The organism is Bifidobacterium vespertilionis (assembly GCF_008698145.1).
In the GTDB taxonomy this organism is placed as follows: domain Bacteria; phylum Actinomycetota; class Actinomycetes; order Actinomycetales; family Bifidobacteriaceae; genus Bifidobacterium; species Bifidobacterium vespertilionis.
Genome location: NZ_RZNZ01000004.1, coordinates 1 through 115343, shown reverse-complemented (window position 1 = coordinate 115343; position 115343 = coordinate 1). Strand labels below are relative to the sequence as shown.

102 protein-coding genes and 4 tRNA genes are annotated in these 115343 nt (G+C 64.3%); 79 read left to right on the top strand and 27 right to left on the bottom strand.

The genetic code is table 11. The features are described 5' to 3' along the window. Window positions 1-442 precede the first annotated feature (442 nt). Window positions 443-2200, top strand: coding sequence for a family 43 glycosylhydrolase (locus EMO90_RS04255; RefSeq protein WP_150353390.1), 1758 nt, complete (start codon window positions 443-445; stop codon window positions 2198-2200). Window positions 2201-2284: 84 nt separating this feature from the next. Here the strand turns inward: EMO90_RS04255 and EMO90_RS04250 are convergent, their stop codons facing one another. Beyond that, a complete protein-coding gene (locus EMO90_RS04250) occupies window positions 2285-3313 on the bottom strand; it encodes a LacI family DNA-binding transcriptional regulator (protein ID WP_150353389.1) in 1029 nt (342 codons plus the stop codon). Between the two features lie 283 nt (window positions 3314-3596). Here EMO90_RS04250 and EMO90_RS04245 point away from each other — a divergent pair, with 283 nt between their 5' ends. The 7 genes from EMO90_RS04245 (at window position 3597) to dapC (ending at window position 12350) form a co-directional block, all read left to right on the top strand. Then, window positions 3597-5210 (top strand): extracellular solute-binding protein, encoded by a 1614-nt coding sequence (locus tag EMO90_RS04245; protein WP_150353388.1) that lies wholly within the window; start codon window positions 3597-3599, stop codon window positions 5208-5210. Between the two features lie 138 nt (window positions 5211-5348). Beyond that, complete coding sequence (locus tag EMO90_RS04240) at window positions 5349-6335, top strand: ABC transporter permease (RefSeq protein ID WP_395952806.1); 987 nt, start codon at window positions 5349-5351, stop codon at window positions 6333-6335. Between the two features lie 31 nt (window positions 6336-6366). Then, window positions 6367-7317, top strand: a complete 951-nt coding sequence (locus tag EMO90_RS04235; protein ID WP_150353387.1) for a carbohydrate ABC transporter permease — start codon at window positions 6367-6369, stop codon at window positions 7315-7317. Between the two features lie 456 nt (window positions 7318-7773). Next, window positions 7774-8730, top strand: coding sequence for a hypothetical protein (locus EMO90_RS04230; protein WP_150353386.1), 957 nt, complete (start codon window positions 7774-7776; stop codon window positions 8728-8730). A gap of 291 nt (window positions 8731-9021) precedes the next feature. Then, window positions 9022-10674, top strand: coding sequence for a UxaA family hydrolase (locus tag EMO90_RS04225; RefSeq protein ID WP_150353385.1), 1653 nt, complete (start codon window positions 9022-9024; stop codon window positions 10672-10674). Window positions 10675-10812: 138 nt separating this feature from the next. Continuing rightward, window positions 10813-11136: a ferredoxin gene (fdxA, locus tag EMO90_RS04220; RefSeq protein WP_150353384.1), complete on the top strand. Its 324-nt coding sequence runs from the start codon at window positions 10813-10815 to the stop codon at window positions 11134-11136. 29 nt (window positions 11137-11165) lie between these two features. Next, window positions 11166-12350: a succinyldiaminopimelate transaminase gene (gene dapC, locus EMO90_RS04215; RefSeq protein WP_150353383.1), complete on the top strand. Its 1185-nt coding sequence runs from the start codon at window positions 11166-11168 to the stop codon at window positions 12348-12350. Between the two features lie 472 nt (window positions 12351-12822). On the opposite strand, the gene dinB is transcribed toward dapC, so the two are convergent. After that, entirely contained in the window at window positions 12823-14124 is a 1302-nt protein-coding gene (dinB, locus tag EMO90_RS04210; protein ID WP_150353382.1) for a DNA polymerase IV, read from the bottom strand. Between the two features lie 146 nt (window positions 14125-14270). On the opposite strand from dinB, the gene EMO90_RS04205 reads away from it, so the two are divergent. The 9 genes from EMO90_RS04205 to rpsI all read left to right on the top strand — a co-directional run bounded on the left by EMO90_RS04205 (window position 14271) and on the right by rpsI (window position 23899). Then, window positions 14271-15203, top strand: coding sequence for an EamA family transporter (locus tag EMO90_RS04205; protein ID WP_190971947.1), 933 nt, complete (start codon window positions 14271-14273; stop codon window positions 15201-15203). Between the two features lie 51 nt (window positions 15204-15254). Continuing rightward, window positions 15255-15343, top strand: a tRNA-Ser gene (locus EMO90_RS04200). Between the two features lie 1230 nt (window positions 15344-16573). Beyond that, window positions 16574-17854, top strand: coding sequence for a CapA family protein (locus EMO90_RS04195; protein ID WP_150353452.1), 1281 nt, complete (start codon window positions 16574-16576; stop codon window positions 17852-17854). 51 nt (window positions 17855-17905) lie between these two features. Then, window positions 17906-18901 carry an NAD(P)-dependent oxidoreductase gene (locus tag EMO90_RS04190; protein ID WP_150353380.1) on the top strand — a complete coding sequence of 332 codons (996 nt, stop codon included), beginning with the start codon at window positions 17906-17908 and terminating at the stop codon, window positions 18899-18901. 13 nt (window positions 18902-18914) lie between these two features. Then, window positions 18915-19568, top strand: a complete 654-nt coding sequence (locus EMO90_RS04185; protein ID WP_150353379.1) for an IMPACT family protein — start codon at window positions 18915-18917, stop codon at window positions 19566-19568. 24 nt (window positions 19569-19592) lie between these two features. Then, window positions 19593-20300, top strand: coding sequence for an AbrB family transcriptional regulator (locus tag EMO90_RS04180; protein WP_150353378.1), 708 nt, complete (start codon window positions 19593-19595; stop codon window positions 20298-20300). Between the two features lie 155 nt (window positions 20301-20455). Next, the gene (malQ, locus tag EMO90_RS04175; protein ID WP_150353377.1) at window positions 20456-22621 is read left to right on the top strand and encodes a 4-alpha-glucanotransferase; all 2166 of its coding nucleotides are present in this window, start codon (window positions 20456-20458) and stop codon (window positions 22619-22621) included. 313 nt (window positions 22622-22934) lie between these two features. Next, the gene (rplM, locus tag EMO90_RS04170) at window positions 22935-23384 is read left to right on the top strand and encodes a 50S ribosomal protein L13 (RefSeq protein WP_150353376.1); all 450 of its coding nucleotides are present in this window, start codon (window positions 22935-22937) and stop codon (window positions 23382-23384) included. A gap of 23 nt (window positions 23385-23407) precedes the next feature. Next, window positions 23408-23899: a 30S ribosomal protein S9 gene (gene rpsI / locus EMO90_RS04165; RefSeq protein ID WP_150353375.1), complete on the top strand. Its 492-nt coding sequence runs from the start codon at window positions 23408-23410 to the stop codon at window positions 23897-23899. Window positions 23900-24004: 105 nt separating this feature from the next. Here rpsI and glgX read toward each other — a convergent pair whose 3' ends face one another. Next, window positions 24005-26752, bottom strand: coding sequence for a glycogen debranching protein GlgX (gene glgX / locus EMO90_RS04160; protein ID WP_150353374.1), 2748 nt, complete (start codon window positions 26750-26752; stop codon window positions 24005-24007). 430 nt (window positions 26753-27182) lie between these two features. On the opposite strand from glgX, the gene EMO90_RS04155 reads away from it, so the two are divergent. The 3 genes from EMO90_RS04155 (at window position 27183) to EMO90_RS04145 (ending at window position 29587) form a co-directional block, all read left to right on the top strand. Further along, complete coding sequence (locus EMO90_RS04155; RefSeq protein WP_150353373.1) at window positions 27183-28184, top strand: zinc-dependent alcohol dehydrogenase family protein; 1002 nt, start codon at window positions 27183-27185, stop codon at window positions 28182-28184. Between the two features lie 137 nt (window positions 28185-28321). Then, complete coding sequence (locus EMO90_RS04150) at window positions 28322-29143, top strand: fructose permease (RefSeq protein ID WP_150353372.1); 822 nt, start codon at window positions 28322-28324, stop codon at window positions 29141-29143. Between the two features lie 45 nt (window positions 29144-29188). Continuing rightward, the gene (locus tag EMO90_RS04145; protein WP_150353371.1) at window positions 29189-29587 is read left to right on the top strand and encodes a VOC family protein; all 399 of its coding nucleotides are present in this window, start codon (window positions 29189-29191) and stop codon (window positions 29585-29587) included. 47 nt (window positions 29588-29634) lie between these two features. Here the strand turns inward: EMO90_RS04145 and EMO90_RS04140 are convergent, their stop codons facing one another. Continuing rightward, window positions 29635-30765, bottom strand: coding sequence for an ROK family transcriptional regulator (locus tag EMO90_RS04140; protein WP_190971934.1), 1131 nt, complete (start codon window positions 30763-30765; stop codon window positions 29635-29637). Window positions 30766-31331: 566 nt separating this feature from the next. Between EMO90_RS04140 and adhE the strand changes: the two genes are divergently transcribed. Beyond that, window positions 31332-34070 carry a bifunctional acetaldehyde-CoA/alcohol dehydrogenase gene (adhE, locus tag EMO90_RS04135; RefSeq protein ID WP_150353370.1) on the top strand — a complete coding sequence of 913 codons (2739 nt, stop codon included), beginning with the start codon at window positions 31332-31334 and terminating at the stop codon, window positions 34068-34070. Window positions 34071-34323: 253 nt separating this feature from the next. Here adhE and budA read toward each other — a convergent pair whose 3' ends face one another. After that, the gene (gene budA / locus EMO90_RS04130; protein WP_190971933.1) at window positions 34324-35076 is read right to left on the bottom strand and encodes an acetolactate decarboxylase; all 753 of its coding nucleotides are present in this window, start codon (window positions 35074-35076) and stop codon (window positions 34324-34326) included. A gap of 72 nt (window positions 35077-35148) precedes the next feature. On the opposite strand from budA, the gene EMO90_RS04125 reads away from it, so the two are divergent. The 35 genes from EMO90_RS04125 to EMO90_RS03955 all read left to right on the top strand — a co-directional run bounded on the left by EMO90_RS04125 (window position 35149) and on the right by EMO90_RS03955 (window position 60662). Continuing rightward, window positions 35149-36120 carry a glycosyltransferase family A protein gene (locus EMO90_RS04125; RefSeq protein WP_190971932.1) on the top strand — a complete coding sequence of 324 codons (972 nt, stop codon included), beginning with the start codon at window positions 35149-35151 and terminating at the stop codon, window positions 36118-36120. 286 nt (window positions 36121-36406) lie between these two features. Then, window positions 36407-36715, top strand: coding sequence for a 30S ribosomal protein S10 (rpsJ, locus tag EMO90_RS04120; RefSeq protein WP_003827292.1), 309 nt, complete (start codon window positions 36407-36409; stop codon window positions 36713-36715). 17 nt (window positions 36716-36732) lie between these two features. After that, complete coding sequence (gene rplC, locus EMO90_RS04115) at window positions 36733-37386, top strand: 50S ribosomal protein L3 (protein ID WP_150353367.1); 654 nt, start codon at window positions 36733-36735, stop codon at window positions 37384-37386. A 6-nt stretch (window positions 37387-37392) separates the two neighbouring features. Next, window positions 37393-38058, top strand: coding sequence for a 50S ribosomal protein L4 (gene rplD / locus EMO90_RS04110; protein ID WP_150353366.1), 666 nt, complete (start codon window positions 37393-37395; stop codon window positions 38056-38058). A 5-nt stretch (window positions 38059-38063) separates the two neighbouring features. Next, the gene (rplW, locus tag EMO90_RS04105; RefSeq protein ID WP_150353365.1) at window positions 38064-38360 is read left to right on the top strand and encodes a 50S ribosomal protein L23; all 297 of its coding nucleotides are present in this window, start codon (window positions 38064-38066) and stop codon (window positions 38358-38360) included. Window positions 38361-38396: 36 nt separating this feature from the next. Beyond that, window positions 38397-39227 carry a 50S ribosomal protein L2 gene (rplB, locus tag EMO90_RS04100; RefSeq protein ID WP_150353364.1) on the top strand — a complete coding sequence of 277 codons (831 nt, stop codon included), beginning with the start codon at window positions 38397-38399 and terminating at the stop codon, window positions 39225-39227. Between the two features lie 15 nt (window positions 39228-39242). After that, complete coding sequence (gene rpsS, locus EMO90_RS04095) at window positions 39243-39521, top strand: 30S ribosomal protein S19 (RefSeq protein ID WP_003814508.1); 279 nt, start codon at window positions 39243-39245, stop codon at window positions 39519-39521. A 13-nt stretch (window positions 39522-39534) separates the two neighbouring features. After that, window positions 39535-39894, top strand: a complete 360-nt coding sequence (gene rplV, locus EMO90_RS04090; protein ID WP_150353363.1) for a 50S ribosomal protein L22 — start codon at window positions 39535-39537, stop codon at window positions 39892-39894. A 2-nt stretch (window positions 39895-39896) separates the two neighbouring features. Beyond that, a complete protein-coding gene (gene rpsC, locus EMO90_RS04085; protein WP_150353362.1) occupies window positions 39897-40703 on the top strand; it encodes a 30S ribosomal protein S3 in 807 nt (268 codons plus the stop codon). A gap of 4 nt (window positions 40704-40707) precedes the next feature. Then, window positions 40708-41127, top strand: coding sequence for a 50S ribosomal protein L16 (rplP, locus tag EMO90_RS04080; RefSeq protein ID WP_150353361.1), 420 nt, complete (start codon window positions 40708-40710; stop codon window positions 41125-41127). Further along, window positions 41127-41390 carry a 50S ribosomal protein L29 gene (gene rpmC / locus EMO90_RS04075; protein WP_150353360.1) on the top strand — a complete coding sequence of 88 codons (264 nt, stop codon included), beginning with the start codon at window positions 41127-41129 and terminating at the stop codon, window positions 41388-41390. The genes rplP and rpmC overlap by 1 nt, the downstream gene beginning before the upstream one ends. A 2-nt stretch (window positions 41391-41392) precedes the next feature. Further along, window positions 41393-41662 carry a 30S ribosomal protein S17 gene (rpsQ, locus tag EMO90_RS04070; RefSeq protein ID WP_150353359.1) on the top strand — a complete coding sequence of 90 codons (270 nt, stop codon included), beginning with the start codon at window positions 41393-41395 and terminating at the stop codon, window positions 41660-41662. A gap of 124 nt (window positions 41663-41786) precedes the next feature. Further along, window positions 41787-42155 carry a 50S ribosomal protein L14 gene (rplN, locus tag EMO90_RS04065; RefSeq protein WP_150353358.1) on the top strand — a complete coding sequence of 123 codons (369 nt, stop codon included), beginning with the start codon at window positions 41787-41789 and terminating at the stop codon, window positions 42153-42155. A gap of 2 nt (window positions 42156-42157) precedes the next feature. Further along, on the top strand, window positions 42158-42493 hold the full coding sequence (gene rplX / locus EMO90_RS04060; RefSeq protein WP_150353357.1) for a 50S ribosomal protein L24: 336 nt from the start codon (window positions 42158-42160) through the stop codon (window positions 42491-42493). Beyond that, on the top strand, window positions 42490-43071 hold the full coding sequence (gene rplE / locus EMO90_RS04055; RefSeq protein ID WP_150353356.1) for a 50S ribosomal protein L5: 582 nt from the start codon (window positions 42490-42492) through the stop codon (window positions 43069-43071). The genes rplX and rplE overlap by 4 nt, the downstream gene beginning before the upstream one ends. 1 nt (window position 43072) lies before the next feature. Then, window positions 43073-43258 (top strand): type Z 30S ribosomal protein S14, encoded by a 186-nt coding sequence (locus tag EMO90_RS04050; protein WP_150353355.1) that lies wholly within the window; start codon window positions 43073-43075, stop codon window positions 43256-43258. An 86-nt stretch (window positions 43259-43344) separates the two neighbouring features. After that, a complete protein-coding gene (rpsH, locus tag EMO90_RS04045) occupies window positions 43345-43743 on the top strand; it encodes a 30S ribosomal protein S8 (RefSeq protein ID WP_150353354.1) in 399 nt (132 codons plus the stop codon). Window positions 43744-43760: 17 nt separating this feature from the next. Beyond that, window positions 43761-44300 (top strand): 50S ribosomal protein L6, encoded by a 540-nt coding sequence (rplF, locus tag EMO90_RS04040; protein ID WP_150353353.1) that lies wholly within the window; start codon window positions 43761-43763, stop codon window positions 44298-44300. Window position 44301: 1 nt separating this feature from the next. Next, window positions 44302-44673, top strand: a complete 372-nt coding sequence (rplR, locus tag EMO90_RS04035; RefSeq protein ID WP_150353352.1) for a 50S ribosomal protein L18 — start codon at window positions 44302-44304, stop codon at window positions 44671-44673. Then, window positions 44670-45407, top strand: a complete 738-nt coding sequence (gene rpsE, locus EMO90_RS04030) for a 30S ribosomal protein S5 (RefSeq protein WP_150353351.1) — start codon at window positions 44670-44672, stop codon at window positions 45405-45407. Before rplR ends, rpsE begins: the two co-directional genes overlap by 4 nt. Before the next feature lie 2 nt (window positions 45408-45409). Then, window positions 45410-45592, top strand: coding sequence for a 50S ribosomal protein L30 (gene rpmD / locus EMO90_RS04025; RefSeq protein WP_150353350.1), 183 nt, complete (start codon window positions 45410-45412; stop codon window positions 45590-45592). 2 nt (window positions 45593-45594) lie between these two features. Further along, window positions 45595-46056, top strand: coding sequence for a 50S ribosomal protein L15 (gene rplO / locus EMO90_RS04020; protein ID WP_150353349.1), 462 nt, complete (start codon window positions 45595-45597; stop codon window positions 46054-46056). Between the two features lie 248 nt (window positions 46057-46304). After that, window positions 46305-47642, top strand: a complete 1338-nt coding sequence (gene secY / locus EMO90_RS04015; RefSeq protein ID WP_150353348.1) for a preprotein translocase subunit SecY — start codon at window positions 46305-46307, stop codon at window positions 47640-47642. A 119-nt stretch (window positions 47643-47761) separates the two neighbouring features. Further along, on the top strand, window positions 47762-48325 hold the full coding sequence (locus EMO90_RS04010; protein WP_150353347.1) for an adenylate kinase: 564 nt from the start codon (window positions 47762-47764) through the stop codon (window positions 48323-48325). A gap of 185 nt (window positions 48326-48510) precedes the next feature. Next, window positions 48511-49563, top strand: coding sequence for a LacI family DNA-binding transcriptional regulator (locus EMO90_RS04005; protein WP_150353346.1), 1053 nt, complete (start codon window positions 48511-48513; stop codon window positions 49561-49563). Window positions 49564-49748: 185 nt separating this feature from the next. Then, window positions 49749-53156, top strand: a complete 3408-nt coding sequence (locus EMO90_RS04000) for a glycoside hydrolase family 2 TIM barrel-domain containing protein (RefSeq protein WP_190971931.1) — start codon at window positions 49749-49751, stop codon at window positions 53154-53156. A 128-nt stretch (window positions 53157-53284) separates the two neighbouring features. Then, a complete protein-coding gene (infA, locus tag EMO90_RS03995; protein WP_004268611.1) occupies window positions 53285-53503 on the top strand; it encodes a translation initiation factor IF-1 in 219 nt (72 codons plus the stop codon). Between the two features lie 25 nt (window positions 53504-53528). Beyond that, on the top strand, window positions 53529-53642 hold the full coding sequence (gene rpmJ, locus EMO90_RS03990) for a 50S ribosomal protein L36 (protein ID WP_043164480.1): 114 nt from the start codon (window positions 53529-53531) through the stop codon (window positions 53640-53642). A gap of 126 nt (window positions 53643-53768) precedes the next feature. Continuing rightward, on the top strand, window positions 53769-54146 hold the full coding sequence (gene rpsM, locus EMO90_RS03985; RefSeq protein WP_150353344.1) for a 30S ribosomal protein S13: 378 nt from the start codon (window positions 53769-53771) through the stop codon (window positions 54144-54146). Window positions 54147-54226: 80 nt separating this feature from the next. Beyond that, window positions 54227-54625: a 30S ribosomal protein S11 gene (gene rpsK, locus EMO90_RS03980; protein WP_043164473.1), complete on the top strand. Its 399-nt coding sequence runs from the start codon at window positions 54227-54229 to the stop codon at window positions 54623-54625. A gap of 79 nt (window positions 54626-54704) precedes the next feature. Then, window positions 54705-55700, top strand: a complete 996-nt coding sequence (locus EMO90_RS03975) for a DNA-directed RNA polymerase subunit alpha (protein WP_150353343.1) — start codon at window positions 54705-54707, stop codon at window positions 55698-55700. A gap of 81 nt (window positions 55701-55781) precedes the next feature. Then, complete coding sequence (gene rplQ, locus EMO90_RS03970; RefSeq protein WP_150353342.1) at window positions 55782-56285, top strand: 50S ribosomal protein L17; 504 nt, start codon at window positions 55782-55784, stop codon at window positions 56283-56285. A gap of 140 nt (window positions 56286-56425) precedes the next feature. Continuing rightward, on the top strand, window positions 56426-57349 hold the full coding sequence (locus tag EMO90_RS03965; protein WP_190971930.1) for a tRNA pseudouridine synthase A: 924 nt from the start codon (window positions 56426-56428) through the stop codon (window positions 57347-57349). A 199-nt stretch (window positions 57350-57548) separates the two neighbouring features. Further along, complete coding sequence (locus EMO90_RS03960) at window positions 57549-59735, top strand: circularly permuted type 2 ATP-grasp protein (RefSeq protein ID WP_150353340.1); 2187 nt, start codon at window positions 57549-57551, stop codon at window positions 59733-59735. Window positions 59736-59861: 126 nt separating this feature from the next. Next, complete coding sequence (locus tag EMO90_RS03955; RefSeq protein WP_150353339.1) at window positions 59862-60662, top strand: transglutaminase family protein; 801 nt, start codon at window positions 59862-59864, stop codon at window positions 60660-60662. On the opposite strand, the gene EMO90_RS03950 is transcribed toward EMO90_RS03955, so the two are convergent. The 3 genes from EMO90_RS03950 to EMO90_RS03940 form a co-directional block, all read right to left on the bottom strand. Beyond that, window positions 60631-61803 carry a glycerate kinase gene (locus EMO90_RS03950; RefSeq protein WP_150353338.1) on the bottom strand — a complete coding sequence of 391 codons (1173 nt, stop codon included), beginning with the start codon at window positions 61801-61803 and terminating at the stop codon, window positions 60631-60633. The genes EMO90_RS03955 and EMO90_RS03950 overlap by 32 nt on opposite strands. Window positions 61804-61891: 88 nt before the next feature. Further along, window positions 61892-61977, bottom strand: a tRNA-Ser gene (locus EMO90_RS03945). 41 nt (window positions 61978-62018) lie between these two features. Then, entirely contained in the window at window positions 62019-62918 is a 900-nt protein-coding gene (locus tag EMO90_RS03940) for a hypothetical protein (RefSeq protein WP_150353337.1), read from the bottom strand. Window positions 62919-62996: 78 nt separating this feature from the next. Between EMO90_RS03940 and nusA the strand changes: the two genes are divergently transcribed. From nusA to ribF, 6 genes are all read left to right on the top strand, one after another. Then, on the top strand, window positions 62997-64073 hold the full coding sequence (gene nusA / locus EMO90_RS03935; RefSeq protein ID WP_150353336.1) for a transcription termination factor NusA: 1077 nt from the start codon (window positions 62997-62999) through the stop codon (window positions 64071-64073). A 256-nt stretch (window positions 64074-64329) separates the two neighbouring features. Then, window positions 64330-67389 carry a translation initiation factor IF-2 gene (gene infB, locus EMO90_RS03930; RefSeq protein WP_150353335.1) on the top strand — a complete coding sequence of 1020 codons (3060 nt, stop codon included), beginning with the start codon at window positions 64330-64332 and terminating at the stop codon, window positions 67387-67389. A gap of 754 nt (window positions 67390-68143) precedes the next feature. Then, window positions 68144-68365 (top strand): hypothetical protein, encoded by a 222-nt coding sequence (locus EMO90_RS03925; protein WP_150353334.1) that lies wholly within the window; start codon window positions 68144-68146, stop codon window positions 68363-68365. 491 nt (window positions 68366-68856) lie between these two features. Next, window positions 68857-69441: a 30S ribosome-binding factor RbfA gene (gene rbfA, locus EMO90_RS03920; RefSeq protein ID WP_150353333.1), complete on the top strand. Its 585-nt coding sequence runs from the start codon at window positions 68857-68859 to the stop codon at window positions 69439-69441. Then, complete coding sequence (truB, locus tag EMO90_RS03915) at window positions 69438-70511, top strand: tRNA pseudouridine(55) synthase TruB (RefSeq protein WP_150353332.1); 1074 nt, start codon at window positions 69438-69440, stop codon at window positions 70509-70511. Before rbfA ends, truB begins: the two co-directional genes overlap by 4 nt. Next, the gene (gene ribF / locus EMO90_RS03910; RefSeq protein ID WP_150353331.1) at window positions 70508-71707 is read left to right on the top strand and encodes a bifunctional riboflavin kinase/FMN adenylyltransferase; all 1200 of its coding nucleotides are present in this window, start codon (window positions 70508-70510) and stop codon (window positions 71705-71707) included. The genes truB and ribF overlap by 4 nt, the downstream gene beginning before the upstream one ends. Window positions 71708-71966: 259 nt before the next feature. Here the strand turns inward: ribF and radA are convergent, their stop codons facing one another. Beyond that, complete coding sequence (radA, locus tag EMO90_RS03905) at window positions 71967-73511, bottom strand: DNA repair protein RadA (protein ID WP_150353330.1); 1545 nt, start codon at window positions 73509-73511, stop codon at window positions 71967-71969. An 83-nt stretch (window positions 73512-73594) separates the two neighbouring features. On the opposite strand from radA, the gene EMO90_RS03900 reads away from it, so the two are divergent. Beyond that, window positions 73595-74248: a hypothetical protein gene (locus tag EMO90_RS03900; RefSeq protein WP_190971929.1), complete on the top strand. Its 654-nt coding sequence runs from the start codon at window positions 73595-73597 to the stop codon at window positions 74246-74248. 139 nt (window positions 74249-74387) lie between these two features. After that, window positions 74388-75086 carry a ribose-5-phosphate isomerase RpiA gene (gene rpiA, locus EMO90_RS03895; RefSeq protein ID WP_150353329.1) on the top strand — a complete coding sequence of 233 codons (699 nt, stop codon included), beginning with the start codon at window positions 74388-74390 and terminating at the stop codon, window positions 75084-75086. 154 nt (window positions 75087-75240) lie between these two features. Here the strand turns inward: rpiA and EMO90_RS03890 are convergent, their stop codons facing one another. The 4 genes from EMO90_RS03890 to EMO90_RS03875 form a co-directional block, all read right to left on the bottom strand. After that, on the bottom strand, window positions 75241-75330 hold the full coding sequence (locus EMO90_RS03890; protein WP_004268639.1) for a 30S ribosomal protein bS22: 90 nt from the start codon (window positions 75328-75330) through the stop codon (window positions 75241-75243). Between the two features lie 202 nt (window positions 75331-75532). Further along, on the bottom strand, window positions 75533-76639 hold the full coding sequence (locus tag EMO90_RS03885; RefSeq protein ID WP_150353328.1) for a ribonuclease H family protein: 1107 nt from the start codon (window positions 76637-76639) through the stop codon (window positions 75533-75535). Between the two features lie 929 nt (window positions 76640-77568). Beyond that, window positions 77569-79245, bottom strand: coding sequence for a phosphoglucomutase (alpha-D-glucose-1,6-bisphosphate-dependent) (pgm, locus tag EMO90_RS03880; RefSeq protein WP_150354944.1), 1677 nt, complete (start codon window positions 79243-79245; stop codon window positions 77569-77571). A gap of 223 nt (window positions 79246-79468) precedes the next feature. After that, window positions 79469-80839, bottom strand: coding sequence for a sugar porter family MFS transporter (locus EMO90_RS03875; RefSeq protein ID WP_150354943.1), 1371 nt, complete (start codon window positions 80837-80839; stop codon window positions 79469-79471). A gap of 290 nt (window positions 80840-81129) precedes the next feature. On the opposite strand from EMO90_RS03875, the gene EMO90_RS03870 reads away from it, so the two are divergent. Beyond that, window positions 81130-83181, top strand: coding sequence for a glucose PTS transporter subunit IIA (locus EMO90_RS03870; RefSeq protein ID WP_150354942.1), 2052 nt, complete (start codon window positions 81130-81132; stop codon window positions 83179-83181). Window positions 83182-83219: 38 nt separating this feature from the next. Continuing rightward, window positions 83220-84089 (top strand): PRD domain-containing protein, encoded by an 870-nt coding sequence (locus EMO90_RS03865; RefSeq protein WP_150354941.1) that lies wholly within the window; start codon window positions 83220-83222, stop codon window positions 84087-84089. Here the strand turns inward: EMO90_RS03865 and EMO90_RS03860 are convergent. The 3 genes from EMO90_RS03860 to EMO90_RS03850 all read right to left on the bottom strand — a co-directional run bounded on the left by EMO90_RS03860 (window position 84086) and on the right by EMO90_RS03850 (window position 85927). Next, window positions 84086-85207, bottom strand: coding sequence for a diacylglycerol/lipid kinase family protein (locus EMO90_RS03860; protein WP_190972105.1), 1122 nt, complete (start codon window positions 85205-85207; stop codon window positions 84086-84088). The two genes, EMO90_RS03865 and EMO90_RS03860, sit on opposite strands and share 4 nt — an antisense overlap. A 106-nt stretch (window positions 85208-85313) precedes the next feature. Beyond that, window positions 85314-85622 carry a type II toxin-antitoxin system mRNA interferase toxin, RelE/StbE family gene (locus EMO90_RS03855; RefSeq protein WP_150354940.1) on the bottom strand — a complete coding sequence of 103 codons (309 nt, stop codon included), beginning with the start codon at window positions 85620-85622 and terminating at the stop codon, window positions 85314-85316. Continuing rightward, a complete protein-coding gene (locus EMO90_RS03850; protein WP_190972104.1) occupies window positions 85619-85927 on the bottom strand; it encodes a type II toxin-antitoxin system RelB/DinJ family antitoxin in 309 nt (102 codons plus the stop codon). Before EMO90_RS03850 ends, EMO90_RS03855 begins: the two co-directional genes overlap by 4 nt. Before the next feature lie 416 nt (window positions 85928-86343). Between EMO90_RS03850 and serS the strand changes: the two genes are divergently transcribed. The 3 genes from serS to EMO90_RS03835 all read left to right on the top strand — a co-directional run bounded on the left by serS (window position 86344) and on the right by EMO90_RS03835 (window position 89105). Continuing rightward, entirely contained in the window at window positions 86344-87630 is a 1287-nt protein-coding gene (gene serS / locus EMO90_RS03845; protein ID WP_150354939.1) for a serine--tRNA ligase, read from the top strand. A gap of 132 nt (window positions 87631-87762) precedes the next feature. Further along, a tRNA-Ser gene (locus EMO90_RS03840) sits at window positions 87763-87847 on the top strand. Between the two features lie 652 nt (window positions 87848-88499). Continuing rightward, window positions 88500-89105: an HAD-IA family hydrolase gene (locus EMO90_RS03835; protein WP_150354938.1), complete on the top strand. Its 606-nt coding sequence runs from the start codon at window positions 88500-88502 to the stop codon at window positions 89103-89105. Window positions 89106-89157: 52 nt separating this feature from the next. Here EMO90_RS03835 and EMO90_RS03830 read toward each other — a convergent pair whose 3' ends face one another. Beyond that, the gene (locus tag EMO90_RS03830; protein ID WP_150354937.1) at window positions 89158-89967 is read right to left on the bottom strand and encodes a LuxR C-terminal-related transcriptional regulator; all 810 of its coding nucleotides are present in this window, start codon (window positions 89965-89967) and stop codon (window positions 89158-89160) included. Next, entirely contained in the window at window positions 89964-91346 is a 1383-nt protein-coding gene (locus tag EMO90_RS03825) for an ATP-binding protein (RefSeq protein WP_150354936.1), read from the bottom strand. Before EMO90_RS03825 ends, EMO90_RS03830 begins: the two co-directional genes overlap by 4 nt. Window positions 91347-91459: 113 nt before the next feature. Here EMO90_RS03825 and EMO90_RS03820 point away from each other — a divergent pair, with 113 nt between their 5' ends. Then, entirely contained in the window at window positions 91460-93436 is a 1977-nt protein-coding gene (locus EMO90_RS03820; RefSeq protein ID WP_190972103.1) for a PspC domain-containing protein, read from the top strand. A 17-nt stretch (window positions 93437-93453) separates the two neighbouring features. Next, window positions 93454-94662: a hypothetical protein gene (locus EMO90_RS03815; RefSeq protein ID WP_150354934.1), complete on the top strand. Its 1209-nt coding sequence runs from the start codon at window positions 93454-93456 to the stop codon at window positions 94660-94662. Between the two features lie 243 nt (window positions 94663-94905). On the opposite strand, the gene EMO90_RS03810 is transcribed toward EMO90_RS03815, so the two are convergent. The 6 genes from EMO90_RS03810 to EMO90_RS03785 all read right to left on the bottom strand — a co-directional run bounded on the left by EMO90_RS03810 (window position 94906) and on the right by EMO90_RS03785 (window position 102692). Continuing rightward, entirely contained in the window at window positions 94906-96468 is a 1563-nt protein-coding gene (locus tag EMO90_RS03810; RefSeq protein WP_150354933.1) for an alpha/beta hydrolase family protein, read from the bottom strand. A 105-nt stretch (window positions 96469-96573) separates the two neighbouring features. Then, window positions 96574-97233 carry a DUF4125 family protein gene (locus EMO90_RS03805; protein WP_150354946.1) on the bottom strand — a complete coding sequence of 220 codons (660 nt, stop codon included), beginning with the start codon at window positions 97231-97233 and terminating at the stop codon, window positions 96574-96576. Window positions 97234-97270: 37 nt separating this feature from the next. Then, complete coding sequence (locus EMO90_RS03800) at window positions 97271-99346, bottom strand: DUF4037 domain-containing protein (RefSeq protein WP_150354932.1); 2076 nt, start codon at window positions 99344-99346, stop codon at window positions 97271-97273. Between the two features lie 596 nt (window positions 99347-99942). Continuing rightward, window positions 99943-101133: an MFS transporter gene (locus tag EMO90_RS03795; RefSeq protein ID WP_150354931.1), complete on the bottom strand. Its 1191-nt coding sequence runs from the start codon at window positions 101131-101133 to the stop codon at window positions 99943-99945. A 140-nt stretch (window positions 101134-101273) separates the two neighbouring features. Continuing rightward, window positions 101274-101350: transfer RNA gene (locus EMO90_RS03790), tRNA-Pro, on the bottom strand. Between the two features lie 91 nt (window positions 101351-101441). Next, a complete protein-coding gene (locus tag EMO90_RS03785; protein ID WP_150354930.1) occupies window positions 101442-102692 on the bottom strand; it encodes a hypothetical protein in 1251 nt (416 codons plus the stop codon). A gap of 422 nt (window positions 102693-103114) precedes the next feature. On the opposite strand from EMO90_RS03785, the gene EMO90_RS03780 reads away from it, so the two are divergent. The 6 genes from EMO90_RS03780 to EMO90_RS03755 all read left to right on the top strand — a co-directional run bounded on the left by EMO90_RS03780 (window position 103115) and on the right by EMO90_RS03755 (window position 110032). Beyond that, window positions 103115-103438, top strand: coding sequence for a hypothetical protein (locus tag EMO90_RS03780; protein ID WP_150354929.1), 324 nt, complete (start codon window positions 103115-103117; stop codon window positions 103436-103438). A gap of 63 nt (window positions 103439-103501) precedes the next feature. Further along, a complete protein-coding gene (locus EMO90_RS03775) occupies window positions 103502-104173 on the top strand; it encodes a response regulator transcription factor (RefSeq protein WP_190972102.1) in 672 nt (223 codons plus the stop codon). Window positions 104174-104275: 102 nt separating this feature from the next. Then, the gene (gene lysS / locus EMO90_RS03770; protein WP_150354927.1) at window positions 104276-105952 is read left to right on the top strand and encodes a lysine--tRNA ligase; all 1677 of its coding nucleotides are present in this window, start codon (window positions 104276-104278) and stop codon (window positions 105950-105952) included. 142 nt (window positions 105953-106094) lie between these two features. Beyond that, on the top strand, window positions 106095-107192 hold the full coding sequence (gene menA, locus EMO90_RS03765; RefSeq protein ID WP_150354926.1) for a 1,4-dihydroxy-2-naphthoate octaprenyltransferase: 1098 nt from the start codon (window positions 106095-106097) through the stop codon (window positions 107190-107192). A gap of 100 nt (window positions 107193-107292) precedes the next feature. After that, on the top strand, window positions 107293-108033 hold the full coding sequence (locus EMO90_RS03760) for a phosphoglyceromutase (RefSeq protein WP_150354925.1): 741 nt from the start codon (window positions 107293-107295) through the stop codon (window positions 108031-108033). A gap of 640 nt (window positions 108034-108673) precedes the next feature. Beyond that, on the top strand, window positions 108674-110032 hold the full coding sequence (locus tag EMO90_RS03755) for an MFS transporter (protein ID WP_190972101.1): 1359 nt from the start codon (window positions 108674-108676) through the stop codon (window positions 110030-110032). 149 nt (window positions 110033-110181) lie between these two features. Here the strand turns inward: EMO90_RS03755 and phoU are convergent, their stop codons facing one another. Further along, a complete protein-coding gene (gene phoU / locus EMO90_RS03750; protein WP_150354923.1) occupies window positions 110182-110862 on the bottom strand; it encodes a phosphate signaling complex protein PhoU in 681 nt (226 codons plus the stop codon). Window positions 110863-111282: 420 nt separating this feature from the next. On the opposite strand from phoU, the gene EMO90_RS03745 reads away from it, so the two are divergent. Beyond that, on the top strand, window positions 111283-112413 hold the full coding sequence (locus tag EMO90_RS03745; RefSeq protein ID WP_395952832.1) for a sensor histidine kinase: 1131 nt from the start codon (window positions 111283-111285) through the stop codon (window positions 112411-112413). Between the two features lie 9 nt (window positions 112414-112422). Here EMO90_RS03745 and EMO90_RS03740 read toward each other — a convergent pair whose 3' ends face one another. Then, entirely contained in the window at window positions 112423-112677 is a 255-nt protein-coding gene (locus EMO90_RS03740; protein ID WP_150354922.1) for a DUF2530 domain-containing protein, read from the bottom strand. Window positions 112678-112793: 116 nt separating this feature from the next. On the opposite strand from EMO90_RS03740, the gene manA reads away from it, so the two are divergent. Beyond that, window positions 112794-114131: a mannose-6-phosphate isomerase, class I gene (gene manA, locus EMO90_RS03735; protein ID WP_150354921.1), complete on the top strand. Its 1338-nt coding sequence runs from the start codon at window positions 112794-112796 to the stop codon at window positions 114129-114131. A 29-nt stretch (window positions 114132-114160) separates the two neighbouring features. On the opposite strand, the gene serC is transcribed toward manA, so the two are convergent. Then, window positions 114161-115303, bottom strand: coding sequence for a phosphoserine transaminase (gene serC, locus EMO90_RS03730; protein WP_150354920.1), 1143 nt, complete (start codon window positions 115301-115303; stop codon window positions 114161-114163). Between the last annotated feature and the right edge of the window lie 40 nt (window positions 115304-115343).

Genomic DNA, 115343 nt, shown 5'->3' with positions numbered 1-115343 from the left:
CAGAGCCCGCAAACTGGGCAGATCCGGGCTTCTGGACCCCCAAATCGGCCTCCAGAAATACCAGCCTGCCCAGTTTGCAAAATCTCCGCTCATTCTGAGCGGAGCGGAATTAGTCCTCGTCATCCTGAGCGGAGCGCAGCGGAGTCGAAGGATCCTTAACTTTGCGCACATTAAGGATCTTTCGACTCCGCCCCTCGGTGTCCGGCTGAGCCGGACCGTCGCTGCCTTGGCGGCGGCTCCCTTCGCCTACGGACAGCCCACCGGGCTGTCCGCTTCACGGCTCAGCGCTCAGGATGACAGCGGGTGGATCGCTCAGGATGACGTTGGCGACCTGCTCAGGGGATGGTACTGAAAGCCTCGAAAAGTTTAGAATTTGGCGGGTTTGTGCATGAGTGGCGGGTAGTCCGGCGGCCGGCATCCCGCAGGCTCTAGCGTGGTGCGCATGATGATTCACAACCCGGTGCTCCCCGGATTCAATCCCGACCCGTGCATCTTCCGCGACGCCGAGCGCTACTACATCGCCGTCTCCACCTTCGAGTGGATGCCCGGTGTGCGTGTCTACGCTTCGGACGATCTGGCGCACTGGCGCTATGAAACGTCCATCCTCGATTCCCCTCGCATGGCCGCGCTGGCAGGCAATCCGGCCGGCGGATCGATCTGGGCCCCCTCGATGTGCTGGCACAACGGCCGCTACTACCTTGTCTACACCGATGCGAAGAACGTGTCCCGCCCCTACAAGGATTCGTACAACTACATCACCTGGGCCGAGGACATCCACGGCCCGTGGTCCGATCCGGTGTACCTGAACGGCGCCGGCTTCGACCCGACCATCTTCTTCGACGACGACGGATCCATGTACTACGCGCATAAGATCCTCGACTACCGCCTGCCGCTCGGTCCCGAGGTGGAGCATGCCGGCGGGATCGTGATCCAGCGCATGGACCCGGAGACCTTCGCGCTCATGGGTGAACCTCGCAAGGTGTTCACCGGCACCAAGGCGGACAAGACCGAAGGCCCGCAGATCTACAAGCGCGACGGGTGGTACTACCTGATCGTGGCCGAGGGCGGCACCGGATGGAACCATCAGGTCACCGTGACGCGCTCGCGGTCCATCTGGGGCCCATACGAGGCCGATCCGAACACGCCGCTGCTCACTTCCAAGGACGATCCCGCCCTGCCGTTCCAGTGCGCGGGGCATGGATCCCTGGTGGAGTCGTTCAGCGGCGATTGGTATATGGCCCATCTGATGACCCGTCCTCTGCCGGATAAGGGGTCGGTGGCCGTTGCTCCCCGTCCCGCGCCGCTGGGCCGCGAAACCTCGTTGCAGCGCGTGGAATGGACGGACGATGGTTGGCTGCGGCTCGCCCATGGCGGCCATCACCCGGCCGTCGACGTCCCCGTCCCGCAGTCTGCTCCCGTCATCCTGAACAAAGCCCGTCAAACCTCTTCCCCTGTCATCCTGAGCAAAGGCCGTCAGGCCGACGTCGAAGGATCCTTAACCTCCCCATCCCGCCTCGCCTTCCACGACGACTTCACCGCCCTCTCCCTTGATCCCGTCCACTGGAACACCCTGCGCGAAATGCCCGGCGACTGGCTGACGTGCGGCAGCGCACAGGGCAACGCGGCACAGAGTGGCGGCGCGCAAGAAGGCGCGCAGGAAGGCGCGCAGGAAGGTGCGTTCGTCATCCGCGGCGGCGCCTCGCCCCGGTCCGGCTTCGACCAGCATCTGGTGGGCATCCGCCGCACGGATCATGATTTCGAAGCCTGCGTGGATATGGCATACATGCCCGGCATGTTCCTCAACGCGGCCGGCATGCTGCTGTATCTGGACGTGACCCGATACCTGTTCCTGGCCGCCACCTGCGACTTCGACGGCAATCCGGTGATCGGGCTGCTTGAGGATCGCAACGGCGAATTCTCCCTGGTGGGCGACTTCCAGCCGTGGAGCGGATCCGGCCGGCTGACGATGCGTGTCCGCGGCGCGCTCGCCGACTTCCTGGTGACGGATGATGGTCTCGTCGATTCAGCCGGTTCCGCCGGCCCAGCGGAACCGCGTGTGGTGGCCAAGGATGTGGATGCCGGATTTCTGGCCGGCGGATTCACCGGCGATTTCATCGCGCTGGACTGCGTGGACCAGAACGTCCGCAACGCCACCGCCGCTACCTTCCGGCATTTCACATACCGGCCCATCACGGCGTAGAGGAGCGGCCGAGGCGATCAGCTCGCGGATGGGCGGCCAGCCCGCGATGGAGGCAGCCCGCCTCGGCCGCGGCGCGCGCGTGAGTCAGATCATCTTCGGCGCCGCCACGCTGCTGCGCTCCACCAGCACGGGCGGGGCGATCATGCGGCCGTCGACCGGCTCGTCCTCCAAGCGGTAGTCGAAGATCATCTGCGCAGCCATCTGCCCCATCCGGTTCATCGGGCGGGCCACCGTGGTCAGCGGCGGGGTCATGTACTGCGCCGGGCGGATGTCGTCGTATCCCACCACGGACAGATCGTCCGGGATGCGCAGGCCCAGTTCCCATGCGGCTTGGTAGACGCCCATGGCGATCAGATCGGTCTGCGCCACGATCGCCGTGGGCCGCTCGCCCTCCGGCATGGTGAGCAGCGTCATCGCCGCCTCGCGCCCGCGTCCGCACGAGGCCGCCGCTCGGACCACCATGCGATCGTCGCGCGGGATGCCGGCCTCGTCCAATCCGCTGCCGAACCCGTCGAGCTGGGCGTTCGCGCGCATCTCCGAGGTCTGTCCGGTGATCGTGGCGATGCGGCGATGGCCCATGCCCACCAGATGACGGACCGCGATCAGCCCGCCGGACCAGAAATCGGTCTGCACGGACAGTACGCCGGGAGCGGGGGGATTGCCCCACGGGTCCACTAGCACGCACGGGATGCGACGGGCGGCGAGCTTTGCGGTCAGATCGGCGTCCGGGCTGGGCATCACGGCGATCACGCCGAGGAACTGGTTGACGATCGCGCGCTCCACCCATGAGGTGTCCGCTGCATCGGCGGATACCTCCAATCGGGCCTCCTGCTCCTCGGTGACGATCGAGATGCCCTGCAGCACGTCCGTGACCCAGAAGTGGTCCAGCGCGGTGAACACCACCTCGATCACGCCCGATGCCGCATCGTCCCCCGATTTGGCCTTGATGTATCCCAGCTCGCGCACGGCCCGCTCCACGCGCTCGCGGGTGTCGCTGGCCACGTTGGTCCGCCCGTTGATCACCTTCGACGCCGTGGCGATGGAGACGTTGGCCGCCTTGGCCACGTCCTGCAGTCGCGTGCGGCCGTGGGGTGCTCCTAGAGATTGCTTCATGGGAATCCAGTATATAAAAGAGTTTCCGTGCAACGGAAGGAAAAGTTTTCTGTCATCTTTCGGGGTGATGGTAAATATCTGCTGAATAAGGACCGAGGTGCCGTGGTTTTGTGGCCGGTAGGCTTGGTAGAACGATTGCAGACTGCCGAATCGATGAAAATCATGACAACAAACGAATAAAATTTTACTTAAAACCTGATAAAATCTGAAACCAAGAGAGGTTCGTAGCTGAACCGATCACTGGCGAGGACGCCACAAGGAAAACAGGGAAAGGAACACAACGATGCGTAGTAACAAAACGGTGAAGCGGGCCCTCGCGGCCGCGCTGGCTTTGGCCACCGTCGTCCCCATGGCCGCCTGCGGCAACAGCAGCGGTGCCAAGAAGGCCGAGTACGACGCCAACGGCAAGGTCATCGTCAACATCCAGATGGTCTCCCAGACCACGTGGGACGACATGGAGAACATGACTTGGACCCAGCGTCTGCAGGAGGCCTGCGACTGCACGATCAAGTGGAACCTCACACCGCAGAACGAGTGGAACCGCAAGCGCCCCACCACCCTGACCGCAGGCGATGTGCCGGACGGCGCCTTCAACTTCTACTACCCGCGCGAAACCAATTCCTACGACTACTTCGAGAATCTGAACGACCATCTGGACGAGATGCCCAATGTCAAGGCCTTCTTCGAAGCCGAGCCCGACGCCCGCAAGGCCGTCGAGTCCACCGACGGCGACATCTACATCATCCCGCGCCACAAGGGCGAGTTCGGCTCCAACTCCCGCGTCCACCTGTTCATCAACAAGGCCTGGCTGGACAAGCTCGGCCTGCAGGTCCCCAAGACCTGGGACGAGCTGACGGCCGTGCTCGAGGCCTTCAAGACCCAGGACCCCAACGGCAACGGCGAGGCCGACGAGATCCCCGCCACCTTCCGCGCCATGCAGACCACCGGTCTCGCCTGGCAGGGCGTTTTCGCCTTCCTCAACTCCGTGGGCATCCCCACCCAGTTCTCGCACGAGGCCCGCAACTTCGGCGCCTACGTCAAGGACGGCAAGGTGGAGAACTTCCTGACCGACGACCGTTTCAAGGAGGTCATGAAGTACATGCACACGCTGGTGGAGAAGGATCTCTACCCGGCCGAGTACATCTCCGACGAGACCAAGTACAACGCCAACGTTCAGTCCGACGGCAAGACCGCCAAGGTGGGCCTGACCATCACCGACTCCGCCCTCACCTTCTCCTCGCTGTCCGACCAGTACGTGGCCATCCCGTGGCCCAAGGCCACCGAGGACATGAGCGACTCCGAGGTCTACGCCGATCTGAGCCAGGAGGTCCAGGGCTTCAAGGGCGACGGCTTCACCATCTCCAAGAAGGCCGCCCCCGAGGTCAAGGAGGCCCTGTACAAGATCGCCAACCAGCTGTACAGCGAGGAGACCTCCATTGAGGAGACCTACGGCGCGATCGGCAAGACCGTCACCAAGACCGGCGACCACTCCTACAAGGTCGACGAGTCGGTCTTCAGCACCAAGAAGACCCAGTGGCTCGGCCTCAACTACATGACCGGCTATCTCAACAACAACCTCAAGATCGAGGGCGCCAAGGACGTCGATGCCCTGAAGGAGGCCGAGGAGGTCTATGCCTCCCAGCGCGAGAACCTGGGCGACATCGATGCCAACCGCTTCCCGATCTACGCCGCCTCGAACGATGAGGAGTCCGAGACCCTCTCCAACGACCGTGCGATCATCTGGGGCTACGCGCCCACGATCTTCGCCAACTGGCTCAAGGACGGCGGCGTGGATGAGGGCTGGGACGCCTACGTGCAGCACATGAACGATCTTGGCCTGCAGCGCGACATCGACATCTGGCAGACCATCTACGAGCGCGCCCAGGCGCTCAAGTAGCAGCAAATCGTGCCCCCGGCCCGTCCCAACCACCACCCCGGGGCGGGCCGGGAGCCCCCTCACTGATTTTCCGATCCCTGCGATCGGCTCTCCGATCCGATTCCATCGTTCAACCAACGCAATTTTTAGGGGAAAGACATGTCTCATAAGTCCAACGCGCCCAAAAACGCGGCCGCGGCCGGCATGATGTCCGGCGAGATTCCCGACAACGACGCGATCAAGCGCTCCCGCCCGCTGCCCGTGCGCATCATGGGCCACTTCCGCAGCTACTGGCAGCTGTGGCTGATGTTCATCCCGGCCGTCGTGTTCGTGTTCATCTTCCACTACATCCCCCTGTACGGCCTGCAGCTCGCCTTCCGCAAGAACTCCCGCTCCGGCGGCTTCGACGGCGACTGGGTCGGGTTCAAGTACTTCGAACAGTTCTTCTCCTCCCCGAACTTCGTGCAGACCCTGACCAACACCGTGCGCATCTCCCTGTGGAGCCTGGTCATGGGCTTCTTCGCCCCGATCATCCTGGCCCTGCTGCTCAACCAGCTCGCCGGCAAGAAGATCAAGGGCTTCATCCAGACGATCACCTACATGCCCCACTTCATCTCCATGGTCGTGATCGTGACCATGCTCACCATCTTCCTCGACCCCAAGTCCGGATTCATCGGCCGCGTGGCCGGCCCGGACAACCTGCTCAACATCGAGGCCTGGTTCACGCCACTGTACTGGCTGTCCGGCATCTGGCAGGGGATGGGCTGGGGATCGATCATCTACCTCGCGGCCCTCTCCGGCGTGGACACCTCCCTGTACGAGGCCGCCAAGATGGACGGCGCCTCCCGCCTCCAGCTCATCCGCTACGTGGACATCCCCACCATCCTGCCCACCTCGATCATCCTGCTGATCATGGATATGGGCAAGGTCCTCAATGTGGGCTTCGAGAAGGTCTACCTCATGCAGAACCCGTTCAACATGCAGGTCTCCGAGGTCATCTCCACGTACACCTACAAGATCGGCATCCTCTCCAGCCAGTTCTCCTACGCCACGGCCATCGGCCTGTTCAACACCGTCATCAACCTGTGCTTCGTGCTCGCGGCCAACTGGATCGCCCGCCGCGCGTCCGACGTGAGCATCTTCTAACCGGTCTTCAAGGGAAAGGAAGACACACATCATGACCAGCACCAACGCCACCGCGCCCGCCAAGCTGCCCGCCGGCGATATCCCCTGGAACCACTACCGCATGCAGAAGAAGCTGTCCGACCACATCGTCGACGTCATCATCTGGCTCCTGCTCGCGGCCATCGTGGTCATCATCACCTACCCGATCTGGTTCATCCTCATCGCCTCGGTGTCCGACCAGAACGCCGTCAACCTCGGCAAGGTCACCCTCCTGCCCGTCGGGTTCAACTGGGACGGCTACCGCGAGATCTTCGCCGACACGCGCATCTGGGACGGCTACCGCAACACGATCGTCTACTCGGTCGTGGGCACCGCGCTCAACATGCTCGTCACCCTGCCCGCCGCATTCGCCCTGTCGCGCAAGGAGCTCGGCAAGGTCCGCCGCGTGGTCCTGTTCTTCTTTTCGCTGACCATGTTCGTCTCCGGCGGCATGATCCCCACCTACCTCCTGTTCAAGTCCCTGGGCCTGGTGGACAACTGGCTGGTGTTCATCCTGCCGTCCGCCGTCAACGTGTACAACCTGATCATCGCCCGCTCGTTCTTCGAGACCGCCGTCCCGGAGGAGCTGTTCGACTCCGCGAAGGTGGACGGCATGAGCTACGGCGGCTACTTCCTCAAGATCGTGCTGCCCCTGTCCAGCGCGGTGATCGCGGTGGTGGCCCTGTACTACTTCGTGGCCCACTGGAACGAGTTCTTCACGGGCCTGATGTACATCAACGACGACTCGAGGAAGCCCCTGCAGAACGTGCTGCAGGCGATTCTGCTGTCCAACCAGACCGGCGCCGAGGGCTCCGCGTCGCTCGACGCGGCCGCCCAGCAGGAGCTCGCGGACAAGATCAAGTACGGCGTGATCTTCGTGTCCTCCCTGCCGCTGCTGGTGATCTACCCGTTCCTGCAGAAGTACTTCAACAAGGGCGTCCTGCTCGGGGCCGTCAAGGGCTGAGCCTTGGGCTGAGCCTTGGACTGAGTTCCGCCCATTGCGCGCCGCGCCGCCGATTCCGTGCCGCCGACTCGCGCCAATCCAAAGCCACCCCATCCGGAGATCGTCTTTCCCCTCCGGATGGGGCTTTTCCATGCGGTTTGCCGGCAGCTCTTGCTCATGCTGCATATTCTTTCCAACCTGTCAATTCTTTCCAACCTGCATCCTTGAAATCGCGGATTGGAAAGGTTCCGCGTCTACGGCCCGCTTTTCGTGTTCCAATCTGCACATTCTTTCCAACCTGCGAAAATCGGGGCGCAGATTGGAAAGGTCAGGTGTCTGGATAATGATGGGCCGAGTTATGCACATGTGCACGATCGGCAGCGCGACACGCCCGGAGATCAAATTGGGGGGAGCCATTCGACCACAGTGCTCCGATCAGCTGGCGGCATATGGACGATTGCGGATAGCGTACGGGGCATGAAAGCCAATGAACGATTGACCACCGCCATCACCAACGCGGAAAATTCCGGAATGTGTCTGTGGACACGCGACCCGAATGGGTTGCGAAGCATACGCGCCCGTGTAAAAGCCGGCGAGCTCATCGCGGTTCGCGACGATCTGTTCGCACGGCCGTCGTACTGGTCTGGGCTGCCCTACATTGAACAGATCATGCATATTTTGCGGGCGGTGATCGCCAAGCATCGGAAGTGGGTGCTTGGGGGACTCAGCGCTGCGGCGGTATGGGGATTGAATGAAACCTATCGAATGCACGACCATGTTTATCTGGCCACGGATCTTCGATCGCATTGCCGCAATCGCAGGTACTTCAAATTTCTACTGGTGCCAAGTCTTGAGCCGGAGATGCGCAATGGCTTGCCGGTCACCGGTCTCCTGCAAACCGTTTTCGATTGCGCGCGCACGCTCCCGTTTGATCAGGCGTTGGCGATCTGCGATGCCGCAATGCGCATCCACGGACTGGCTCGATCGGCGATGGAGACGTTCGTTGCCAATCATCGCGGCTTCAAAGGAGTCAGCTTGGCTCGCAAGGTATTCGCCCATGCCGACCCGCGCAGTGAGAATGGCGGCGAATCGATTGTGCGGGCGCTGCTGATCCAGTGGGGCTATGCGGTTCCGCTGATGCAGCAGTGGATCACCGATCCGGTGACCGGCAGGCGCTGGCGTGTGGATTTCTTGTGGATTCTGCCCGATGGGCGGATGATCGTCTTGGAACTGGACGGCCGAGAGAAATACGTTAATCCTGTGATGACGGATGGTCGCGACGTGACGGATGTGATTTTGGCCGAGAAAGAGCGCGAGAGCGGCATTCAGCTGCGCGGGGACATCCGATTCGTGCGCACGACGTTCAAACAGGCTACCGAGCAGTCGGAAGCGCTGCGATTCAAACTTGATCTCGCCGGTGTTCCGAAGTGCTGATCGCCCATACTGCATAGCCTTTCCATGCTGCATATTCTTTCCAACCTGTTCATTCTTTCCAACCTGCATCCTTGAAATCGCGGATTGGAAGGATTCTGCGTCTACGGCCCGCTTTTCGTGTTCCAATCTGCAGATTCTTTCCAATCTGCGAAAATCGGGGCGCAGATTGGAAAGATTGGGCGGCATGTTGGAAGGAATGAAAGATGAGACGCGCTCGCTCACCCGAGCGCATTCTGCAATGTATGGCAACAAAGAGCCGCGGGGGTATTGACAGTCCATACCATTGATGGTATGAGCGCAACGAAGCAGAACACCAACGCGAACAGCACGACCAGCAACTGTGCCGAGCTGCGTCCGGGAATCGACGCCAGCACCGGGTTCATCCCGACGTGCGGCGACGGTGCGGCGGGCGCCAAGCAGCACGACTATATCGCCGAGATCCCGGAAAAGACCGGGCTCGACACCATCTTCCTCGCGCCGGGGGATATGGTGTGCGTGGCGGCCCGACCGATCGCGGCCGGCGAAACCGTCACCGTCGAAGGCCACGAGCCGCTGACCGTCCTCAACGACGTGCCGCGCGGCCACAAGATCGCCCTTCAGGACATCCCCGAGGGCACGAACGTCGTCAAGTACGGTTTCGCGATCGGCCGCGCCAAGCAGGACATCAAGAAGGGCGAATGGGTCCACACCCACAACATCCGGACCAATCTGGGCGCCAACCTCGAGTATGAGTACGAACCCACCGACGACACCGTCAAGCCCGGCACGCCCACCGCCACCTTCCTGGGCTACCGCCGCGCCAACGGCAAGGTCGGCATCCGCAACGACCTGTACATCGTGCCCACCGTGGGATGCATCGACGGCCTGTGCGACACCATGGCCAGGTCCTTCCGCGCCCTGCACCCGGACAACGGCAACTTCGACTCCGTGATCGTCGCCCGCCACCCCTACGGCTGCTCCCAGCTCGGCGGCGACCTCGTCTGGACGCAGAACACCCTGCGCGGCATCGCCGAGCATCCCAACGCGGGCGGTGTGCTGCTCGTGGGCCTCGGATGCGAGAACAACCAGATGGACCTCATGAAGGAGGGCATGCACGAGTATGTGCCCGAGCGCACCCGCTTCATGATCTGCCAGGACATGGAGGACGAGTTCGAAACCGCCGCCCAGTTGCTCGAGGAGCTCAACGACGCCGCCGCCAACGACGAGCGCGTCGAAATCCCCATGAGCGAGCTCAAGGTGGGCGTGGAATGCGGCGGCTCCGACGGCATGAGCGGCATCACCGCCAATCCGCTCGTGGGCCGGTTCGCCGAATGGGTCGTCTCCCAGGGCGGCTCCGTCATCCTCTCCGAGGTCCCCGAAATGTTCGGCGCCGAAACGGTCCTCATGTCCCAGGCCCGCGATGAGGGCGTCTTCCACGACGTGGTCCGCCTCATCAACAAGTTCAAGGACCACTTCCGCAAGTACGGCGAGATCATCTCCGACAACCCCTCCCCGGGCAACAAGGCCGGCGGCATCACCACCCTCGAGGACAAGTCCCTCGGTTGCATCCGCAAGGGCGGCAAGTGCGAGGTCGAGGATGTCCTCTGGTACGGCGAGCGCCTGCGCCGCAACGGCCTGAGCCTCATGGAGACCCCCGGCAACGACATGGTCTCCACCACCGCCATGGCCTCCGCCGGCTGCCAGATCATCCTCTTCACCACCGGCCGCGGCACTCCCTTCGGCTGCTTCGTCCCCACCCTCAAGGTGGCCACCAACACCCCCCTCGCCACCAAGAAGCACCGCTGGATCGACTTCAACGCTGGCCGTCTCCTCGACGAGTCCGCCGCAGTCGTCGACGCCGATTTCCGCGACCTGGTCCTCGAAACCGTCAACGGCGCCCGCGCCAACAACGAGCGCAACGCGATGCAGGGTGTCGTCATCTTCAAAGACGGTCCCACCGAATAACGGCAATCCGCGGAGCGCCTTCGGCCGGCCTCGGAATTTGCGTCCTGGCCCCGCTGTCCATCCGAGCCCCGGCGTACTCTGGAATGCAGCAAAGCGGCGTCGATCGCCGCAACGAGGATTTGACATTGAGGAGGAATCATGCCGTACGTTGTCGCCCAGCCGTGCGTCGATGTCCGTGACAAGGCCTGCGTGGACGAGTGCCCGGTCGATTGCATCTACGAGGGCAAGCGCTCGCTGTACATCAACCCGAACGAGTGCGTCGATTGCGGCGCCTGCGAGCCCGTGTGCCCCACCGAGGCCATCTTCTACGAGGACGATCTGCCGGACGAGTGGGCCTGGTGCAAGGATGCCGCCATCGAGTTCTTCGATGAGGTGGGCGATCTGGGCGGTGCCTCCGCCGCCGGTCCGATCGGCAAGGACCCCAAGCAGGTCGAGGAGCTGCCCCCGCAGAACCAGGCCTGATCCCGCCACGTCGCAACAACACCAGCGATATGGGATTCCACGCCTTTTCCTCCCCCTATGACTGGGGACGCATCGCCGAGTTCAAGACAATCGCCTCCGCCGTGCCCGGGGGCATGGCCGATCTGTCCGTCGGCTCTCCCGTCGACCCCGTGCCGGCATCGGTAGCCGGCGCGCTCGCCGCCGCCTCCGACGCGCCGAACGCCCACGGCTATCCGGTCACCGTCGGCACCAAGGACCTGCAGGACGCCATCGCCGAGTGGTTCCGCCATCTGCGCGGCGTCGATCTGAAGGCCGTCGGCGCCCGCGTGGTGCCCACGGTCGGTTCCAAGGAGGGCGTGGCCCTGATGGCCTCGCTGCTGCATCTGGGACCGGGCGACGTGGTGGTGCAGCCGCGCGTCTCCTATCCGACCTATGAGATCGGCACGCAGCTGGCCGGCGCCACCGTGCTCAAGGTCGATGACGTGGCCGATGTCGATTCATGGGCGAACGAGCCCGGAGTCAAGGCCGTGTGGGTCAACTCGCCGTGCAATCCTTCCGGCGAGGTGCTGTCCGCCGCGCAAATGGCCGGGATCGTCGGCGCCGCACGACGCATCGGCGCCGTGGTGCTGTCCGACGAATGCTACGCGCTCATGGACTGGCGCGGCATGGAGGGGACGCCTGCGGTCGACTCCAACGAGCCCGCCGCGGCCAACGCCTTCTCGCTCACCGCCACGCCGTGCGCCCTGTCCGATCAGGTGTGCGGGGGAGATGCCAGCGGCGTGCTGGTGCTCTATTCGCTGAGCAAGCAGTCCAACATGGCCGGTTATCGCACCGCATTGGTGGCCGGCGATGCCGCGCTGGTCGCCGAAATGATTGACTATCGCAAGCAGATCGGCCAGATCATCCCCGGGCCGGTGCAGGCCGCCATGGCCGCCGGGCTGCGCGATGTGGTCTCCGTGCACGAGCAGTGGGAGCGCTACCGCCGACGTCTTGCCACCCTTGTGGATGCCTTGCGCGCATACGGGTACGACGCCCATATGCCCCAAGGCGCACTGTACGTGTGGGTGCGCGCGCTGAGCGGCGACTGCTGGAAGGACATGGCCGATCTGGCCGAGCTGGGCATCGTGCCCAGCCCCGGCGAGTTCTACTCCGCGCCCGAATACCTGCGCTTCGCCGCCACCGCCACCGATGCGGTGGTCGACTTGGCCGCCGAACGACTGCGGAACCGCGCATAACATCCTCGTGATGTCCGCCAGGCCCCGCGGATTCCCCTGATGGGGATTCCGTGGGGCCTTTTGCGACGTGATCCCTCGAAGGAGTTCTAAGCGACGCCTCGTGAACGTGCGCGGATGACTTGAGTCTTGCTTGATTGTGGCCCGATCTTGGGCTATTCGTCAAAGTGGGGGCGGATTTCGGGGTTTGCATGACGATATACATCAAAGTGGGGGCGTCGCGCGAGGGCAATGCCGGATATTCGGCGTTGTGCAAGCGGCCAAAACCGCGGAATGACGTGACGCCGTATTCGTGGATGCATCGTTCCGGCGCCCCCACTTTGATGTATATCGCGCCGCAAGTAGCGAAATCCGCCCCCACTTTGACGAATACCCATGAAAACGGAGGCATGCGTGGCATCCGATACGCGTCCGAGTCTTCCGGCGTGTGGTTTCGGCGTGTGATTTCCGGGCGTGACTGCCCGAGAGGCCGGTATTAGATCCCCAAACTGGCCGCGCCGCTGCCGAACCGCGCTCGGACCGCATCCAACGCCTGTTCGGCGCGGTTGAGCCGTTGCGGTTTGGTGGTGCCATCGCCGGGACGCTTGCCGACGGCGTCGTGCTCCTCCATCAGGTCCTCCAAAGAGGGCTGGATCACGGTCTCGCGCGCCTCGGTCAGCCCACTCGCGCTCACGCCGGCCAGGCGGATCAGTTTGGGCAGTGTTGCATCGGTTCCGGCGCTCGCGGAGGCACCCGCATCCATGCCCAGCATGCCGCGCAGCAGTCGCACGGCCTCGGGCAGCATCACGCCAGCCGTGTCGAATGGCTGCTCCAGCGTGTGCGCTCGCGTCTGGTAGCTCAGATCGGCGAACCGTAGCTTGACCGTCAGCGTTCGGGCCATGAGTCCGCGCCGGCGCAAGGTGGACGCCACATCGTCGCACGCCCACCGCAGCAGATCGCGCACCTGCCGCAGCGATCGCGTGTCGGCGCTGAACGTCCGCTCGGCGCCCACCGACTTCTCCGGCGTGTAGGGCGTCACCCGCCGCTCGTCGATGCCACGGGATGCCAGCCACAGCCCGTGCGCGCCCGTGACCGATCCGCATGCCTGCGCGAGCGCTGTCTCATCCATCGCGGCCAGATCCGCCACGGTGTTGACGCCCCATGCCTTGAGCCGCTTCTCCAGCGACGGTCCGATGCCGGGGATGCCCCGCAGCGGCATCATCTGCACGAACTCGGCGTGCCTCGCCAGTGGGATCACCAGCATGCCGTCCGGTTTGGCGTTGGTGGAGGCCATCTTGGCCACGAGCTTGTTGCCCGCCACGCCCACCGAGCAGGTCACATGGAACCGCCGTGACACCTCGGAGCGGATCCACGCGCCGATCGCGCTCGGCCGGTCCCACTGCGTCAGCGCCGCCGACACGTCCATGTAGCCCTCATCCACCGAGACCTTCTCGATCCGGTTGGTCACCTGCTCGAACACTTCGGTGAAGATGCGGCGCGACTGCTCGCGGTAGTAGGCCATGTCCACAGGCAGGAAGATCCCGTCGGGGCACAGCTGCCGCGCCCGGGCCGACGCCATCGCTGAATTGATGCCGTACCTGCGGGCCTCATAGCTCGCCGCGGACACCACCGACCGCGTGCCCGTGCCGATGATCACCGGCTTGCCCCTGAGCTCCGGATGCCGTGCCATCTCCAGCGAGGCGTAGAAGGCATCCATGTCGATATGCAGCACGGTGCATCCGGTTTCGTCGTGGCCCCAATCCCTCTTGGCGGCCTGAAGTCTCGGTGCGGTGCTCATGGATCCATGGTAGCCCGAACGAGCCTCATCCCCGCGCTGCCGAGTCGCCGGGTGCATGGGTCGCCGGGCACGCGAATCGCCGTCGTGGCCCGCGTTGATCGTTTCATCACCGCGAGGGAGTAGCGTTGGGACGCATGTGGAGAGAATTGAAGCGACTGGTGGTATTCGTACTCAGTCGGGTGCCCGTGTTCCTGCTCGTGCTTGGCGAGGCGGCGGTGATGTATGCGGCCACGCTGGTGGCCAAGCAGGCGTTCACCCAGCTTGATCCGCTGTATGCGGTGTGGTACCGCGTGGGATTCTGCGCGATCCTGATGCTGCTGTGGCGTCGCCCGTGGATCGCCTCCAAGCGTGACCGATTGCCCCGGGGCCGTCGTGACTGGTCCGTGGTGGTCGGCTGCGGTCTGGCGCTGGCGATGATGAACACCATGTACTACGTGGCGATCAGCAACATGAACGTGGGCGTGGCCACGGCCATTGAGTTCATCGGCCCGCTGACCGTGGCGGTGATCGCCGGGCGGTCGTGGCGCGAGCGCGTGGGCATCGTGGTCGCCGCGGCCGGCGTGATCACCCTGGCCGGCATGTCGCTGGCCCAGCCGAGCGGCGGCACGTTCCTCGTGGGTCTGATCGCCATCCTGCTCGGCGGTTCGATGTGGGGCGTATACATTGTGTTGGGTCGCAAGGTGGCGGCCGGCGGAACCCCGCTCGACTGGCTCAGCCTGAGCATGTTGATCGGCTGGGCCGTGCAGTCGGTCTTCCTCGCCGTGCCCGCCGTGCGCGAGACCGTCCATCCGAAGCCCAGCGCCACATGGGCCGCGCAGCCCGGCGGCGGACTGATGCTGGTGGGACTGCTGCTGATCGTGGCCATCTGCGCCTCGTTCCTGCCGTACATCATCGACCAGTTCATCATGCGGCGCACCACGTCCGGCGCGTTCTCCGTCATGCAGTCCGTCAACCCGGCCATGGCGTCGCTGATCGGCCTTGTTTTCGGCGAAATTCCAACGGTTTGGGACATCGTGGGCATTGTGCTCGTAATTTCTGCCGTAATAATTACGTTCTCCGGCGATTCTAATCCGGCATAGGTGCTATAGTTAACCCCTGTTGCGCTTTCTTCTTCGGAAGCGGGTGCGACTGGAGTGATGCCTGAGTGGCCGAAAGGGGCACCCTGCTAAGGTGTTAACTGCGTATTAGCGGTTCGAGGGTTCGAATCCCTCTCACTCCGCACACTAGGGATTCACGGGTTTTCGTGAATCCCTTTTTTTCATGCCGAAAACGGGGATTGCCGGCTTTTCGCCCAATTTGCATCATGAACTGGGCATATCCGGCCACGGTGTTTGCCAACTGGGCATATCTGGTCATTTGGAGCTCGTTTTAGGGCGCTGGATGACCGGATCTGCCCAGTTTGAACAATAATCGTCCTGATCTGCCCAGTCTGTGTCCAGCCCGTGTCCAGTCCGTGCCCGCTGCGCCGCGAACTGGGCAGATCGGGCCATCTGGAGGCTGAAGATCTGCGCGATGTGCGGTGATCGTACTGCGAGGCGCGCATGAGGCATCCGATTCGCTCATTTTGCGAAGCGCGGCGGGCAGATTGAGCGAATTCGATGTCCTGCGGGCCGGATCGGGGTTCTACCGCATTGGATCTGCTCATTCTGCGACTTGAGGCCAACAGAGTGAGCAGATCCAATGCGGGAACTGGACTGGGGTCGAGATGGCAACTGAGCTGGGAACCGGACGGATGGGGATCGGGGGGACTCTGGGTGATCCGAGAGGTGATCCGAAGGGCAAGGCATCCGATATGCCCATTTTGCGTCGTGAATTGAACCGCTCGGAGAGGTGGGAATGAGGCTTGCGCAGCGGATGCCGAATCCCAGCTGATGTACGGCGTGTTTTCGGCGAAATAAAGGGGACAAGAGGTACGCCGTTGTCCACCTGTCTCCGCATCACATTGTATGGGGATGGGGGCGGGCCCTGTCAACGGGAGCGCTAACAGTGCTGGAATTCGGCGGTTTGAGCGTGTCGGTTTCGCGGGCCGGTTTTGAAGAGCCGCTCGCGCGTCCTGTTGCGGTGGGAATATCCTTCCCATAGAGAGAATGCAGGAATGAGCGGGGGGAGGCACGCGCGCATGCGGTCGTACGATGATGCGAATGGAGTTCCGGGGAACGGCGAAGAACCGACAGGAAAACCAATAGGAGATCCGATGAAGAACGGGGATCCTATGCGCGCCGGAGACACGTCCGCCGGCAAGTCGCCAAGGCGTGTGGCGAGCAACCGGTCTGGCAGCCGAGCAAACGGCCGGATGGACGATCACGATCAGGCCGACGATCGCTCCCGTATCCTCGCGCCCTCCTCCCGACGCCCCCGTACCCATGCCCGCGCCCATACTCATACCCGCGCCCGATCCGCGCAACTTGCCGGTCTCCATTCCATCATCGTCGCCGCCATCGCCGCGCTGATGGCCGTCGTGCTGGTCGTCGCGATCGGCATGGCATGGCATTGGACGCGGCCGCAGGGCGGGGCGGGAACCACGATCGACCTGGCGACCGCGGACGCATCGTCGGCTCCCGGCGATCTGACCCGAGGCGGCGATGCCGTCCCGGAGCCGGTCGACGCCCACCACGGCAATTCCCCGGACTGCCCGGACCTTGACTGCATCGCGCTGATGGTCAACGGCGACATGCTGTTCCACGAGCGCATGTGGCGGTACTTCGCCGGCGCGAACACATCGGCCACGGACGGCACTGCCTTCGACTTCACGGAGCTGTTCGCGCCCATGTCTCGCTATCTCAAGGCGTCGGACATCTCCGTATGCAACTTCGAGACCCCGGTGTCCAAGCCCGGCGGCCCATACGCCGACTACCCGTCGTTCAACATTCCGCCGGAGGTGGCCACGGGCGTGGCGAAGGTGGGCTACACGGCCTGCACGCACGCCACCAACCATTCCTGGGACCAAGGCGCCGCCGGCATCCAGCGGCTCAACGACACGCTCACCAAGGTGGGCCTCAAGCACACCGGGTCGTACACCAACGAGGCCGACTCCATGAAGCCCATGGTCCTCGACTCGCCCACCGGCGGCGGCAAGCTGGCCGTGATCGCCGGAACCGTCTCGCTCAACGGCAACAAGCCCAGCCAGGACTGGATGATCGACCGCTTGCGCGGCAAGGAGGACCCGCGTCACCAGCAGGACATCGACCGGGCTGTGGCCAAGGCGAAGACGGCCCGCGAGGAGGGTGCCGATCTGGTGGCCGTGGCCATGCATTCGGTGGTCGAATACATCGACTACGCCGACGACTGGCAGGTCTCCGAGGCCCATGCGCTCGCGGACACCGGCGCGTTCGACCTGATCTTCGGCACCGGCAGCCACTCTGCGCAGCCGATCGAGAACTACAAGGGCACGTGGATCATCTACGGACTGGGCAACGCGGTTACCGTCACGGCCTCCGACCCCAGCCGGGCCGTGAACAACCAGGGCGTGACGGCCCGCATCCAGTTCGCCGGACGCAAGGGGCAGACGGGTTCGTGGCGCGTGAACCGGATCGACTGGCTGCCCACCGCCAACATGCGGCAAGGCCTGTACCGCTGGTGCCCCATCGCCGCCGACCGCCCGGACGGCGCCTGCTGGTCCGACGACGAGGACGCCCGCGTGCGCGAGCGGATCAGGGATGTGATCTATGCCAAGGGCGCCGATCCGAACGTGGTGCGCGAATGGGAGATCACGAAGGAGCCGGCCGCGTAGTCGCGGGCGATCCGCGAAGACCGGACAGCGCCGCGTACTAGGCTGGACGCCATGAGTTTCATCGATCTGCCCGCCGACCGTCCCGACCTGCCCCAAGTGACGTTGCCGAGCTGCGTGCCGGCGCTTGTGCCCGCCTACCGCGAACGCCTCGCCGCCCTGCACGACGTGGCCCGCGTGCGCATGTACGACGATTCGATCACCGATGGCCGCGAGTTCCTGCGTCGCATCGAGGGCGCGGATCTGGCCGTGATCGCCGGCTTCCACATCGCCGACGACGTGCTGCGCGAACTGTCCGGGCATGTGCGCTGTCTGGTGTTCAGCGGCACCGGCATCGCAAGCTTCGTCAACGTGCCCCTTGCGCACAGTCTGGGCGTGACCATGTGCAATGCCGAGCGCTATGGCGACGCTTCGGTGGCCGAGCATGCGATCGCCCTGCTGTTCGAGATCGCGCGCGGCGTGGGGCATCAGAACGCGAGCCTGCACGCCGGACGGTGGTTCGACGAGGGCGGCATGCTGCAGCTGCAGGGGCTGACGATCGGACTGGTTGGCTTCGGCGGCGTGGGGCGGGCCGTCGCGCGCATCGCCGATGGGATCGGCATGCGGGTGAAGGTGTGGTGCCGTCATCCCGATCGAGAGCCGCTGGCCGAATTCCATGCTGAGCCGGCGGCGTCGCTGGACGATCTGTTCGCCGGCTGCGATGTGGTGAGCCTGCATCTGGCCCTTAACGAGGCCACGCGCGGCATGATCGGCGCGCATGAGCTGGACATGCTGCGTCCCGGTTCGATCCTCATCAACACGGCCCGGGCGGAGATCATCGCCCCCGGCGCGCTTGTGGAACGTCTGCGCCGCGGGGACATCCATGCCGGCGTGGACGTGTACGATCATGAGCCGCTCGCCCCGGACGATCCGATCCTCGCCCTGCCCAACGTGGTCACGACCCCGCATACCGCGTGGAAGACCGTTCGCGCGCTGGACAACGTGGCCGTGCAGAATGCGGACACGATCCGCGCGTTCCTGGCCGGCTCGCCCGAGCACGTGGTGGACTGAGGGGAGCCCGCGCATGGCCGCACAGACATTCACGCTGCTTGACGCAGCCGATTCGCCGGCGCACGACGCGCTGGTGGAGAAGAAATCCGAATTCATCGGCGACGCCTGCCACATCGACTCGCTGGACGAGGCGATGGCCTTTGTGGCCTCGATTCGCGAGCGGCATCCCAAGGCCCGCCATGTGGCCTACGCGGCGATCTGCGGCGGGGCCGACGGGCGCCAGTCCGAGCGCATGAGCGATGACGGGGAGCCCTCCGGAACCGCCGGCAAGCCGATTCTGGACGTGCTGCGCCAGGGCGGGCTCACGGACACGGCGATCGCGGTCACCCGGTACTTCGGCGGCATCCTGCTGGGCTCCGGCGGGCTGATCCGCGCCTACTCCTCGGCCGCGTCCCTGGCGGTGAAGGCCGGCAAACTGGCCCGGATCGAGGCGTGCCGGCGCTATATGGTCACCGTGTCCTACCCCCAGCTGGGTTCGCTTCAGCAGATTCTGGCGGCCGTTGACGGGCGACAGTCGGAGGAGTCATACACGGACATGGTGAGCATGATCGCCGAGATCCCGGCGGGCAACGCCGACCGGTTCGAGGCGCGGGTCATCGAGGCGTTCAACGCGGCGGTGACGCCGGAGCCGCTGGACATGGTCAACCGGCCTGTGGCGATCGGGTAGCGCCGCTGCGCTACATTGGGACGCATGACCGATTCCGAGAACAAGCCGGCCGAGGACGCGAAACCCGACGAGGACGCGAAGCCGGCGGGCAGCGCGAAGCCCGCGGCGCCGCATGAGGACGATACGCTGCCCGACGATTTCGAGCCGCTGACCGTCACCTACGAGCGGCTGCGCCATTCCTCCGATCCCGCCGAGCTGAGCTCGTTCGCGCGCACCCCGTTGCCGGACCGTGCCGATCAGGCGGCGTTCTCGCGTGCCACCGCACTGCTGGAGGCGGTGGCCGGCAACGAGCACACGCCGGTGGAGGACCGCATCTTTCTGGGTGAGACCATGCCGTTCCCGAACATCCTGGTCAAGCTGTCCAGCGATCCGGTGGCCGATGTGCGCAGGGCGGTGGCCGGCAACAAGGCGGACAAGAACTGGCTGGTGGGCCGGCTCACCAAGGATCCGGTCCCCGAAGTGCGCGATGCGGCCCTGCTCAACCCCCGCACGTCGTGGAAGATGCGGCTCGAGGGGGCGCAGAATCCGGATGTGGACGCCGAAACCCTTGATTTTCTAGGCAAGCTTGGCACTGAGCTCGAGCCGGATGCTCCGGGCGTGCTGGCCTCCATGGTCCGCAGGGCCGTGGCCGGCAACCCCAACACCACCCCGGAGACGCGCGCGCGGCTGGCCCAGGACCCCAGTGGCGAGGTGGCCCGGCAGGCCAGACGGTGGATCGAGTCACACGGCTGACGCCGAGCGGCGGCCGTTTCACGTTGCGCGCGGACGCTGCACGCAGACGCTCGCGGACGGATTTGCCCTGTTTTGCCGTCGCTACGGAATGCAAACGTTTGCATCTTTCCTGCCGAACCGGGCCTGTCGGCCTAGGGTGGGTTTAAACTGGCGGTATGAGTCAGTATCGTGAATCCCGCGAGCGCCTTGAGCGCCCGCTCATCCGTCTCGCCAAGGCTGTCGGGGTGGCCACGTCCTACATGGGCATGAGCAATGACTACCACGAAATCGCCGATGACGTTCTGGTGTCCGTGCTTGCCGCACTGGGCATCGATGCTTCGAGCGACGAGGCCATCGCCGCATCCCTCAAGACGCTGCTGGACGACAAGCACCGTCGTTTGGTCGCGCCCACCGTCCTGCATGTGGAGGGCTCCGATTCCAAAGTCCTCGTGAATGTGGGCGTGTTCGACATTCCCGAGGCCTCCATCACGCTGGAGGACGGCACCCCGTATCAGGGGAAGGTGATGCCCGATTCCGGCGACGGCTCCACGGCCTACTGGATGAACGACGCCTTCGTCACCACCGCCTCCGTGGTGATCCCCGCCGATTTGCCGATCGGCTACCACACCCTGCACGTCAAGGTGGCCGGCCGCACGCAGGACGCCACGCTGATCAGCGTGCCCAAGCGCATCGAGCTGATCGACGCGATGAAGGAGCACCGCCTGTGGGGCTGGATGGCGCAGATCTACTCCATCCGCTCCCGCGAGTCGTGGGGCGTGGGCGATTTCGCGGATCTGGGAACCATGCTGTCGGATGCCAAGACCAAGACCGGCGCCGACTTCATGCTCATCAACCCGGTGCACGCCGCCGAGCCGGTCACGCCGCTCACGCCGTCGCCGTACCTGCCGATCTCGCGCACCTTCCTGAACTTCACGTACATCCGCCCCGAGGCGATCGCCGAGTACGGTCTGCTGGGCGAGGAGTCCCGCGCGCGCGTCAAGCAGCTGCACGATTCCGTGCGCTCGCTGAACACCAACACCGACCACATCGACCGAGACGCCATGTGGGCCGCGAAGATGCAGGCCCTGTGGATCATCTTCAAGGCAGGCCGCACCCCCGAGCGCCAGGCCGCCTTCGACGAGTACAAGCGTTCCCGCGGCGAGGGCCTGGAGGCCTACGCCACCTGGTGCCTTGCCTACGACAAGTGGGGCGCCCCGTCCGCCTCCCCATCCTCCTGGTTCGTGACCACCAACAAGGACTCCGCCGAAGTCAAGGCCCTGCGCGACCGCTACCCGGACACGCTGGACTTCTACCGCTGGATGGAGTGGATCGCCACCGAGCAGCTGGCCGATGCCCAGGGTGCCGCCCGCAAGGCCGGCATGGAGCTGGGCGTGATGGCGGACATGGCCGTGGGCGTGCATCCGCTGGGCGCGGATGTGTGGTGGAACCCGGATCGCTATGCGAATGGAGCCACCGTGGGCGCCCCGCCGGACATGTTCAACCAGCAGGGCCAGGATTGGAGCCAGCCGCCGCTGAACCCCATCTCCCTAGAGAAGACCGGCTACCTGGCCTACCGCGAGATGGTGCACGCCATGTTCGCGCAGGCCGGCGCGCTGCGCATCGACCACATCCTGGGCCTGTTCCGCCTGTGGTGGATCCCCGCCGGCAAGGGTGCCAAGAACGGTACCTACGTGGCGTACGATTCGGCCATCATGCTGGGCATCCTCGCGCTTGAGGCTGCCCGCGCCCACGGTGTGGTGGTGGGCGAGGATCTGGGCGTCGTCCCGGAGCAGGTGGCCTCGTCGCTCGCCTCGCACGGCGTGCTGGGCTGCGCCGTGGAGTGGTTCGAGCAGATGAACGGCGTGTTCCGCGATCCCCGCCGCTGGCGCGAAATGGCCCTGGCCTCCGTGGATGTGCACGACATGCCGCCATGCGCCGGGTACCTGCAGTACGAGCACGTCAAGGTGCGTGCCGCGCTGGGCCTGCTCGAGGGCAGCGTGGACGATTTCCAGAAGTCTGCCGAGGCCGAGCAGCGCGCCATGCTGCGCATGCTGCTCAACGGCGGCTGGATCTCCGCCGACTGCGTGAACGATGTTCCCGGACATCTGCAGCAGATCATCGAGGGCATGTACCGGGCCATGACCGCATCCCCCTGCAAGCTGCTTGCGGCCGCCATCGTGGACGGTGTGGGCGAGACCCGCACCCAGAACCAGCCGGGCACCAACAACGAGTACCCGAACTGGCGCGTCCCGCTGGCCGACGGCGACGGCAACCCGATCATGGTCGAGGGCCTCTTCGACCAGCCGCGCATGCAGTCGCTCGCCCGCGTGCTCAACGCGTGAGGCGCGATCCGCTCGCTTGATTGATGTCTGACTGACTCAACGGGCTTCCCATGCCGGGGAGCCCGTTTTTCATTGGCGTGTCGCATCGGCGTGTCGCGTTCGGCCCGGCGAACGCCAAATGTCAAGGGTTGCGATACAATAGTCGATTGTTGTGTTTCCCTAAGGGGTCCTTCAAAGCGCTTTCCCACTCGCCATCGAGGACTTTCAGGGAGCCCACGGATAATGAGGCCGAAGCCTCTCGGGCCGCGCGTCCTAACCAAACGCACGCCGAGCAGCGGAAGCCCGGAACACAATAGTAAGAAAAGGTATTACAGTGAAGACTTTCACTCCGAAGCCGGCTGATCTGACCCACGACTGGTACGTCATCGACGCCACCGACGTGGTGCTCGGCCGTCTGGCCACCCAGGTCGCCACGCTGCTGCGCGGCAAGAACAAGCCGTCCTACGCCCCGCACGCCGATTCCGGCAACCATGTCATCGTTCTCAACGCGGACAAGATCGCGCTGACCGGTAACAAGATGGGCAAGGAGCTCTACCAGCACTCCGGTCGTCCCGGCGGTCTGCGCCGCGACACCTACGCCTGGCTGCTTGCGAACAAGCCCGAGCGCATCATCCGCAGCGCCGTCAAGGGCATGCTGCCCAAGAACCGTCTGGCTGCCGTCCAGATCAAGCGCCTCCACATCTTCGTGGACGGCGAGCATCCGTACGGTGCCCAGAAGCCCCAGGTCTTCGAGATCGCTCAGGTCTCGCAGCAGGCCAAGTGAGAACCGAAGGGAGATAAGACATCATGGCTGAAAACACCAACGATTCCGCGGTTCTCGAGACCGAAGAGGAGCTCACCAACTACTCCACCGAGACCAACGCCGGCGCTGGCACCGGCACCTCCGCGATCGCCCCGGGCTACGGCACCGGCCGTCGCAAGGAGGCTGTCGCCCGCGTCCGCCTGATCCCGGGCTCCGGCAAGTGGACCATCAACGGCCGCACGCTGGAGGAGTACTTCCCGTCCCGCCTGCACCAGCGCGAGGTCAACTCCCCGATCGTGCTCCTCAAGCTTGAGGGCAAGTTCGACGTTGTCGTCCTCGTCGACGGTGGCGGCGTGACCGGCCAGGCCGGCGCCATCCGCCTCGGCGTGGCCCGCGCTCTAAACCAGATCGATCGCGACGCCAACCGTGCCACCCTGAAGAAGGCCGGCATGCTGACCCGCGACGCCCGCGTCGTCGAGCGCAAGAAGGCCGGTCTGCATAAGGCCCGTCGCGCTCCGCAGTTCTCGAAGCGTTAAGTTTCGGCTGCTTCGCGAGCCATATGGGGAAGGCCCCTTCGGAATTTCGCTTCCGAAGGGGCCTTCCCTTTTTTCGTTTCGCGCCGCCGCAAGCCTGAGGAACGGTTACTGGATCTGGCACATGACGTTGATGGTCAGCGCTGGCACGGTCCACACGCCCGGATCGTCGTTCGCCGAGGCCTCGGACATGTTCTGGGCATCCTCGGCGGCATCCGGGGCCGCGGACGTCGCCGCATCGTTGCGCTCGGTCACATCCTTGTCCACGTCGCCGGCCCCGCCGATGTGCTGCATGCCCCCGTCGCGCACGTCCATCGCGGAGGTGAGCGCGGAGATCGCATCGTCGGTGGCGTTGCCGCCCGGCCGGTGCCGGGCCGCTATAAGCACGTGCGGATCTTCGGTTCCGGACGTGGCGTTGCCCCGTGCCGGGATGGTGTTCACACGGTGGCCGCCTGTCCGCTCCGCATCGGCCGGTGCATCCAGCTTCGCCTGTGCGGCCAGCTGGGACTGCACCTGCCTGACCAGATCGGTGATCCCATCGCGGTCGTCCACGATCGTCGTCCAGTTGAGGTCCTGATCGTTGGGCTTGTCCGTGCGCTTCACGCGGCCGCCCTGTGCGGGCTCCACGCCGATCGCCAGGCCGGAGCTCCACTCGCACGCCCAACCGTAATCGGACGGCAGACGGAACCGCATGTCCTCGCCCGAGCCGTTGATCACGATCAGGATGTCTCGGATGTCGTCGTACTTCTTGGAACGCAGTCGCATGACGAAGCTGCGGCGGCTGCCGTCGAACCAATCCTGATCCGTCGGCGTGGTGCCGTCCGGCAGATACCACTGCACGCGGCTGGACGGGCGGAACAGGCCGATCTGCGTCAATCGGGTGAAGAATTCCTCCTGATGGTACAGATCAAGCGACTTGCGCAGGGCGATCAGGCGCGAGATGCGCTCCAGACGGCGCATCTGCTGGGTTTTGCGGGTCTGGTACAGCCAATCCCAATTCAGCCACGTGATCTCGTTGTCCTGCGCGTACGGGTTGTTGTTGCCATACTGCGTGTTGCCGAATTCGTCGCCGGCCATGATCATGGGCGTGCCCAGGGAGAGCAGCAGCGTGCCGAGCAGGTTCATGGCCGCGCGTTCGCGACGGCGCTCGATCAGCGGGCTGTTGCTGGGGCCCTCCACACCGAAGTTGTTGGAATGGTTGTTGTCCGTGCCGTCGCGGTTGTCCTCGCCGTTGGCCTCGTTGTGCTTGCGCTCGTAGCGGGTGAGATCGGTGAGCGTGAAGCCGTCGTGGCTCACGACGTAGTTGACCGAGGAGGCGCAGCCGCGGCCGGGTTCGGTGGCGAACAGGTCGGCCGATCCGCACAGTCGGGTGGCCATCTCCTGCATGCCCACGGACGGTGAGGCGCCGAGTTTGGTGTCCGCGAGCCAGAATCGGCGGGCGGAGTCGCGGAAGCGGTCGTTCCACTCGCTGAACGGCATGCCGAATTCGCCGGTGCGCCAGCCGGCCGGACCCAGATCCCACGGTTCCATGATGAGCTTGAGGTTGCCGAGCAGCAGGTCCGAGCGCAGGGCGTACAGGAACGGGTGGTGCTTGGTGAAGTTGCCGTCAAGGCGCCCCAGCGTGGCCGCGAGGTCGAAGCGGAAGCCGTCGATGCCGATCCTCTTGGCCCAGTACCGCAGCGAATCCACGGCGAAGGTGACCACATGCGTGTTGGTGAAGTCGAAGGTGTTGCCGCAGCCCGTGGTGTCGATGAGCCGGCCGGGGTTGTCCTTCTCGCGGCGGTAGTAGGCGATCGCGTCCAGGCCCCTCCAGCAGACCGTGGGGCCCTCCACGCCGCCTTCGCAGGTGTGGTTGTAGACCACGTCCATGATCACCTCGAACCCCGCCTCGTGCAGGGCGCGGACCATGTTGATGACCTCCTCGCGCACGGCTCCGGCGCCCTTGGCCTGCGCCGACTTGGTGGCGTACGAGGGTTCCGGGCTGAAGTAGCTCAGCGTGGAGTAGCCCCAGTAGTTGTGGCGGCCGCGCTCCTGCAGGAACAGCTCGTCCTGCTTGGCCTGGATGGGCAGCAGTTCGATCGACGTGACGCCCAAGCCCTGCAGGTAGGCGAGGGTGATCGGATGAGCCAGCCCGGCGTAGGTGCCGCGCAGCTCCTCAGGCAGCCAGGGCGCGTTGGCGGTGAAGCCCTTGACGTGCAGCTCGTAGAGCACGGTCTTGCTCCACGGCACATGGGGATGCGACGGATCGGCGTCGTGCTTGGTCTCGTCGCGGTCGTCGATGGCCACGGAGACGGGCATCTTGCCCAGTGCGTCCACGGTGCTCATCGGGCCGAACGCCGACCCCTGCACCTTGCCGTCGGGCGTGATCTCGCACTGGTAGGAGAAGGCGGCCGGATCGAGCTCCATGCGGCCGTCGATGCCCTTGCCGTACGGGTCGAGCAGCAGCTTGTACGGGTTGAACCGCACGCCCTTGTCCGGGTCCCACGCGCCGTCCACGCGGTAGGCATAGCGCATGCCGTCCCATGCCTTGGGCAGATGGACGTACCACAGGCCGTAGTTGGGGCCTTCCATGCGGAACATGGTCTCGCGCACGTACATCGACTCGATGATGCGCGTGCACGCCGGGTGGCTGTACATGTCCCTGATGAGCGGGACGGGGGAGCCTTCGAAGACGCGGATGGCGTCGTTGAAAAAAGCGGTGGGCTGATCGACGGGCTCATAGACGCACAGCCATACCTGCGAGGCGGTCTCCGAGCGCACCACTGCGTCCGCGCCCCCATCCTCGGTGAAGTACAGGCCCGGCCTCGTTGCGTAACGGTGCGGTATCGCGTACCGCTGGGGTATTGCGTTCTTCATACTCCCATTGTAGTTGCCGGGGATTTCGGCAATGGGGTCCCAAGATGAACGCTTGGGGTGTTATGCGGCGGCGTCGCGCGGCGTTCGTTCTCCCGGTGCCCGCGCCCCGGCCAAACTGGGCAGATCCGGCCGTTCGTTTTGCAAACTGGGCAGATCCGGCCGTCTGGAGGCCGATTCGGGGGTCCAGATGACCGGATCTGCCCAGTTCTTTTGGGAAGGGGCCCGATTTGCCCAGTTTGCGCGAGAGAAAGTTGGGCCGCTCGGAGTTGGGCCGCTCAGTGTTGGGGTACTCGGCGACACGCCATATAAAGCACTTAGATAAAACTGATTTGCAAAACAGAATAATAAAGCGTATATTCATAACTACGGCGGGAACGGACCCGCAAACACCCGCAAAGCGAACAGCTTTCAACGTAGAAAGGAATCCATCATGAAGGCACTCGTGCTCACCGGCGTCAAGGAATTCGAGATCCAGAACCTTCCCACACCGTCCATCAAGCCTGACGAAGTCCTGATCAACACCGCGTACGCCGGCGTGTGTGGTACTGATCATGACCTGTATGCGGGCCGCCCCGGATCGGCCGCCGCCGTGCCGCCGATCGTCCTGGGGCACGAGAATTCCGGCGTCGTCGCCGCAGTGGGCGATCAGGTCACCAATGTCAGGCCCGGCGATCGTGTGGCCGTCGATCCGAACATCTATTGCGGCCAGTGCGACTACTGCCTGACCCAGCGTCCGGAATTGTGCGATCATCTCTCCGCCGTGGGCGTGACCCGCAATGGTGGATTGGCCGAGCAGTTCACCGCCCCCGCCTCCGTGGTCTACAAACTGCCGGACAACGTCTCCCTGAAGGATGCCGCCGCGATCGAGCCCATCTCCTGCGCGGTGCATGGCGTTGACCTGCTCCAGCTGCGTCCCTATCAGAAGGCGCTGGTGATCGGCGACGGCTTCATGGGCCAGCTGTTCGTGCAGATCGTGCAGGCGTACGGCGTGCATCAGGTGGATCTCGCCGGCATCTTCGATGAGAAGCTCCAGCGCAACAAGGACCTCTTCGGCGTGGCGAACACCTACAACACCACCCGTGAGGAAATCCCGGCGGACTCCTATGACGTGATCATCGAGGCGGTCGGTCTGCCCACCACCCAGGCCCAAGCCGTCAAGGCCGCACGCAAGGGCGCGCAGGTGCTTATGTTCGGCGTCGGGCCGCAGGAAGCCCACTTCGAGATGAACACCTACGACATCTACAAGAAGCAGATGACCATCCAGGGGTCCTTCATCAACCCGCTCACCTTCAAGGACGCCATCAGCCTGCTCGAGTCCGGCAAGATGAACGTTGACCCGCTGATCAGCCACGAGCTTGGACTCGATGAGGTCCAGGATTTCCTCGATGGCAAGATCAAGGGCGTCTCCAAGGCCGTTGTCAGGATCGGCTGACGATCGGGCCGATCGAATCGCATGTGGCTGCCGCCGGACATGGCAGTGAATCCGACTTGGCAACCGTCCCGTGGCCGTCGCCGTTTCCCGCGGCGGCCGCATCCCTTCCTCTTCCCCTCACAATTCCCAAGGAGTCAATGATGACTGAAGAACACACGGGTGCCACGCGGCCGGCGCGCACGGCCACCATGGGCGTGACCGTCGGGCTGTTCGCGCTGTCCCTGCCCATCAACGCGCTCGGCAACGTGCTGACCGCCGTCACCAGCAACCGGGTTGCCGGACCGGGTGCCAAGGCCTCCTATCTGGGGGCCGCGTTCTGGACCGCCGGCGAGTACAACATGGCGGATGTGTTCCCATCCTGGATGAACGTCGGAAGCATATTCAACGTCCAATTCTGGTCGTTCTTCATGGTTGGGCTCGCGGTGATCGCGCTCAACCAGATTCTGGTCGGGCACGTCAACTGGAGGCGCATCTTCGGCAACATCATGTTCCTGGTGCCCTTCTCGTTGCTGGTGGGCGTATTCACCGATCTGCTGCTCGGCAGATTCACCCCGGGGTGGGGCGGCCTGCCATACGCCGGGTCGAACATCGCCCTTCACGTCGCCTATGTGCTGCTCAATTGCGTGGGCGTCGCGTTGATCGCCATCGCGATCTCCCTGTACCAGAGGGCCAACATCGCGTTGCATCCCGCGGACGATCTCATGCAGATCCTGCGCTTCAAGTACTGCAAAGGCAACGCGGCCGTGGCGATGTGGCTGTCGTACGTGCCGCCGGCGCTGGTGGCGATCGTCGCCGTCATCATTCTGTCGGCGCGCAACGGCGGACTGACCGTCAATTATTTCGGCGTCGGCACGTTGTACGCCTTCCTGTGCCAAGGTGGCATCACCGGCTGGGCCGACCGGCACATCATCCCATCATTCACCCATCAGGCGCTCGACGTCGGCGCGATCGCAGGATAGCGAACCGCGGACCCGACGCCGGCAATCATCATCAAAGGAGACATCATGACCACACCCATGACCGCGTTCACCACCGATTTTCAGCATTCCGGCATGCCGGCCAGGGATCTGGATGAAACGATCGAGTTCTACACCAAGACCCTTGGCTTCGAGTTGGCCGGCCTGTTCCACAATGGGGAGAACCGCTGCGCCTTCCTGCGTTACGGCCATCTGACCATCGAGACATGGGAGGGCGACCCCGCGCCCATGGTCACCGGCGCGATCAACCACTGGGCGCTCAACACCCCGGACATCGAGGCCGCGTGGGCCAATGCGCACGAGCTGGGCCTTAAGGTCAAGGAGGATGAGATCCAGTCGATCCCCACATTCTGGGACAACGGCATCCGCTACTTCAACATCTACGGTCCGAACGGGGAGACCTTGGAGTTCTGCCAGATCGTGTGAGCCCGATCGTGTGACGCAGGGCTTTCCCGCCCCGCTCTCTCCGGAGCTCACGCTCCCCGGATCTCGTTCAGATACGACTGGACGAACCTCAGCGCTGCGCCGATGACGTTTTGGTTGTCGGCGCAGCGGCTTTTGCGCAATGTGAAGTCTCCGCCGCCGAATGCGCTGCGCTCCCGCACGCGGCGTTTGATGTCGGCGATCTCCTCATCGTCCAGATAGTGCGCCGCCTCGCCGCCCACGATGATGTCCCCGGCGATCACCGAACGCACGTTGACGATGGTCTGCGCCACGTAGTCGAGCCACTGGTTCATGCGCTTGCGGTGGTTGGTTTCGCCCTGCTCGAGCACGCTGAAGAAGCCCGGTATGCTCTCGTAATCCTCGGTCAGGGTTTCCGGCGAGCAGTAGGCGTCCATGCATCCCTTTCGCCCGCAGTAGCACGGCCGGCCATCCGGCACGAGCGTCATGTGCTCGATCGTGCCATTGCACTGGTTGGGGCCCTGATGCAGTTTGCCGTCGATGATCACCGCGCCGCCGGGCCTTCGCTCCAGGTACACGCATACGGCGTCGGTGAGCGAGGGGTCTGCCCACAGTTCGGCCATGGCGGAGGCGTCGGAGTCGTGGATCATGATGCATGGATAGCGCACGGACTGGCTGATTTCATCCAGCGTGAGGCCGGTGTTGTCCATGATCGCGCCGAAGGTGATGGTCTGTCCGTCCGCCGAAACAATGCCCTGGATGGAAAATGCCACGCCGAGCACCGGGCCGGCGGTCTTCTCCACGGCCGCGGCGAAGTCGTTGATGATCGCGCCAACGCGCTGGTAGTGGGCCGCATCGTTGCGGTATGGAAGGGTGCGGCGCAGCTCGGCGATGGTGGCGCCGAACAGGTCGATGGCGCATATGATCACCTCATTCGCCTTCATGGACACGCCTATGGCGACGCGGTGTCTGGGGTTGAAGGCGTACGCCTGCGCCTTGCGGCCGCCTGTGGAATCCATCAGATCGCCGCGTGCGATGATGCCGGCCTGCTCAAGATCGCGCAGGTTCTGGGTGATGGTGGGCAGGCTCAGTCCCAGATCGCGTTCGATCATCTGCTTGGTGGCCTGGCGGTGATCGTACAGGTATCCTGTCATGGCGTTGCGGTTGTGCTCCCTGACCGCCGTTGACGGCATGGCCTTCATCGGTACCTCCCTTGGTGTGCGTGTGCCGGGTGCGTCTGGTGCGTTTGGAGCGCCTGATGTGTATGACGCGTCAAGTCGGCGCTCCCATAAATGGCAGAAGCATTTTACAAAAGTGGTTATGACAACCGGCACTTCGGCGGTGAGTGGTCGGTGATGGCTCGGAAAGCATTGCAATCATAGGGTTTTGGCGTACTTATATAAAAACGATTTCTATAATTGTAACAGTTGTGTAAACTTATGAAAAGAGACCTTATGAAAGGTGGGTGTTCAAGCCTGTTTCAGACTTGTGCAAAGTTACAAAAAAGTAAACAAAAGCCGTCGTTTTGGGCGATTTTTCCTATGAAATCACCAATAAACTCACAGATGCTAACAAAAACAGATCAGAAAAGAACGCGAAACGCCGTCGATTTTGTGCGAATGCATGGTTTGTGACGGTCATGTACATTGTGAGGTAGGTCACATCCCATGTGACGGCGTCGCCATGAGGCGAATGCAGCACAACAGAAAAGCAATGCAACAACACACGGACTTTGCCCAACAAAACCCGTCATCCATAGGAGGATATCGTGGCAGAAGCGAAGCAGAACACCGAGGCCGTCGAGCCCACCAAGCCGACCCCGGAGGAGAGGCAGGCGGCCGCAGAGGCTGAGGTCGACGCGCTGGTCCAGAAGGCGCTCAAGGCGCTGGTCGAGTTCGAGAAGCTGGATCAGAAGCAGGTCGACCACATCGTCGCCAAGGCGTCGGTCGCGGCTCTGAACAAGCACCTTGTTCTGGCCAAGATGGCCGTCGAGGAGACCGGCCGCGGTCTGGTGGAGGACAAGGCCACCAAGAACATCTTCGCGTGCGAGCACGTCACGCACTACATGGCCGGCCAGAAGACGGTTGGCATCATCCGTGAGGACGACATCAACGGCATCGACGAGGTGGCCGAGCCCGTGGGCGTGGTCGCCGGCGTGACCCCGGTCACCAACCCGACCTCCACCGCCATCTTCAAGTCCCTGATCGCGCTGAAGACCCGCTGCCCGATCGTGTTCGGCTTCCACCCGGGCGCGCAGAACTCCTCCGTGGCCGCCGCGAAGATCGTGCGCGACGCGGCGATCGAGGCGGGCGCCCCGGCCGACTGCATCCAGTGGATCGAGCATCCCTCGATCGAGGCGACCGGCGCGCTGATGAAGCACCCGGGCGTGGCCACGATCCTGGCGACCGGCGGCCCGGGCATGGTCAAGGCCGCGTACTCCTCCGGCAAGCCCGCCCTGGGTGTGGGCGCAGGCAACGCCCCGGCCTACGTGGACGCCGACGTGGACATCGTGCGCGCCGCGAACGACCTGATCCTGTCCAAGCACTTCGACTACGGCATGATCTGCGCCACCGAGCAGGCCATCATCGCCCACAAGGACGTCTACGCGCCGCTGGTGGCGGAGCTCAAGCGCCGCAGGGCCTACTTCGTGAATGCGGACGAGAAGGCCAAGCTCGAGCAGTACATGTTCGGCTGCACCGCCTTCTCCGGCGGCACCCCGAAGCTCAACTCCGTGGTGCCGGGCAAGTCCCCGCAGTACATCGCCCGCGCCGCCGGCTTCGAGATCCCCGAGGACGCGACCATCCTGGCCGCCGAGTGCTCCGAGGTCTCGGACAACGAGCCGCTGACCCACGAGAAGCTCGCCCCGGTGCAGGCCGTCCTCAAGGCCGACTCCAAGGAGCAGGCCTTCGAGATGTGCGAGAAGATGCTCAAGCTGGGCGCCGGCCACACCGCCGCCATCCACACCAATAACCAGGACCTGGTGCGCGAGTACGGCCTGAGGATGCACGCGTGCCGCATCATCTGGAACCAGCCGAGCTCCCTGGGCGGCATCGGCGACATCTACAACGCGATCGCCCCGTCGCTGACCCTGGGCTGCGGCTCCTACGGCGGCAACTCGGTGTCCGGCAACGTCCAGGCCGTGAACCTGATCAACATCAAGCGCATCGCTCGGAGGAACAACAACATGCAGTGGTTCAAGATCCCGGCCAAGACCTACTTCGAGCCGAACGCGATCAAGTACCTGCGCGACATGTACGGCATCGAGAAGGCCGTGATCGTGTGCGACAAGGTCATGGAGCAGCTCGGCGTCATCGACAAGGTCATCGACCAGCTGCGCGCCCGCGCGAACAACGTCACGTTCCGCATCATCGACTACGTGGAGCCCGAGCCCAGCGTGGAGACCGTCGAGCGCGGCGCCGAGATGATGCGCGAGGAGTTCGAGCCGGACACCATCATCGCGGTGGGCGGCGGCTCGCCGATGGACGCGGCCAAGATCATGTGGCTGCTCTACGAGCACCCGGAGATCCACTTCTCCGACGTGCGCGAGAAGTTCTTCGACATCCGCAAGCGCGCCTTTAAGATCCCGCCGCTGGGTTCCAAGGCCAAGCTGGTGTGCGTGCCCACCTCATCCGGCACGGGCTCCGAGGTCACGCCGTTCGCGGTGATCACGGACCACAAGACCGGCTACAAGTACCCGATCACCGACTACGCGCTGACCCCGTCGGTCGCGATCGTGGACCCGGTGCTGGCCCGCACCCAGCCGCGCAAGCTCGCCTCCGACGCCGGCTTCGACGCCCTGACCCACTCCATGGAGGCGTACGTGTCGGTGTACGCGAACGACTTCACGGACGGCATGGCCCTGCACGCGGCCAAGCTGATCTGGGACAACCTGGCTGAGTCCGTCAACGGCGAGCCGGGTCTGGAGAAGACGACCGCGCAGGAGAAGATGCACAACGCCGCCACCATGGCCGGCATGGCGTTCGGCTCCGCGTTCCTGGGCATGTGCCACGGCATGGCGCACACCATCGGCGCGCTGTGCCACATCGCGCACGGCCGCACGAACTCCATCCTGCTGCCGTACGTGATCCGCTACAACGGCGAGATCCCGGAGGAGCCCACGAGCTGGCCGAAGTACAGCAAGTACGTGGCCGCCGAGCGCTACCAGGACATCGCGCGCAACCTCGGCATCGACCCGGGCAAGACCCCGGCCGAGGGCGTGGAGAATCTGGCGAGGGCCGTCGAGGACTACCGCGACAACAAGCTGGGCATGAACAAGTCCTTCCAGGACGCCGGCGTTGACGAGGACTACTTCTGGAGCGTGCTGGACCAGATCGGCATGCGCGCCTACGAGGACCAGTGCACCCCGGCCAACCCGCGCATCCCGATGATCAACGACATGAAGGACATTGCGATCGGCGCCTACTACGGTGTCTCCCGCGAGGAGGGCCACCGCATCCGCGTGGAGCGCGAGGGCGAAGCCGCCACCGAGGAGGCGTCGCAGCGCTGACTGACGGCATAGCGTGACGGCGGGGCTGGCGCTCGTTTGGTGCAGTGGCATCGAACGAGCGCCAGCCCCGCCGCTGTTATGTTTTGGTGATGGCTCTTCGGGCGATTCGACCTCGGTCCTGCCAAGGCTATGGCTCGCCTTCGGCCCTGCAATTAGGGTCCGGCCTTGCGGCCGGTCTCAGTGTTGTCCTCGCCGCCGTGGTGGCGGCTCGGCTGAGCCTACTCGGAGCCCACCGGGCTCCGAGCTTAACGGCTCAGCCTTCCGCATTCGTGATGGCCTCGCCGATGTTGTCGTGTGTGAAGTCGTGGTTGCGGTACTCGGGGTTGTCCACGGGCAGATGCTGGACCAGGGTGTCGAACACCTGAGTGAGGATTTCGCCGCGTTCCAGCACGGCATCCAGCACATGGCCGCCGATCGAATGGTCGTCCGCGAGGAAGTGTTCATGGAATCCGGCCACGGCGGCCCCATGGAACATGATCGGGGAGAAGTAGCCCAGCATCGTGCCGCGCACATCCTGACCAAGGAAGATCGCCTGACGGCCGGCCACCTCCTCGAGCGTGGGGTATGGGGCCTGCTGTTTGATGACGGCGCGGGTCTTCATGAAGCTGAAGGTGCCTCGCACGATCACCGCGAAGAATGTGTTCGCCCGTCCGTTCGCCTCGACGATGCGCCGGTTGAGCTCCTCGAGGCCGATGTCCGCGCGCTCGCACTGATACTGGAACGCCGCGCGGTGCATGGTGGCGAACGGCATCGCGAAATCGTCCGGCACGGCCTCCACGCGACCGCCCTGGCCCACGCGCCACGGCTTGCCGTCGAGCACGATGATCTCGCCGTCCAATCCCTCCCCGGTGCCGATGCCGGTATCCCCGTGCGTGAGCAGTTCGCCCATCGTGGTGGTGCCCTCAAGCAGTCCGGGCACGAGCAGCGCCAGCGTGCCATGCTGGTACAGCACATTCGCGCGGTGCTCGGTGATCGGTTCGATGTTCTTCGCGATTGATGCGCTCATGCCTCTCACCTTAAGCCACGCGGCCGATCCCCGCCAGACTCCGATTGCCCTGCGGGCGGTAGGATGGGTTCCATGGCATCACATCAGCGCATCGCGCAGGACGTCACCGCGGTGGTCACCGCCTGCGGTCAGGGGACCGGGCTCGTCGAATCGGTTGAATCGGTGCTGGGGCAGAGCGTCAGGCCGGTGCGGATCATCGTGGTGGATGACGGATCGGCCGATCGTGCAGACGTTGATGCCGCATTGCATGCTCCGAAAACGCCGGAAAGCCATGCCGGTGACGATGCGGATTGCGTGACCATCGTGCGACTGGACCACGTGCGACTGGACCATAACAGCGGCGTTTCCGCGGCGCGCAATGCCGGCATCGCCCTCGCGAATACACCTTATATATGTGTGCTGGATGGCGGCGATCGGCTGCTGCCTCATTTTGTGGAGCGCACGCTGCCGGTACTGCATGACGATACGAATGTGGTCGCGGCCTCCGGCTTGCTCAAATGCTTCGGCGTGCTCAATGGCGTGGTGCGGCCAGTCGGAGGGACCTTGGCCGATTTCCTGCCTCGCGATTGCTGCCCGTCCGCATGCCTGCTGCGTCGCGGCCTGTGGGAGCGCCGGGGCGGATACGACGAGTCGATGCGCGAAGGATTCGAGGACTGGGAGTTCCACATCGGTCTGCTGGAGGCCGGCGGTCCCGATGCGCGGATCGAGGTGGTGGACGAGCTGCTGGTGAACCTTCGCACGCTGCCTGGGCAGTCGGGGACGACGTACATGGAGCGGCGCAGCCGGGCGCTGGGACGGATCATCAGCCGGCATCGCGAGTCCTACGCCGCGCATGTCGAGTCGACCGCGCTGGCATTGGACGCGCTGGCCGGCGATCGGCTGCGCATGTGGGAGGATGCCGTGCAGGTCCATCCCGAACTGCTGCAGCATTCCATGCACACCCGGTCGTTCATGGGTCATCCCACATTCGGCGACGGCGGTGTGGAGGCCGCCGTGCGCATCAATCGCGCCCGCTGCTCGGCGCCCTTCTATCCGGCAGAGTGATACGCGCGGCGGATCGGCTGCATCCGGGCTGGAGTGGACGCGACAAGTCCGCGACACGCCCGGATTCTGCTAGGGGATGGGTTTGTGCTTTAATAGTCAAGTTGCCTGTTTTGGGCTCGCAAATTGGAATTCAAAAAGCGAGCGTGAGGCGGCCTACGCGCAAAGCGGACGGTCGGGTTCACGCACTGATGTGGTAAGACCGCCGGGTTCGCCCGCGTGCGTCGAACTGCCGGTGCCCGAAAGCAGGTTGGTAATAGTAACGAATCGCTAGAAAGGGCGGACGGCAATGGCGGGACAGAAAATCCGCATCAGGCTTAAGTCCTATGACCACGAGGTCATCGACCAATCGGCGAAGAAGATCGTCGAAACGGTGACGAACGCGGGCGCAACTGTTGTTGGCCCCGTTCCGCTGCCGACCGAGAAGAACGTTTTCTGTGTTATCCGTTCTCCTCACAAGTACAAGGATTCTCGCGAGCACTTTGAGATGCGCACGCACAAGCGCCTCATCGACATCGTGGACCCCACTCCGAAGGCTGTGGACTCCCTGATGCACATTGATCTGCCCGCAGACGTCAACATCGAGATCAAGCTGTAAGGGAGGAGGGAACCATTATGACTTCGCAGCGTGGTAGCCACAAGGCTATGCTCGGCAAGAAGCTCGGCATGTCTCAGGTTTGGGACGAGAATGGCTTCTTCGTCCCCGTCACCCTGGTGGAGGTTTCCACCAACGTGGTGACCGCCGTCAAGTCCGAGGAGACCGACGGCTACAAGGCCGTCCAGATCGGCTACGGCCAGATTGATCCGCGCAAGGTGACCAAGCCGCTCGCTGGCCACTTTGCCAAGGCCGGCGTCACCCCGCGTCGCCACCTCGTCGAGGTGCGCACCGAGGACGCCGAGACCTACGAGCCCGGTCAGGAGATCACCGCCGAGGTGTTCCCGGAGGGTTCCGAGGTCGACGTGACCGGCACCACGAAGGGCAAGGGCTTCGCCGGCACCATCAAGCGTTGGGGCTTCAAGTCCTACCGTCGTTCCCACGGTTCTCACAAGAACGAGCGTCGCCCCGGTTCCGTCGGCGCATGCGCCACCCCGGGTCGTATCCTCAAGGGCAAGCGCATGGCTGGCCGCATGGGTCACGTCACCGCCACCGTGCAGAACCTGACCGTCGTCTCCACCGACGTGGAGAACGGCGTGCTCGCGCTCAAGGGCGCCGTCCCCGGCCCCAAGGGCAGCATCGTCCTCGTCCGCACCGCAGTGAAGGGAGCCTGATAAATCATGGCTAACATCGCTCTGAACATCACGGACGCCCAGGGCCAGTCGGCCGGCACGGTCGACGCCCCCGCTGAGATCTTCGGCCACACCGCCGAGGAGATCCAGACCCGCATCCCGCTGATCCACCAGGTCGTCATCGCCCAGCTCGCGGCCGCTCGCGCCGGCACCCACGCCACCAAGACCCGTGGCATGGTTTCCGGTGGTGGCCGTAAGCCGTGGAAGCAGAAGGGCACCGGTCGCGCTCGTCAGGGCTCGATCCGCGCTCCCCAGTGGTACCACGGTGGCGTTGTGCACGGCCCGCAGCCGCGCGACTACTCCCAGCGCACCCCCAAGAAGATGAAGGCTGCAGCCCTGCGCTACATCCTTTCCGATCGCGCCAACGCCGGACGCGTGCACGTGGTTGACTTCGGTGTCATCGACACTCCGTCCACCAAGGCCGCCGTCAAGGCTCTGGCCGTGACCGAGAACCGTTTCACCACGGTCGTCCTCTCCCGCGAAAACGTGAACGAGTGGCTGTCCGTTCGCAACATGCCGAACGTCCACCCGATTTTCGCCGATCAGCTCAACACTTACGACGTGGTCACCGCCGAGGACGTTGTCTTCTCCAAGGAGGGCTTCGAGGCCTTCCTCGCCGCGAAGGCTCCCCAGGCTGAGACCAAGGAGGCCTGATCCACATGGCAGCTATCCACAACCCCGCGCACGACGTGATCATCAAGCCCGTCGTCTCCGAGAAGAGCTACGCCAACTCTGACCGCGGCCAGTACACCTTCGTGGTGGCCAAGGACGCCAACAAGGTCCAGATCAAGCAGGCCATCGAGCAGATCTTCAAGGTCAAGGTGACGAACGTCAACACCCTCACCCGCATCGGCAAGGTGAAGCGCACCCGCTACGGCTTCGGCCAGCGCGTGACCCAGAAGCGCGCCATCGTGACCGTGGCCGAGGGCCAGACGATCGACATCTTCGGCAACTGAAGGCTAGCCGACAAAAGTTAAAGGAAGAACTATATTATGGCTATCCGCGTTTATAAGCCGACGACTGCAGGCCGTCGCAACGCGTCCGTTTCGGATTTCTCCGATCTCACGCGCTCCACGCCTGAGAAGTCGCTGGTTCGCAAGCTGACCAAGACCGGCGGCCGCAACTCCTACGGCCGTATCACCTCCCGCCACCGTGGTGGCGGCAACAAGCGCGCCTACCGTCTCATCGATTTCAAGCGTTGGGACAAGGACGGCGTGCCCGCTAAGGTCGCTCACATCGAGTACGACCCGAACCGTTCCGCCCGCATCGCCCTCCTGCACTACGCGGATGGCGAGAAGCGCTACATCATCGCCCCGAAGGGCATCCAGCAGGGTGACGTCATCGAGACCGGTGAGCAGGCCGACATCAAGCCGGGCAACAACCTGCCGCTGAAGAACATCCCGACCGGTACCGTGGTGCACAACATCGAGCTCCGCCCGCTGGGTGGCGCGAAGATCGCCCGCTCCGCCGGCGCCGCCGTGCAGCTCGTCGCCAAGGACGGTGCGTACGCCCAGCTGCGTATGCCCTCCGGCGAGATCCGCAACGTGGATGCCCGCTGCCGCGCCACCGTTGGTGAGGTCGGCAACGAGGACCACGCCAACATCCAGCTCGGCAAGGCCGGTCGTGCCCGTTGGCTCGGCCGTCGCCCGATCACCCGTGGTGAGTCCATGAACCCGGTCGACCACCCGCATGGCGGTCGTACCCGCGGTGGCAAGCCGCCGGTGTCTCCTTGGGGCAAGGGCGAGGTCCGTACCCGTCGTCCGAAGAAGGCTTCGAACAAGATGATCGTTCGTCGCCGCCCGAATGGTAAGAACCGCAAGTAAGGGAGTAGCGAGAAGATGACTCGTAGCATCAAGAAGGGCCCCTTCGTCGACGCCCACTTGCAGAAGAAAGTCGACGAGCAGAACGAGAAGGGCACGAAGAACGTCATCAAGACGTGGTCGCGCCGTTCGATGATCACCCCTGATTTCATCGGACACACCTTCGCTGTTCACGATGGCCGCAAGCACGTCCCGGTGTTCGTCACCGAGGCCATGGTTGGCCACAAGCTCGGAGAGTTCGCCCCGACCAAGACCTTCAAGGGTCATGTGAAGGACGACAAGAAGGCACGCCGCTAAGGAGTAAGGACACATGGAAGCTAAAGCAATCGCTCGTCACGTCCGCGTGACGCCGCGCAAGGCTCGCCGCATGGTCGACCTCATCCGAGGCAAGCAGGCGACCGAAGCCATCACCATTCTGAAGTTCGCTCCCCAGGACGCGGCCCTTCCGGTCCGCAAGGTCCTCGAGAGCGCCATCGCCAACGCCCGCGTGAAGGCCGACAAGGCCAACGAGGCGTTCCGCGAGAACGATCTGGTCATCAAGGAGACCTACGTTGATGAGGGCGTGACGCTGAAGCGTTTCCGCGCTCGTGCCCAGGGTCGTGCCGCTCGTATCAACAAGCGCACCTCCCACATCACCGTGATCGTCGCTAGCAAGGAAGGAGCCCGCTAAAGATGGGTCAGAAGATCAATCCCTTTGGCTACCGTCTGGGCATCACCGAGAACCACCGTTCCAAGTGGTTCTCCGATTCCGTCAAGGCCGGCGAGCGTTATCGCGATTTCGTCCTTGAGGACGACAAGATCCGCAAGGCCATGAACAAGGATCTCGAGCGCGCGGGCGTGTCCCGCATCGTGATCGAGCGCACCCGTGACCGCGTGCGTGTGGACATCCACACCGCCCGTCCGGGCATCGTGATCGGTCGCCGTGGCGCCGAGGCCGAGAAGGTTCGCGCCAAGCTCGAGAAGCTGACCGGCAAGCAGGTCCAGCTGAACATCTTCGAGGTCAAGAACGCCGCGCTGGACGCCCAGCTCGTCGCTCAGGGCATCGCCGAGCAGCTGACCAACCGCGTCACCTTCCGCCGCGCGATGCGCAAGGCCCAGCAGGACGCTATGCGTGCTGGCGCCAAGGGCATCCGCATCAAGCTCTCCGGCCGTCTTGGCGGCGCGGAAATGAGCCGTTCCGAGTTCTACCGCGAGGGTCGTGTTCCGCTGCAGACCCTGCGCGCCCTGATTGATTACGGCTTCTTCGAGGCCAAGACCACCTACGGCCGCATCGGCGTCAAGGTGTGGATCTACAAGGGCGATATGACCGAGCGTGAGTTCGAAGAGCAGCAGGCTCAGCAGAACAACCGCCCCGGCCGTCGTGGCGACCGTGATCGTCGTCCGCGCCGTGGCAACCGTTCCGCCGAGGCCCAGCAGCAGGCCGCCCCCGAGGCCGCCCAGGCCGCCGAGGCTCCTGCCGCCACGGAAACGAAGGAGTGAGCTGATGCTTATCCCAAAGAGGACCAAGTACCGTAAGCAGCACCGTCCGGACCGCCATGGCATGACCAAGGGCGGCGCCAACGTCGCCTTCGGCGATTACGGCATCCAGGCGCTTGCCCCGGCCTACATCACCAACCGTCAGATCGAGGCTGCTCGTATCGCCATGACCCGCTACATCAAGCGTGGCGGTCGTGTGTGGATCAACATCTTCCCCGATCGTCCGCTGACCAAGCACGCCCTCGGCGCCCGAATGGGTTCCGGTAAGGGTGCCCCGGAGTTCTGGATCGCCAACATCCACCCGGGTCGCGTGCTCTTCGAGATCGGCGGCGTGTCCGAGGATGTCGCTCGCGAGGCCCTGCGCCGCGCCATCGACAAGCTCCCCATGAAGTGCCGTGTGATTTCTCGTGAAGGCGGTGACATCTGATGGCAGTCGGAACCAAGGAATATTCCATCAAGAACCTGACTGAGAAGACCAATGCTGAGATCGAGGACTTCCTCAAGAAGTCCAAGGAGGAGCTCTTCAACCTCCGTTTCCAGCTGGCCACCGGTCAGCTCGACAACACCTCCCGTCTGAAGGCTGTCAAGCGCGACATCGCGCGCATGTACACCGTGCTGCGCGAGCGCGAGCTGGGCATCGTCCCGACGCCGGCCGAGGAATCCACCGAGACTAAGGCTGAGGAGAAGTAAGCATGGCTGAGGAACAGCAGGAGCGCAATTCCCGCAAGGTTCGTCGCGGTTTTGTCGTGTCCGACAAGATGGACAAGACCATCACCGTCGAGCTCGAGCACCGTTCGACCCACCCGCTGTACGGCAAGGTCGTCCGTACCACCAGCAAGGTCAAGGCCCATGATGAGCAAAACGCCGCGCACATTGGCGATTTTGTGAGTATTATGGAGACTCGGCCTCTGAGCAAGACCAAGCGTTGGCGTCTCGAATCCATCATCGAGCGCGCCAAGTAAACAAGTTCGGCAAGGCTCCGCGTACACCAGACGGAGCGGAGGCATGATTCTGTCCTGAATAGGAAGGATTGTGCCCTCGCTCCGCTTGGTGTACGGGGAGAACCAGCGCGGCTAAGGAGAATCAATGATTCAGCAGGAAACGCGGCTTCATGTCGCCGACAACACGGGTGCCAAGGAACTCCTTGCCATCCGCGTGCTCGGCGGTTCGAAGCGACGCTATGCCGGCCTGGGCGACGTGATCGTCGCCTCCGTCAAGGATGCCATCCCTGGCGGGTCGGTCAAGAAGGGCGATGTGGTCAAGGCCGTTGTCGTCCGTACCGTCAAGGAGTACCGTCGTGTGGACGGCTCCTACATCAAGTTCGATGAGAACGCCGCCGTCATTCTCGGCTCCGGCCGTGAACCGAAGGGCACGCGTATCTTTGGACCGATCGCTCGTGAGCTGCGCGACAGGCGCTTCATGCGTATCGTGTCCCTCGCCCCGGAGGTGATCTGATTATGGTAGCCAAGATCAAGACCGGCGACCAGGTGAAGGTCATCCGCGGCAAGGATCGCGGCAAGGAGGGCAAGGTCCTCCGCGTCCTGAAGGACGATCGTCTGATCGTCGAGGGCGTCCAGATCGTCAAGAAGCACGTGCGCGCCACCCAGCAGGGCCAGCAGGCCGGCATCGTCTCCGCCGAGGCTCCGATCCATCGCTCCAACGTGATGCTGATCGACCCGGAGACCGGCAAGCCCACCCGCGTCGGCGTGATCGTCAAGGAAGAAGCCCGTGACGGCAAGGTGAAGACCGTGCGCGTCCGCGTGGCCAAGAAGTCAGGCAAGGAGCTGGCATGAGCGAAGAAACTACCACTGCAGTTGAAGCGCCTGCTGTCCCGCGCTTGAAGCAGCAGTACAAGGACGTCATCGTCCCCGAGCTCGAGAAGGAGTTCAAGTACACCAACCCGATGCAGGTGGCGCGCCTCCAGAAGGTCGTCGTCTCCATGGGTGTGGGTGCCGCCGCTCGCGACTCCAAGCTCATCGAAGGCGCCGTCAAGGACCTCACGCTGATCACCGGCCAGAAGCCGAAGATCACCAAGGCCAAGAAGTCCGTCGCGCAGTTCCACCTGCGTGAGGGCCAGGCCATCGGCGCGTTTGTCACCCTGCGTGGCGACCGCATGTGGGAGTTCCTGGATCGTCTTCTGACGCTGGCCCTGCCGCGCATCCGCGATTTCCGCGGCATCAGCGGCAACCAGTTCGACGGCCAGGGCAACTACAACTTTGGTCTCACCGAGCAGTCCATGTTCCACGAGATCGATCCGGATTCGATCGATCACCAGCGCGGTATGGACATCACCGTGGTGACCAGCACCAAGGACGACCAGGAGGCCCGCGTGCTCCTCAAGCACCTCGGCTTCCCCTTCAAGGAGAACTGATATGGCAAAAACCGCTCTTAAGGAGAAGGCGGCCGGCAAGCCGAAGTTCAAGGTGCGTGCCTACACGCGCTGCCAGGTGTGCGGTCGTCCCCATTCCGTGTATCGCAAGTTCGGCCTGTGCCGCATCTGCCTTCGTGAGAAGGCTCACCGCGGCGAGCTGCCCGGCGTGACGAAGTCCAGTTGGTAAACATCGACGTTGAAGGTCCGCGGCCTTAGCCCGTTTCACAACGGGCGGGCGGCGGAAACCACGACGAGAAAGGGCATAAGCCCACAATGACAATGACAGATCCGATCGCAGACATGCTCACGCGTCTGCGTAACGCGAGCGCGGCTAAGCACACCACTGTTGACATGCCGTACTCCAAGTTCAAGGCCAACATCGCGCAGATCCTCAAGCGCGAAGGCTACATCGCCGACTTCTCCGCCAAAGAGGCGAAGGTCGGCCAGACCCTTGAGGTGACCCTCAAGTACGGTCCGAACGGCGAGCGCTCCATCCAGGGCATCAAGCGCATCTCCAAGCCGGGCCTGCGTCGCTACGCGAAGTCCGATTCCCTGCCCATGCCTTTGGGCGGCCTCGGCATCGCCATCATCTCGACTAGCTCGGGACTGTTGACCCAGAAGGAATGCCTGGACAAGGGCATTGGCGGCGAGATCGTCGCCTTCGTGTGGTGAGAAAGGAGAGCTGAAACATGGCATCGCATATTGGTAAGCTCCCCGTCGCCATCCCCGCCGGCGTTGAAGTTACGATCGATGGTCAGAACTTCGCCGCCAAGGGCGCCAAGGGTTCCGATTCCTACGTCATCCCCGAAGGCATCACCGCTGTGGTCGAGGGCAACGAGATTGTCCTGACCCCGGCCGACGACCTTCGTCCCACCCGCGCCAAGCACGGCCTGTCCCGCGCCATCATCGCCTCCATGGTGAAGGGCGTTCACGACGGCTACGAGAAGCACCTGCTCATCGTCGGCACCGGTTACCGTGCCGCCATGAAGGGCAAGAGCATCGAGTTCTCCCTCGGCTACTCCCACACCATCACGGTGGACGCTCCCGAAGGCATCACCTTCGAGCTGCCGAACCCGAACGAGGTGGTTGTGAAGGGCACCGACAAGCAGCAGGTCGGCCAGATCGCGGCTAACATCCGTAAGCTCCGTGCTCCGGAACCGTACAAGGGCAAGGGCATCAAGTACGCCGACGAGCACATCCTGCGCAAGGCTGGAAAGGCTGGTAAGTAATATGACCGTCCAGATTTTCGGTAAGGGCAAGCAGGTCGCCCGTCTGCGTCGTCACGCGCGTCTCCGCAAGAAGATCGTGGGCACCCCCGAGCGTCCGCGTCTGGTCGTGAGCCGCTCCAACCGCCACATGGTCGCGCAGATCATCGACGACACCAAGGGCATCACCCTGGTTTCCGAGTCCACTCTGCACAACGACTTCCAGGGCTTCGAGGGCACCAAGTCCGAGGCTGCGAAGCGCGTTGGCGAGATGATCGCGAAGAAGGCGCTGGACGCCGGCATCACCAAGGTGGTGTTCGACCGCGGTGGCAACAAGTACACCGGTCGCGTCGCGGCTGTCGCCGATGGCGCCCGTGAGGGAGGTCTGGCACTGTGAGCGACAACGAGAAGGAAACTCAAGTGGCTGAAGAAACTCAGAACACCGTGGCCGCCGAAGAGACCAAGAACAACGATGACCGCCGTGGCGGCCGTCGCGGTCAGCGCGGTGAAGGCCGTCGTGGCGAGCGCCGCAACCGTCGCGAAGAGAACAAGGGCGATGAGCTCCTCGATCGCGTCGTGACCATCAACCGTGTGTCCAAGACCCACAAGGGTGGCCGTACGTTCAGCTTCGCCGCCCTCGTGGTCGTCGGTGACGGCAACGGCACCGTCGGCGTGGGCTACGGCAAGTCCCGTGAGGTCCCGGCGGCCATCGCCAAGGGCCAGCTGGACGCCAAGAAGCACATGTTCACCGTTCCGCGTGTTCGCGGCACCGTCACCCACCCGGTGATCGGCCACGACGCCGCCGGCACCGTCCTGCTGCGTCCCGCCGCCCCCGGCACCGGCGTTATCGCCGGCGGCCCAGTGCGCGCCGTCATGGAGTGCGCGGGCATCACCGACATTCTGTCGAAGTCCATGGGCTCCGCCACCGCCGTGAACATGGTTCGCGCCACCGTGGCCGCCCTCAAGCAGCTCGAAGAGCCGGAAGAGATCGCCGCCCGTCGTGGCCTTTCCCTCGAGGAAGTGGCCCCGGACGCCCTGCTCCGCGCTCGTGCAGCCGGCATCGCCGAGGCCCGCAAGGCTCGTGAAGAGGCTCAGGCCAAGGCCGCCGCCGAAGCGAAGGATGGTGAGTGAGCATGTCCAACATCAACATCACCCTGCACCACGGTCTGGTGAACTCCACCCCGAAGCAGCGCGCCGCTGCCAAGACCCTGGGCCTCAACAAGATCGGTAAGACCGTAACTCGCGAGGACAACCCGGCCGTGCGCGGTCAGGTGAACGTTCTGCGTCACCTGGTCACTGTCGAGGAGGTCGACTGACAATGGCTAACGAAGAAGAGACCACCATCATTCAGATGCACCACCTGAAGCCGGCCCCGGGCGCGAACAAGGCTCGCATCCGCGTCGGCCGTGGTGAGGGCTCCAAGGGTAAGACCTCGGGCCGTGGCACCAAGGGCACCGGTGCTCGCTACCAGGTGCGTCCGGGCTTCGAAGGCGGACAGCTCCCGCTGTACATGCGCCTGCCGAAGCTGCGTGGCTTCAAGAACCCGTTCAAGACCACCTACCAGGTCGTGAACCTGGCCCGTCTCGTCGAGGTCTTCCCGGCGGGCGGCGAGCTGGGCGTCGAGGAACTGGCCGCCAAGGGCCTGGTCCGTCGCAACGCCCCGGTCAAGGTTCTGGGCGACGGCGAGGTGACCGTGGCGTTCACGCTCAAGGGCGTGAAGGTTTCGGCTTCCGCCAAGTCCAAGATCGAAGCCGCTGGCGGCTCCGTCTCCGAGGAGTAATCTCCCATAGGGGATGAGCTTGCAAGCTATATGATGACCCTCCCCGCGCTGCAAGGCGTAGGGAGGGTCATTTCGTATGGGTCGGCCCATCCATGCGATGCCGGGGCAAAGAACGCGCCGGAGACAGCGTTTTAAGTCGAAAAAAAAAGGCCGATTGTTCGGTTTTGTGACCGGTATAGAGTAGACTCGTTGACAGTTTGTGTTTAAAGACGATCCGGCAGCGGTCGGATTATTAGGAGGATCAACAGGTGAGGACGTTAATCCAGGCCTTTAAGACGAAGGAACTGAGGAAGAAGATCCTCTTCGTGTTCTTCATCATCATCATCTATCGCATCGGCTCGTTCATTCCGACACCCGGCGTGGACTACAAGGTCGTCCAGCAGTGTGTGGCGAGCTCCAGCAGCGAGAACTTCGTCGGACTCGTGAACCTGTTCTCCGGCGGCGCACTGCTCCAGCTGTCCATCTTCGCGCTGGGCGTCATGCCGTACATCACCGCGTCCATCGTCATCCAGCTGCTGCGCGTGGTCATCCCGCGCTTCGAAGCCCTGCACAAGGAGGGCCAGTCCGGCGAGGCGAAGCTGACGCAGTACACCCGTTACCTCACCATCGGCCTGGCGGTGCTGCAGTCCACCACCATCCTCGTGACGGCCCGCTCCGGCGCCCTGTTCAACTACTCCTGCTCCCAGGTCATCCCGGACGGTTCCGTGTGGAACCTTGTGGTCATGGTCCTCATCATGACTGGCGGCACCGGCCTGATCATGTGGATGGCTGAGCTCATCACGGACAAGGGCATCGGCCAGGGCATGTCCATCCTCATCTTCATGTCCATCTGCTCCGGCTTCCTGCCGCAGCTGTGGAACATCGGCTGGGGCACCAACGGCACCGACGGCAACTGGCTGAACTTCGGCATCGTCGTGGGTGTTCTGCTGGTCATCTTCGTGTTCGTCGACTTCGTCGAGCTGTGCCAGCGCCGCATCCCGGTCCAGTACACCCGCCGCATGATCGGCCGCAAGATGTACGGTGGCTCCTCCACCTACCTGCCGCTGAAGATCAACATGTCCGGCGTCATCCCGCCCATCTTCGCGTCCTCCATTCTGGCCATCCCGACCCTGATCGCGCAGTTCGGCAACACCGAGCAGAGCTGGGTCCAGTGGATCAACTCCAACCTCGCCTCCACCACCTCCGTGTGGTACATCGGCCTGTACGCGCTGATGATCGTCTTCTTCTGCTTCTTCTACACCTCGATCACGTTCAACCCGGACGAGACCGCGGACAACATGAAGCAGTACGGCGGCTTCATCCCCGGCATCCGCGCAGGCCGCGCAACCAGCGCCTACCTCACCTACGTGATGAACCGTCTGAACACCGTGGGCGCCGTCTACCTGCTGTTCGTCGCGCTCATCCCGACCGTGCTGATCATGGCCCTGCAGATCAACTCGCAGCTGCCCTTCGGCGGCACCACGATCCTGATCATCGCGGGCGTCGGTCTGGACACCCTGCGTCAGGCCAAGGCGCAGACCGAGCAGTTCCAGTATGCCGGCTTCCTCTTCGAGGACGACGGCAAGAACGCCGAGCAGTCCAAGTGACCGCCGATCACGCCAATCTTCAGGCATAGGAAGTCCCGCCGCATTCGCGACGGGATTTCCCGTTTTAACAACAAAGTCCAAGGCAACCGCCAAGGCATACAGAAGAAAGAGAGTTCGACATGCGTCTGCTGATCATGGGCCCCCAGGGCGTTGGCAAGGGCACTCAGGCCGCGCTGCTGGCCGAGCACTACAACATCCCCGCCATTTCCACCGGCGACATCTTCCGCTACAACATCAAGAACAAGACCCCGCTCGGGCTTGAGGCGCTCAAGTACACGGACAAGGGCGAACTGGTCCCCGACGAGCTGACCAACAAGATCGTCAAGGATCGTCTGGCTCAGGACGACGCCAAGTCCGGCTGGATCCTGGACGGCTACCCGCGCAACGCCGCACAGGTCGAGGCGCTCGATGCCTTCCTCGAGGAACTGGGCACCCCGCTCGACAAGGTTGTCGCGCTGGACGCCGATCACGACGTGCTTATGGAGCGCATTGCCAAGCGCGCCCAGATCGAGGGCCGTTCGGACGACACGCCGGAGGCCATCGCCAAGCGTCTGGAGACCTACGCGAAGGAAACCGCTCCGCTGCTGGACATCTACCGCGACCGCGGCCAGCTCGTTGAGGTGGACGGCGTGGGCGAGATCAAGGAGATCTCCGCCAACATCATCGCCAAGCTCGGCGAGTGAGCGTATCGCCATTATTCCGCTCTAGGGGGCTCCTTCGGGAGCCCCCTTCTCATTTGCGGCGCATGGCCAAAGGTAAAACCGGCATTCAGTGACTTTTTGACACGCTGAAAAGCGCTGTGTAGTATATAGGTAAATTATTACCTGCCATACGTGGCAGATATTGGCGGAACTCGAAGGGGAGTGGCATGGCAGGCAAGCGAGTCACTATGGCTGAAGTCGCCAAGGAAGCCGGCGTCTCGATCAAAACCGTGTCGAACGCCATCAACGGTGTGGGCAATGTGCTGCCCAAGACCCAGAAAAAGGTCGACGCCGCCGTCGCCAAGCTCGGCTACCGCATCGACACCGCGGCCCGGTACCTTAAAACACGCCGCCATCAGACCATCGGGTTCGCCATCAGCGGCTTCGACAGTCCGTTCTATACGCAGCTGCTCGAAGGCGTGATCGACGAGGCGACCGCCAAGGGCTACACCGTGACCATCAGCACTTACAACCAGCTCAAGGGCGGGGCGGAGGAGCTGATCAGGGAGGCGCCGTACTCCAACGCCGATGGCTGGATCGTTTACGCCAGCCATCCGTTGAGTAACGAAGGCGAAGTGCTCGAAGGCGATTACCCGATCGTGCAGTGCGGCAACTATACGGCGTTCGGAAAGGCGGACCTGATCACTCTGGACAACCGCGGATCGTACCGTGAAACCACGCAGCTGCTCATCGACCGCGGTTGCAGGCGCATCGCGGCCTTGTGCGCGCCGGAAGGGATCACGCGGGACACCTACCACCGGCAGGATGCCGTGCGCGGCGCCGCCGTGATCGACCGTCTCGAAGGCTACATCGATGCGCTGCGGGGCAACGGTCTGCCCGTTGACTGGTCGCTCATCCCGAACGGCCGGCGCTGGACGATGGCGGGGGGCGCCTCCGCAGTGAATGATCTGCTGGCCGCGGGCGAGGGCGATCGTCCCGACGCGATTCTGTGCTATAACGACTCCGCGGCGCTCGGTGCGCTCTATCAGTTGCAATTGCGCGGCGTGTCCGTGCCCGGGGACGTGCAGGTGATCGGCTTCGACAACATTGCGGAAAGCCGGTATTCCTCGCCGTCTCTCACCACCGTGGACCCGATGTGGAAGGACTACGCGAAGCTGTGCGTCACGCGGTTGTTGGCGCGCATCAACGGCGACGATTCGCCTTACGCCACGATCGCGCTGCATCCGCGGCTGGTGGAGCGCGACTCCACGCGGCGGTAGTTTGTCCGAACGTGGGTGCGCGCAATCACCTGCCCGTTACAGCGCACGTATTGTCAGCATCGATACAACGATAGTAATAAAACTGCATTGACAATCGGTGAAGCCAGTTTTATAGTTTGAGGTAAACGGTTACTTAAACATGTAGATGCATGGTAGCCGATCCAGAGCAACGAAGCGAGAACATCATGACCGACAGCACCTTCCTCTTCCACCACGGATGGAAATTCCAACTTGCCGATGCATTCCCTCTGCGCGAGGCAATCGAGCTGTGGAGGGACGCCGATGACCGCGATTTCACCGATCCTGCCTATGATGATGCGCAATGGCAGCGCGTCGCCCTGCCTCACACGTTCAACGACGTGGATCTTTTTCGCGACCGCATCACCGATGGAGGAAGCCGCCAGAAGCGCTGCGCCGCGTTCTATCGCAACTGGCTCACCGTGCCCGCCGAGCATCGCGGGCAGAAGGTGATCCTCGAATTCGAGGGCGTGCGCCAGACCTGCTACCTGTATGTAAACGGCACGCTGGCCGGATACGTGGAGAACGGCGTCGCGCCGTTCGGCATCGACGTGACCGATCTGATCGACGACGACAAGCCGAACCTGATCGCCATCGCCACCGACAACACCAGTTCGCGCAATCTGCCGTTCTACGGTGCGGAAACCCCCAATAAGCCCGGCGTGGAACCCGGCGGCTATGTGGCGCGCGGCGACGGCGCAGTGCCGGACGGCTATCCCGAGGGCACGCCGTTCTTTTGGAACACCAACGACTTCAACCCCACGCTGGGTGGCATCGCGCGCCCGGTGAAGGTGCATTTCAAGCCGCAGACCTACCTGACGCTGCCCCTGTACTCGAATCTGAGGACCAAAGGTACGTACGTGTACGGCAAGGACTTCAACCTGACGGATCCGGGCGCTCCCAAGGCGTGCGTCGCCGTGGAATCCGAGGTGCGCAACGAGAGCGACCATGCTGTGAAGGCCAAATTGCACGTATCCGTACGCACGCTGAACGGCGACGAGGTCGTGTCCTTCGACTCCGAGGAAACAACCGTGGAGCCGTCGGGCCACATCGGCCAGCCGTTGTCGATCACCCCGCAGGACGCCTACGAGTGGGAGGATTCCAAGGGGCAATACGTAGCCGTCGAGGACGAGGATGCCGTGGCCCCCACCGAAACCGCGTCCCTCGCCGTGACCACGCTGAAGGCGCAGACGGATGCGCCCGTGCCGCTGCGCCTGTGGAGCCTCGAGGATCCGTATCTGTATCGCGTGAGCGTGACGCTTGTGGTGGACGGCGAGAGCGTTGACGAGGAAATCGTGGAAACCGGTTTCCGCAAGGTGGGTTACGACAACACCAAGGGCGTCACCATCAACGGCGTGCCCGTGTGGCTGCGCGGATACGCCCAACGCGCCACCAACGAATGGTCCGCCACCGGCATCGCCACCGAATGGATGAAGGACGAGGACGCCAAACTGATCCGTGCGTCCAACGCCAACCATGTGCGATGGATGCACGTGGCCGCGTCACCCGCGGACATCGCCGCCTTCGACCGTCACGGCATCGTGTGCACGCAACCCGCCGGCGACAAGGAGAAGGAGAACTTCGGTCGCCAGTGGGATCAGCGCGTGGAACTTATGCGCGACGTGATCATCGCGTTCCGCAACAATCCGAGCATCGTGTTCTGGGAGGCCGGCAACAACTCGCTGCACGCCAACCACATGCACGAGATGCTCGGGCTCAAGCGTCTGCTCGATCCGCATGGCGGGCGGTTCATGGGCTGCCGCACGCTCAATACCGAGGACACGGTGGCCGAGTCGGAATACGTGGGCACCATGCTCAACCGCCATGCCGCGCGATTCATCGCCGAGCATGGTCCGATCACCGAGACGGAGTATGCGCGCGAGGAGGCGCCGGGTCGTATCTGGGATGACTTCACGCCGCCGGATTTCGACTATCGTAACAAGTGGATCGGCGTGGGCGGGCGCAAGGGCCCGGGCGTTGACTTCTATGATCTGACCGCGGAGGGGTTGGCGCTCGCCGATGCGCGAGGGTACGCCGAATTCTTCAATGACCGCCTGGGCGGTGCCTCTGGGCGCGATCTCTACTCGGCCGCCGCCGCGCTGTGTTGGACCGATTCCGCGCAGCATGGGCGCCAGTCGTATTCGGAGAACGCGCGCATGTCCGGTCGCGTGCGGCCGGATCGCGTGCGCAAACAGAACTTCGATGTGTTCCGGGTGATGCAGTCCGAGGCGCCCGCGGTGAAGATCCTCGGGCACTGGAACTATCCGCCGGCCAACACGGCCAAGGAGGGGCCGGCGTACCGCTACGAGAAGAAGCGGTTCAACGGTCAGTTCTGGGAAGGCACGGGGGAGTATGGCTACCGCGATCCCACACACAAGACCGTGTACGTGATCGCCAGCTATCCGGTGGCCCGTGTGGAGCTGTACGTTAATGGCGCTGAAGTGGGCCGGTGCGACAAGCCGACGGACACCTTCGTGTTTGCATTCGAGAATGTGGATGTGACGCGGTCGGGGGCGGTGGAGGCCGTGGGCTACGGCTACGACGGGCTACGGTCCGCGTTCGACCGCATCGAAACCGCTGGACAGCCGGCCAGGCTGCGTCTTGAGGCGCGCACGGCCCCCGGCGGTTGGCGCGCCGATGGTGCTGACGTGGCGTGGGTGGATGTGGCGGTGGTGGATGCTGAAGGGCGCGTGTGCCCGCTCGCCGGCGACCGCATCGATTTTGCCGTGGACGGTCCTGCCATGTTTCTGGGCGGCTACAGCGAGGGCCGGTTCGATGATCGTGTGGACGGCAGATCGGACGACAGCGTGATCCATGCGGACCATGTGTTCGCCGACTGCGGCATGAACCGCGTATTCCTGCGATCATCGGAAACGCCCGGCATGGTTCGGCTGACGGCCAGGGCGGATGGCCTGCCTCCGGCGACCGTGGAGATCGGGACATCGCCCGCGGACGTTGCGACGCTCAGCGTCCAGCAGACTGCACGCCGGTACGTCGACTATGCTCCGGTTGCCCCGCTGCCGTCCCGTGAGTTCCCTCCGATTCTCGCTGCGGACAAAACCAAGTACGTGCCGCCGAGTGAGGACTTCTGCAAGGTGCTGGTCGACGGGCAGGAACCCGATGCGCGCATGGTGCCCACCGTCAACAAGAACGGCGCGGTATGGGGCAATGTCACGGTGGTGCTTGAGCGTATGGCCACGCAATGCGGCGATCGGTTCTCGTATGACTGGGATCCGGCCGCGAAGACTCTCACGCTGCGCTCCGGCGGGCATGTGGTGCAGGCGGAGGTGGGCCGCACGCATCTGCTGGTGGACGGCCGGGAGAACCTCATGGACGGCGAGCCGTACCTGTCCCCGCGCGGGGATGTGGTCATGGAGGTGGCCGCGCTGGTGAGCTGGGTCAAGGACGTGACTGTGCAGTATGACGACCGCGTGCACGTGCTGCGCGTGGAGACCGGAGCGCTGGACGGCGGCGACGCGTTCACGGCGACTGCGGGCTCGATCCAAGCGCCAAATCCCCGCCGAGTGCCTGTTTTCCGTCCATTTAGGTACGTAAATGGGCGAAAGGTGCTATAGTGTGAGTCATGGGCCAGGAGGGCGCGACACGCCGTTGTGTCGCTGGCTATCGTCTGCTATACTCGCAGTTTGGCGTGTCTTCTGACATGTCGAAACAGTAATCAGCCAACGAACGGAAACTGAGGCTCATGGCAAAAGACGGTGTGATTGAAGTCGAAGGTCGGGTAGTGGAGGCACTGCCGAACGCGATGTTCCGCGTCGAACTTGAGAACAAGCACATCGTGCTCGCCACCATCTCCGGCAAGATGCGCAAGAACTACATTCGCATTCTTCCGCAGGATCGCGTGGTGCTTGAGATGAGCCCCTACGATCTGAACCGCGGCCGTATTACGTACCGCTATAAGTAAAAGGTACACAAGCAAAAGGAAAACCATGAAGGTCAGCCCTAGTGTGAAGAGGATCTGCGAGAACTGCCGCGTGATCCGTCGTCACGGCCGCGTCATGGTGATCTGCTCCAACCCGCGCCACAAGCAGCGCCAGGGCTGAGGTAGATTCCAGCGGCATACCATCAGGCGCTAAGTCGCAGCGAAAGCTGAACCCCGGGTACGCAGGCCCGGGCCGGGATACCGGGTGACTTGGTGCACGACCTGCGTAGACAAAGAAGGAATCGCAATGGCACGTCTTGCCGGAGTCGACATCCCCAATGAGAAGCGCATTGAAATCGCCCTCACCTACATTTTCGGTGTTGGTCGTACCCGCGCGAAGGAGACCCTCGCCGCGACCGGTGTGAACCCGGATACCCGCGTCAAGGACCTCACCGATGAGCAGCTGATCACGCTGCGTGACTATCTGGAAGCCAACTACAAGATCGAAGGCGACCTGCGTCGTGAAATCGACGCCGACATTCGTCGCAAGATCCAGATCAACTGCTACCAGGGCCAGCGTCATCGTCGTGGTCTGCCCGTCCGCGGTCAGCGCACCAAGACCAACGCCCGCACCCGCAAGGGTCCGAAGCGTACCGTCGCCGGAAAGAAGAAGGCCACCAAGTAAGGTCGGCCGCCGTCCGGGCCACGGGACTTCGGTCCCATCGTCCGGGCACCAACAAACGTTAATAGGAAACGAGGGTTTTAATGGCAGCTCCCAAGCAAGCCGCGCGCAAGCCCCGTCGCCGCGATCGCAAGTCGATCCCGGTTGGGCAGGCGCATATCAAGTCCACTTTCAACAACACGATTATCTCCATCACGGATCCGTCCGGCGCGGTTGTGTCCTGGGCGTCCGGTGGCGACGTCGGCTTCAAGGGCTCCCGCAAGTCCACGCCGTACGCCGCTGGCATGGCCGCCGAGTCGGCTGCGCGCAAGGCCATGGAGCACGGCCTCAAGAAGGTCGACGTCTTCGTGAAGGGCCCGGGTTCCGGTCGTGAGACCGCCATCCGCTCCCTGCAGTCCGCTGGCCTCGAGGTCGGTTCCATCACCGACGTCACCCCGCAAGCCCACAACGGCGTTCGTCCCCCGAAGCGCCGTCGCGTCTGAGCACTGACAGAACCCAATCGTCCACCCGCTTCGCCGTCGGCAAGGTGCACAGCCGACGGAAGCTGAAAGGATAACCAAAGTGCTGATTGCACAGCGTCCGACACTCACTGAGGAAGTAGTCAATTCTCAGCGTTCCCGTTTCACGATCGAGCCCCTCGAGCCCGGTTTCGGCTATACGCTTGGCAACTCGCTGCGCCGTACCCTCCTGAGCTCCATCCCGGGAGCCGCGGTGACGTCGGTCCGCATCTCCGGCGCCCTGCATGAGTTCACCACTCTGCCCGGCGTTGTGGAGGACGTGACCGAGATCCTGCTCAACATCAAGGGGATCGTGCTCACCAGTGAGTACGACGAGCCGGTCGCCATGTATCTGCGCAAGAACGGCAAGGGCGAGGCCACCGCCGGGGACATCACCCCGCCGGCTGGCATCACCATCGCGAACCCGGATCTCCACATCGCCACCCTCGCGGAGGATGGCGAGCTCGAGATCGAGTTCACCGTGGAGCGCGGCCGTGGTTATGTCCCGGCCCAGCTGAACAAGCAGGATAACGGCGAGATCGGTCGGATCCCGGTGGATTCGATCTACTCTCCGGTGCTCAAGGTGAGCTACAAGGTCGAGGCTACGCGCGTTGAGCAGCGTACCGACTTCGACAAGCTCATTCTGGACGTCGAAACCAAGCCCGCCATTTCCCCGCGCGACGCCGTTGCGTCCGCTGGTTCCACCTTGGTGGAGCTCTTCGGCCTGTGCCGCGAGCTCAACACCCAGGCGGAGGGCGTCGAGGTCGGTCCGGCCCCGGTGGCCGAGGAGACCAGCCCGGAAATGGCCATCCCGATCGAGGATCTCAACCTCACGCAGCGCAGCTACAACTGCCTGAAGCGCGAGGGCATCCACACCATCGGTGAGCTGGTTTCCCATACCGAGCAGGATCTGCTCGACATCCGCAATTTCGGTATGAAGTCGATCGACGAGGTCAAGGAGAAGCTGCAGTCCCTCGGTCTGTCGCTCAAGAGCTCGCCGCTCGGTTTCGATACCACCAACCTCGAAGGCGGTACCTTCTTCTCGCCGGAAGACGAGTAAGCCAGCCGTTTTCGATCAATCCCACGCGAGCGGACGTTCGGGCTTCTGCCCACCTGCCCGCGTGGTCTATAAGGAGATAACATGCCTACACCCAAGAAGGGCCCGCGCCTGGCGTCAAGCCCCGCCCACGAGCGCCTGATGCTCGCGAACATGGCCACCAGCCTGTTCCAGCACGGCCGCATCACCACCACGCTGCCGAAGGCCAAGCGTCTTCGCCCGCTGGCCGAGCGCCTGATCACCTTCGCGAAGCGTGGCGATCTGCACTCCCGCCGTCGCGTGATGCGCGTCATCCGCAACAAGTCCGTGGTCCACTCCCTGTTCACCGAGATCGCTGAGCAGATGGAGCAGCGCGAGGGCGGCTACACCCGCATCGTGAAGATCGCTTCCCGCAAGGGCGACACCGCCCCCGCCGCGATCATCGAGCTGGTGACCGAGCCGGTGAGCCCGAAGCAGGCCGTGGTGAAGGAAGCCGAGGCCGCCACCAAGGTTGCCGATCAGGCTCCCGCCGAGGCGCCCGTGACCGAGGCCACCGAGGCTCCGGCCGAGACCGCCGCCGAGAACACCGAGGCTGAGAAGGCTGAGTGAATCCGGCCGGTCGTCAAGACCGACTGACGGTTCATAGAGGGACCGGGAATCCGAACAATCGGGTTCCCTGTCCCTTTTGTATCATCCGATACAAAACCGGACATCCAGGGCCGCGCGACGGGTATGCGACAATGGGGTGCGTGATACGACTGCGAATTGATTTGGCATACGACGGCGGCGCGTTCTACGGGTGGGCGAAACAGCCCGAACTCAGGACCGTGCAGGGTGAAATCGAATCCGCATTGGCGAGGATTCTGCGAACGCCCGCCGACGGTCCGCAGCCCAGGCTGGTGGTGGCCGGCCGGACCGACACCGGGGTGCATGCCTCCCATCAGGTGTGCCATATCGATGTTGACGAATCGGCCCTCGCCTCATGCGTGGGACATATGGATGCGCCCGCTGAGGTGGCCCTGCAGCGACGGCTCGACCGCATGCTGCCCGACGACATCGTGATCCATCGCATCAGCCGCGCGCCGGAGGGTTTCGACGCCCGGTTCTCTGCGCTGGAACGCACCTATGTGTACCGGGTGCGCGATGCCGCCGTTCCGATGGACCCGCGTCTGCGCGGTTTTGTGCTCAGGCTGGACGATGAACTGGACGTGGACGCGATGAACGAGGCGATGGCGGCCACGATCGGCCTGCATGACTTCGGCTCGTTCGCCACCCCGAATCCCGGCGGCACCACGATCCGCGAGGTGAAGATCGCACGATGGGACCGTGTGCCCGTCCGTCCGCTGGTTGCATATGCCGATGAGACGGCCCGTGGCTCGCTGGGAACGCCCGCGTACGTCACGCCTGCCGCCGATTCGGGCCTGCTGACCCTGACGATCGTGGCCGACGCCTTCGCGCGCAACATGGTCCGTTCGCTGGTGGGCGCATCGATCAAGGTGGGCCAGGGCAAGCGCAGCGTTGCATGGTTTCGCGACAAGGTGGCCGAGCCCAAGCGCGAGGGGGAGACCGGGCCGATCGCCCCGCAGGGCCTCACGCTTGAGTATGTGGCCTATCCGCCGGACGATCAGCTTGCAACCCGCGCCGAGGCGATCCGGGCCAAGCGCACGCTGTAGGACGCGTCGCCGCGTGCTCTGGATTTGCTCCGGATTGCCCCGCGGAACCCGGTGCCATCCCGGTCATCATCCCGTAACACAAACGCGCCTCTTCGGTAACGACGAAACCCTACCGTAATCCTTATGGACCGATCGGACCCGGCACCGCCGCGCGTCCGATCGCGGAATGCGTTGAGCAACGAGCAGTAAGGAGCGCGTGATGGCCGAGACGAGTGCACGGAAGCTGGCGGCGGAGCTGGTGGATCGCCGGGAGGCCATCAACCGCGAGCTGAGCCGCAATGGCGTGCGATTCGGCATCTACAAGAACGGCACGTACCACGATCAGCTGTTCCCCTACGATCCGATCCCGCGCGTGATCGGATCGAACGAATTCGACGAGCTGGAGAAGGGCCTCAAGCAGCGTGTCAACGCCCTGAACGCCTATCTGAAGGACGTGTATTCGGACAAGCGGATCATCCACGACGGGATCATCCCCGAGGAGTACGTGTACACGTCGGCCGGCTACTTCCCTCAGGTCAACGGGGTAACGCCCCCGGGCGGCATCTTCGCGCACATCGCCGGCGAGGACTTGGTACAGGGCGAGGATGGCCGCTGGTGGGTGCTCGAGGACAACCTGCGCATTCCGTCCGGCGCCAGCTACCCGCTGTTCGTGCGTGACATCGAGCGCCGCATCTGCCCCACGCTGTTCCGCGACGTGCGCATCCGCGACAACCGCGCCTACCCCACGCTGCTGCGCAAGTCCATGGACTTCGTCTCCACCGAGGGCATCTCCGTGGTGCTCACGCCGGGCCGCTACAACTCGGCGTTCTTCGAGCATGCCTACCTGGCGGAGAAGACCGGCGCGGTGCTGGCATTCCCCGAGGACCTTGAGGTGGAGGGCAACAAGCTGTGGTTCGTGGACTACTCCGGCGCCAAGCACCGCGTTGGCGTGGTCTACCGCCGCCTGTCCGATGAGTTCCTGGACCCGTTCGCGTTCAACCCCGATTCGGTGATCGGCGTGCCGGGCCTGCTGTCCGTGTACCGCGCCGGCAATGTGGCGATCATGAACGCGCCGGGCAACGGCGCCGCCGACGACAAGGCGATCTACTACTTCGTGCCGGCCATGATCCAGTACTACCTGCACGAGGATCCGATCCTGCACAACGCGCCCACCTACATGCCCATGTTCGAATCGGATCGCAAGGAGGTCCTCAGCCGTCTGGGCGAGCTGGTCATCAAGGACGTGGCGGAGGCCGGCGGCTACGGCGTGGTGTTCGGTTCGTCGCTGGACGCCGCCCGCCGCGAGGAGCTCGCCGATCGCATCAAGGCCGAGCCCCGCCGCTTCATCGCCCAGGAGGTCATCCAGTTCAAGGACCTGTCCGTGATCGACCCGGCCACCGGCCAGGCCGTGCCGCGCAAGGCCGATCTGCGTGCCTTCGTAGTGACCGGCAAGAGCACGCACGTGTGGTACTCCGGCCTGACCCGCTACTCGTCCATTCCGGGCCAGATGATCGTCAACTCCTCGCAGGGTGGCGGCTTCAAGGACACGTGGATCATGGCTCCCGAGACCGAGGTCGAGGGCGATCTGGACCAGTCCCGCGAACGCGAGAAGGTGGCGATCGCCGCCGAATCCGCCCGCCATGCGCTGGCTCTGGTCACCTCCTCGAAGACGGACACGCTCTACTGGCTCGGCCGCTACACCGAGCGCGTGTTCACCACGATCAAGCGTTTCTTCCCCTTCTACGATCAGGTCATGGACACCGATGTGGACGCCTTCCGCCCGTTCGCCCGCGCGCTCGACCTGCCGGAGGATTTCGAGGACTTCGACGCGTTCATCCAGAACTTCCTGTACGACGCGGACAACCCCGATTCCGTGCACGCCGCGATCAAGGCCGCCTTCAACAATGCGGTGATCCTGCGCCCCGAACTCGGTTCCGACCTGCTGCAGTACGTGGAGCTCGCGCTGAGCAACATCGTGGACGCCTCCCATCGCGCGGCCAACGCCGAGGACATCTACAAGCAGCGCGACATCACCGACGATCTGCTGGCGTTCTGGGGCGGCATCGAGAACTCCACCGTGGACCAGACCCTCAAGTCATTCATCTTCATCGGCAAGTACGTGGAGCGCATCGATCTGTACACGCGCTTCGGCCTGCCGGTGAACCAGCTGATCGCCCCGCTCAAGAAGCTCGCCTCCTACGCGATCACCCTGGATGGCATGCCGTTGCCGCAGTGCTTCGCGGACGGCGTGCGGTGGCTGATCGACCAGATGCCGTCGCGCGGATACGCCGAGCTCACCGAAACGCTCAGGAAGTTCCTGGAGGGCTTCGGCGATCACATCAGCGCCAGCCGTCTCAAGGACATCGGCATGATCAACGCCATGGACATGGATGCCACCAAGCTCTGACGTCCGATTCATTTACAATGGTCACAGACCACTATATGGCCGGCGTCGTTTTGCAAAGGGCGGCGTCGGCCAATATGGTAGATGGAACGAAGTGACCCGCGAATCCGAGACGAGAGGCTGGAACCGTTGAAAAAATTGGTGTTTAACTACCAAATGAAGTTGACGTTCAGTTCCCCCGTGACCGATCATCGCTTTCAGCTGCGCTGCATTCCCGCCACCGGTCCGCGCCAGCAGGTCGTGGACGTGGAGGTGAAGATCGACCCGGACGTGGAGCTGGAGACCACCATCGACTCCTTCGATTCGGTGGTCAAGACCGGGTACATCCCCGAGGAGCACGATCATTTCAACTATTCGGTGACCGGCATCGCCTTCGTGGACAACGAGCACATCAAGCCGGAGATCTACAAGCCGCTGTACCGGTTCGACTCCGCGCTCACCGTGCCCGGACCGAACCTGCTCGCGCTGATCGAGCGATGCAAGGATCGTCTCCGCCATGAGTCCAACACCGGCTCCCCGGTTGCGGTGGCCCAGGTGGTCATGGACGAGGTGTACAAGGCGTTCACGTACACGCCGCTGTCCACCACCATCCGCACCACCGCCGAGCAGGCCCTCTCGCAGGGCAAGGGCGTGTGTCAGGACTATGCGCACGTGATGCTGGCCGTGTGCCGCCATGTGGGCCTCACCGCCCGCTACATCGCGGGACTTCTGGGCGGCGAGGGCGCCACGCACGCATGGATCGAGGTGTACCACAAGAACCGCTGGATCGGCCTTGACCCTACGCACAACCGGCTCGTGGACGACAACTACATCACCATCGCCCACGGGCGCGACTACCGCGACTGCATGCTGGATATCGGCATCTTCTCCGGCGTGAGCGTCAAGCAGACCCAGTGGGTCAACGCCTCCGTGCACGAGCAGCGGAACTGAGCAGGAACGCGCGGGCGGCGGTCTCCGCCGCCATCGGCACGTTGATCTCCAGCCGGTCGATGCATTCGTCCAGGCTCATGGGACAGGGGACGGAGGGGATGACCAGATCGATGCCCATGTCATAGACCGCGCCAAGATCGTCCGCCCGGCCGCCGACCACGGCGATGACGGGCTTGCCGTGCCGTTTGGCTCGCTGGGCCACGCCCACGGGCGCCTTGCCGTTGGCCGATTGCGCGTCCATGCGGCCTTCTCCGGTGATGACCAGATCGACGCCGTCCATCACGTCGTCGATCCCGATCAGATCCAGCACCGTTTCGATGCCGCTGCGTATCTCCGCCCCGCAGAAGGCCACGAGCGCCGCGCCCAGTCCGCCTGCCGCCCCGGTTCCCGGGATGCGTGACACATCCGTGCCCAGGATTGCATGGACCACATCGGCATAGCGTCGCATCCATCCGTCGAGACCATTGGCCTCGTCGGGGGCGATGCCCTTCTGCGGGCCGTAGACGTGCACGGCGCCGTGGTTGCCGACCAGGGGGTTCGACACATCGGTCAGGGCGATGAACTCCGTTTCGGCGATGCGCGGATCGAGCCCGGTGGCGTCGATGGCCGTCAGATCCTCCAGACCGGCGAGTCCGCAGGGGATGTCCGCGCCGGAGCCGTCGAGGAACCTGACGCCGAGCGCCTTGGCCATGCCGGCGCCGCCGTCGCTGGTGGCGGAGCCGCCGAGGCCGATGTAGATGCGTCGGGCCCCGGCATCGATCGCGTCCAGAACCATCTGTCCCACGCCGAACGTGGAGGCGTTCAGGGCGTTGCTCCGGTTCTGCTCGATGAGTGTGATGCCGCTGGCCTGGGCCATCTCGAGGATGGCCGTGCGGCCGTCCGGCAGCATGCCGTACCGGGCCTCCACGTCATCCCCGAGCGGGCCGGACACCGTCACCGTCCGGATGCGCCCGCCCGTCGCATCGGTCACGGCGTCCACGGTTCCCTCGCCGCCGTCCGCGATGGGATATTTCAGCACGGTGCAGTCGGGGAGCGCCCGGCGCACGCCGAGCTCAAGCAGCTCCTCGATGCGCCGGCTGGATGCCGATCCCTTGAAGGAATCCGAAGCGAGCAGAATGGTCGGTTGGTCGCATGATTCCATGAATGGCCTCTTTCGCGTGCCGTCTTTCGTGTGATGCCCGGATATGCAAAAGGCCCCGATCGACTGACCGGGGCCTTTTGACTTGCGGCGGATAAGGCGAGATTCGAACTCGCGGAGGGAGTTGCCCTCACACGCTTTCGAGGCGTGCTCCTTAGACCGCTCGGACACTTATCCATTGCTGCTCATTCAAGCAACTTGTCTAGTATGCCACAAAATCAGGACTGCGCAAGTCGGGCGGCGAACAGCGCCGTGTCGTGTGCCGGATAGCCGAGCCGCATGGCCTGCGCGGCCTCCTCGGAAAGCAGCGAGGCGAGCGTGCGCGCGGTGTCTTCGTCCTGGATGACGATGCCGTCGCCCACACCGTTGTTGCCGTTGCCGTTACTGTCGCTCCGCTCGGCCAAGGCGCCCAGCTGTTCGCGCACGGCATCCATCTCCACGCAGGCGGAAGTGGGGGAGAGCAGACCGGTCGCGTCGTCCGTTGCTGAATCGGGGTCCTTGAGCAGGGTCTGGACGGAATACACCTTCTCCCGCGAGGTCTGCTCGGACGTGCGCGCGGCGAATCCGGAGGCTAGCGCCTTGTGCCGGTCGCTCAGCGCGAGCAGCGTCTTGTCCGCCTTGTGACGTGAGGCGAGCACCTCCATGGCGAATCCGGCGCGGTCTTGTGCCAGCGCGAGTCCCGCGGCCGCATGGTCGTCCAACTGCAAATCGGTATGCTCGTCGATCGCGATGTGGTGCGCGGAGACGGCGACGCCCAGACGCGCGGCCAGAATCCCGGAGAGGTGGTCCATCTGCGCGCTCGCCATCACGCCCTCGGAGAACCGTCCGGGGCACATCACCGCCACCTCGCGCCAGACGCGGGCCGATCGCTGCGCATCGCGGTAACGGGTGTAGACCAGTTCGCCGCCGACGTTGTTGGCCCGGTCGCGCGAATCCTCGGCCTGGGCCAGTGCGCTGTCGCACGGGCCGGGCGTCATGGCGGCCTCAAGACCCCCCTCGACGCGCGGCATCCAGGCGGCCGGCGAGCACGCCGTCACCCCGATCATCATGACGGAGACGACGAATGCGGCCGCTGCGCGTGCCGGTGCATGCGATCCCCTAACCTTGCGTGTCTCCATGAATCGTTAGACTAATAGCCATTGCAGACCGCAGGGAGCGGCAGGCGGCACAATAACTTCATAAGGAGGTCTTCGACTATGGAACTAGACCTGGCAAGCATGCACCAGTTGGCGGTGGAGCAGGGGATCGATCGGGCAACGCTGGATGATGCGCTTTCCGAGGCGTTGCTTCTGGCATACCAGAAGACGCCCCACGCGGCGAAGCACGCGCGTGTGGAGCTGGACGAGCGGGCCGGCACCTTCACCGTGTGGGCGCGCGACGAGGAACCGGGCGAACCCACCGAGGAGGACCCGCATCCTGCTCCGGTGCTGGGCGAGGAGTACGACGACACCCCCAAGGACTTCGGCCGTCTGGCCGCCGCGACCGCCCGTCAGGTGTTCACGCTGCTGTTCCGCAAGGTGGAGGACGAAAAGGTGTTCGGCGCCTTCTCCGGCCAGAAGGGCAAGCTCGTCACCGGTATCGTCCAGCAGGACGTCAAGGACCCCGCCAACGTGCACATCGCCGTGGGCGACGTGGAGGCCCTGCTGCCTCGCCGCGAGCAGGTGCCGGGCGAGCGCTACCGCCATGGCGAGCGTCTGCGCGTGTACGTGGTGAACGTGGCCCGTGGCGTCAAGGGCCCGGAGATCGTGGTCTCCCGCTCCCATCCGGAGCTGGTCCGCCGTCTGTTCGAGCGCGAGGTCCCGGAGCTGGTCTCCGGAGCCGTTTCGATCATGGCCATCGCCCGCGAGGCTGGCGCGCGCACCAAGATCGCCGTGCGCGCCAACACCGAGGGCGTCAACCCCAAGGGCGCCCTGATCGGCCCCGGCGGCGCCCGCGTGCGCGCGGTCATGGAGAACCTCGGCCCGGAGAAGATCGACATCGTCGACTACTCCAACGATCCGGCCAAGTTCGTGGCCGCCGCCCTGTCCCCGGCGGTGGCGACCGGCGTGCAGGTGATCAGCGAGAAGAACAAGACGGCCATCGCCTTCATCCACGACGATCAGCTGTCCCTGGCCATCGGCAAGGAGGGCCAGAACGCGCGTCTGGCCGCCAAGCTCACCGGTTGGAAGATCGGCATCGAATCCGCCGAGGCCCATGCCGCCAAGGTGAAGGCGAAGGCCGCGCAGCAGGAGGCGCAGCAGCCCGCCGGCGAAGACGCGGACAAAGCCGAATAGGGTCCGGTCCGTCTCTCGATTTTTCCGCAGCCCGTCCTCATCGCGAGGGCGGGCTTTAGCCGCATGCGCGGGGTGTCGACATCCAGACGCTCGAGTATGCTCGTTCTCTGGTATCCGAAAAGGGTGCACTATGCCCTGACTCGGCACAGAGATGAGGTAAACCACGATCATGGTCGCACGATGAGTGAGGAACGATTCACCGTCATCGGACGATAGCCGCGCCGGCTTGCGCGTGGCTCATGGATAGGAGAAATTAGTGCCCAAAGCACGCGTATATGAATTGGCCAAGGCGCTTGGCGTGGACAGCAAGACCGTCCTCGAAAAGCTGAAGGATATGGGGGAGTTCGTCAAGTCCGCCTCCTCCACCGTGGAAGCGCCCGTCGTTCGCAGGCTCAAGGAAGCCTTCCCGCAGGCGAATCCCAACGCCTCGAAGCAGCAGAGCGGCAGGAATTCCGCCGCGCAGGGTGGCCGACCGGCCCCCGCAAAGCCGTCCCGTCCCTCCGAAGGCCGTCCTGGTGATGGACGCTCCGGCGAGGGTCGCCCGAATGAGAGGCGTGAGAACCGCGATGGCCAGCAGCGCCGCAATGCGCCCCATCGCCCGTCCGCGCCCGCAACCCCCGGTCCGCGTCCCACCCCGTCCGCGCCGGCTTCCACGTCCGCGCATGAGGCGGTTCCCGGCATTCCGCGCCCCGCGCGTCCGGCTCAGGAGACCCCGGCGTCCGCGTCCGGAGCCCGTCCGGGTCCGCGTCCGGCCGCTCCGCACCCGCATCAGCCGAACAACAACAACGGCAATCGCCATCAGGGCGGTCGTCCGGGTGACGGCCATCGTCCCGGTCCCCGCCATCAGGGCGGCGATCGCGAGCAGGGCGGTTTCAACAACGGCGGCAACGCCAATCCGTCCATTCCGCGTCCCCGCGGCGGCAACAACGGCGCCACGCCGGGCCCGCGTCCGCATGCGTCCGCGCATGGCAATGGCGGCAACGGCAATGCCGGCAATAACAACGCCATCCCGCGTCCGGGCAACAACCCGTTCAGCCGTCGTCAGGGCATGAGCACGCCTACGCCGGGTGACATCCCGCGTCCGCATCCCATGGCCCGCCCCACCGTCAACGACGGTCGTCGCGGTGGTCGTCCGGGTCAGGGCAACGGTCAGGCGGGCCGCGGCGGTTTCCGCGGTCGTCCGGGTCAGGGCGGCGCTCAGGGCGCGCGTCCGGGCCAGTGGGGCCACAACCGTCCGGGTCAGGGCGGCGGCGCTCAGGGCGCACGTCCGGGTCAGGGCGGCGGCAACCGCTTCGGTGGCCAGAACAGCGGCGGCAGCAACTTCCCGGGCAATTCCTCCGGTCCGTCCAACGGTCCCGCTCGCGGTGGCCGCGGCGGTCGCGGCGGTGCCGCGGGCGCGTTCGGCCGTCAGGGCGGCAAGTCCTCGAAGGCCCGCAAGAACAGGCTGGCGAAGCGTCATGAGTATGAGGAGCTGAAAGCACCCACCATCGGCGGCGTGCGCATCCCCAGCGGCAACGGCCAGACCATCCGTCTGCGTCAGGGCGCGTCCCTCGCGGACCTCGCGGAGAAGATCAACGTCAATCCGGCCGCGCTGGTGACCGTGCTCTTCCACTTGGGTGAAATGGCCACGGCCACGCAGTCCCTGGACGAGTTCACCTTCCAGATTCTGGGCGAGGAGATCGGCTGGAACATCCAGCTCGTTTCCGCCGAGGAGGAGGACAAGGAGCTGCTCCAGCAGTTCGACATCAACCTGGATGAAGAGGAGCTGCAGGAGGACGAGGATCTTCAGCCGCGTCCGCCGGTCGTCACCGTCATGGGCCATGTCGACCACGGTAAGACCCGACTGCTGGACACCATCCGCAAGACCAACGTCATCGAGGGCGAGGCCGGCGGCATCACCCAGCGCATCGGCGCCTATCAGGTCACCGTCACGCTGGATGGCGAGAAGCGCAAGATCACGTTCCTCGACACCCCTGGCCACGAGGCGTTCACCGCCATGCGTGCCCGTGGTGCCGAGATCACCGACATCGCGATCATCGTGGTCGCGGCGGATGATGGCGTGATGCCCCAGACCGTCGAGGCCATCAACCACGCGCAGGCGGCCCATGTGCCGATTGTCGTGGCCGTCAACAAGATCGATAAGCCCGGCGCCAACCCGGAGAAGGTGCGCGGCCAGCTCACCGAGTACGGCCTCGTGCCCGAGGACTATGGTGGCGACACCATGTTCGTGGACATCTCCGCCAAGCAGGGCACCAACGTGGACAAGCTACTCGAAGCCGTGCTGCTCACGGCCGACGCCGAGCTGGATCTGCGCGCCAACCCGAACATGGACGCGCGTGGCGCCACCATCGAGGCCCGACTGGACAAGGGCCGCGGTGCCGTCGCCACCGTGCTGGTGCAGCAGGGCACCCTGCATGTGGGCGATGCGATCGTCGCCGGCACCTCCTACGGCCGCGTGCGTGCCATGCTGGACGAGAACGGCAAGACGATGGACGAGGCTACCCCGTCCACCCCGGTGCAGGTGCTCGGTCTGACGTCCGTGCCCACCGCGGGCGACCTCTTCCTGGTCGCCCCGGATGACCGCACGGCCCGTCAGATCGCCGAGAAGCGCCAGGCCACCGAGCGCGCCGCCCAGCTGGCCAAGCGCCGCAAGGTCGTCTCGCTCGAGAGCCTCAAGGAGCAGTTCGCCAAGGCCGAGGTCGACATGCTCAACATCGTTATCAAGGGCGATTCCTCCGGCTCCGTCGAGGCGCTCGAGGACTCCCTGATGAAGATCGAGGTGTCCGACGAGGTCGGCATTCAGGTGATCCACCGCGGTGTCGGCGCCATCACGCAGAACGATGTCAATCTGGCGTCCGTGGACAAGGCCGTCATCATCGGCTTCAACGTCCGCCCGAACCGTCAGGTGCAGGAGCTCGCGGACCGCGAGGGCGTGGAGATCAAGTACTACTCGATCATCTACAAGGCGATCGAGGACGTGGAGGCGGCCCTCAAGGGCATGCTCAAGCCGGAGTACGAGGAGGTCGTCACCTCCCACTCCGAGATCCGCGAGATCTTCCGCTCCTCCAAGTTCGGCAACATCGCCGGCGTCATGGTGCAGGATGGCGAGGTCAAGCGTGGCACCAAGTGCCGCATCCTGCGCAACGGCGTCGCCACGGTCAACGACCTGGAGATCTCCTCGCTGCGTCGTTTCAAGGACGACGTGCAGTCCGTCAAGGAAGGCTACGAGGCTGGTATCAACCTCGGTTCCTTCAACGACATCCAGATCGGCGACATCATCGAGACCTTCGAGATGCAGGAGGTCGAGCGCAAGTAGGCGCATCGATCGGCCGGTCTGAATGCAGGGCCAAGGCTTGGCTTGGGGCGTCCGCATGGCAGTGTCCGTGCGGGCGCCTTTTGCATGCCCATCGCGATTCGGTTGGGCTCATCCTGAGCGTTTCCCCGTCATCCTGAGCACTGGGCCGTTAAGCGAACAGCCCAGTGGGCTGTCCGTAGGCAGGCTGAGCCGTTAAGCAAACGCCAGTGGCGTTTGTAGGCGAAGGCGAACGACAGTGAGCAAATAATGCTGCGGCCGCAGGCCGTCCGCAGTTGCGGTCGAGCCGCCGCCAAGGCGGCGACGGTCCGGCGCAGCCGGACACAAAAGGGCGGAGTCGAAAGATCCTTAACCTCCGCATTCCTTCGCGCCCTGCCCCATACCTTCCGATCTGCCCGGTTTACGACCCTCCCGCTGGGCCAAACTGGGCAGATCCGGTCATTTCATTCATGAACTGGGCAGATCGTGTTCGTTAGGAGCCCAAATCGGCCTCCAGATGACTGGATCTGCCCAGTTTGCAAAATAGGCGTCCCATTTTGCCCAGTTTGCGCCACCGGTCAGGTGTCGGTCGAGTGTCGGTCGGGTGTCGGTCGGGCCAAACTGGGCATTTCTATCATCCTGAGCGGGCGGATGGCGTCACCGGATCCTTCGACTTCGCCCTGTCGGGCTTCGCTCAGGACGTTGTTCGCATCGGCGCCGTACAATAGGATTGGATATGCTGGCGTAGGGATCGGGGGTTCCGATGGCGAGGATCGGGATGAGCAATCTGCTGGAGGCCAACGGTCTTCGCTTGGGATATACGGCGAAAACCGTCACGGTCGTCGAACCTGCCACCGGATTCAAGATTGTGTTCAACAACGACGGCACTGTACGGAGCAATACGTTTCCGGATGAAGCTCTTCCACTGGTGAAAGGCTATTTCAAACGTTCTTACCCGTTTGTGGAGGACGCCCGCGCTGTGGATCGCGAATATGCCTGAGATATGGTTTGAGGATGTTGCCGGATACGAGTTCTATGTGACCAGCAACGACGGTGGGCATGGAGTGCATTTTCATATCAAACGCAATAATTCATATCGACTTGCCAAATTTGTACTGACCGCCGACGGTGATGTGGTTGTGGACTCGACCACATTGGATGTCCGGACCACGAAGAAAATCCAGCTGTACATGCGGCGAAACTTTTTTGGCGGTTGTCATTTTGACAAGTAACCATTTTCCGTCATCCTGAGCGCTGAGCCGTTAAGCGAACAGCCCAGTGGGCTGTCCGTAGGCGAAGGGAGCCGCCGCCAAGGCGGCGACGGTCCGGCGCAGCCGGACACAAAAGGGCGGAGTTGAAGGATGACGAGGGATGCCGATCCCGCTTCGGCTAAGTAACGGAGTGGCGGTTCGCACGGGGGATGTGCGACTATGGTATGAGTGTGTTTTTTGTCAGGCGCGCAAGGCCTGACCGTGGATAAAGGAAATGACTATGGCAGGAACCAACCCGCGCGCGGCCCGCATCGCGGCCCTCATCCAGCGCGTCATCGCGTCCAATATGGAGATGCAGCTGCACGACAAGCGTCTCGCGAACGTGACGATCACCGAGGTGCGCGTCACCAACGATCTGCAGATCGCCAAGATCTACTGGACCCAGCTTGGCCACGCCGGCAAGGAGCAGGGCGAGCGCCAGCGCGCCAAGCAGGCGCTCGAGCAGGCCAAGGGCCGTCTGCGTTCGCTGGTGGGCGCCAAGGCCGGTCTGCGCCTCACCCCGCAGCTGCAGTTCATCTTCGATGAGGTGCCCGGCGAGGCCACTGAGATCGAGGACATTCTGGCCGTGGCCCGCAAGCGCGACGAGGAGCTGGCCCGCGCCCGCGCCACCGCGCAGTACGCCGGTGACGAGGACCCGTACAAGCATCCCGAGGAGCGCGAGGACGACGATTGGGATGATGACGAGGACGACGAGGACGATTGGGACGAGGAACCGGAGGAGTCCGAAGCCGATGAGGCCGAACCCGACGAGTCCGATGACGCCGAGTCCGACTCCGATGACACGGACGGCGCCGCCCAGGCATGATGCATTCCGGTCTGCTGATCCTCGACAAGCCGCAGGGCGTCACCAGCTTCGACATGGTCGCGGCCGTGCGCGGCACCCTGCACATCAAGAAGGTCGGTCACGCCGGCACGCTTGACCCGATGGCCACAGGCGTGCTCGTGGTCGGCTTCGGCAACGTCACGCGCCTGCTCAACCCGATCGTGGGACACGCCAAGACGTACGAGACCACGATCCGACTGGGCCAGCGCACCACCACCGATGACGCCGACGGCGAGATCATCGCGCCCGTAGCGGCGTCCGCGGCGTCGTTCAAATCGGCGTCCCTGCTCGATCGTGCCACGATCGAGCGGACCATCGCCGATCGGCTCACCGGGGACATCCTGCAGGTGCCCAGCACATACTCCGCCATCAAAATCGACGGCCAGCGCGCCTACGATCTGGCCCGCGAGGGCAAGGCCGTGGAACTGCAGGCCCGGCCCGTGACCATCCATGCCTTCGATGTGCTCGACGTGCGTCCCGCTGTGGCCGCCGATGGCACGCCCGTGGTGGATGTGGATGCGCGCGTCGACTGCTCGTCCGGCACCTACATCCGGTCGCTCGGGCGTGATCTGGGCGACCTGCTGGGCGTGGGCGGCCATCTGACGCGCCTGAGGCGCACGCGCGTAGGCAAGTTCGATCTGACCGATCCGTTCATCGCCAGCCGCGCGGTGCATGCGGTCGTCGACACCAAGACCTTCACGAACCGGGACGGCGAGACGATCACGCGCAATCGCGCCGTGCTGAGTCTGGACGGCGGGCAGACGGGCGAATCGTCCGGTTCGGATCGGGCGGCCCTGCTGCTGCAACACGCCCTGCCCGCGGCCGTCAGCGCCCGCATGTGCATGCCCAGCATGGACATCACCCCCGAGGAGGCGCGCGATCTGCGCTTCGGCCGGCGCATCGAGCGCAAGCCCAAGGAGCCCACGGCGGCCATTGCCGGGGACGACCTTGTGGCGATCATCGAACGTGCGAACGGCCATCAGGCCAAGCCCGTCACGGTATTCCCGGACGAAACAACCGCAACCCAACCACCAAAGGAACGCAAGGCATGAAGATCATCAGACTGACACCCGACACCACCGGTCTGGTCGATTGGCCCACACTGAGCACCGCCAAAAAGTCCGTCGTCACCGTGGGCGTGTTCGACGGCATGCATCAGGGGCATCAGGCGGTGATCCGCCGCGTCGTCGAACTAGCGAAGCGTGACAGGGCGCTGTCCGTGGTGGTGATGTTCGATCCGCGCCCCGGTCTGGTGCACGCCTGGGCCAAAGCGCACGATGGTGCCGAGCCCGGATCCGACGCGGTGGACGTCGAAGCGCTGACCAGTGTAGACGAGCGCATCCGCATCATGCGCGGCATGGGCGTGGACTATGTGATCGTGACGCGCTACACGCTGGCCTTCGCCGCCAAATCGTATCGGTTCTTCCTGGGCCAGATGGTGGGCAAGCTGGGCATGCGTGCGCTCGTTTTGGGACAGGACGCGGCGATGGGCGCCGGGCGCGCGGGCGATGTGAAGGCCATCCGCACGCTCGCCGAGGGCACCGGCGTGTTCGAGCTGGATGTGGTGGACGATCGCGGCCCCGGCTATGTGCGTGTGCCGGCGGTGATCGAGCCGCATATGCCGCAGGTTCACGGTGAGCCGGCCGATCCTCTGGCCGGATTGACCAAGGACCAGCTGCGCGCGTGGAGCAAGAGGAACAATTGCAGGCTCAACCGCGTGTGGAGCTCCACGAACGTGCGCTGGCTGCTGTCGCAGGGCCGTGTGCGCGACGCCAACAAGGTGCTGGAACATCCGCATGCCATTGAGGGCGTGGTGGTGCACGGCGAGGAGCGCGGACGGACCATCGGGTTCCCCACCGCGAATCTGGGCGATGCGATCAGCGGCTATCTGCCCGTGGACGGCGTATACGCCGGCTGGCTGATCGACATGGGACCGGCGAGCGACGCCGAAGGGGCGGATGCGCCGGATGCCGTGGGGGAGGATTCTCGTCTGGCCGCTGGTTCACCGTGGCGCTGGCCCGCTGCGATCTCGATCGGCAGCAAGCCCACTTTCAGCGAGAAGACCGGCCTGCATGAGCGCGTGGTGGAGGCGTACGCGATCGCCAGCGACTGGCTGGATCTGTACGGCCACCGGGTGCGCGTGGAGTTCGCCGGATACCTGCGTCCGCAGATCCGCTTCGAGGGCGCTGACGAGCTGGTGGCCGAGCTTAACCGCAATGTGGAGGAGACCAAGCGCCTCACCGCGTGATGCGTAGGTCCCTTTCGTCATCCTGAGCGGGTCGCATCCTCCCGTCATCCTGAGCGAGCGATGCTCCTTCCCGTCATTCTGAGAGAGGCAGAGGCCCCCTGTCATCCTGAGCGTAGCGCGGAGCGCGGAGCCGAAGGATCCTTAATCTTCTGCACAAAGTTAAGGATCCTTCGGCTCCGCGCTCTGCTCAGGATGACGGAATGGACTTCTACCCTGCGGGCTTAGCTCAGGATAACGAAGGAATCAGGATGGCTGAGTCCTACCGCTTGGCCGCCACGCCGAGTGTGGCCAAGGCGTCGCGCAGGGAGTCGACCTGCAGAATCTCCAGCCCGGCGGTGTGCGCCGCATCGTGCGACGATCGTCCGCGCCGCCGCATCACCGGCACCACAGCGCGCGTGAAGCCCAATCGGGCGGCCTCCGCCAATCGGTGCTCCAATCGCGGCACAGGACGGATCTGGCCGGTCAGTGAGATTTCGCCGATCGCGCATGTGCCTCGGGCGATCGGCACGCCGTTCGCGGCGCTGGCCAGTGCGGCGGCCACGGCCAGATCGCATGCCGGTTCCTTGGCAAGCCCGCCGGCGATCGTGGACACGTACAGATCGTTCGCCAGGATGTTGATGCGCGCATGCCGGTAGAGCACGGCCACCAGCATCGCCAGCCGGTTCGTGTCCACGCCGTTCGCGGCCCGTCGGGGCGTGGGCAGCACCGAAGCCGTGACCAGTGACTGCACCTCGATCGGCAGCGATCGGTGCCCGTCCAGCGTGAACGTGACGCAGGTGCCCTCCGTGGCCATGCCGTCGTCACCGGAACCGCTGGACAGGAACAGCCCGGACGGGTCGGTGACCTCCTCGATGCCCTCCCCGCTCATGTCGAAGCAGCCCACCTCGTCGGTGGGGCCGAACCGGTTCTTCACCGCGCGCAGCATGCGCAGGGCCGTTTCCGAATCGCCCTCGAACTGGCAGACCACGTCCACCAGATGCTCCAGCGTGCGCGGGCCGGCGATCGACCCGTCCTTGGTCACATGGCCCACGAGCAGCACCGGCACATCGAGCGTCTTGGCGGTGTCGATCAGCGCGCTCGCCACCTCGCGCACCTGTGTGGAGCCGCCGGAGATGCCGTCCACATCCTGCGAGGTGATGGTCTGCGCCGAATCCACGATCGCCAGCGCCGGCCTTGTCTGGCCGATCAGCCCGAGCACGGTGGCGAGATCGGTGGTGGCGGCGAGCAGCAGATTGTCCTCCACCGCGTTGATGCGCTGGGCCCGCATGCGCACCTGGGCCTGCGATTCCTCGCCGGAAATGTAGAGCACCGTGCGTGGCTGGGCGGCATCGGGTGCCCCGCCGGCGGATCCGTCGTCGCCGGAGCCGGAGTCGCCCCCGGCCACCGCGCGCGCCACATGCCCGGCCGTTTCCAGCAGCAGCGTCGATTTGCCGATGCCCGGCTCGCCCGCCACCAGCACCACGGAACCGGGCACAATGCCCCCGCCCAGCACGCGATCGAACTCGGAGAATCCGGTCGTCAGGCGCGTGACGCTTTCCGTGCCGATCTTGGTGATAGGCGTGGCGACGCCATCGGCCACCATCGCCGCCTGCGTGCGCGAGACGCGGCCCGATTCGGTGCCGATCCCGCCGCGCGCGCCGCCCGTACCCGGCCCCGCCGCCCCGGTGCGGGCCCTGGCCGCCGGTCGGGCTTCATGGAACTCGTCGATCGTGCCCCACTGCCCGCACTCCGGGCAGCGTCCAAACCACTTCACTCCGGTCCAACCGCATTCGGAGCACAGGTACTGCGTGGGATTCTTCGCCATGCTTCGACGCTAACCAACGAGCGTGACAGCCTAACTCCCGTGGCGTGGGCACCGGCGTCGCCTTGCTGTGCAAGAATCGTCGTATGCCGCAGAATCAGAAGCAGTCCGTGTCGTCCCAGTCCGCCCCCAAGTCCCATGGCCGTACCGTCGGCGTGGTCGTGGTGGCGGCCGTCATCGTCATCATCGCATTGGTCACCGCGTTCATCGCCCCCGGCTGGGCGCTGAAGAAGAACGCCGAGCCCAACGTGGCCGCTCCCGGTGACGCGCAGACCCAGACCACGCAGACCGCCGATCCGACGCCCACCATTTCGGCTTCGACGCTGCCGAATGACGCCACCGAGCTGCTCAAGGCCATGCCGGACACCGTGCTCAACTTCGCGCGCACGGGCGCCGGGGCCACGACCACATGGTCCAACGCCAAGGTCAAGCCCGTGGAGGAGTACACGCTCACGTACTCCACCGGCGACGCGGCCAACGACGTGACGATCATTGCGGCCCAGTGGTCCAAGGCTGACGACGCCAAGACCCAGTATGAGGACCTCACCGGCGCGCTCACGGGCAAGGAGCTCGCCTCCGGCAACATCAAGGTCTCCGGCTCCAATACCGGCGCGTACGTGACCAAGGAGGACGGCTCCAGCGACAAGGCCATCTCCGTGTGGCGCAACGACACGGTGGTGTTCCAGGCCACCGGCGCCAAGCAGGCCGTGCAGGATCTGACCAAGCATTTCCCGCTCTGACGGCGGGCGCGGTCCGTCCGGTCCTTCCGGTCCGTCTGGACAGTCGTCGGGGCTCGGGCGGCGCCGAAAATCCGCGCGCGCACTACACTGGAAGCCGTGGGAACGTTTGGCGTTCCGGTATCCGCACAAGGAGAAACACATGGATAAGGCACAGCAGGATGCATTGAAGAAGGCGGCCGGCATCGAAGCCGCCAAGCTCGTCACCGACGGCATGATCGCGGGCCTCGGCACGGGTTCCACCGTTCGTTTTCTGGTCGATGAGCTCGGCCGTCGCGTGCAGGAGGAGGGCCTGAAGTTCACGGGCGTCACCACCTCCCGCCGCACGCAGGAGCAGGCCGAGGGCTACGGCATCAAGATCGTGGACATCGACGATGTGGATCACATCGATGTGACGATCGACGGCGCCGATGAGGTGGACAAGAACTTCAACGGCATCAAGGGCGGCGGCGCTGCCCTGCTGTGGGAGAAGATCGTGGCGACCAACTCCAACAGGATCGTGTGGATTGTGGACGAGTCCAAGGTGGTGGACACCATCGGCGCGTTCCCGCTGCCGGTCGAGGTGATCCCGTTCGGCGCCGGCCACGTGATCAAGCGCTTCGAGGCCAAGGGCTACAAGCCGGTCCTGCGTCTGACCGCCGAGGGCGAGCCGGTGCGCACCGACGAGAACAACTACGTCGTGGACCTGCATCTGGGCCGCATCGATCATCCGCAGGCGCTGGCCGACGACCTCATCAACACGGTGGGCGTGGTCGAGCACGGCCTGTTCCTCAACATGGTGGACAAGGTCATCGTGGGCGATCCGAACGGCCCGCGCGTGATGACGAACTCCAACAAGTGAGCATACCGTTGCGGCCGGTTGCCTAGCGCACCACGACCGGCCGCAAGGAGCCGCATCGCCGCCGCATAGTGCGCAGCGAATAGCGAAAAGCCCCGCGATCCGAAAGGACCTGCGGGGCTTTTGTTTTACTCTCGCTGTTGATTCAGCGGCAAGACTACTTGCGCTGGTGACGAGTCTTACGCAGCAGTTTGCGGTGCTTCTTCTTGCTCATCCGCTTGCGGCGCTTCTTGATGACGGAACCCATCGTTCAGCCTCCGATCTCTACTAGTAGAAAAGTTGCAACTTTCCCAATAATACACACTTTTGCCGACTACGCCAGTTGGGCGGTGAAAAAGGCGTCATACCGCGCGTTTCCATGCCGTTTCCTTGGCGTTTGACCACGCGATTCCCGCCGTTCGCCACTTGCGCGCGGTACTCCGCGCCTTGTGCCCGTGCGTTATTGTTCGCTATCGCTCCCGCACGGATGCGAGGCGGAAGACCGCGCCGTCAAGGTCGATCGTGCCATCCGGGGCGATGGGCGCGTCGATCGTGATCGTGCCGGTGATGTGCAGATCCTTGCCGGCCCACCGGGGGCTGTTTGACGGCGGCGGTGTGATGCGGATCGTGCCGGATGCGGTCAGTCCGGTGGATTGCGCGGGCGGCTGGGTTGACCGGGGTGGCTGGGCTTGGACAGTCGCAGCCGTTGGTCTGGTTTGGGCCGCCGGAGAGGCCGGCTGATCGTCCGGGGCGGCGATCGGTACGTCGCGCAGCTGGGGGAGCGGCTGCGATCGGACGATCGGCGTCTCCTCGTGCGCGATCGAATCGCTCTGGGGGGTCGGTGCGATCGGTGCGGCGATGTCCGGCACGCCCTCCGGCTCGGCCAGACGATCCGCAAGTGATGTGGAGGGTTTCGCCGATTTGCCGGACGCATGATCGCGCGCGGGATGGTTACCGGGATCGGGCTTGGCGATCGAATCGGGATCGGCGCGCCCATCCAACACCAACTGCACGTCGGGCGGCACGTCGAGATCGCGCGCATATTCGGAGTTGATCAGCGACTGCCAGCCCTCCACAGGCAGATACCCATCGCGCGCGCCGGATCGGCAATCGCCCGCGTATGTGCGCGCCAGATCGTCCACCAGCTCGTTGCCGGCATTGCCCGCATGCCCCTTGACCCACACGAACTTCACCGGGCCGGGGCGTTTGGCGATCTCCGCGTCGATCGCCTTGATGAGCTCCACGTTCTTGACCGGCTTCTTCTGCGCATTCCGCCAGCCGTTTCGCTTCCAGCCCTTGACCCACTTGGTGGAGCAGTTGATCGCATACTGCGAATCGGTCTCGATCGTCAGCGGCTGCGGGCCCGGATGCGTGCGCAGCGCCTGCAGCACCGCGCACAGCTCGCCGATCTGGTTCGTGCCGTTCGTGGCGCCGCCTGCGTCATAGCCATGATCGTCATGCTCGTGGCCCGGGATGCCGCCGTTCCCGGCATGATCGTCATGATCGGCCCATGCCCAGCCCATTGGCCCGTTGGGGTTGCCCAGGGCCGAGCCGTCGGTGGAAACAACTATGGTCACAGTCCAGCTCCTTGCAGTGATCGGCAGGCAACCCCAACGGGCCCGTCGCCGCCTTGGTGGCGGCTCCCTTCGCCTACGGGCAGCCCGCTGGGCTTCCCGTTTGACGGCTCAGCATTGGGGTTGCCCGGGGCCGAGCCGTCGATGGAAACAACTATGGTCACAGTTCCGCTCCTTGCAGTGATCGGCAGGCAACCCCAACGGGCCCGTCGCCGCCTTGGTGGCGGCTCCCTTCGCCTACGGGCAGCCCGCTGGGCTTCCCGTTTGACGGCTCAGCATTGGGGTTGCCCAGGGCCGAGCCGTCGATGGAAACAACTATCACGTCAGTCATGTGCTCCACCCTATCTCACCCTCGGTCCCGCGTGCGGCGCGGCATCGGATCTGCTCATTCTGCACTCGCCCCGAAACAGAATGAGCAGATCGGATGTGTGAGAGGCCGAAATCGGCTGCAGGACATCGGATTTGCTCATTCTGCGTTGTATGCGGTGCAAAGTGAGCAAATCGGATGGGTGGAAACCTGTGAGAGGGCGAGGATTCCAGTTGGCTGCCGGCGGCGCACTGGATTTGCTCATTCTGCACGTACTGCGGGGCCCGCACAGGGCCCAAACTGGGCAGATCCGGGCGCTTGATTTGCAAACTGGGCAGACTGCGTCATCTGGGCCCCCAAATCGACCTCCAGATGACCGGATCTGCCCAGTTCGCAAAAACGGCGACCGGATCCTGCCCAGTTTGCATCCCGTCCAGTTCATGCGTACAGATCGGGTAGCGGATCGGGCGGCGAATCGGACATGCAGCAATCAGACGAGCGGCTCGAACAAATGCAAAGAACCCCGGCTCCGGGATGCAGATTGTGCATCCGGAAACCGGGGTCCTTTGCGCTCAGAGGAGGATCAAGGTGAGCCAGGCGTGGATCCGCGAGTCAGCGAATCAGCTCACTCGCCCAGCGCCTTGTCCACGACCTCCTCGGCCTCGGCGAGGACCTTGTCCAGCGCTTCGGGGGACTCGAAGGACTCGGCGTACACCTTGTAGATGTTCTCGGTGCCGGAAGGACGGGCCGCGAACCAGTTGTCCTTGGTGGTGACCTTCAGGCCGCCGATCTTGGCGTGGTTGCCCGGCGCCTCGGTGAGCTTGGCGGTGATGTCCTCGCCCGCGAGCTGCGTAGCGGTGACATCGTCGCCGGTGAGGGAGGCGAACTTCTGCTTCTGCTCGAGGGTGGTGGGGGTGTCCACGCGCTTGTACCAAGACTCGCCGAAGCGGGCCACCTGGTCCTTGTGCAGCTCGGCCGGGTTCTTGCCGGTCTTGGCGGTGATCTCGGCGGCCAGCAGGTCGGGGATCAGGCCGTCCTTGTCGGTGGTCCAGACGCGGCCGTCCTTGCGCAGGAAGGACATGCCGGAGCTCTCCTCGCCGCCGAACGCGACCTCGCCCTTGAACAGCGGGTCGACGAACCACTTGAAGCCCACCGGAACCTCGATGACCTTCGCGTTGATCGAGGCGGCCACGCGGTCGATCAGGGAGGAGGAGACCAGCGTCTTGCCCACGGCGGCACCCTCAGGCCAGCCCGGGCGGTTGCCGCCGAACAGGTACTCCACGCACACGGCGATGTAGTGGTTCGGGTTCATGACGCCCCAGTTCGGGCAGACGATGCCGTGGCGGTCGGCGTCCGGGTCGGTGCCGCCCACCAGATCGTACTTGTCCCACGCGCCGGCGTTGAGCTCGTCCACCAGGCCCTGCATGGCGTACGGGGAGCTCGGATCCATGCGGATCTTGCCGTCGTGGTCGATGGTCATGAAACGCCAGGTCGGATCGACCTCCGGACGCACCACACCGATGCTCAGGCCGTACTTCTCGTTGATGAGCGGCCAGTAGTTCACGGAGGCGCCACCGAGCGGGTCGATGCCCAGGCGCACGCCGGAGTTGCGGATCGCGTCGAAGTCGATCACGTTGTCCAGATCGGCCACGTAGTGCTCGCGGAAGTCGAAGCCCTCCACGAGGTCGGACTTGACGGCCTCCTCGTAGGGCACGCGCTTGACGGACTTGTAGTCGCCGAGCAGCTCGTTGGCGCGGGCGGCGATCGCGTTGGTCACGTCCGCCGGGGCCGGACCGCCGGTGACAGGATCGTACTTGAAGCCGCCGTCGGTGGGCGGGTTGTGGGACGGGGTGACCACGATGCCGTCGGCCAGGCCCTCGCCGGTGAAGCGCTGGGTGCCGTCGGCGGCGCGGTTGTGGGTCAGAATGGCCTGGGAGACCACGGGGGTGGGCACGAAGTCGCCGCGGGAGTCGACGCGCACGTGCACGCCGTTGGCCACGAGGACCTCGATGGCGGTCTTGCGGGCCGGTTCGGACAGCGCGTGGGTGTCGGAGCCGAGGTAGAGCGGACCGGTGACGCCGGCCTGCTTGCGGTACTCGGCGATGGCCTGGGAGATGGCCACGATGTGGGCCTCGTTGAACGAGGTCTTCAGGGACGATCCGCGGTGGCCGGAGGTGCCGAAGATGACGCGCTGCTCGGGCACGGACGGATCGGGGACGAGGTCATAGTACTTGCCGATGACTTCGTCGACGTTGATCAGATCAGCTGGGGTGGCGGGCTTTCCCGCATTGTTTGCAACCATAAACCCATATTGCCACCAAAATGCGACGGCAACGCTACGCACATGCGGACAGGGGGTGAACATCCGGGGACGGTTCGTTGCATTTTGCCGGATGTTCTCCCTCCGCCCGCGTGCGTGTCGCGTTGCCGTGTCGCAAAGGTCCGTGTCGCAAGGCCGCTGCGTCGTGGGACAGCCGTGTCGCGGGCCAACCCAGCCAGCCCGGCCCGCGACACGGCCGGGGTCGTCAGCGCCGGGTGAGCTCCTCCTCGATCTCCTCGAGGGACTTGCCCTTGGTCTCCGGCACGAAGCGCATCACGAACGGGATGGACAGCGCGGCGAACACGCCGAAGATCGCGAACGGGCCGCCCACGTTGTTGCCGAAGGCGTCCAGCAGCATGAGGAAGAACTGGGAGACGATGAAGTTGCCCAGCCAGTTGGCCGCGGAACCGAAGGAGGAGCCGATGCCGCGCACGGACAGCGGGAAGATCTCGCCGATCAGCACCCACGCGATCGGGCCCCAGGAGACCGCGAAGCCGAGGATGTAGAAGGCGATCAGGATCATGGTGGGCACGGCCAGCGCGGCCACGTCGCCCGTGAAGTTCATGACGGCCAGGATCGCCAGGGAGACGGTCATGACGATGGAGCCGAAGATCAGCAGCCTCTTGCGCGGGAACTTGTCCATGATCATGGTGGCCACGATCGTGGAGACGAAGTTGACCACGCCGATGCCCACGGACACCCAGATCGCGTCCGCCTCGGGGAAGCCGAAGCCCTTGATGAACACCTGCGGCAGGAAGTAGATCACCGAGTTGATGCCCACGAGCTGCTGGAAGAGCATGATGCCGATCGCCGCCACAAGCGCCGGCTTGGCGATGCGGAACAGCTCGCGCACGCCGCCCTTGGTGTCCTGCGCGGCTACGGCCTTGATCTCGTCGAGCTCCAGCTGGACCTGCGTCTGGTCCACATCCGTGCGGATCAGGGTGAGCACCTTGAAGGCGTTGCGCTCATCGCCCTTGTTGACCAGGTAGCGAGGGGACTCGGGCAGCAGGATGCCGCCGATCAGCAGCAGCGCGGCCGGCACGAGCGCCGATCCGAGCATCCAGCGCCAGTCGGCGAAGCCCAGCAGGTTGTGGTGCAGGAAGCCGAGGTTGGAGGCGTAGGCCAGCAGGATGCCGAAGGTGATCATGAGCTGGAAGAGCGTGGACAGGGAACCGCGGCGCTCCTTGGGCGCGAGCTCGGCCAGGTACGCCGGCGTGAGGGCGGACGCGGCGCCCACCGCAAGGCCCAGGATGATGCGGGCGGCCACCATCATCAGGAAGCCGGTGGCGGTGGCGCACAGGCCGGAGCCGAGCAGGAAGAGGATCGCGGAGACGATCAGCAGCTTCTTGCGGCCGAATCGGTCGGACAGTGCGCCGATCGACAGCGCGCCCACGCACGAGCCGATGAGCACTGACGACGTGATGAATCCGGTCTGCGAGACCGTGAGGTTGAAGTCCGCCTCGATGAGCGGGGAGGCACCGGAGATGATGCCGGTGTCGAAGCCGAAGAGCATGCCGCCGAGCGCGCCGAACGTGAAGATGAACGCGCTGTTGAGCGGGAACCTTGAGAAGCCCATGATGTCTGCCTTTCCATCGCCTTTGATGTCGCCCGGTTTTGCCTCGCCCCGAAAACGAAAAAGACCTGGGATTGCGCGGAACATCCAATTGTCCCACGCAATCCCAGGTCTTGCCTCAAGTCGAGTCACAATCCTGTGCGCAACGTATGTGTGGATTAGTATACGAGCTGCCGGGCTTCCCGTGTGCACGGCGTGTCGCGGCTACGGCCGCCTGCCATGCCGCCGTATACTGCGTTCCAACTTCCACTTCGCGAGGCGTGAGGTACAACAGCAGTACGGAGGGAGCCGCGATGGCTGAAGGAACCGCATCGCAGATCGTCGCCGCCCTGGGCGGGGCGGGCAACATCGTCGGCCTGACCCATTGCGCCACCAGATTGCGCTTCCAGCTTGTCGACGCCGGTCGGATCGATCGGGACTGCCTTGAACATCTGGATGGCGTGCTCGGCGTCGTTCCCCAATCCGGCGATCGCTGCCAGGTGGTGATCGGCGGCACTGTCGACGCGATGTACGACGAGATCACGCGGCTGCTCGGGGCATCCGATATCCGCCGGACCCAGACCATGCGATCGGCCCCGGCATCCGACGCGCGGACCCCGGCTGGGCCCGCGGATCGCGGCAGGATCGCCCGGCTGGACTCATTCTTCGAATATCTGGCCGACTCGTTCCGTCCGATTCTGGGCGTGCTGCTGGGCGCGTCCATCATCATCGCCCTGGTGAACCTGCTCATCTCCCTGGGGGTGATCGGCGGCGACGAAGGCAGCCCCTCGCTCATGTTCGTCAAGGCCATCTGGAAGGGCGTGTTCTATTTCCTGCCCATCATGGTCGCCTATAACGCGGCGGGCAAGCTCAAGGTGGATCCATGGCTGGGCGGGGCGATCATGGCCATGCTCATGACCCCGCAGTTCGCGGCCCTTTCGGATGCGGGCATGTGGGGGGACTCCGTCCGCTGCGTCCGGAACGCCACGCTGGGCACCACGGAATGCGTCGCCGCCGTGTTCGGCCTGCCCATGCAGCTGGCCGACTACTCCGGCAATGTGTTCGTGCCGCTCATGATGGCCGCGGTGCTCGCGTTCGTGTGCCGGAGGCTGAGACGAATCATCCCGGACGGCGTCCAGCTGGTGTTCGTGCCGTTCCTCTCCATGATCGTCGTGGGCGCGCTCACCGCCTTTCTGATCGGCCCGATCGGCGTGTGGGCGGGCAATGGTCTGGGCGTGGTGCTCGCGTGGATGAACATGCACGCGCCGTTCGTGTTCGCCGTCGCGCTGCCGCTGCTCTACCCGTTCCTGGTGCCGTTGGGACTGCATTGGCCGCTCAACGCCCTCATGCTGGTGAACATCCAGACGCTGGGCTACGACTTCATCCAGGGGCCCATGGGCGTGTGGAATTTCGCCTGCTTCGGCGCCACCGCGGGCGTGCTGGTCCTGGCCGTGCGCGATCACGACACGGAAATGCGCCAGACGGCCGTGGGCGCGCTCGCGGCCGGTCTGCTCGGCGGCGTGTCCGAGCCGAGCCTGTATGGCATCCATTTGCGGTACAAGCTTGTCTACAAGCGCATGTTGGTCGGCTGCGGCGCCGGCGGTGTGACGCTCGCCGCGCTGAGCTGGCTCTTCCCGTCCGTCACCGCATCCGGCCAGACGGTTCATGGCGTGACATCCACGGCCTTCGCGTTCTCATCGCTGATCACCATCCCGGTGTTCGATCGCATGTGGGTGTACGGCGCGTCCATCGCCGTCGCGTTCGCCGTGTCCATGGCGCTGATCGTGATGTTCGGCTATGGGACAACATCGGCACCCGTGGCGGATGATCGGCCCGTTCCGGACGATCGGCCCGTTTCCGACCCCGAACCCGTTCCGGCCGCCAACCCCGCGCCCGACCCGCGGGACGCCTCCACCCATGCGATCGCAGCACCGGTCACCGGCCGTGTGATCGGCTTGGATGCCACCGGCGACGCCGTGTTCGCCTCCCGTGCGCTCGGCGAGGGCATTGCGGTGATCCCGTCCGAATCCGTGGTCAGGGCACCCGTTTCCGGTACACTGAAGACGGTCGCCAGGACGGGCCACACCTTCGGCATCAAAACCGACGATGGCGTTGAGGTGCTGGTCCACATCGGCATCGACACGGTGAAGCTGGAAGGCCGCGGCTTTGACGTCGCGGTCGCCAAGGGACAGCGCGTCGGGGTCGGTGACAGGCTCGCCACGGTCGATTTCGACGAGGTGTCCGCCGCGGGCTGCGGCACCGCCGTCATCGTCACCGTGGTCAACAGCGCGGGTCTTGGCCGTGTCGTCCCGCTGACGGGCGGGAATGTCGCGGCCGGCGATACGGTGATCGAAGTGGAGCGCTGAACGGGCCGACGGGCGGCGATCGTGAGGAAGTGGGAGCCATGGAGATATTGCGTGTGTTCAACAACAACGTCGTGTTGGCCAAGGATGGCGACGGCGAGGTGATTCTCACCGGGCGCGGGCTGGGCTTCCAAGCCAAGCCGGGGCAGACCGTGGACCCCGCGAAGGTGGTGCGCAGGTTCGTGCCGACGGACGGGCGCGATCCCGATCATCTGGCGCAGATGGTCGCCGATGTGCCGCCCGAGATGATCCGCATGATCGGCGAGGCGATGCGCGACGCCGGCCTGCCCGAATCCGAAATCGACAGCCCCACGCTGGTCCTTGCGCTTTCCGACCACATCAACGGGGCGATCCAGCGGCTCGCCAAGGGCATCGAGGTGACCTATCCGCTCGTGGGCGAGATCAGCAATCTCTACCCGCAGGAATACGAGCGCGGGCGGGCCCTGCTCGCCGCGATCAATCGGCGTCTTGGCGCGCCCACCCTGCCCAAGGGCGAGGAGACCGCGCTGGCCATGCATCTGGTCAACGCCGGGTTCGCCACTGGGGATCTTTCCTATACCTATACGATGACCGGCGTGATCCAGCAGATGATCGACATCATCGAAAGCGCCTACGGCGTCAAACTGGATCAGGGATCGGTCAACGTGGGCCGATTCATCACCCATCTGCGCTATCTGTTCGTGCGCATCCACCAGCATCGCCAGCTGGCGGACGAACCCGAACCGGTGGTCAACGCGATCCGCGGCTCCTACCCGGACGCCCTGAAGTGCGCGCGGACCATCGCAGCCGTGCTGGAGCTGCGTCTCGATGCGGACATCACCGATGACGAGATCGCATATCTGGCCCTGCACGTGGCCCGCGTGGCCAAGAACGCGCAGGAGGACGCCGCCGCGCAGGAGAGTGCCGCCTAAAGGGCCATGAGGCCGGTCGGCTCGGCGGGAACCTCCGGCACGCGCACGCACAGGGCCTGCTTCTCGATCGAGAAGGCCACGTGGCGGGTCTCGCCCAGCACATCGCCATCCACCTGGGCCAACGCCGGGCGCTCCAGATGCAGCTCGGCCCGGCTGCCCTTGATCTGGTCGATGCGCGAATTGGTGGAGAACGGACTCTGCTTGGCCCGCCCGGTGATGGTCTGATGGACCACGTCGCCGAACAGGTTCGCCCATCCGATGATCCCGCCGGTGGTGTCGATGAGTTCGAAGTCGAGGTATCCGTCGTCGCTGACGGCTTCGGGCATGAGGCTCAGCGCGGGAAGCTGACCGCAGTTGCCCGCCATGAACGTGCGGAACGAGAGTCCGGTGGAGGTGCGCGTGTTGCCCCGCGGGTCGATGATCGTCAGATCGCCGCGGTTCTTGGGGGAGAAGAGGTGCTTGGTGGCGGACGCGAAATAGGCCAGCCAGCTGATGTTCTTTTTGAGCGTGGGGTTCGTGTCGTCGATCATCAGCGCGTCGAAGCCCACGCCTCCCACGATCAGGAAGCCGTGGTCGTGATCCGGCTCGTCGGAATCGAGCACGCACAGGCGGCCCATGTCCACATGCCGGCTGCCGTGCGACGTGGCCACGGTGAGCGCGGCCTCCACGTCGTCCACCGGAATGCCCATGTTGCGGGCGAACAGGTTGGCGGTGCCGATCGGCACGATCCCCATCGGGATGCCGTTGAACTTGGCCATCGCGGAGGCCACCGTGCGGACCGTGCCGTCGCCGCCCACCGCCACCACGGCCGAGGCGCCCTTGGCGATCGCCTCGCGCGCGCAGGCGTTGCCGTCCTTGTCCAGCTGCGTATCCACGAAGAAGTGATCGATGCCCTTGCCCGCGCAGAACGAAGTGATCCGCTCGCGCAGCTCCGCGGCCTGCGGCTTGGACGGGTTGATGACGAAGGCGTAGCTGACCTTCTTGATGTCGTCGTCGCGCTGCTCCACCACCGCATTGAGCTGCTGCCGCTTGCGGACACGCCAGAACATGAAAGTGGCCGCCGCGATGGCGATGACGATGGCGAGCACGCACAGCGTGATGATCAGCGGTTGGGGCATGGTGTCCATTGTGCGCATGGACCGGGCGGTCGATGGACGCGAATCGGGATTTGTGAACGATTCCTGCACGTGGGGCGGCGATGGGGGCGTCATGGATGGTTAGCTGTTACAGCAATTCGCCTTGGAACAGCTGGGAGTGAGTGCCGATACGCACCATTCGTATGACGGTGTGATCGCCGCGCCTCCAATACAGCACGAGTACATCGATGTCTCCGGCCAGATGAAACTCCCAGTGGCCGTTGTAGTTGCCGCCGGGATTGTCCAGTATGTGCGGACGATATCCCTCGGGAAGCTCTCCATTCTCATGCAACAGAAGGATGGCATCGTCCAAATCGTCGCACAGCTCGGGATGTGTGCGACTCAGCCACTCGTAATCGACATCGAATCGGGAATCGAATTTGATTGGGTAGGTCATCGTGCCTGCTCGCGCAGATGACGGAGATGGTTCCGTACCTCGGTTTCGGTCCGGCATTCCACAGCGTCGTCCGGGATCAATCCAAGTTCCTTGGCTTCGGCCTCCACCATCGCCCTGCGGGTTTCTTCGGTAGGCTCAAGTCGAATGCCCGCATAGCGTCGCGGTTTGAATGGCACACCGTCCTCGGCCAGCGACTGGCGCAGGAACATGTTGACGGCGGTGGTGAGATTCATGCCCATGGACTCGTAGAGGGCGGCTGCGCGCTCCTTGATGTCGTCATCGACGTTCATGATCAGTTTGGCCATGATGAGCTCCTTAAAGGTAGGTAGGCTATATCTATCATATATATGATAGGTGTCTCAGATGGAATTTCTGTAGAGCCGGGGCGTCTTGAGAGAGCAAATCACGTTTGCTGGTTATCGAACGATTCCTGCACGTGGGGCGGCGATGGGGCGCTGCTGCGGGCTTTCTGCTGCGGGCTTTCTGTGTCATCCTGAGCGCGACGAAGGATCCTTCGTCATTTCGCGTTGGTCATTGGTGCGAAGGGTTAAGGATCCTTCGACTCCGCCCTGCGGGCTGCGCTCAGGATGACGGAGGGGGCGCGGTGAGCTCCGCTCGGGATGATGGGAACCGTTCGCTTCGCTCGGGGATGGCGGAAACCGTGTTTGCATATATAGGACAGTCCTTGTGGCTGTCGGCTCGCGGCATTAGGCTGGGGGCCATGCTTGATATTCAATTCATTCGCGAACATGCCGACGTGGTGAAGGAATCGCAGCGCAAGCGCGGCGAGTCCGTGGAGCTCGTCGATGAGGTGCTGCGCTCCGACGAGGCCCGTCGCACCGCCCTCAAGGAATTCGAAGCCGCCCGCGCTCAGCAGAAGGAAATCGGCAAGAAGGTCGCCGCCGCCCCCGCGGAGGAGAAGGCCGCGCTGATCGCCGAGACCAAGGAGCTCGCCGCCAAGGTGGGCGAGTACAAGGCCGCCGCGGACGCCGCGTCCGAGGAATACACCACCGCCATGTGGAAGCTGTCCAACATCGTGGAGCCCGAGGCTCCCGAAGGCGGTGAGGATGATTACGTCGTCGTCAAGAAGGTCGGCCAGATCCGCGACTTCGAGGCCGAGGGCTTCGAGCCCAAGGACCACCTCACGCTGGGCGTGGGCGTGGCCGGCATCGATATGCGCCGCGGTGTGAAGGTGGGCGGCTCCCGCTTCTACTTCCTGCGTGGCCAGGTGGCCCGCATGCAGATCGCCATGCTCACCATGGCCGTCGATCAGGCCGAGCAGCACGGCTTCACCCTCGCCATCACCCCCACGCTGGTGCGTCCCGAGGTCATGGCCGGCACTGGCTTCCTGAATTCCCACGCGGACGAGATCTACCGTCTGCGCGAGCCCGATGAGCAGTACCTGGTCGGCACCTCCGAGGTGGCGCTCGCCGGCATGCACGAGAACGAGATCCTGGATCTGTCCAACGGCCCGCTGCGCTACTGCGGCTGGAGCTCCTGCTACCGCCGTGAGGCCGGCGCCGCAGGCAAGGACACCTCCGGTATCATCCGCGTCCACCAGTTCGACAAGGTGGAGATGTTCGTCTACACCAAGCAGGAGGACTCCTACGCCGAGCATCAGCACCTGTTGAGCATGGAGGAGGAGATGCTGGCCAAGGTCGAGGTGCCGTACCGCGTCATCGACACCGCCGCCGGCGATCTGGGCTCCTCCGCCGCCCGCAAGTTCGACACCGAAGCGTGGATCCCCACCCAGGGCCGCTACCGCGAGCTCACCTCCACCTCGAACTGCACTGAGTACCAGGCCCGCCGCCTCAACATCCGCGAGCGCACCGAGGACGGCTCCACCCGTTCCGTCTCCACGCTCAACGGCACGCTGGCCACCACCCGCTGGCTCGTGGCGATCCTTGAGAACCACCAGCAGAAGGATGGCTCCATCGAGATCCCGAAGGCCATGCGTCCGTACATGGGCGGCAAGGAAGTCATCGAGCCGACGAAATGGGAGGCCTGATCTTCGATCGGGCCTGCTGAGCTTGACTGAATTCAATCAAGTATGACCGAGTTAGACCGGGGGAGGGCCGTGTATCCCGTCTGTCCCCCGGTCTTCGCATAATTACGTGTCATGTGCTTTTGCGCATGCAATGGACAGATGTCTGAGCGGTCTAAAGAGACGGTCTTGAAAACCGTTGGAGCGCAAGCTCCCGCGAGTTCGAATCTCGCTCTGTCCGCATTACAGGGGTCCCGGCTCAATTGCCCGGGACCCCTTTTTTAATGAGCCATGTGCCACTCTTTACCATCGGTCGGAACAAGCCGGAACAAACCGGAACCGGCTAGCGATAAAGCGGAACGTTTGGTCCGTTTTTGGGCTCAAAATCAGGTCGAAAATGGGCCAAACGTTCCGGGCTGTGCTAGGAGTGCTGCGTGACGCGGGCGATGAAGAAGTTGGTGCAGTAGAAACGGACGAAATTCGGCCCAAAATCGGCCGTTTGTACTACAGTCGCTCGGGCGCAGCGTAGGGGATGCACGGGGTGCGCATTCGCATCCCCATCATGTGCGGCGAATGGTGGATAACCGCCCCTTGGCACCGGGGCGAATCCGGGTTGTCCACGATCGGCGTGGATGGGCCGAAGTCCGCCGCGGACTTGGTCACCAATCGGTGCACAGCATCGTGAACAAGTCCGCCGCAGTCCGGTGGAATCCGGTGCGAGCCACCGTTCATCCACACAATTCGTGCATAACGCGCGTTCCGATCCGACTTGGCCACAGCGCGGAACGTTTGGTCCGTTTTTGGGCTCAAAATCAGGTCGAAAACGGACCAAATGTTCCGCGCTGCGCCGGGAGCGGCACTGCGGCGTGCGCCCGGACCGTTAGAGTGGAGCCATGGCTGCTTATACCGATGTGATCTTCGATTTCTGCGACGTGCTGGTGGACTGGAGGCCTCGCATTCCGCTCGAGGGGCAGTACCCGCCCGGCGTGATCGACATGTTCTTCGATCGTGCGGACGAATACGGCTTCTGGCACTACGACGAGCTGTCGGATCTGGGTTGGAGCGAGGAGAGAATCCTTGCCGACTATGAGGAGCATCACGGGCCGGCCGTGGCATGGGTGTTCCGCATCTACTTCGAGCGTCAGCGGCTGGCGCTCGCCGGCATGCTGCCCGGTATGGAGGCGCTGCTGCGCGATCTGGACGCGGCCGGCGTGCGCTGCTGGGGCCTGACCAACTTCACGGTCAAGTACGTGGAGGCCGCGCGCGAGCAGTTCCCCGCACTGTCTCTGCTGCGCGATGTGGTGGTCTCCAGCGCCGAGCGGATCCACAAGCCGGACCCGGAGATCTACCGCCGTGCGATCGCGCGGTTCGATGTGAATCCGGCCACCACCGCGTTCGTGGACGACAAGTCGTACAACGCGGCCGCCGCCACCGAAGTGGGACTCCACGGCATCCAATTCACCGGGGCCGACGATCTGCGCAAACTGCTCCTGCCCTAGTTCGGTGGAATCGGCGCTCTGGAATCTGTTCGCCGGAATCGGTGATACTGCGCTATACGATCCGCCGATCGGCCGCCCATAGCGTCAGTTCGGTGCGGTTGGACAGCTGCAGCTTGCGCAACACGTTGCTCACATGCGTCTCCACGGTCTTGATGGAGATGAACAGCTCGGCAGCCACCTCCTTGTACGTATACCCGCGCGCGATGAGCCGCATGACCTCCTGCTCGCGCGACGACAGCCTGTCCAGCTCCTCGTCGTGCGCGGAGGAGTGGCCAGAGGTCGTCGTCCCAGCACCAGCACCAGTGCCTGAGGCGGCCCCGGTCGCTCCAATCGTCCCGGTCGCTCCGCCAACCGCCGCGGAGCCACCCGCCGAGCCCGGCCCCGCGCCCGATCCTGCGCCCGCCACAGAGTCCGCGGCCTGGAACGTGGACAGCACGAATCCGGCCAGTTTGGGCGAGAACACCGCGTAGCCCTCATGCACCTGCCGGATCGAGGAGATCAAATCGCCGCCGGAGATGGTCTTGGTCACATAGCCTCGGGCGCCCGCGCGGATCACCGAACCCACATCCTGCGGCGAATCGGACACGGATAGCGCCAGAAACGCGGATTCGGGGGACAGTGGCAGCGATTTTCGCAGGATCTCCGCGCCTCCGCCGCCCTCGCCGCCGGGCACATGGACGTCGAGAAGCACCACATCCGGCCGCGTATCGGCGATCATCGCCACCGACCCTTCCACGTCCGGCGCCTGTCCCACGATCGAGAACTCGTGCTGCAACGTGGCGATCACACCGGCGCGGAACATCTCGTGATCGTCCACCACGGCCACGCGGATCGGCCGCGATTCCTTCGATTCGCCGCTCATGCGTTCTCCTTCCCCGTCGTCTGCGCCCCGACCGGCATGTGCATGCGTACCTCGGTGCCCCAGCCGGGTCTTGACACGATCTCCACAGTACCCCCGCGCCGCTGGATGCGCCCGATGATCGACTCGCGGATGCCCAGCCGGTCCGGCGGAATCGCATCCACGTCGAAACCGCTGCCATGATCGCGCACGAACATCTCCACCTTGCCGGGCTGGCCGGCTGCCCCGGGCTGGGCCTCGCAGTACACGCTGATCGGCTCGCCGCCGTGCGTGACCGCGTTGAGCAGGGCCTGCGCGGTGGCGTCGAGCAGCGCGTCGGTCTGGGCGCTCGGACGCGCGTCGCCCACGGTCACCACCTCCACCGGTTTGCCGTGCTCGTCCTCGATCCGCGCGGCCAGTTCCTTCACGCCGGCGCTCACCGATCGGTCCGACGTGGTCCGCTCCTGGTACAGCCATTCGCGCAGTTCGCGTTCCTGCGATCGGGCCAGCGTGAACACGGTCTGCGGTTCATTACTATGCAGCTGGATCAGGGCCAGCGTCTGCAGCACGCCGTCGTGCAGATGGGCGGCCATGTCCGCGCGCTCCTCCTCGCGTTCCTTGGACGCCTGCTCCTGACCGAGCCGCCGGGTCATGGTCATCATCCACGGCACCATCATCAGCCCCACGGCAGCCAGCGTCGCCACCACCGCCAGCACCGCGCGGAGCATATCGTCCGGCTCTCGGAAGTTGGTGACCGCGAACAGCGCCACCGCGGCCACCAGCAGGGCCACGCCCACCAGCAGGGATCGCATCTGCAGGGCCGGGTCGTTGACGTGCAGCCATGCGGCGCCCACGGCGGCCATGGCCAGCATGATCGGCGCGATGAGCGAAACGGGGGTGCCGGTGGCGAGCAGCACCGCGCACAGTGCGATCAGCGCCACGCCGGCCAGGGCGATCAGCGACGATGCGGGAGCCCGTCGGATCGCATCGGCGAGGCTCTCCGAACCGGTGGCATCACCGCTAGTCTCGTCCCGTTCGTCCAATGAATCATCTGTGCCGGGCTTGCCGGCATCCTCGCGTCCGGGTCCCTTGCCGCTCGGAGTGACGATGCCCTTGGCGATCGGCATGGTGGAGACGGTGGCGTCCCTGGCCTGACGCTGGGCGATCGCCACCGGATCGCCGCTGGGCATCATGACCCACAGGAACGCGTACGCCACCACGCCGGCGCCGAACGCGCACGCGGCGATGACGAACAGCAGCCGCACCACCCAGACCGGCGCACCCACATGCAGGGCGACGCCACGGCACACGCCGCACAGCACGCGGCCGCGGTTGGGGCGCGCAAGGGGCAGTCTGGCCGGTTTGAGCGGCGGGGGAGTGGGCTGCGGATCGGATGCGTTCATAGTTTCATTATTCCGCGCATCCGGGCTTATACACGGGTCCGCGCATGGTTTTCAGGGAGGAATCAGGGTGTCCCCTGATGGTTCGCCATGAATCGGCTTGCTGTAATGGAATCATGAGTAACAATACGAACGTTCCCCCGCAGCATGGTCCTTCCCGGGGCGCGCAGGACCCGTCGCAGACGAGTCAGCCTCCCTATGCCCCCGGTCCCCAGTCATTCCCGCCGCAGTCCGGTCAGGGCGGCGGCCCTGACGGCAACGCACTGAACGATTTCTTCTCCTGGGTGCGTTCCTCGCGCGTCGTCCGATCGCGTGACCGATGGGTGGCCGGTGTGTGCGGAGGCCTTGCCGAACGGCTGGGGTGGAGCCCCACCCTGGTGAGGGCCCTGATGCTTGGCGCCGTGCTTCTGGGAGGCTTGGGGGCGGCGTTCTACGCCTTCGCGTGGTTGCTGCTGCCGGACCGCGACACCGGCGAGATCTACGGCGAGGAGCTGGTGGCCGGCCATTTCGATTGGAGCATGCTCGGCATGCTGGTGCTGCTGGTGTGCACGATCCTTCTGCCCGGCGTGGGGTTGGCGGCCATCGTGGTCGCGCTGGCGGTGGGCTTCGTGCTGTTGCAGTGGAGCCGTCGCGAGATCGAAAAGGGGCGCTGGAGCGGCATGACCGGCAACGGACCGTTTGGGCCGGTTGGGCCGACGGCTCCGGCAAGCCCCGTTCCGGTCGGTCAGTGGCAGCCCGTCGGTCAAGGGCAGCCGGCTCATCAGGCCGCTCAGTCCGTATGGCCCGCCCCTACGCCCGGTTCCGTCCCGTTCCCTGGCCCCGCTCCGGTTTCAGGCCCTGTGCCGTCCGTTGCATCCGGGATGCCGGCCGCTTCCGCCCAACCGATGGCTTCCATGCCCGGTCCCGCACCAGCCGTTCCGGGAGCCGCCGCGCCTGCAGCCGCATCGGCAATGTCCGGTTCTGTGTCTGTGCCGTCAGCTATGCCCGTGCCGCCCGCGCCGCTTGATCCGCGCAGATCGGGCAAATCCACCCGTCCGCACGTGCTGCGCCGCAAGCCCGCCGGATTCGCGATGGTCATGATCTGCCTTGGCCTGATCCTCATCTCCGGTGCAGTCGTGTTCATGCAGGCATCCGCCGGCAACGTCACGCTGACTGAACAGCTGCGCATGATGCTCATCTGGTCGTCCGCCGTCTGCCTGGCATTGGGTGCGATCGTCTTCATACTCGGCTGCATGGGGCGACGATCGGGCGGTCTGATCCCCGTTTCGCTCCTCGCCGCCACCCTGGCGATCGTGATCGGCATGTACGGTGCGGTGTTCAACTACTCGACCACTTCGTACGGCCGCCTGACCCAGGGCATGACCGTGCAGTCGGTGGGCGACTACGACACGATCGCCGTGACGTCCGCGACCATGAAGCAGCTTGTGCAGGGCATGTCGTTCGAAGGGCACGACGATCAGCAGCCGTGGAAGATGGTGGGCGGCGACGTCTACCCGGGGGCGATCGGGGACAACAGCTCCGATCTCAACATCGACATGACCCGCTACGCGCAGAACAACGGCACGCATACGATCACGCTCAACAGCGGCGGCAAGCGCACCTCCACCTGCCCGGTCGGCACGATCAACGTGGCCGCGCGCTTCACCGACGTGTCGATCGTGCTGCCCGACGGCTGCACCTATGAGCTGCAGGCCGACGTTGCCGCGTTCCGTGACCGCAGCAGCGACGGGGTGAACGGCCAAGCGCTGGTTGGCTCCACAATGTCCTACGACGATGCGATGGCGGTCGTCAACCGATCGTACGGCATGGTGACCGCCCCATGGACGTTCGGCGTCGGCGTCATGCCATCGTTCACGCAGCCGCATGCGTCCAGAAGCTGCACGTGGAAGGACGATTCGGGATCCAGCGATTCCGACAGCACGTCCGACGACATGGAATGCACGGTGAAAACCGACGACCACTACGACTGGTTGCTGGGGCGCTCCTCCGACCCCGAGGAACCCGAACTCGTGATCCACGTATCCGCGCTGATGTCCGCGAGGATCGGCGTGGAATACCAGTCCACCACCAGCCTGCCCGGCTATAACAACTGAAGCGAAGGAAGCCCGAGATGAGCAACCAGGACGATTACAAGACCACGGAACTGCCCAGGCCCGCGCATGCGGTGGACGATGACGCGCCCACGCGCACGCTGCCCGCCACCATGGCCGATTTCGAGGTGCATGACGATTACGCCTCCACGGATGCGGAAACCACGCAGCTCATCGAGCCGCGCGCCGCAGGGACCCGGGGCGCGCAGGCCGATGGGGAGGCCACCACCGTGCTGTCCCTTGCGGACGGTTCGGCCGTTGACGGGGGCTTGGGGGAGACGACCGCCGTGACGCCGGTGCAGGATGGTCCGGTCGATGCGCCCACCGAGACGTTGCCGGCCACGCCCGGTCCGGAGGATGAGCCTACGCAGGCGATGCCTGTCGTGTCCGGCCCCGATGACGAATCCACGCAGGCGATGTCGGCGGTGGATGAGGATGTGACGCGTCCTGTGGCGGTGGATGCCGTGCCGATGGGCGTTGCGATGGTGGATGCTGGGCAATCGGATGGGGAAGCCGGTTTATCGGCGGATGATGAGCGGGATGCCGACGATGTCGACACTGACGATGTCACTGCCGGCGATGGCGTCGTCGCCGGCATCGCTGAGGACGCAGATGATGCCGATCACGCCGATGCCACTGAGGATGCCGAGAATGCCGGGGATGCCGAGGAAACCGGCCAGTCGGAGACGCCAGCCGACCAGCCGGCCGCCGCGCCGCCCCACCCCTCGTCGATCTTCCCCGAATCGGTGCTTGCCCAGCCCATCTTCGCGACTGCGGTGCCGTCGTCACCGGATCCGGCCCCGAAGCCGGTATCTGGGGCTGCGCCGGCGTCTCCATCGCCCGCCGTTTCCGAATCGCGGCGCGAGATCCCATACCTCACGCGCACGCTGCCCACGCAGGGCGGGGTGCCACTGTACTCCGCGCAGCCGCCAGCCGGAAGCGCCAACGATCCGAACGTGCATCAGGTTCCACGTGAAACCGCGGCACCGGACGAGGAACCGCCAGCCATCCGTAAAACCGGTCCCAGCGCCGCCACGATCACCTTCGGTGCGATTCTGCTGCTGATCGGAGGTCTGGCGATGGCATTCGCCGTCCAGTTTCCGTGGTGGGCCCCGCAATTCGCGTACGATTGGCGCGTCGCCATCGCGCTGGGGTGCGGCGCCTTGGGCGCGGTGCTGATCGTCGTGGCCATTGCATGGTCCGTCATCGGCCTCCTGCGCAAGAAGTAGGAGGCGTCCTGAGCGGAGCGTCCCACCCGTCATCCTGAGCGAAGCGAAGGATCCTTCGTCATTCTCGCATTGATCATCGGCACGAGGGAGTTAAGGATCCTTCGACTCCGCGCTTCGCGCTCTGCTCAGGATGACGGGGAATCGGTTTCCGTCATCCTGAGCAGAGCGCGGAGTACGTTTCTTTCGTCATCCTGAGCGTAGCGTAGCGGAGTCGAAGGATCCTTAATTTCCCCCACCATCCCGTCACACCGCGTACAAGCCCCAGAAGGCCAGCGCCGCGCAGATCATCGCCGCGCCCATCGCCGTGGTTACCGTGGTTACCGTGGTTGTCGCGGTCATTGAGACAGTCGCGGTACGTAGCGCATCCCGCACGCGCAGCAGCAGCCATGCCCATGCCATCGCCAATGCCGCGCCCAATGCGCGCAACGCGATCCATCCGCCATCGAACAGTGCGGGATTGTCCGTTAGTCGCATCGCATCCATCGAAACCAACCCCAAGTAGCCGAGGGTGACTGCCAATGCCGCCGTCGTGCCTCCGCTCAGAGCCCACAGGGGCGCGGCTAGCCCGATCGACCTGCGCGGGCGCCGATCCTCTTGCCGCCCTCGCAGCCACCTGATCGCTGCCGCGATGCCCCCGGCCAGCCCAGCCAGCATCAGCAATCCCAAACCGCCGGCCATCAGCACAACCAATTGCGTGAGCGATCTGATCGACAACGCCCCCGAAGTCATACCGTTCGCGGCGGGCACGGCGAACAGTTGGTCGGGCTGGACTCCCGCAGCCATGGGCGTGGTCCAATCATCCGCTCCGGTTCTGGCCGCGACGCCCTGAATCCAAGCGGCCACGTCACGCGCGTAATCGGGATCGAGTTGCTGGCCGGGCGCTGGCAGCATGGAGCCCAGACGCATCTGGTGGTTGACCGGGTAGTAGCGCAGCGTGACGTTGCGGTTGCCGGATCCGTTCGCCGCCCGGTCGCGGATCTCCTTCGCGCCCTGCTCCAGGGGCATCGAGGGGTCGAGCGTGCCGTATGCCACCAGTGTGGGCTGGGTGAGTCTGTCGAGATACGGCATCGCATTGAAATCCGCATAGTTGAATCGGACTAGAGAAAAGTCCAGCAGGGACAGCTTCTCGATGTTGTCGGAGACCTCGTCCGGCACGTCGGCCATGGCGAAGTATGTGCGCGCGGCCATCGCGGTCATCTGGCGGCCTGAATACACGGGCGCACCCGCGATCACCGAAAACGCAATATCCGGCCGTTCCGCCGTCATCACCGCGCTGATCCACGTGCCCTCGGACTCCGCGTACACGCCGGTCTTCGACGGATCCACGCCAGGCAGCGCGCGCAGGGCATCGAACTCCTGCTCGTAGTCATGAGCCATGGCAACGTAGTCGCGGTGCATCAGCGAATAGTTGTCCAGCCGCTTGTCCGGCACCATCGTCACAATGCCGGCGCTCGCCAGTACGGGAGCCAGATCGCCATACGCCTCGCTGGCATCGTCGGTTCCCGCCCCATGCAGCATGATCATCGCGGGACGCCCGCCCGGCGCGCCCACCGGCTCTCGCACGATCGCGTTCACGCTCACGCCGGCGGCCAGTGGGATGGTGATCGTCAACTCGCGCACCTGATACGTGCCGATCGGCGTTCCCGAACCAGAATGGCTGGAGGCGATCGACGTGTCCGCGGAGGCGAGTGCGATGTGGTCGTCATACGGCTGCAGTCGCCACGGAGGCGTCATCAACGCCCCGATGATCGCCAGAACCACCCAAACCGCCACGGCCACGGCCACCAGCCGCGCTGCTTTTGCCATTCGCCTCATGCTTCCACCCTAGCGCGCGCGATTGCGTGCAGTCGCGGCTGATGTCCCCCAAACGGGTGCGCTATGCCAACGCTACGTCTCTGCGCTATGCTAACGCTACGCCAGCTGGGCCTCCGCCTCGTCCAATCCGCTGAAGCCTCCCAGCCGAACGGTGTTGAGGATCGTCTCCTCGGTCAGATTCGTGCCGGCCGCGCGCTTGGCCGCGATCATCGCCTCGTACAGGCCCAACGTGCGCTCCGAATACGTGCCGAGTTCGCCGCGCAGATATGTCTCGAACGACGTGGCCTGTGGCGTGTCCTCGGCGGTGGTGAGCACGCGCATCGCCTCGCCCAGACGGGGGTAGCGCGACCGGAAATCGGCGGCCCACGCCACCTGCTGGGCGATGATCGCCTCCTGCCGGGCCACGCGCACCTCGGAAAGGCGTGGAATGTACGGCTCGATCGTCTCGCGGTACTGTTCGGGGGCCGTGGAGGCCATCATGCGGCCGTACTTCTCGGTGATGAGGTTGCGGCCCACGCGATCGGCCTCATCCAGATCCTCCGCGTAGCTGCGCTGCAGATCGGCCGGCCACGTGAGGAACTGACTCAGCCGCATCTGGTGGAACACCGGCCAGTTGCCCTGGCAGGACGCCCTGCCGCCCTCGTTGTTGGTGTCCTGGAACTGGTTCCACTCGTGCCGTACGATCGCTTCGGTCAGATCGGCGGCGGCCTCGCGGGCCTCGTTGGCCTCAATAGTTTCGTTGGTCTCGTTCACCATCGTCGCGCAACCTTCCTTTCCCATGTTTGCCTCCTCCTCACAGGCTCCGCAGGGCCGGATCGGCGCTCTCGATGTGTTCCTCCACGTACGGGCGCTGCCATTCCAGGAACGTCTCGGACGAGGTGGTGAGCCCCTCGCGGTTCAGCGTCTTGACGATTTCGGCGCAGATGTGCTCCACGGTCTCGTTGATCTTGGCCGCCGCGGGAGCCGCGCCCTTGCCGCCTTCTCCGAATCCGGCGCCGCCGTAGCAGGCCGCGGAGCCGAGGCGCATCACGGTCTCCAGCTGCTCGGGCACGTCGCCCAGCACGGTGGCGATGCGGCGCGACAGCTTGCGCAGGGCCGCGAAGCTCCACTTGTAGTAGGGCAGGTAGCCCACGGACACCGGGTTGTTGAGCAGGAAGACCAGCGACGAGGTGGCCTTGACGAACTCGCCGATCGACAGCCACGCGGCCGCGCCGTCGCCGCGCTTGAGCATGCGGGGCAGGTTGTATTGGCCGGCCTGTGCGATCATGCCGAGGCGGCGGGAGATGAGCGAGACCTGAACGTCCTGCGGCATGAGCTTGAAGCCCTGGCGCACCTTGGAGAAGCGGCCCAGCGGATCGGTGAAGATCTGGCCGTTGGTGGCGGCGGCCAGCGTCGCCTCGTCCAGCATGAGCCACTCGTGCGGGGCATCCTCGGCCGGAGCCTCGGGGTAGCCGGTGATCGACGTGAAGAACTGCCCGATCTCGAATACGCCCACGCGGCGGCCGGCACCCTGTGCGCGGGCGGTCTGCTCGCGGGGGCCGTAGCCTTCGAAGGTCTGGGGGAGGGCCTCGTAGTCGGCCTGGAGCTGCTCGCCGATCTTCGCGTAGTCCTCGGCCGTGAGCCACAGGCAGAAGCCGGGGCCGAAGTCGTGATCCTGAGAGATCTCGTCGTCGAAGCCGTAGCATTCGGAGCCGTGGCCCACCAGACCGGCGGCGATGCGGCCCTTGTACTCCGGGTACTTCTCCTCGATCAGGGGCTTGCCATACGCCTCCCAGTAGGCCTTGGCGAGCTGCAGGCCGGTCATCGGCTTGCGGTCCAGCGTGGCGGCGATGTCCGCCTTGGCGGCTTGTTCATCCTCAAGCAGGGAGTTGGCGGCGGAGACGGGCGTGTCGGCGGCGGGGCCGGTTGCGACGGCCGGCGTTGCGCCCAGCGCGCTCGTATCCGCCGGGCGTTCGGCGTTGCCGCCTGCGTACGGGTTCTCGTCCGGCACGCTCATGCCCAGTTCGCGGGCCGCCTTGATCGCGTCGTTGAGGTTCGATTCGGTGACGCGCCAGTAGTCGTTGTCCGTGCCGTAGCACTCCTCGATCACCGCGAGCGCGTGGCGGTAGGCGTCCACCGCATCCACGAACAGGGAGGTGTGGTAGCAGACCTGCGCATAGCCCGCCAGCGCCGAGGCATAGTGCGCGCTGTGCTCCAAGTGGCCGTCGCGGTAGATCTCCAGAGCCTTCTTGGCATGGGCCGCGGCGCCTTCGGTCTTGTCCTCGGCCAGCAGCGTGAGCGCCAGATTGGTGTGCGTGGAGGCCACATCCAAGTCCTCGTTCGCGTTGGGGGAGGACGATTCGAGGATGCGCAGGGCCTCGCGCAGTTCCGCCTCCGACTTATCGAGCCGCTTGGTCTCGCTGTACAGGATGGACAGGTTGTTGTGCAGGGCGGCAAGGCGGCGATCGGTGGGATCGTAGGTCTTCAGGGCGGAATCAAGCGCCTGGCGGTACAGGTCCTCGGCCTGGTCGTAGCGGCCGGCGGCGCGCATGCTGGTGGCCGCGTTGATCAGCGTGGTCGTCCACGCCTCGGTGCCCTCGATGCCCATGCGCGAGGCGAGCTCCAGCGCGCGCTGGACCATCCACTGGTTGTCGTCGTGGCGGGACTGCGAGCGGTAGAAGCCCATGATCTCGTTGAGCACGGTGAGCTGTCCGGCGTCGTCATGCGCGTTCTCCGCATCGGTCAGTCCTTGCAGCAGGTAGGGCTCGGCCTTCTTCGCCTGCTCATGCGCGTCGAAGATCGCGTCCAGACCCTTCAGAAATGAGTTCGCGTCGAAATGATCCGCCATGTCAGCCTCCTCGGTGACTTCGGTGAAAGCAATATGTTCCATCAAACAGTCTAGGCTGGCGTGGCGTTTGCGGGTTTGGGGTTTTGCCCCGGGGCGTTGTGATCTTGCGCACAGTTGCGGGGCGGGTTGGTTGGCGGCGGGTGCGAATTGGGATGCGGCGTGCCCTTCCTGTGTCTCTCCCTGTGTCTCAAGACGCTACCAATTCCGGAAATGGATGCGATTTGAGATGCGGAGCCCCCTCCCGTGTCTCAAGACGCCGCCAATTTCGAGAATGGGTGCGATTTGGGACAAAAGAGGCTTCTCCCGTGTCTCAAATCACCACCGTTGCTGGAGATGGATGCGGTTCGAGACGCGGCGTGCCCTTCCTGTGTCTCGAACCGCTACCAATTCCGGAAATGGGTGCGACTTGGGACGCAAAGTCCTCTCCCTGTGTCTCGATTCGCTACCATCGTTGGAAATGGGTGCGATTTGGGACGCAAAGAAGCCTCCCTGTGTCTCAAACTGCCACCATCGCGAAGGTTTGGCGGCAATACGAGACACAGAGAGGCTTCTAAGGCTTCTGGGGAGGTTGCGGTGAGGCTTCCAGTGAGACGCCCGCAGGCTTCCGCAGGCACCCGAGGGGCCTGCGGAGATGGGGGTCAACCCACCTTCACCTCGCGCATGCGCTGGGCTGCCTGGGTGTCGGTCTCGCAGCGCCACGAGTAGAACGCGAGCAGCCCCACGGCCAGCACCGCCAGCGGCACGCCGCCAAGTCCGGTGAAGCGGTAGTCCATGTTGAACGAGGTGAGCATCGCGCCGCCCACGATCGAGCCGACCGCATTGCCGAAGTTGAACGCCACCTGCACGGCCGCGCCCGCGATCAGCTCGCCGCCGCCCTGACCGGCCTCGGTCATGAGCAGCTGCTGCGGCGCGGAGATGAAGAACAGGCCGAATGCGATCCAGAACGTGAGCAGGGCCGTGGTCCATCGGCCACCCGGCAGCAGAACCACCATGACCAGTCCGGTCAGCGAGATCGCCTGGCCCAGAGCCGCGGTGCCCGCGTGACGCCAGCGATCGGTGATCTTGCCGCCGATCTGGCCGCCCACCACCATGCCGAAGCCCGCCAGCATCATGAGCAGCGGCACCAGATCGCTCGGCCAGTCGCCGGTGCGCTGCAGCCACGGGGAGACGTAGCTCCACCAGCAGAACACGCCCGCGTTGCCGGTGAACACCGCCGCAAGAATCACCCAGGGGCCGCGGTGCGTGAGGAACTTGAACTGGCCGGCGATGCCCGCATCCTTGATCGGCGGCACGAACGGGATCCAGACGGCGGTCAGCACGATCGTCATGGCGGCCCAGGCGGCCAGAATCGCGAACGCGAGGCGCCACGACATGAACTCGGCCATCAGGGTGCCGGCCGGCACGCCGAGCATGTTCGCCACGGTCTGACCGGTCACCATCGCGGCTACGGCCTGTGCCTCCTTGCCCTTCTCCGCCAGGGTCTTGGCGATCAGCGTGGCCGTGCCGAAGAACGCGCCATGCGGCAGGCCGGAGATGAATCGCGCGACGATCAGCATGGGCGCGTTCAGGGAAACGGCGGACAGCAGATTGCCGACCAGCGCAATGGCCATGAACAGGATGATGAGGTTCTTCGGCGGCACCTTGCGGCCGAAGACCAGAATCAGCGTGCCGATGCACACGCCGATCGCGTACGAGGAGATGAAGTGACCGGCCGTGGGGATGTCCACGCCGGTGGCCGCTGCCGTCTGCGGCAGGATGCCCATCATGACGAATTCGGCGGCGCCCAGGATGAACGCGCCGGCGGCCAGCGCGAGCAGGCTTTTCTTCATGGTTGTCTCTTCCTTGGATATGGTGATTGTTCGCAAACAAACATGCGCGCATGTACGATACACAATACGATACGCATCGAGGGTATCTCGGGGTTGCAATAAAAAACCGGACCGTTGAAATTTCAACGATCCGGTTCTGTTGGTCGGGCTGGCGGGATTTGAACCCGCGGCCTCTTCGTCCCGAACGAAGCGCGCTACCAAGCTGCGCTACAGCCCGTTTGGCAACGTCCGTTAGCTTACAACATGGTTTCCAAAATGCGCAACACGGCGTGTCGCGGGGCTGATGGGGCGGATTTCGGGGGTGTTGACTACATCGGCAGGCGTGCTTGCAGCATCCACTGGTCGTTCTCGATGGATGCCTTCAGCTCGCCGCCAAGATGTTCGATCGTCTTGCGGTGAAGTCCCAGACCTCGTCCGGAGAATGATCGCGCATAGTTGGCATTCGCCGCAGGGCCGGTCTCGTTGGTTTGCGTGATGACGATGCGTCCGTTGTCCGCCGTGATGAGGATGCGGTAGTAGCAGTGCTCCGCGCCGTGGGATGCGATGTTGGTGTACAACTCGTCAATCAGACTGGCGCATTCGTCGAGTGTTGTTTTGGTAGTGCTGGTGAAATCGCCCGACATGATGCTTGATCCGCGAAAGCCTAGATCGTGCAGACGATCGTCTCCTGCCGTCAGTCGCGATTGCAGGCTTGTTTCGAGCGTTGCGGCGTCTACCGGGCTCTCGGTTGATTGGTCGGATGAATGGGGTGTGGTGCCCGCGGAGGGGGAGGAGAGGATATCGATTACCGCGTGGACGTTGTCCAAGGTCTGCTGGGCGGTCGCTTCGATCTTCGACCAGGCTAGATATTCGTCGGAATTTCGATCAAGGGTCTCCATGGTCTGCTGCGCTGTGAAGGCGATATAGGACAGTCCGCCCGTTACGGTGTCGTGGGTTCGGCTGGCGATTGCGTTGTCGCGCTGCATAATCGCCATGCGGCGGCTTGCTTCGTGCAGGCGTATGTCGCGCTCGCTCAGGGATTTGATGAGTTTGCGGTTGATGCTGACAATAAGCGTCAATAGCCAGTATGCGATATATAGCACAGCAAGCGGGACTGTGGACCATAGTGCCCATTGAGCATGCGTTGCTGAGTAAATGATGAGTAGCGCATTGCCTGCGATTGGGACGACATATCCGCCAATGATAGCGTATATGTGATCATTGTCCACAATTTTGGAGAGCAGACGTTCTCCGGTATCCTTGGTTGATTGGGGTATGGTTTGATTGTAAGGCTTGCTTGTTTTATCGCCACGTACAAGTCGAACAATATAGATTGTCCTGTTGATAACGAAATACAGTGCATAGACGATCATGAAACATGCGGCGATGGCAGCGGCCCAGTCCTGATGTGTCTGTGAATAAATGTATCCAGTAGTAAGTGCGATCAGTAGCAAAGGAAGGGACTTTGCATCGAATCGGCGTTCATGTTCCAGATCTTCCTTGTTGAATAGTTCGTCTCGGAATTCCTTAAGGACGCTGCGATACTTATTATTTCTTGATGGCCTGTTTGTTCCACTCATGTGGGAGTCCTTTCGTTGTATTTCAGGATACTCTCATCAAAGACCGGCATGATTCGGCATGCAACTGCCATGTCACCTAGATGTGCGACAGAAGAGAATGATGAGCTGGCTAATTTGGTGTCTATGGCTTTGTCACCTTTTCGGGTGTCACCTAACAAGATGTCATTTCTATTGCTGCATGATTTGATCAAATATAGATTAGTTTGTGTCAATGTTCAAAAGGATGTTGATAAGTTACTGAAAAAAGAGGGTAATTATGAATAACTATATTAAGCGTTCTGTTGTGGCTATGACTATTGCTGCATTGCTTGTGGGAACTGTTGCTGTAGGTACTACTCAAGCTGAGGAACCTTTTTGGGTCTAGCGTAATTGCTGTTGCAGATATCAATTCTGAAATTGACAGACTGCAGTCAAAGCTTCCTATGGATTTGCAGGATGCCTTTACTGAGCTGAGCAATGAGGAAGATCTTACTGAGCAAGATCAAATCGAGATCCTTCGCATTCTGGCAAATGAATCTGATGAGCAAGAAAGTCAAACGCGTGGCAAAGTAGGGACGGTTGCCAAAGCGTTGAGAGTGGTGTCCAAGATTTTCAAGGGTGCGAAGTGGATCGCGAGGTTGGCTGGTTATTTGGACGATGCCAGCAACTGGAGCCAAGGCAAGATCAGGGATTTCTTGATTAGTGTGGGTGTTAATTCATCCACGGCAAATACCGTTGCGAGGATCGTCATTGGCATTCTGCTGTGAGATTGGTACAGTAAATGCCTTGACTGGCGAATTTCGCAAGAAGCACCGAGAGTGAGGATGTGGATGGCAAGTGTTGGCGTGGTGGACAACGACGAACTGACGCTTATGGCATTGTCGGGTTATCTGGCCGGGCATTTTGGCGAAAAGGCCGTGCTGTGGAAGTGCACATCTGGACGCAAAGCTATTTCCTTGTGTATGGATAACGCATCACGGCCGGACATACTGCTGTTGGATATGTCGCTGTCCGACATGTCCGGAGTTGCGGTTTGCCGCGAGCTGCGCAGTCGTCTGGGAACCATGCCGATTCTCGCCATCACATCCTTCCCCCTTGACCAGTACGCTGCTTCGGTGGCAGAAGCCGGTGGTCAGGGAATTGTGGCCAAGCGCAACCTCATGCAGATCGGTCGGGCGCTTCTGACCGTTGCCCGGGAAGGTGTGTGGGCCGATGGGGCATTATCGGAATCGGAACGATCCGCTTTCGAACGGGTCTCTGTAGCCCACGCACGTCTGGAAGGTGCCGGGCTTTCGTCCCCGGTGGCACTTTCCGAGCAGGAGGAGATGATCATGTCGCTGTTCGCCAAAGGACTGGGCAATGGCGAAGTCGCCGAGCGCATGGGCATATCGGAGAACACCGTGAAAACCTATGTACGGCGTGCGATGGCCAAGCTTGGTGCGAAAACGCGCAGTCAGGCCATGGCCGAGTGGATCTCCCGGAAGCTTGATATCTCCATGTAGAAACTTCCTGACGGACAGGAACTGATTTCTCCATAGGTTTCTGCTCTGCGTGATTGGCTGATTGCACGGCCGTGTATCGGCCGCTCGCTACACTGAGGCGTTATGTGTGAAACCCAAGAATCCCAAGTCAATGAGGAAGAAAACGCCGTTCCCCAGATGACCACCGTGGAACGTGCCGAGATGCTCCTGAAGCAGGACGAGACCATCCGCGAGAAGATCAACGCCGGCGCCACGCTGGACGAGGCCGTCGACCCCTCCAACAAGGAGTTCGGCCCGCTCGCGCACCCCGAACAGGTGCAGATGCGCGTCGCCAAGCGCGCCATGATGCTCAAGGACGGCCTGCAGCCCTACCCGGTGCATCTGGACGTGACCGCCACCATCGAGGAGGTCCGCGCCAAGTACGACGGCAAGCTCGAACCCGGCCAGGAGACCGAGGACATGGTCGGCATCGCCGGCCGCATCCTGTTCCTGCGCAACGCCGGCGGCCTGTGCTTCGTGCAGCTCGCCGCGGGCGACGGCACCAAGATCCAGGGCATGATCTCCAAGAAGGAGATCGGCGCCGACTCCCTCAAGCAGTTCAAGCAGCTGGTCGATCTGGGCGACCATCTGTACCTCAAGGGCCGCGTGATCTCCTCCAAGACCGGCGAGCTGTCCGTGTTCGCCACCGAGTGGGCCATCGCCTCCAAGGCGCTGCAGCCCCTGCCGGCCCTGCACAAGGACCTCAACGAGGACACCCGCACCCGCAAGCCGTACATCGGCATGATCGCCGACGAGAAGATCCGCAACATGGTGCGCAACCGCTCCAAGGCCGTGGCCTCCCTGCGCCACACCTTCGCGAGCCATGACTTCCTCGAGGTCGAGACCCCCATGCTGCAGACCATCCACGGCGGAGCGGCGGCCCGTCCGTTCACCACGCACATGAACGCCTTCGATCTTGACCTCTACCTGCGCATCGCCCCGGAGCTGTACCTCAAGCGCTGCCTGGTGGGCGGCATCGACCGCGTGTTCGAGATCAACCGCGACTTCCGCAACGAGGGCGTGGATGCCACGCACGCCCCGGAGTTCACCATGGTCGAGGCGTATCAGGCGTACGGCACGTACGACACGATCGGCCAGCTCGTCAAGGAGCTCGTGCAGACCACCGCCATGGACGTCTACGGCTCCCACAAGGTCACCCTGCTCGACGGCACCGAGTACGACTTCGGCGGCGAGTGGAAGACTATCAGCATGTACGACTCCCTGTCCGAGGCTCTCGGCGAGGAGATCGTCCCCAACGGCGGCCCGGAGCATCCCGGCACCTCCGTGGAGCATCTGGGCGAGATCGCGGACAAGCTCGGCGTGGACCGCGACGAGGTGGAGAACCACGGCAAGCTCGTGGAGCACCTCTGGGAGCACTTCTACGAGGACAAGCTCTACGAGCCCACCTTCGTGCGCGACTTCCCGGTGGAGACCTCCCCGCTCGTCAAGGGCCACCGCTCCAAGCCCGGCGTGGTGGAGAAGTGGGACCTCTACGTGCGCGGCTTCGAGCTGGCCACCGGCTACTCCGAGCTCAACGATCCGATCGTGCAGCGCGAACGCTTCGTGGCCCAGGCCAAGGACGCGCTCGCCGGAGACGAGGAGGCATGCGACATCGACGAGGACTTCCTCGAGGCTCTGGGCGTGGGCATGCCCCCGGCAGGCGGCATGGGCATGGGCATCGACCGACTGCTCATCGCGCTGACCGGCGCCACGATCCGCGAGACCATCACGTTCCCGCTGGTCAAGCCGCTTGTCGGCTGAGCCGCGTCCGGCCGCTGTGGCACGGGATGCCGCGAACCCTAACAAACCAGTGAAAGCGCTCCTTCCGGGGCGCTTTCGCCGTAGTGGCGCCGCTGTGACGTTGCAGTGGCGCCATCGTGGCGTTCCCCAGTAGACTGATGACATGTCTCTGGAATTGTGGATTCAGGGTGCGCGCCCCAAAACGCTCCCATTGGCCGTCTCGCCGGTTCTGGCCGCCTCGATGGGCATGTGGACGACCGTGATCCACGGCGCGTGGGGAGACATGCGCATGACTCGTCCCTGCCCGGTGATCGGCGGGCGGCCTCCGATCGACCCCAGCGGCAACTACGGGCGTTGCCTGACCTCGCCCGGCTGGTACGTCGCGGTCACGCTGCTGTGCCTCGGCGTGGCGCTGTTCCTCCAGATCGCCGCCAACTTCGCCAACGACTACGCGGACGGCGTGCGTGGCGCGGACGAGTCGCGCGGTGGCAGCGAATCCGCCACCGGCAAGCCGCAGCGGCTCACCGCCTCCGGGCTGGTGCCGGCGAACCGTGTGCTCGCCGCGGCCGGCGTCAGTGCGGCGCTCGCCTGTGTGTGCGGTCTCGCCGTGACCGTCCTGACCGGCCACTGGTGGTTCATCGCATTGGGACTGGTCTGCCTTGCGGCTGGCTGGTACTACGTCGGCGGCCGGCATCCCTACGGCTATCGAGGCTGGGGAGAAGCGGCCGTGTTCGTGTTCTTCGGGCTTGTCGCCACCTGCGGCACCTCCTACGCCCTGTCCGACAAGGTACCGTTCCTGGTGGTGTGGATGGCGGCGGCGCTTGGCTTCGTTGCCGTCGGCGTGCTGTGCGTGAACAACCTGCGCGACATCGACGACGACGCGCTTCACGGCAAGCGCACGTGGATGGTTCGGCTGGGTCGGAAACGCGGTACCGTGCTCGCCGCCGCCATGCCGGTCGTGGCCGGGGCGATGTTCGCGCTCTCCTATGCCACGCGCAATCCGATCAATCGTGCGATGGGGGGTGCCTCCCTGCCATGCGGCATAACCGCCGATGGACGGACGGCGTGCCCCGTCGTGCCGCAGACCGACATTGCGCTGGCCGCCGGCTGCACGGTAATGCTCGCCGTGGCCGTTGTGCTGTGCGTGATCCTGCGCAGGGCGCTGCTCGGCCGGCGCTACCGGGCGGCACTGCCGATGGCGTCGCTGCTGTCCCCGGCGCTGGCGTTGGGCTTCGGATTGCTGTATCTGATGGGCGCGTGACGATCCTGTGCGGGAGCCTGTCGATGAACCGTCGGCAAACTGTCCACGAACGTCCCCGAAACCCTCGATTTTGGCCGTGCCGGACGCTAGACTGCGAATTATGACTTACAAACTAGTACTGCTCCGTCACGGACAGAGCGCATGGAACAAGACCAATCAGTTCACCGGCTGGGTGGACGTCCCGCTGACCGAGCAGGGCGAAGCCGAAGCCAAGCGCGGTGGCGAGCTGCTCAAGGAGAAGAACGTCCTGCCGGACATCGTGTTCACCTCCCTGCTGCGTCGCGCCATCAACACCGCCAACATCGCCCTTGACGCGGCCGATCGCCTGTGGATCCCCGTCGAGCGCAGCTGGCGCCTCAACGAGCGTCACTACGGCGCTCTGCAGGGCAAGAACAAGACCGAGATCCGTCAGGAGTACGGCGACGAGAAGTTCATGCTCTGGCGCCGCTCCTACGCCACCCCGCCGCCGGAGATCGATCCGGACGACCAGTACGCGCAGAACCACGACCCGCGCTACGCCGGCGATCCGGTTCCAGAAGCCGAGTGCCTGGCCAACGTGGTCGACCGCGTGAAGCCCTACTTCGAGTCCGCCATCGAGCCGGAGCTCCGTGCCGGCAAGACCGTCCTGATCGCGGCCCACGGCAACAGCCTCCGCGCCATCGTCAAGATGCTGGACAACCTGTCCGAGGATGAGATCGCCAAGGTCAACATCCCCACCGCCATCCCGCTGCTGTACGAGCTGGACGACGACTTCAAGCCGATCAAGCCGCGTGGCGAGTACCTGGACCCGGAGGCCGCCGCCGCCGGTGCCGCCGCCGTCGCCGCCCAGGGCCAGAAGTGAGCCTTGCCACCCACTAGGTGAGTGGTTTTAGAGGGGCCTCTCCATGGATTGAACCGTGGAGAGGCCCCTTTCTTGTGCGTCGCTGGTTCACGCAATGCATGGGCGTTCATTGCGTGAACCAGAGGCCTTGTGCGGTTTATCCAAGGTTTTCTTGAGATTCCAAGCTTTTGCTTGTTCTGATATGGGCGTTCTTGAGCGGTTTTCAGTTCACGGAATGAAGTGACAACCCATTGCGTGAACTGGAAGTGCTCGCGCGCCGAAAATCCGCGCATGGTACCCTTGAATTCAACATTGGTTCCACTTGGCAGGGCTGCCGGGTGGAGGATCTGAGGAGTCGTCATGGTGGTCATGGTCGAAGAGGGCCGCTAATCCATACGGGTTGGATTGCGAGGTGTATTGCGCCGCGTTCCCGCGGATGTACGCCATGCGGAAGCATGCCGTTTCTCACTCCCTCGCATTGCCGTGTTGACGATGCCGCCGCCATTCCGCAGAATCCGGACGGTGGCGTTCTCTTCTCGTCATGATCGCCTGTGCGCGCATTCGCGTCCTCGCGTTCGACCACGACCTTTTCCATGAGCCGGCAATCCGCAAGCCGGAACCGTTTATGGTCGCCGGCCGATCTCCCAGAAAAGAGACCACAATGTCCTCCAACCCTCATAACTCCGGCACTCCTACGACCCCTTCCGTCCCCGTCAAGCCGGACATCCCCAAGTCCCTCTGGCGGACCCCGCATTACGCCGCATGGTTCACCGCGGACACGGCCGATGTGTTCGCCGACGCCATGCAGACCTTCGCGCTGCCGCTGATCGTCTTCCAGGTTTCCCAATCCGAGTTTGTCGCCGGCGCGCTCACCACGGCGGCCATGGTCACCATGATGATCCTCATGCCCATCGGCGGTGTGATCGTGGATCGGCACGATCGTCGCGCGCTCATGATCGGTCAGGGCATTGGCCAAGCCGTGGTGGGGGCGGTTCTCGCGATCTGCCTGATCACCCATACGCTCACCGTGCCCGTGCTGGTGGTCGCGGTGCTTGCCCTTGGCATGATCTCCGGCCTGCTGGGTGCCTCCACCGATGCGATCCTGCGCTCGCTCATTCCCACCGAGCACTTCGCCAAGGCCCAGGCCGTGCGCGAGGGACGCGAATCCGCGGTGGGGCTGACGTCCAGCCCCGTTTCCGGAGCCCTGTACGGCATCGTCGCCTGGGTGCCGATGGCCGTCTCCGCCATCGTCTCGCTGATCGGGGCCGCATGCTCCGCCCTGCTGCCCGCTCACGGCGTTGAACGCGGAACGGAAGACGGCATCACGGCTCCGGACCCGGACGGCGCCACTGATGGCTCCGCCGCATCCGCCGCCTCCGACGTCGCGTCTTCCTTCTTCGCGGATTTCGCGGCCGGCTGGCGTTGGACGCTCACCCGCAGGACCCTGCCGTGGATCATCCTGTTCGGCGCCCTGCTCAACATCAGCTTCGCGGGACTGGAAACCGGCGCGCAGCTCAAGCTCATCGCCGACGGCGTGGGCGGCCTGCGGATCGGTCTGATCTTCACCGGCATGGGCGTGTGCTCGCTGATCGGCGCGTTCCTCGCCGGCAAGGTGGCGGACCGACTGCCCGTGGGGTCGACCGTCATCGCCGCCACGGCGTTCAACCTGTGCTGCTTCATTCCGCTCATCTTCAGCGCCGGCTATGCGACGATTCTCGTATGCCTGTCCGCGATCGGCCTGGTGATGCCCACGCTCAACGCCGGGCTGTTCGGCTTCATGTACGGTCGCACGCCGGAGGACATGCAGGGGCGCGTTTCCTCGGTGTTCGAAACGCTGGTCGGGCTGCTCGGCGGGTTTGCGCCGATGGCCGCCGGATGGGCGCTGCAGTACGTGCCGGGCGGCTTCACCGTGGTTGCGGTGGTGACCGTCCTGTTCGGCGTGTGCGGTCTGCTGATCGCGGTGCTGTCGCCGATCCGCCTCATCCCCGCGTCCGCCGACTGGGAGCGGTTCGAGGTGTGACGCTGGGCCTGATCCGAGCGTGACCGCAAGGCTGGCCACAAGGCGCAATGCCTGAACATGCGAGAAGGCCCGGAACACAGTCGAATTGACGTGCGCTCCGGGCCTTCCCCGTTGCAGCTAGATCGGATCAGCTAATGATTGGACCCGAATCAGTCGATGTCCGTGCCCTCGTCCGGACAGGGCTTCTTCGAAGGGTCGAAGCCGGAGACGATGTACACCACGCGACGGGCGGCGGAGACGGCGTGGTCGCCAAGGCGCTCCAGGAAGCGGCCGGTGAGCACCAGATCGATGAGGTGCTGCTTGTCGCCGTCGTAGTTGTCCGCGAGCATGATCTCGAAGGTCTGGTGGTGCAGCTCGTCCAGCGTGTCGTCGTCCAGAATGATCTGCTGGGCGACCTGGGTGTCGCGATCGGCGAGCATGGCCGGCAGGCGGTCGGCGGTGGTGTTCAGGAACTCCACCATCTTCTCGACGACCGGGCGGGACTCGTCGGTCAGGGCGGACTGCGGGTAGGTGCGACGGGCGGTTTCGGCCACGTGCTTGGCCAGATCGCCCATGCGCTCGAAGGTGGCGGCCAGACGCAGCGTGGAAACGACCACGCGCAGATCGGTGGCGACCGGGTTCTGCTTGGCCAGCAGCTTGACGCACTGGTCGATGACGCTGGATTCGAGAGCATCGATTTCGATGTCTCCGTCGATCACGGTCTGAGCGGCCTCGACGTCGGAGTTCAGCAGAGCCGCACCGGCTCCCTTGATCGCCTTGCTGACGTCCTGCGCCATGCGATCGAGGTCATCGGCGACGGCCTTCATCTCCTCGTTGAAAATAACGCGCATTATGAGCCTTTCCTCTGATGGTTTACAACCTTAATCATTGTATTAGCTGGGGCCGTTGTACGCCAACAAACCCGTGAAAAGAAACCGGGCGTTGGCTGAAAATTCACCGGGCTGTTCATCCCCGATTCACCTTTGCCGCGCTTGCGATTCGGCCTTGCTTCGGCCTTGCTTCGGCCTTGCTTCGGCCTTGATCTGGACCGCCGCGCCCATGAAAGCGGTTCCGTTTGCGTGAGTGCCATTGCCTGTCGCGGGCCTCACATCTGACACAATGGAACCATGTCGAACAATGGAATGTCCGTGGTCATCTTCGTGGTGTTCGGCCTGATCGTTCTGGCCGTAGCCGTTTTCGTGGGATTCGCGGTGATGGGCGCCGCGCGTGACCGCATGGTCGAAAAGACCGGGAACGTGCCGGTCTCCAGCATGCTGGAGACGTGGTGGCACGGACTCGCCAGGCGGTACAGGGACGATCATCAGGTGGAGGAGACGCCCGACGACATCGATGACGAGACGGCCGCCCTGCTGGGCATGATGCCGATCGCCTCGATCGTGGTGGGCAGGGACGGCGAGGTGGTTCGGTCCAGCCCGGAGGCATATCGGTTCAATGTGGTGCGCGATGACGCGATCGTGGACGAAACCGTGCTCAAGGCCGTGGATGAGGTGCGGCGCACCGGGGGCAGGACCACGTTCGATCTGACCACACAAACGGAGTTAGCCGATGTGGCCCTCACCGTGCCGGGTGGCGGCACGCCGGCCTCCGCCAAGGTGCAGGGCGTCTCCCGCCCCAACTGGCTCAAGGTGTCCGTGGGCCGCGTCGGTGATTTCGTGGTGGTCATGCTCGATGACGTGAGCGATGCCGTGCGCTTCTCCCGCACGCGCGATTCCTTCATCACCAACGTGTCCGAGCAGCTGCTCCAGCCCACGTCGGCGTTGGAGAAGCTGGCCCGCGATCTGGAGGTCAGCGCCTCCGACCCCGAACGCATCGCCGCCGACGCCGGCGAGGTGCGATCGGCCAGCCGCCGTCTCAACCGCATGGTGTCCGATCTGCTGCTGCTCGTCAAGGCGCAGGAGCAGATCGTCCCCTCCAGTGCGAACCGTCTCAGCCTACTCGCCCAAGTGCGCGATGTGGCCGATCGTCTTGCCCCGGTGGCCAAGGAGGCCCGCGTGAGGCTTTCGGTGGGCGGCGATCGAGACCTCACCGTCAATGGCGACGGCGATCAGATCCGCATCGCGATCACCAAACTTGTGGAGAACGCGATCGGCTATTCCCGGGACGGCGGCACGGTGAGCGTCGGCGTGTCCAAATCGTCCGATGGCCGCCATGCCGTGGTGCGCGTGATCGATCAGGGCACGGGCATCCCCAAGGAGGACCAGGAGCGGATCTTTGAGCGCTTCTACCGCGGTTCGACGCAGACCGACCGCACGCGCGACGGCATCGGACTGGGGTTGGCGATCGTCAAGCATGTGGCGCTCACCCATCACGGGTCGGCGTCGGTGTGGAGCATGCCCGGCTCCGGCAGCACGTTCTCCTTCACCCTGCCGCTCGCGCAGTAAGGCTGACGGCTACTTGCCCAGCCGGCGGTAGTCCCAGCGGTGGAAGTGCTCCCAGATGAGCATCATGATGCCGATCACCGTGCCCGCCACGCACACGATAAGCGGCTGCATGTTCGTCATGTCCAATGCGAGCAGGATGGTGACCACGACCAACGCCACGACCCACAGGGCGGTGATGGACAGGAATGCCTTCTGCAGGTCCACCTGGATGGGCTTGGGGGCGGACTTGCGTGCCGCGGGATCAAAGATTGGCGCCAACTTCATAGACTTCACCTTACTCCATCGGTAGGCTGTTGGCTGGCGACGGTTCCAACCCCGTTGTCGGTTGGAGCGGCGCAACCGTGGAAACCGCCCCCGAACACGGTGAAAGGAGCCTGCGCGTGATCAGCATCGAGCCGGTGCCCAAGCATTATGCGTGGGGCTCCCATACGCGCCTGCAGGACCTGTTCGGCATGGAAACCGGGACCCCGTTGGCCGAGATGTGGTTCTCCGGCCATGCCAGCTCACCATCCCTGCTGCGCATCTGGGACGGCCGTGCCATCGCGCTGGACGAGGCGATCCGCACCGACCCCGACTTCATGGTCGGTCCCATGTCGTCGCACGTATTCGGGCCCGTGCTGCCGTATCTGTTCAAACTGATCTCCGCGTGCATTCCGCTGTCCCTGCAGGTCCATCCGGTGGGCTTCGAGGCGCGCGCCGGATACCATCGCGAGCAGGTCGCCGGCGTGCCCGCCGATGCGCCGGAGCGGTCGTTCAGGGACATGCTCGCCAAGCATGAGATGGTGGTGGCGCTCGAGCCGTTCCAGGCGGCCGTGGGCTTCATGCTGCCCGATCTGGCGGCGCAGGCGCTCGCCGCGGTGGGGGAGCATCCGCTGGCCCTTCGCATGATGCGCGCGCTCGCCGGCGAACCCGATCCGTTGGCGGATGCGATGATGCCCGAGGCGGCGATCGCATGGCCGCCGGCGCATCGGCGCATGTTCCGCGCATTCCATGCGGCCGTCACCGCACAGAATTCCGCAGGGAGGGGACTGTCCGCGTTGCTGGAGGCGGCGCGGCTGAGGGCCGCGTCCGTTGGAGGGGTGCCGTCCCGCATCGGCATGGCGATCGACAACGCCTGCAAGGCCGCCAGAGCGTTTTCCGATGATCCGTCCGCCCTCGCGCTGCTCATGATGAATCCGGTGCGATTGGATCCGGGCGAGGCGGTGTTCATCCCGGCCGGCGTGCCGCACGAGTATATCCGCGGCACGGGTGCGGAGATCATGACCAATTCGGACAATGTGCTGCGTGCCGGCATGACTGTGAAGCGCCGGGACATCCCCAATTTGCTGCGTAGTTTGGATTGCCAGCCGTCCGCGCCGATCGATCCGCAGACTTGCCTGCAACCGCCTACGTCCGCACCGTCCGCAACGGTGCCGTCCGCGACGCTGTACAGGCCGCCCGTGGATGAATTCATGCTCGCCTATGGGCATGTGGGCGATTGGCGTGTGGGCGATGCGGGGTTGGCCGCCAACGAAGTGGTTTCAGGGGATGCGGGGCTTCCCCAAGGCCCCCGTGTGCTGCTGTGCTGCGAGGGCCGTGTCCGATGCGCGGACGGTATGGGGGAACGGGCGCTGGAACGGGGTGAGGCGGTGTTCGTGCCTGCGGGGGCCGGTCGTCTGGATATTGGCTCCGACGCCGGCGCGACCGGTGCCTATCTGCTCGCCTCAACCCCGTTCTGAAGCGCGTTCAGCGCGATGATGTGCGCGTTCTACAGGTGCTCCACAACGTAGTCGACACACTGCGTGAGCGCGGCCACGTCGGCGGGCTCCACGGACGGGAAGACGCCCACGCGCAGCTGGTTGCGACCCAGCTTGCGGTACGCGAACGTGTCGTAGATGCCGTTGTCGCGCAGCAGCGCCACCACCTGCGAGGCGTTGATCGATTCATCCAGATCCACGGTCACCACCGAATGCGAGCGGATGGCCGGGTCCGTGACGAACGGTGTGGCATAGTCGCTCTTCTCCGCCCAGCTGTACAGGATCGACGCCGACTTGGCGCAGCGCGCGGTGGCCCATGCCATGCCGCCGTTGTCGTTGAGCCAGCGCACCTGGTTCTCCATCATGATCAGCGTGGCCACAGAGGGCGTGTTCAGCGTCTGATCCTTGCGCGAGTTGGCGAGGGCCGTGGTCAGTGAGAGGAACGGCGGCACCCAGCGGCGGGCGCCGGCCAGCGAGGCCGACTGCTCCACCGATTCGGCGCGCTCCACCGCGGCGGGGGAGAGGATGGCCACCCACAGGCCGCCATCGGAGCCGAAGGCCTTCTGCGGGGAGAAGTAGTAGGCGTCGGTCTCGCGCACATCCACCTTGAGCGCGCCGGCGGCACTGGTGGCGTCGATCAGCGTGAGGGCGCCCTGCTCCACGCTGCCGGGTACGCGGCGGATCGGCGCCTCGACGCCGGTGGAGGTTTCATCGTGCGCCCAGCAGTAGGCGTCCACGTCGTCCGTGTACTCGGGCAGACGGCAGGTGCCGGGCTGCCCCTCGAAGATCACCGGAGCCTCGAGGAACGGGGCCTTGGCGGCCGACTGGGAGAACTTTTTGGAGAACGAGCCATACACGCCGAATGCCGCGCGACGATTGATCAGCGAGGCGCAGGCCACCTCCCAGAACGCGCTGGCGCCGCCGTTGCCCAGAGCGATCTCGTAATCGTCCGGCATGGAGAAGAAGTCGGCGAGCCCTTCGCGGATGGAGGCGACCAGATGACGCACGGGCGGCTGCCGGTGGGACGTTCCCAGCAGCGTCCGGCCGCCGGCGACAAGGGCGTCGACCTGTTCGGGGCGGATCTTGCTCGGTCCGGAACCGAAGCGGCCGTCTTCTGGAAGCATGGTTTGGGGAATCGTCAGTTCAATGGTCATGGCATCAGATTAGTCAGGTAGCTGGCTCTTATACACATCT

Coding starts and splice junctions, on each gene's coding strand:
- EMO90_RS04255 (WP_150353390.1), top strand. CDS start 443: ATGATGATTCACAACCCGGTGCTCCCCGGATTCAATCCCGACCCGTGC.
- EMO90_RS04250 (WP_150353389.1), bottom strand. CDS start 3,313: ATGAAGCAATCTCTAGGAGCACCCCACGGCCGCACGCGACTGCAGGAC.
- EMO90_RS04245 (WP_150353388.1), top strand. CDS start 3,597: ATGCGTAGTAACAAAACGGTGAAGCGGGCCCTCGCGGCCGCGCTGGCT.
- EMO90_RS04240 (WP_395952806.1), top strand. CDS start 5,349: ATGTCTCATAAGTCCAACGCGCCCAAAAACGCGGCCGCGGCCGGCATG.
- EMO90_RS04235 (WP_150353387.1), top strand. CDS start 6,367: ATGACCAGCACCAACGCCACCGCGCCCGCCAAGCTGCCCGCCGGCGAT.
- EMO90_RS04230 (WP_150353386.1), top strand. CDS start 7,774: ATGAAAGCCAATGAACGATTGACCACCGCCATCACCAACGCGGAAAAT.
- EMO90_RS04225 (WP_150353385.1), top strand. CDS start 9,022: ATGAGCGCAACGAAGCAGAACACCAACGCGAACAGCACGACCAGCAAC.
- fdxA (WP_150353384.1), top strand. CDS start 10,813: ATGCCGTACGTTGTCGCCCAGCCGTGCGTCGATGTCCGTGACAAGGCC.
- dapC (WP_150353383.1), top strand. CDS start 11,166: ATGGGATTCCACGCCTTTTCCTCCCCCTATGACTGGGGACGCATCGCC.
- dinB (WP_150353382.1), bottom strand. CDS start 14,124: ATGAGCACCGCACCGAGACTTCAGGCCGCCAAGAGGGATTGGGGCCAC.
- EMO90_RS04195 (WP_150353452.1), top strand. CDS start 16,574: ATGGCCGTCGTGCTGGTCGTCGCGATCGGCATGGCATGGCATTGGACG.
- EMO90_RS04190 (WP_150353380.1), top strand. CDS start 17,906: ATGAGTTTCATCGATCTGCCCGCCGACCGTCCCGACCTGCCCCAAGTG.
- EMO90_RS04185 (WP_150353379.1), top strand. CDS start 18,915: ATGGCCGCACAGACATTCACGCTGCTTGACGCAGCCGATTCGCCGGCG.
- EMO90_RS04180 (WP_150353378.1), top strand. CDS start 19,593: ATGACCGATTCCGAGAACAAGCCGGCCGAGGACGCGAAACCCGACGAG.
- malQ (WP_150353377.1), top strand. CDS start 20,456: ATGAGTCAGTATCGTGAATCCCGCGAGCGCCTTGAGCGCCCGCTCATC.
- rpsI (WP_150353375.1), top strand. CDS start 23,408: ATGGCTGAAAACACCAACGATTCCGCGGTTCTCGAGACCGAAGAGGAG.
- glgX (WP_150353374.1), bottom strand. CDS start 26,752: ATGAAGAACGCAATACCCCAGCGGTACGCGATACCGCACCGTTACGCA.
- EMO90_RS04155 (WP_150353373.1), top strand. CDS start 27,183: ATGAAGGCACTCGTGCTCACCGGCGTCAAGGAATTCGAGATCCAGAAC.
- EMO90_RS04150 (WP_150353372.1), top strand. CDS start 28,322: ATGATGACTGAAGAACACACGGGTGCCACGCGGCCGGCGCGCACGGCC.
- EMO90_RS04145 (WP_150353371.1), top strand. CDS start 29,189: ATGACCACACCCATGACCGCGTTCACCACCGATTTTCAGCATTCCGGC.
- EMO90_RS04140 (WP_190971934.1), bottom strand. CDS start 30,765: ATGAAGGCCATGCCGTCAACGGCGGTCAGGGAGCACAACCGCAACGCC.
- budA (WP_190971933.1), bottom strand. CDS start 35,076: ATGAGCGCATCAATCGCGAAGAACATCGAACCGATCACCGAGCACCGC.
- EMO90_RS04125 (WP_190971932.1), top strand. CDS start 35,149: ATGGCATCACATCAGCGCATCGCGCAGGACGTCACCGCGGTGGTCACC.
- rpsJ (WP_003827292.1), top strand. CDS start 36,407: ATGGCGGGACAGAAAATCCGCATCAGGCTTAAGTCCTATGACCACGAG.
- rplC (WP_150353367.1), top strand. CDS start 36,733: ATGACTTCGCAGCGTGGTAGCCACAAGGCTATGCTCGGCAAGAAGCTC.
- rplD (WP_150353366.1), top strand. CDS start 37,393: ATGGCTAACATCGCTCTGAACATCACGGACGCCCAGGGCCAGTCGGCC.
- rplW (WP_150353365.1), top strand. CDS start 38,064: ATGGCAGCTATCCACAACCCCGCGCACGACGTGATCATCAAGCCCGTC.
- rplB (WP_150353364.1), top strand. CDS start 38,397: ATGGCTATCCGCGTTTATAAGCCGACGACTGCAGGCCGTCGCAACGCG.
- rpsS (WP_003814508.1), top strand. CDS start 39,243: ATGACTCGTAGCATCAAGAAGGGCCCCTTCGTCGACGCCCACTTGCAG.
- rplV (WP_150353363.1), top strand. CDS start 39,535: ATGGAAGCTAAAGCAATCGCTCGTCACGTCCGCGTGACGCCGCGCAAG.
- rpsC (WP_150353362.1), top strand. CDS start 39,897: ATGGGTCAGAAGATCAATCCCTTTGGCTACCGTCTGGGCATCACCGAG.
- rplP (WP_150353361.1), top strand. CDS start 40,708: ATGCTTATCCCAAAGAGGACCAAGTACCGTAAGCAGCACCGTCCGGAC.
- rpmC (WP_150353360.1), top strand. CDS start 41,127: ATGGCAGTCGGAACCAAGGAATATTCCATCAAGAACCTGACTGAGAAG.
- rpsQ (WP_150353359.1), top strand. CDS start 41,393: ATGGCTGAGGAACAGCAGGAGCGCAATTCCCGCAAGGTTCGTCGCGGT.
- rplN (WP_150353358.1), top strand. CDS start 41,787: ATGATTCAGCAGGAAACGCGGCTTCATGTCGCCGACAACACGGGTGCC.
- rplX (WP_150353357.1), top strand. CDS start 42,158: ATGGTAGCCAAGATCAAGACCGGCGACCAGGTGAAGGTCATCCGCGGC.
- rplE (WP_150353356.1), top strand. CDS start 42,490: ATGAGCGAAGAAACTACCACTGCAGTTGAAGCGCCTGCTGTCCCGCGC.
- EMO90_RS04050 (WP_150353355.1), top strand. CDS start 43,073: ATGGCAAAAACCGCTCTTAAGGAGAAGGCGGCCGGCAAGCCGAAGTTC.
- rpsH (WP_150353354.1), top strand. CDS start 43,345: ATGACAATGACAGATCCGATCGCAGACATGCTCACGCGTCTGCGTAAC.
- rplF (WP_150353353.1), top strand. CDS start 43,761: ATGGCATCGCATATTGGTAAGCTCCCCGTCGCCATCCCCGCCGGCGTT.
- rplR (WP_150353352.1), top strand. CDS start 44,302: ATGACCGTCCAGATTTTCGGTAAGGGCAAGCAGGTCGCCCGTCTGCGT.
- rpmD (WP_150353350.1), top strand. CDS start 45,410: ATGTCCAACATCAACATCACCCTGCACCACGGTCTGGTGAACTCCACC.
- rplO (WP_150353349.1), top strand. CDS start 45,595: ATGGCTAACGAAGAAGAGACCACCATCATTCAGATGCACCACCTGAAG.
- EMO90_RS04010 (WP_150353347.1), top strand. CDS start 47,762: ATGCGTCTGCTGATCATGGGCCCCCAGGGCGTTGGCAAGGGCACTCAG.
- EMO90_RS04005 (WP_150353346.1), top strand. CDS start 48,511: ATGGCAGGCAAGCGAGTCACTATGGCTGAAGTCGCCAAGGAAGCCGGC.
- EMO90_RS04000 (WP_190971931.1), top strand. CDS start 49,749: ATGACCGACAGCACCTTCCTCTTCCACCACGGATGGAAATTCCAACTT.
- infA (WP_004268611.1), top strand. CDS start 53,285: ATGGCAAAAGACGGTGTGATTGAAGTCGAAGGTCGGGTAGTGGAGGCA.
- rpmJ (WP_043164480.1), top strand. CDS start 53,529: ATGAAGGTCAGCCCTAGTGTGAAGAGGATCTGCGAGAACTGCCGCGTG.
- rpsM (WP_150353344.1), top strand. CDS start 53,769: ATGGCACGTCTTGCCGGAGTCGACATCCCCAATGAGAAGCGCATTGAA.
- rpsK (WP_043164473.1), top strand. CDS start 54,227: ATGGCAGCTCCCAAGCAAGCCGCGCGCAAGCCCCGTCGCCGCGATCGC.
- rplQ (WP_150353342.1), top strand. CDS start 55,782: ATGCCTACACCCAAGAAGGGCCCGCGCCTGGCGTCAAGCCCCGCCCAC.
- EMO90_RS03960 (WP_150353340.1), top strand. CDS start 57,549: ATGGCCGAGACGAGTGCACGGAAGCTGGCGGCGGAGCTGGTGGATCGC.
- EMO90_RS03950 (WP_150353338.1), bottom strand. CDS start 61,803: ATGGAATCATGCGACCAACCGACCATTCTGCTCGCTTCGGATTCCTTC.
- EMO90_RS03940 (WP_150353337.1), bottom strand. CDS start 62,918: ATGGAGACACGCAAGGTTAGGGGATCGCATGCACCGGCACGCGCAGCG.
- nusA (WP_150353336.1), top strand. CDS start 62,997: ATGGAACTAGACCTGGCAAGCATGCACCAGTTGGCGGTGGAGCAGGGG.
- EMO90_RS03925 (WP_150353334.1), top strand. CDS start 68,144: ATGAGCAATCTGCTGGAGGCCAACGGTCTTCGCTTGGGATATACGGCG.
- rbfA (WP_150353333.1), top strand. CDS start 68,857: ATGGCAGGAACCAACCCGCGCGCGGCCCGCATCGCGGCCCTCATCCAG.
- truB (WP_150353332.1), top strand. CDS start 69,438: ATGATGCATTCCGGTCTGCTGATCCTCGACAAGCCGCAGGGCGTCACC.
- ribF (WP_150353331.1), top strand. CDS start 70,508: ATGAAGATCATCAGACTGACACCCGACACCACCGGTCTGGTCGATTGG.
- radA (WP_150353330.1), bottom strand. CDS start 73,511: ATGGCGAAGAATCCCACGCAGTACCTGTGCTCCGAATGCGGTTGGACC.
- EMO90_RS03900 (WP_190971929.1), top strand. CDS start 73,595: ATGCCGCAGAATCAGAAGCAGTCCGTGTCGTCCCAGTCCGCCCCCAAG.
- rpiA (WP_150353329.1), top strand. CDS start 74,388: ATGGATAAGGCACAGCAGGATGCATTGAAGAAGGCGGCCGGCATCGAA.
- EMO90_RS03890 (WP_004268639.1), bottom strand. CDS start 75,330: ATGGGTTCCGTCATCAAGAAGCGCCGCAAGCGGATGAGCAAGAAGAAG.
- pgm (WP_150354944.1), bottom strand. CDS start 79,245: ATGGTTGCAAACAATGCGGGAAAGCCCGCCACCCCAGCTGATCTGATC.
- EMO90_RS03875 (WP_150354943.1), bottom strand. CDS start 80,839: ATGGGCTTCTCAAGGTTCCCGCTCAACAGCGCGTTCATCTTCACGTTC.
- EMO90_RS03870 (WP_150354942.1), top strand. CDS start 81,130: ATGGCTGAAGGAACCGCATCGCAGATCGTCGCCGCCCTGGGCGGGGCG.
- EMO90_RS03865 (WP_150354941.1), top strand. CDS start 83,220: ATGGAGATATTGCGTGTGTTCAACAACAACGTCGTGTTGGCCAAGGAT.
- EMO90_RS03860 (WP_190972105.1), bottom strand. CDS start 85,207: ATGCCCCAACCGCTGATCATCACGCTGTGCGTGCTCGCCATCGTCATC.
- EMO90_RS03855 (WP_150354940.1), bottom strand. CDS start 85,622: ATGACCTACCCAATCAAATTCGATTCCCGATTCGATGTCGATTACGAG.
- EMO90_RS03850 (WP_190972104.1), bottom strand. CDS start 85,927: ATGGCCAAACTGATCATGAACGTCGATGACGACATCAAGGAGCGCGCA.
- serS (WP_150354939.1), top strand. CDS start 86,344: ATGCTTGATATTCAATTCATTCGCGAACATGCCGACGTGGTGAAGGAA.
- EMO90_RS03835 (WP_150354938.1), top strand. CDS start 88,500: ATGGCTGCTTATACCGATGTGATCTTCGATTTCTGCGACGTGCTGGTG.
- EMO90_RS03830 (WP_150354937.1), bottom strand. CDS start 89,967: ATGAGCGGCGAATCGAAGGAATCGCGGCCGATCCGCGTGGCCGTGGTG.
- EMO90_RS03825 (WP_150354936.1), bottom strand. CDS start 91,346: ATGAACGCATCCGATCCGCAGCCCACTCCCCCGCCGCTCAAACCGGCC.
- EMO90_RS03820 (WP_190972103.1), top strand. CDS start 91,460: ATGAGTAACAATACGAACGTTCCCCCGCAGCATGGTCCTTCCCGGGGC.
- EMO90_RS03815 (WP_150354934.1), top strand. CDS start 93,454: ATGAGCAACCAGGACGATTACAAGACCACGGAACTGCCCAGGCCCGCG.
- EMO90_RS03810 (WP_150354933.1), bottom strand. CDS start 96,468: ATGGCAAAAGCAGCGCGGCTGGTGGCCGTGGCCGTGGCGGTTTGGGTG.
- EMO90_RS03805 (WP_150354946.1), bottom strand. CDS start 97,233: ATGGTGAACGAGACCAACGAAACTATTGAGGCCAACGAGGCCCGCGAG.
- EMO90_RS03800 (WP_150354932.1), bottom strand. CDS start 99,346: ATGGAACATATTGCTTTCACCGAAGTCACCGAGGAGGCTGACATGGCG.
- EMO90_RS03795 (WP_150354931.1), bottom strand. CDS start 101,133: ATGAAGAAAAGCCTGCTCGCGCTGGCCGCCGGCGCGTTCATCCTGGGC.
- EMO90_RS03785 (WP_150354930.1), bottom strand. CDS start 102,692: ATGAGTGGAACAAACAGGCCATCAAGAAATAATAAGTATCGCAGCGTC.
- EMO90_RS03780 (WP_150354929.1), top strand. CDS start 103,115: ATGGATTTGCAGGATGCCTTTACTGAGCTGAGCAATGAGGAAGATCTT.
- EMO90_RS03775 (WP_190972102.1), top strand. CDS start 103,502: ATGGCAAGTGTTGGCGTGGTGGACAACGACGAACTGACGCTTATGGCA.
- lysS (WP_150354927.1), top strand. CDS start 104,276: ATGTGTGAAACCCAAGAATCCCAAGTCAATGAGGAAGAAAACGCCGTT.
- menA (WP_150354926.1), top strand. CDS start 106,095: ATGTCTCTGGAATTGTGGATTCAGGGTGCGCGCCCCAAAACGCTCCCA.
- EMO90_RS03760 (WP_150354925.1), top strand. CDS start 107,293: ATGACTTACAAACTAGTACTGCTCCGTCACGGACAGAGCGCATGGAAC.
- EMO90_RS03755 (WP_190972101.1), top strand. CDS start 108,674: ATGTCCTCCAACCCTCATAACTCCGGCACTCCTACGACCCCTTCCGTC.
- phoU (WP_150354923.1), bottom strand. CDS start 110,862: ATGCGCGTTATTTTCAACGAGGAGATGAAGGCCGTCGCCGATGACCTC.
- EMO90_RS03745 (WP_395952832.1), top strand. CDS start 111,283: ATGCTGGAGACGTGGTGGCACGGACTCGCCAGGCGGTACAGGGACGAT.
- EMO90_RS03740 (WP_150354922.1), bottom strand. CDS start 112,677: ATGAAGTTGGCGCCAATCTTTGATCCCGCGGCACGCAAGTCCGCCCCC.
- serC (WP_150354920.1), bottom strand. CDS start 115,303: ATGACCATTGAACTGACGATTCCCCAAACCATGCTTCCAGAAGACGGC.